Source organism: Thermoleptolyngbya sp. C42_A2020_037 (genome assembly GCF_015272455.1).
Classification (GTDB): domain Bacteria; phylum Cyanobacteriota; class Cyanobacteriia; order Elainellales; family Elainellaceae; genus Thermoleptolyngbya.
In genome coordinates this window covers 1-101,374 of sequence record NZ_JACYLP010000020.1, presented here as the reverse complement: position 1 = coordinate 101,374, position 101,374 = coordinate 1, and the positions used below count along the sequence as shown (strand labels likewise).

75 protein-coding genes and 1 tRNA gene are annotated in these 101,374 nt (G+C 56.2%); 38 read left to right on the top strand and 38 right to left on the bottom strand.

The window, feature by feature from the left end; all coding sequences use genetic code 11:
* A partial coding sequence (locus IGS16_RS06490; protein ID WP_297084344.1) for a calcium-binding protein occupies positions 1–2,204 on the top strand: 2,204 nt, incomplete at its 5' end.
* 104 nt (positions 2,205–2,308) lie between these two features.
* On the top strand, positions 2,309–4,816 hold the full coding sequence (locus IGS16_RS06485; protein WP_297084342.1) for a right-handed parallel beta-helix repeat-containing protein: 2,508 nt from the start codon (positions 2,309–2,311) through the stop codon (positions 4,814–4,816).
* 143 nt (positions 4,817–4,959) lie between these two features.
* On the opposite strand, the gene IGS16_RS06480 is transcribed toward IGS16_RS06485, so the two are convergent.
* Together IGS16_RS06480 and IGS16_RS06475 are read right to left on the bottom strand one after the other, a co-directional pair.
* On the bottom strand, positions 4,960–6,054 hold the full coding sequence (locus tag IGS16_RS06480; protein ID WP_297084340.1) for an ATP-binding protein: 1,095 nt from the start codon (positions 6,052–6,054) through the stop codon (positions 4,960–4,962).
* 14 nt (positions 6,055–6,068) lie between these two features.
* Complete coding sequence (locus IGS16_RS06475) at positions 6,069–9,563, bottom strand: PAS domain-containing protein (protein ID WP_297084339.1); 3,495 nt, start codon at positions 9,561–9,563, stop codon at positions 6,069–6,071.
* Positions 9,564–10,157: 594 nt separating this feature from the next.
* Here IGS16_RS06475 and bcp point away from each other — a divergent pair.
* From bcp to IGS16_RS06455, 4 genes are all read left to right on the top strand, one after another.
* Positions 10,158–10,628, top strand: coding sequence for a thioredoxin-dependent thiol peroxidase (gene bcp / locus IGS16_RS06470; RefSeq protein WP_068507675.1), 471 nt, complete (start codon positions 10,158–10,160; stop codon positions 10,626–10,628).
* A 40-nt stretch (positions 10,629–10,668) separates the two neighbouring features.
* The gene (locus tag IGS16_RS06465; RefSeq protein ID WP_068507673.1) at positions 10,669–11,124 is read left to right on the top strand and encodes an NUDIX hydrolase; all 456 of its coding nucleotides are present in this window, start codon (positions 10,669–10,671) and stop codon (positions 11,122–11,124) included.
* Between the two features lie 52 nt (positions 11,125–11,176).
* Complete coding sequence (locus tag IGS16_RS06460; protein WP_297084336.1) at positions 11,177–12,049, top strand: alpha/beta hydrolase; 873 nt, start codon at positions 11,177–11,179, stop codon at positions 12,047–12,049.
* Between the two features lie 428 nt (positions 12,050–12,477).
* Complete coding sequence (locus IGS16_RS06455) at positions 12,478–14,988, top strand: glycogen/starch/alpha-glucan phosphorylase (RefSeq protein ID WP_297084334.1); 2,511 nt, start codon at positions 12,478–12,480, stop codon at positions 14,986–14,988.
* Positions 14,989–15,374: 386 nt separating this feature from the next.
* Here IGS16_RS06455 and rpsD read toward each other — a convergent pair whose 3' ends face one another.
* Positions 15,375–15,983, bottom strand: coding sequence for a 30S ribosomal protein S4 (rpsD, locus tag IGS16_RS06450; protein WP_172354951.1), 609 nt, complete (start codon positions 15,981–15,983; stop codon positions 15,375–15,377).
* Between the two features lie 192 nt (positions 15,984–16,175).
* Between rpsD and IGS16_RS06445 the strand changes: the two genes are divergently transcribed.
* Entirely contained in the window at positions 16,176–16,952 is a 777-nt protein-coding gene (locus tag IGS16_RS06445; RefSeq protein ID WP_156434849.1) for a glycerophosphodiester phosphodiesterase, read from the top strand.
* On the opposite strand, the gene IGS16_RS06440 is transcribed toward IGS16_RS06445, so the two are convergent.
* The 4 genes from IGS16_RS06440 to IGS16_RS06425 form a co-directional block, all read right to left on the bottom strand.
* On the bottom strand, positions 16,949–18,061 hold the full coding sequence (locus IGS16_RS06440; protein ID WP_068515870.1) for an LptF/LptG family permease: 1,113 nt from the start codon (positions 18,059–18,061) through the stop codon (positions 16,949–16,951). The two genes, IGS16_RS06445 and IGS16_RS06440, sit on opposite strands and share 4 nt — an antisense overlap.
* A 231-nt stretch (positions 18,062–18,292) precedes the next feature.
* Positions 18,293–19,021, bottom strand: a complete 729-nt coding sequence (lptB, locus tag IGS16_RS06435; RefSeq protein WP_068507664.1) for an LPS export ABC transporter ATP-binding protein — start codon at positions 19,019–19,021, stop codon at positions 18,293–18,295.
* 129 nt (positions 19,022–19,150) lie between these two features.
* Positions 19,151–19,615 (bottom strand): LptA/OstA family protein, encoded by a 465-nt coding sequence (locus IGS16_RS06430; protein ID WP_172354955.1) that lies wholly within the window; start codon positions 19,613–19,615, stop codon positions 19,151–19,153.
* 400 nt (positions 19,616–20,015) lie between these two features.
* Positions 20,016–20,411, bottom strand: coding sequence for a DUF309 domain-containing protein (locus tag IGS16_RS06425; protein WP_297084332.1), 396 nt, complete (start codon positions 20,409–20,411; stop codon positions 20,016–20,018).
* A 633-nt stretch (positions 20,412–21,044) separates the two neighbouring features.
* Between IGS16_RS06425 and IGS16_RS06420 the strand changes: the two genes are divergently transcribed.
* From IGS16_RS06420 to IGS16_RS06400, 5 genes are all read left to right on the top strand, one after another.
* The gene (locus IGS16_RS06420; RefSeq protein ID WP_297084330.1) at positions 21,045–21,908 is read left to right on the top strand and encodes a DUF4382 domain-containing protein; all 864 of its coding nucleotides are present in this window, start codon (positions 21,045–21,047) and stop codon (positions 21,906–21,908) included.
* A gap of 150 nt (positions 21,909–22,058) precedes the next feature.
* The gene (locus IGS16_RS06415; protein WP_297084327.1) at positions 22,059–22,679 is read left to right on the top strand and encodes a carboxypeptidase-like regulatory domain-containing protein; all 621 of its coding nucleotides are present in this window, start codon (positions 22,059–22,061) and stop codon (positions 22,677–22,679) included.
* Positions 22,666–23,385 carry a cobalt transporter CbiM gene (gene cbiM, locus IGS16_RS06410; protein ID WP_297084325.1) on the top strand — a complete coding sequence of 240 codons (720 nt, stop codon included), beginning with the start codon at positions 22,666–22,668 and terminating at the stop codon, positions 23,383–23,385. The genes IGS16_RS06415 and cbiM overlap by 14 nt, the downstream gene beginning before the upstream one ends.
* The gene (gene cbiQ / locus IGS16_RS06405; RefSeq protein WP_297084323.1) at positions 23,382–24,254 is read left to right on the top strand and encodes a cobalt ECF transporter T component CbiQ; all 873 of its coding nucleotides are present in this window, start codon (positions 23,382–23,384) and stop codon (positions 24,252–24,254) included. Before cbiM ends, cbiQ begins: the two co-directional genes overlap by 4 nt.
* Before the next feature lie 37 nt (positions 24,255–24,291).
* Positions 24,292–25,083: an energy-coupling factor ABC transporter ATP-binding protein gene (locus IGS16_RS06400; RefSeq protein ID WP_297084322.1), complete on the top strand. Its 792-nt coding sequence runs from the start codon at positions 24,292–24,294 to the stop codon at positions 25,081–25,083.
* 127 nt (positions 25,084–25,210) lie between these two features.
* On the opposite strand, the gene IGS16_RS06395 is transcribed toward IGS16_RS06400, so the two are convergent.
* The 3 genes from IGS16_RS06395 to IGS16_RS06385 are packed head-to-tail and all read right to left on the bottom strand — an operon-like array spanning position 25,211 to position 28,813.
* A complete protein-coding gene (locus IGS16_RS06395; RefSeq protein WP_297084321.1) occupies positions 25,211–26,629 on the bottom strand; it encodes an amidohydrolase in 1,419 nt (472 codons plus the stop codon).
* A gap of 49 nt (positions 26,630–26,678) precedes the next feature.
* On the bottom strand, positions 26,679–27,710 hold the full coding sequence (locus IGS16_RS06390; protein ID WP_297084319.1) for an aromatic ring-hydroxylating dioxygenase subunit alpha: 1,032 nt from the start codon (positions 27,708–27,710) through the stop codon (positions 26,679–26,681).
* A 35-nt stretch (positions 27,711–27,745) separates the two neighbouring features.
* Positions 27,746–28,813 (bottom strand): aromatic ring-hydroxylating dioxygenase subunit alpha, encoded by a 1,068-nt coding sequence (locus IGS16_RS06385; RefSeq protein WP_297084316.1) that lies wholly within the window; start codon positions 28,811–28,813, stop codon positions 27,746–27,748.
* 290 nt (positions 28,814–29,103) lie between these two features.
* Between IGS16_RS06385 and IGS16_RS06380 the strand changes: the two genes are divergently transcribed.
* Complete coding sequence (locus tag IGS16_RS06380) at positions 29,104–29,808, top strand: GntR family transcriptional regulator (protein WP_297084314.1); 705 nt, start codon at positions 29,104–29,106, stop codon at positions 29,806–29,808.
* Positions 29,809–30,066: 258 nt separating this feature from the next.
* On the top strand, positions 30,067–31,731 hold the full coding sequence (locus IGS16_RS06375) for a deoxyribodipyrimidine photo-lyase (protein ID WP_297084312.1): 1,665 nt from the start codon (positions 30,067–30,069) through the stop codon (positions 31,729–31,731).
* 19 nt (positions 31,732–31,750) lie between these two features.
* On the opposite strand, the gene IGS16_RS06370 is transcribed toward IGS16_RS06375, so the two are convergent.
* From IGS16_RS06370 to IGS16_RS06355, 4 genes are all read right to left on the bottom strand, one after another.
* The gene (locus tag IGS16_RS06370; protein ID WP_297084310.1) at positions 31,751–32,629 is read right to left on the bottom strand and encodes a hypothetical protein; all 879 of its coding nucleotides are present in this window, start codon (positions 32,627–32,629) and stop codon (positions 31,751–31,753) included.
* 16 nt (positions 32,630–32,645) lie between these two features.
* Positions 32,646–34,076: a hypothetical protein gene (locus IGS16_RS06365; protein WP_297084308.1), complete on the bottom strand. Its 1,431-nt coding sequence runs from the start codon at positions 34,074–34,076 to the stop codon at positions 32,646–32,648.
* 173 nt (positions 34,077–34,249) lie between these two features.
* A complete protein-coding gene (locus tag IGS16_RS06360; protein WP_297084306.1) occupies positions 34,250–34,741 on the bottom strand; it encodes a hypothetical protein in 492 nt (163 codons plus the stop codon).
* A gap of 329 nt (positions 34,742–35,070) precedes the next feature.
* On the bottom strand, positions 35,071–35,466 hold the full coding sequence (locus IGS16_RS06355) for a hypothetical protein (RefSeq protein WP_297084304.1): 396 nt from the start codon (positions 35,464–35,466) through the stop codon (positions 35,071–35,073).
* A gap of 575 nt (positions 35,467–36,041) precedes the next feature.
* On the opposite strand from IGS16_RS06355, the gene IGS16_RS06350 reads away from it, so the two are divergent.
* The 3 genes from IGS16_RS06350 to IGS16_RS06340 all read left to right on the top strand — a co-directional run bounded on the left by IGS16_RS06350 (position 36,042) and on the right by IGS16_RS06340 (position 39,290).
* Positions 36,042–36,380, top strand: coding sequence for a hypothetical protein (locus IGS16_RS06350; RefSeq protein WP_297084303.1), 339 nt, complete (start codon positions 36,042–36,044; stop codon positions 36,378–36,380).
* Between the two features lie 97 nt (positions 36,381–36,477).
* Entirely contained in the window at positions 36,478–38,571 is a 2,094-nt protein-coding gene (locus IGS16_RS06345) for a CHASE2 domain-containing protein (RefSeq protein WP_297084301.1), read from the top strand.
* A 59-nt stretch (positions 38,572–38,630) separates the two neighbouring features.
* Positions 38,631–39,290, top strand: coding sequence for a response regulator (locus IGS16_RS06340; RefSeq protein WP_297084298.1), 660 nt, complete (start codon positions 38,631–38,633; stop codon positions 39,288–39,290).
* 284 nt (positions 39,291–39,574) lie between these two features.
* Here the strand turns inward: IGS16_RS06340 and IGS16_RS06335 are convergent, their stop codons facing one another.
* From IGS16_RS06335 to IGS16_RS06325, 3 genes are all read right to left on the bottom strand, one after another.
* The gene (locus IGS16_RS06335) at positions 39,575–42,451 is read right to left on the bottom strand and encodes a CHAT domain-containing protein (RefSeq protein ID WP_297084297.1); all 2,877 of its coding nucleotides are present in this window, start codon (positions 42,449–42,451) and stop codon (positions 39,575–39,577) included.
* 183 nt (positions 42,452–42,634) lie between these two features.
* Positions 42,635–43,615 carry a DUF1822 family protein gene (locus IGS16_RS06330; RefSeq protein ID WP_297084295.1) on the bottom strand — a complete coding sequence of 327 codons (981 nt, stop codon included), beginning with the start codon at positions 43,613–43,615 and terminating at the stop codon, positions 42,635–42,637.
* A gap of 101 nt (positions 43,616–43,716) precedes the next feature.
* Complete coding sequence (locus IGS16_RS06325) at positions 43,717–44,676, bottom strand: hypothetical protein (RefSeq protein ID WP_297084293.1); 960 nt, start codon at positions 44,674–44,676, stop codon at positions 43,717–43,719.
* Between the two features lie 426 nt (positions 44,677–45,102).
* Between IGS16_RS06325 and IGS16_RS06320 the strand changes: the two genes are divergently transcribed.
* A complete protein-coding gene (locus IGS16_RS06320) occupies positions 45,103–45,312 on the top strand; it encodes a hypothetical protein (protein ID WP_297084291.1) in 210 nt (69 codons plus the stop codon).
* Positions 45,313–45,383: 71 nt separating this feature from the next.
* Positions 45,384–48,008, top strand: a complete 2,625-nt coding sequence (locus IGS16_RS06315; protein WP_297084289.1) for an EAL domain-containing protein — start codon at positions 45,384–45,386, stop codon at positions 48,006–48,008.
* A 43-nt stretch (positions 48,009–48,051) separates the two neighbouring features.
* On the opposite strand, the gene IGS16_RS06310 is transcribed toward IGS16_RS06315, so the two are convergent.
* Positions 48,052–48,133 (bottom strand) — tRNA-Leu (locus IGS16_RS06310).
* 352 nt (positions 48,134–48,485) lie between these two features.
* Here IGS16_RS06310 and crtH point away from each other — a divergent pair.
* Complete coding sequence (crtH, locus tag IGS16_RS06305) at positions 48,486–50,033, top strand: carotenoid isomerase (RefSeq protein WP_367185738.1); 1,548 nt, start codon at positions 48,486–48,488, stop codon at positions 50,031–50,033.
* A 112-nt stretch (positions 50,034–50,145) separates the two neighbouring features.
* Here the strand turns inward: crtH and IGS16_RS06300 are convergent, their stop codons facing one another.
* Together IGS16_RS06300 and IGS16_RS06295 are read right to left on the bottom strand one after the other, a co-directional pair.
* Positions 50,146–50,922, bottom strand: a complete 777-nt coding sequence (locus IGS16_RS06300; RefSeq protein WP_297084287.1) for a pantothenate kinase — start codon at positions 50,920–50,922, stop codon at positions 50,146–50,148.
* 218 nt (positions 50,923–51,140) lie between these two features.
* Complete coding sequence (locus IGS16_RS06295) at positions 51,141–51,284, bottom strand: chlorophyll a/b-binding protein (RefSeq protein WP_068507618.1); 144 nt, start codon at positions 51,282–51,284, stop codon at positions 51,141–51,143.
* A gap of 269 nt (positions 51,285–51,553) precedes the next feature.
* Here IGS16_RS06295 and IGS16_RS06290 point away from each other — a divergent pair, with 269 nt between their 5' ends.
* A complete protein-coding gene (locus IGS16_RS06290; protein WP_297084285.1) occupies positions 51,554–52,786 on the top strand; it encodes a class I SAM-dependent methyltransferase in 1,233 nt (410 codons plus the stop codon).
* A 230-nt stretch (positions 52,787–53,016) separates the two neighbouring features.
* Positions 53,017–56,094, top strand: a complete 3,078-nt coding sequence (locus tag IGS16_RS06285; RefSeq protein ID WP_297084283.1) for a GAF domain-containing protein — start codon at positions 53,017–53,019, stop codon at positions 56,092–56,094.
* Here the strand turns inward: IGS16_RS06285 and IGS16_RS06280 are convergent.
* Together IGS16_RS06280 and IGS16_RS06275 are read right to left on the bottom strand one after the other, a co-directional pair.
* Positions 56,050–57,546 carry an aminotransferase class I/II-fold pyridoxal phosphate-dependent enzyme gene (locus tag IGS16_RS06280; RefSeq protein WP_297084281.1) on the bottom strand — a complete coding sequence of 499 codons (1,497 nt, stop codon included), beginning with the start codon at positions 57,544–57,546 and terminating at the stop codon, positions 56,050–56,052. The genes IGS16_RS06285 and IGS16_RS06280 overlap by 45 nt on opposite strands.
* 3 nt (positions 57,547–57,549) lie before the next feature.
* Positions 57,550–58,638: a septal ring lytic transglycosylase RlpA family protein gene (locus tag IGS16_RS06275; protein WP_297084280.1), complete on the bottom strand. Its 1,089-nt coding sequence runs from the start codon at positions 58,636–58,638 to the stop codon at positions 57,550–57,552.
* A gap of 660 nt (positions 58,639–59,298) precedes the next feature.
* On the opposite strand from IGS16_RS06275, the gene IGS16_RS06270 reads away from it, so the two are divergent.
* Both IGS16_RS06270 and IGS16_RS06265 read left to right on the top strand, forming a co-directional pair.
* On the top strand, positions 59,299–60,153 hold the full coding sequence (locus tag IGS16_RS06270) for a DUF3598 family protein (RefSeq protein WP_297084277.1): 855 nt from the start codon (positions 59,299–59,301) through the stop codon (positions 60,151–60,153).
* Between the two features lie 248 nt (positions 60,154–60,401).
* Positions 60,402–61,226 carry a Tab2/Atab2 family RNA-binding protein gene (locus tag IGS16_RS06265; RefSeq protein WP_297084275.1) on the top strand — a complete coding sequence of 275 codons (825 nt, stop codon included), beginning with the start codon at positions 60,402–60,404 and terminating at the stop codon, positions 61,224–61,226.
* A 4-nt stretch (positions 61,227–61,230) separates the two neighbouring features.
* On the opposite strand, the gene IGS16_RS06260 is transcribed toward IGS16_RS06265, so the two are convergent.
* The 4 genes from IGS16_RS06260 to IGS16_RS06245 all read right to left on the bottom strand — a co-directional run bounded on the left by IGS16_RS06260 (position 61,231) and on the right by IGS16_RS06245 (position 66,817).
* Positions 61,231–61,575: a hypothetical protein gene (locus IGS16_RS06260; protein WP_297084273.1), complete on the bottom strand. Its 345-nt coding sequence runs from the start codon at positions 61,573–61,575 to the stop codon at positions 61,231–61,233.
* Positions 61,576–61,653: 78 nt separating this feature from the next.
* Positions 61,654–62,430, bottom strand: coding sequence for a glucosamine-6-phosphate deaminase (nagB, locus tag IGS16_RS06255; RefSeq protein WP_297084271.1), 777 nt, complete (start codon positions 62,428–62,430; stop codon positions 61,654–61,656).
* Between the two features lie 352 nt (positions 62,431–62,782).
* Entirely contained in the window at positions 62,783–65,518 is a 2,736-nt protein-coding gene (locus IGS16_RS06250) for a CHAT domain-containing protein (RefSeq protein ID WP_297084269.1), read from the bottom strand.
* A gap of 315 nt (positions 65,519–65,833) precedes the next feature.
* On the bottom strand, positions 65,834–66,817 hold the full coding sequence (locus IGS16_RS06245) for an ATP-grasp domain-containing protein (protein WP_297084267.1): 984 nt from the start codon (positions 66,815–66,817) through the stop codon (positions 65,834–65,836).
* A 265-nt stretch (positions 66,818–67,082) separates the two neighbouring features.
* On the opposite strand from IGS16_RS06245, the gene IGS16_RS06240 reads away from it, so the two are divergent.
* Complete coding sequence (locus tag IGS16_RS06240; RefSeq protein WP_297084265.1) at positions 67,083–69,170, top strand: S9 family peptidase; 2,088 nt, start codon at positions 67,083–67,085, stop codon at positions 69,168–69,170.
* 93 nt (positions 69,171–69,263) lie between these two features.
* On the opposite strand, the gene IGS16_RS06235 is transcribed toward IGS16_RS06240, so the two are convergent.
* Complete coding sequence (locus tag IGS16_RS06235; protein WP_297084264.1) at positions 69,264–70,109, bottom strand: methyltransferase domain-containing protein; 846 nt, start codon at positions 70,107–70,109, stop codon at positions 69,264–69,266.
* Between the two features lie 137 nt (positions 70,110–70,246).
* On the opposite strand from IGS16_RS06235, the gene IGS16_RS06230 reads away from it, so the two are divergent.
* From IGS16_RS06230 to IGS16_RS06205, 6 genes are all read left to right on the top strand, one after another.
* Positions 70,247–71,587: a TrkH family potassium uptake protein gene (locus IGS16_RS06230; protein WP_297084349.1), complete on the top strand. Its 1,341-nt coding sequence runs from the start codon at positions 70,247–70,249 to the stop codon at positions 71,585–71,587.
* Positions 71,588–71,677: 90 nt separating this feature from the next.
* Entirely contained in the window at positions 71,678–72,373 is a 696-nt protein-coding gene (locus tag IGS16_RS06225) for a TrkA family potassium uptake protein (RefSeq protein ID WP_068507596.1), read from the top strand.
* Between the two features lie 79 nt (positions 72,374–72,452).
* Positions 72,453–73,718, top strand: coding sequence for an anhydro-N-acetylmuramic acid kinase (locus tag IGS16_RS06220; RefSeq protein WP_297084261.1), 1,266 nt, complete (start codon positions 72,453–72,455; stop codon positions 73,716–73,718).
* Between the two features lie 111 nt (positions 73,719–73,829).
* Positions 73,830–74,276 carry a hypothetical protein gene (locus IGS16_RS06215; protein WP_297084348.1) on the top strand — a complete coding sequence of 149 codons (447 nt, stop codon included), beginning with the start codon at positions 73,830–73,832 and terminating at the stop codon, positions 74,274–74,276.
* A gap of 158 nt (positions 74,277–74,434) precedes the next feature.
* The gene (locus IGS16_RS06210) at positions 74,435–75,643 is read left to right on the top strand and encodes a 4-hydroxy-3-methylbut-2-enyl diphosphate reductase (RefSeq protein ID WP_297084259.1); all 1,209 of its coding nucleotides are present in this window, start codon (positions 74,435–74,437) and stop codon (positions 75,641–75,643) included.
* A 180-nt stretch (positions 75,644–75,823) separates the two neighbouring features.
* On the top strand, positions 75,824–76,357 hold the full coding sequence (locus IGS16_RS06205) for a hypothetical protein (RefSeq protein WP_297084258.1): 534 nt from the start codon (positions 75,824–75,826) through the stop codon (positions 76,355–76,357).
* Between the two features lie 79 nt (positions 76,358–76,436).
* Here the strand turns inward: IGS16_RS06205 and IGS16_RS06200 are convergent, their stop codons facing one another.
* Positions 76,437–77,837: a hypothetical protein gene (locus IGS16_RS06200; protein ID WP_297084257.1), complete on the bottom strand. Its 1,401-nt coding sequence runs from the start codon at positions 77,835–77,837 to the stop codon at positions 76,437–76,439.
* A 504-nt stretch (positions 77,838–78,341) separates the two neighbouring features.
* Between IGS16_RS06200 and IGS16_RS06195 the strand changes: the two genes are divergently transcribed.
* Together IGS16_RS06195 and IGS16_RS06190 are read left to right on the top strand one after the other, a co-directional pair.
* Entirely contained in the window at positions 78,342–79,097 is a 756-nt protein-coding gene (locus IGS16_RS06195; protein WP_297084255.1) for a DUF928 domain-containing protein, read from the top strand.
* 170 nt (positions 79,098–79,267) lie between these two features.
* Entirely contained in the window at positions 79,268–80,449 is a 1,182-nt protein-coding gene (locus tag IGS16_RS06190; RefSeq protein ID WP_297084253.1) for a citrate synthase, read from the top strand.
* 870 nt (positions 80,450–81,319) lie between these two features.
* Here IGS16_RS06190 and IGS16_RS06185 read toward each other — a convergent pair.
* The 9 genes from IGS16_RS06185 to IGS16_RS06145 all read right to left on the bottom strand — a co-directional run bounded on the left by IGS16_RS06185 (position 81,320) and on the right by IGS16_RS06145 (position 90,007).
* The gene (locus IGS16_RS06185) at positions 81,320–82,117 is read right to left on the bottom strand and encodes a hypothetical protein (RefSeq protein WP_297084252.1); all 798 of its coding nucleotides are present in this window, start codon (positions 82,115–82,117) and stop codon (positions 81,320–81,322) included.
* 339 nt (positions 82,118–82,456) lie between these two features.
* Positions 82,457–83,473, bottom strand: coding sequence for a PstS family phosphate ABC transporter substrate-binding protein (locus IGS16_RS06180; protein ID WP_297084250.1), 1,017 nt, complete (start codon positions 83,471–83,473; stop codon positions 82,457–82,459).
* Positions 83,474–83,750: 277 nt separating this feature from the next.
* Positions 83,751–83,936 (bottom strand): hypothetical protein, encoded by a 186-nt coding sequence (locus IGS16_RS06175; RefSeq protein ID WP_297084249.1) that lies wholly within the window; start codon positions 83,934–83,936, stop codon positions 83,751–83,753.
* A 177-nt stretch (positions 83,937–84,113) separates the two neighbouring features.
* Entirely contained in the window at positions 84,114–85,265 is a 1,152-nt protein-coding gene (locus tag IGS16_RS06170) for a DUF3747 domain-containing protein (RefSeq protein ID WP_297084247.1), read from the bottom strand.
* Positions 85,266–85,678: 413 nt separating this feature from the next.
* Positions 85,679–85,972 carry a hypothetical protein gene (locus IGS16_RS06165; protein WP_297084244.1) on the bottom strand — a complete coding sequence of 98 codons (294 nt, stop codon included), beginning with the start codon at positions 85,970–85,972 and terminating at the stop codon, positions 85,679–85,681.
* A gap of 69 nt (positions 85,973–86,041) precedes the next feature.
* On the bottom strand, positions 86,042–87,295 hold the full coding sequence (locus IGS16_RS06160) for a cysteine desulfurase-like protein (protein ID WP_297084242.1): 1,254 nt from the start codon (positions 87,293–87,295) through the stop codon (positions 86,042–86,044).
* 213 nt (positions 87,296–87,508) lie between these two features.
* Positions 87,509–88,120 carry a DUF6391 domain-containing protein gene (locus IGS16_RS06155; RefSeq protein WP_297084239.1) on the bottom strand — a complete coding sequence of 204 codons (612 nt, stop codon included), beginning with the start codon at positions 88,118–88,120 and terminating at the stop codon, positions 87,509–87,511.
* 157 nt (positions 88,121–88,277) lie between these two features.
* Positions 88,278–89,141 carry a hypothetical protein gene (locus IGS16_RS06150; RefSeq protein WP_297084236.1) on the bottom strand — a complete coding sequence of 288 codons (864 nt, stop codon included), beginning with the start codon at positions 89,139–89,141 and terminating at the stop codon, positions 88,278–88,280.
* A 233-nt stretch (positions 89,142–89,374) separates the two neighbouring features.
* On the bottom strand, positions 89,375–90,007 hold the full coding sequence (locus IGS16_RS06145; RefSeq protein ID WP_297084235.1) for a hypothetical protein: 633 nt from the start codon (positions 90,005–90,007) through the stop codon (positions 89,375–89,377).
* A gap of 778 nt (positions 90,008–90,785) precedes the next feature.
* On the opposite strand from IGS16_RS06145, the gene IGS16_RS06140 reads away from it, so the two are divergent.
* Positions 90,786–91,271, top strand: a complete 486-nt coding sequence (locus IGS16_RS06140; RefSeq protein ID WP_367185739.1) for a hypothetical protein — start codon at positions 90,786–90,788, stop codon at positions 91,269–91,271.
* Between the two features lie 633 nt (positions 91,272–91,904).
* Positions 91,905–96,557 carry a glutamate synthase large subunit gene (gene gltB, locus IGS16_RS06135; protein WP_367185737.1) on the top strand — a complete coding sequence of 1,551 codons (4,653 nt, stop codon included), beginning with the start codon at positions 91,905–91,907 and terminating at the stop codon, positions 96,555–96,557.
* Between the two features lie 135 nt (positions 96,558–96,692).
* On the opposite strand, the gene IGS16_RS06130 is transcribed toward gltB, so the two are convergent.
* Positions 96,693–97,115, bottom strand: coding sequence for a DUF2721 domain-containing protein (locus IGS16_RS06130; RefSeq protein ID WP_172354645.1), 423 nt, complete (start codon positions 97,113–97,115; stop codon positions 96,693–96,695).
* 275 nt (positions 97,116–97,390) lie between these two features.
* On the opposite strand from IGS16_RS06130, the gene IGS16_RS06125 reads away from it, so the two are divergent.
* From IGS16_RS06125 to IGS16_RS06115, 3 genes are all read left to right on the top strand, one after another.
* On the top strand, positions 97,391–97,597 hold the full coding sequence (locus tag IGS16_RS06125) for an RNA-binding S4 domain-containing protein (RefSeq protein WP_297084231.1): 207 nt from the start codon (positions 97,391–97,393) through the stop codon (positions 97,595–97,597).
* Positions 97,598–97,793: 196 nt separating this feature from the next.
* Entirely contained in the window at positions 97,794–100,382 is a 2,589-nt protein-coding gene (acnB, locus tag IGS16_RS06120; protein ID WP_297084229.1) for a bifunctional aconitate hydratase 2/2-methylisocitrate dehydratase, read from the top strand.
* Positions 100,383–100,475: 93 nt separating this feature from the next.
* Positions 100,476–101,054 (top strand): Uma2 family endonuclease, encoded by a 579-nt coding sequence (locus IGS16_RS06115; RefSeq protein ID WP_297084228.1) that lies wholly within the window; start codon positions 100,476–100,478, stop codon positions 101,052–101,054.
* Positions 101,055–101,374: the final 320 nt, after the last annotated feature.

Sequence of the window (101,374 nt, the reverse complement as noted above, 5' to 3'; positions counted from 1 at the left end):
ACTACAACGGGCCGGTGCCGCCTGTGAGTTACACCGTCAGCGATGGCAACGGGGGAACAGATACCTCAACGCTGAGCATTACTGTTACTCCGGTCAACGATCCACCCATCGATGGCAACGAAACCCTTAGCGTTGCCGAAGACAACCCCCTGAGTGGCAACCTGCTGAGCAATGCCAATGACCCAGATGGCGACCCGCTCAGCATCACCACCTTCACCATTGGCAGCACCACCTACACCGCTGGAGACACTGCCAATATTCCCGGCGTGGGAACGCTGGTTATCAACGCCAATGGCACGTTCACTTTCACCCCAGCGCCGAACTACAACGGGCCGGTGCCGCCTGTGAGTTACACCGTCAGCGATGGCAACGGGGGCACAGACACCTCAACGCTGAGCATTACGGTCACGCCAGTCAACGATCCGCCGGTAGATGGAGATGAAGTTTTCAGCACTGCAAAAAATACGCCGCTGAGCGGCAACCTACTGGCAAATGCGACGGATGCTGATGGTGATTCGTTTAGCGTTATCCAGTTCACTATTGACAATAGTATCTACTACAGTGCTGGGGATACAGTTACTCTGCCAGGCGTAGGCACATTAACTATTGAGGCAGACGGCACATTTACATTTATTCCAGTGACGGGTTACGTGGGGCCCGTGCCAACCGTGACCTACACTGTCATGGATAGTAGAGAAACCACTGATGACTCTACGCTCAGCATTACGGTTACTCCGTCCAATAGTGCCCCTCTTGATGGGAATGAAACCCTTAGCGTTGCGAAAGATACGCCGCTGAATGGGAACCTGCTCTCGAATGCGACGGATGCCGATGGTGACCCGCTCAGCATCACCCAGTTCACGATTGGTACGACCACTTATAGCGCTGGACAAACAGCCAACCTGCCGGGGATTGGCACGCTGACGATTAACGCGAACGGCACGTTTACGTTTACTCCGGCTGCTGGCTACACAGGGCCGGTGCCACCTGTGAGTTATGTGGTTAGCGATGGCAACGGTGGGACGGATACCTCGACGCTGAGCATTACAGTGACAGGAGGGAGCGGAAACCTGCCCCCTACGATCGATTTGGATGCAGATGATAGTAGCGGTGCTTCTGGGCGGGATTATCAAACCCGCTTTGTGAAGGGTTTTCCAGTGGCAATCGCCGATCCTGACCTAACAATCAGCGATCCCGACAGCACGATTCTTCAGCAGGCTGTGATTACGTTGGTCAATCGACCGAATGGCACGTTGGAGAGCCTTAGCATTCGGGGTGCTCTGCCACCAGGGATTACTGCCTCTGCCTATAACCCTGCGACAGGGCAACTGATTTTAAGCGGTGCGGCATCCTTGGCAGATTACAAGCTGGCGATCGCCTTAATTGCTTACAACAACTCTGCCCGCTCAGTCAACCAAACCAATCGCACTATTACTGTTGTAGTCAGCGATGGCATCAGCACCAGTACACCTGCAACAACAACCATCCAAATCTCATCCCAAAACACGATTAATGGCTCTTCAGGAGCAGATATCGTCATCGGAACCGACGGAGATGACATCCTAAACGGGTTTAGCGATCGCGATGGTCTTTATGGCCGTGGGGGAAACGACATCATCAACGGCGGCAGCGATCCTGATATTCTGCGAGGGGATGAAGGCGACGATATCCTCAACGGCGGCACTGGAAACGATGACCTGGACGGCGGAGATGGCAATGACATCATCAACGGCGGCGGCGGCAACGACCTGATCTACGGTCGAGCAGGCGATGACCTCCTCAACGGGGGGCGCGGTCGAGATCGGATTTTTGGCGGCACGGGTCGGGATACGCTAAACGGCGGCGGTGGCAACGATTTGCTAGTAGGTGACGAAGGCGACGACGTGATTAACGGGGGCCGCGGCAACGACCGGATCATCGGCGGTGAAGGACGCGATCGCCTCACCGGTGGACAAGGCAATGACCTATTCATCTATCGCTCGAAGACTGACTTTGGCGACACCATCACTGATTTTGAGATTGTGCGCGATCGCATCGACCTGCGAGCCATCTTCCGAGGTCGTGGCTCCATGAGTAACATCCGCCTGCGTCAGGTGGGTGCAGATACTCAAGTGGATGTCAAAATTGGGGGTCAGTTTGCGACCCTGGGCGTGCTAGAAGCCGTAAATGCAAACACCCTGCAAGCTCGTCACTTTATTTTCTAGAAGGTATCTGGATCTTTCTGGATATTTCCAGATACCCTCTAGTTGCAGTTCCTGCGGTCTTATCTTATTTGCCTCGTGTTTTGTCGAGCTTACCCCTAACCAAGATGAAGTGTTTTCCCCTAAAGCTTGTTTCCTGTGGACTCCTGCTAGAGGTACTGCTGAGTGGTTTTCTCAATCCAAGCCCCATCAGCGCCCAGGAAGCCCCCCCGCCCGATACCCCCACGAGTAATTCTGCAATTGACTTGGTTATTCCAGTGCGGGCTAGCGCAGGCTATAACACGGGTGGATCGGGTTACGAAGAGGCAGTAAACCTGGAAGGATTTATCCCGCTGCATCAATCTCCGGGGGAGCGGATTACCTTCCTGGAGCCAAGGCTTTACCTGGGTGAAGAGAGCAACCTCGGAGGCAGTCTGCTTCTGGGGCACCGATTCTACGATGCGGATGACAACCGGATCTGGGGGGGCTATCTGGCCTACGACAATCGCCAGACCCGGCGTAATACGTTTCATCAGTTGGGGCTGGGGGTAGAAAGCTTAGGCGCGATTTGGGATTTTCATTTCAATGCTTACCTGCCGATTGGCGATCGCCGTCAGGTCGATCGCGAACAGGAGATCAGCAGCATTCTGAACACCAGCACCCGCTTTCAGGGCAACTTTCTGCTCCTGGAAAATCTGATCGAGGAGCAGCGATTGCGAACCTACGAAGCGGCCGCTGGCGGGTTTGACCTGGAAGCAGGCGCTCGGCTTGCCCACTGGCAGGGAGGAGACTTGCGGGGCTATGGCGGCATCTATTTCTATGACCCCGCAGGCGGCGACAGCGCCTTGGGTTGGCGGTTGCGCCTAGATGCAGATGTCAATCCTAGCTTGAACCTGGGCCTCGCCCTCCAAGATGACGATCTGTTTGGCACTCACTTACTCTTTTCAGCTACGCTCACCTTTCCCCGGATTCGCCCTCGCGGGCCGATCGGCAATCCGATGCTGGTTCAGGCCCGACTCGGTGAGCCGATCCTGCGGGCGCGGGGCATTGCCCTTGATCGTCAACAAGAAGTCGAGCGCTCGACCCAGCAGGTGACGATGCCCTTGATGAACCCGGAAGAAGAGCAGCCGTATCGGTTTCATCATGTGATTTTGGGCCGGGGGGCGGGCGGCGACGGGACGTTTGAGCGACCCTTTGGAACCGTTCAAGCGGCTCTCAATGCCACTCGCTCTGACGGCAACGATGTGGTGTACGTCGATGCAGGGCGCAGGGTAGATATTCCCGCCTTCACCATTCCCGATCGGGTACAGGTGCTGTCCCAGGGGCCAGCCCAGCTACTCGGCGGTCTGCCCTTCCCGGGCTTTCCTCGAACGGATGTGCGGCTGCCCTTTTCCCCAGTGCTGAATTATCGCGATGGCGTTTTGGTGCGGCTGCCTCTATCGGGCGATGGCAATTTTCCGGTGATCCGGGGCGGCGGCGCAGATCTGGTGAGATTGGGGAACCGTACCGTCTTAGCCGGATTTCGCCTAGAGGAGGCGGCGGGCAATGCGATTGTCGGCACTAGCATTCGAGATGTTGAACTGCGCGATAACTCGATTCGGAATGCGGGCGATCGCGGCATTTTCTTGGACAACGTAACGGGCAGCGTCGTCATATTTGACCATCAGCTTCGCAACATTGCGGGCGGGGCGGGGTCTGGGCAGGGGATGCTGATTCGCAACACTACTGACGGTACGACCCAAGTGACCATCGTCCGCTATCGAGCCAGCGGTCAGCGGGTGGGAATTGAGATGGTGGTGGAGGGCGATCGCCCCGCCAGCCTCACCCCCGAACAAACCATCTCTCTACAAAACGTGGTGATTACAGACAGCCGCGACCAGGGACTTTTGGTGCAAGCCAACGACGTGGGCAATCAGCAAATCGACCTCCGCTGGGGCCGCATTCTCAACAGCGGGAACCAGGGAGTTCTGATTCAGGCGGATAACACAGGCTCTCAGGAGGTTACCCTGGAAAACGTCGTTATTCAGGGGAGCAGCGGAGCGGGTGTGCAGGTTGTGGGTAGCGTGCTGGATAGCTTGACCACCTCTGCTCAGGAGGTCTACCTCCGTCGCAACCGAATCGAAAACAATGGCGGCGCAGGCATTGATATCACCGCAAATGGCTTGGCGGCGCAGGAGTTTGGCATTGGGAACAACATCATCCGCAACAACGGTGGGCCGGGCATCCAGGCCGTTGCAAACAACCGCTCCTTTCAGGAATTTGTGACCGACCCAGATAACAACTCTCGCGGCATCAGCGACAATGAAATTTCTGGTAATTCGCAGGCAGGCATTAGTCTCACGGTTAACAGTGCTGCGACTGCGATTGCCGATATTCAGGACAACCGAATCGCCGACAATCTGACGGCAGGCAACCCGGATTTGACCGTTACATCGACCAGCAATGCTGCTGATGTGTGTGCAGTGGTGAATAACAACACGAGTGCAGCCGGAATTCGCCTGAGCAATCCGGCGGGGGGGCTGTTTGAGGTGGGCGATTTGCCAACGGTTGCCACGCGCAACACGGGGACGGTGGAAGTGCTGCCGGGGCCGCCCGTGTTTACGAACAAGCCGGGGGCGCAGTCTTGCTTCCGATAGTCAAACCTGCTGCCTTCACTGTTCTTATTCAGGACTTACGCACTTGCGATAAGCTCTTTGGATTTTGGACAATTTCTCGTGGGCTGCGTCCGCGAGAAATTGTCCAACTGCGTAAGTCCTATTATTGAATTCTTATTGAATCCTCACAGCCTGTTTAGCTGTACGGTAAACACAGTCCCTTCCCCCAAGGTGCTTTCCACGCTGATCTGACCGCCGTGGAGGTCGATGCAGCGTTTGGCGATCGCCAGTCCCAGCCCCGTGCCGGGAATTTCGCCGACGTTGCTGGCCCGATGAAACGGCTCGAACAACTGCGGCAGGGCCTCTGGCGGAATGCCGATGCCCTCATCTTTGACCTGAAGCCCAATCGTGTCTGGCTGGCAAGACACCGTCAAAGACACACAGCCCCCTTCAGGAGAATATTTCACGGCATTCGACAGCAGATTGTTCACCACATGCCACAACAGCTTGTGATCAAGCTGGGTGATGCAAGGCGCTCCATCCGAAAAGAATGCCAATTCACACTGATGATCTGAGGTATAGCGCCAGACCTCAACCTGCTCTTCGCAAAAACTGGCGATATCAATAGGCGTAGGGAAGAATTCCAGATGGTCGGAATGCATTCGCTCTAGCAGGAGGATATCTTCTAGCAAGAGGCTGAGACTTTCGGCAGCGGTTTGGATCTGCTGAAGATGCTGCTGCTGTTTATCCGGAGGGAGCAGGTTGCCATAACGTTGCAACGAGTCGGCACAGGCGCGGATTGCCATCAGCGGCGTGCGAATTTCGTGAGAAACCACTGCCAGATGTTCGGCGCGGCGCTGCATTTCGGCTTCGGTCAATTGCTGAGCCGCTGCGGCAGCAGTTTCGGCGCGATGGCGGGCCAGGGCAATTTCAATTGTGGTCGCCAAAATGCGATCGTTAAAGGGTTTGAGGACATATCCATAGGGGTGTGAGGCTGCAACTCGCTCTAGCGTCCCCTGATCGGCATTGGCCGTGAGATACACCACGGGAATATGGAGTTGGGTTTGAATTTGTTCGGACGCATCAATGCCGTCCATCTCTCCGGGCAGTCGGATATCCATCAGCACCAGATCTGGCCGCAGTTGCTCGGCTTGTTGCACTGCGTCGATGCCCGTGTCGGCAACTGCCACAATCTCGTAGCCAAACCGCTCTAGCGATTCCCTCAGATCGTATGCGATTAGGTGTTCATCTTCGACAATGAGCAGACGAGTGGGTGGCATAGGATAACGGGCTGTTAAGCAGGCAGATTAGCGATTGGAAAACGAATGATAAACGCCGTCCCAAATTCATGCTGAAGTTCTAGGTCGCCCTGCAACTGGGCAACCAAGCTGCGGACGATAACCAATCCCAAGGAGTTGGAATGCTGCCAGTCCAAATCAGGTGGCATTCCAACACCATCGTCACTTACCGTTAGCTTTCCCAGGCGGGAGGTCGTGCCGTCGGCGGGTGGCTGAATTTCTACGCAAATAGTAATATTACCCGATCGGCCTTCTGGGAAGGCATATTTCAGCGCATTTGAGACTAGCTCGTTGATAATCATTCCGCAGGGAATAGCCGTGTTGAGGTTAAGGCTAAGTCCGTGGGTGGCGATCGCCGGAACAATGTGCTGCTGGCTCACCCCATAGGTTTGAAACAAATTGGCCACCAGCGTCCGAATATAGTTATCCAGGTCGATTTGCGAGAAATTGGCCGATTGATAGAGCTGCTCGTGAATAATCGCCATCGACTGCACCCGATTTTGGGATTCTAGCAGCAGCGTGGCCGTGGTGCGATCATCTAGACGGCGGGCCTGCATTCGCAGCAGGCTGGAAATCACCTGCAAGTTATTTTTGACGCGATGGTGGATCTCTTTGAGCAGCACCTCTTTTTCCTGGAGTGAGGTGCGAATTTGGGCATCGGCCTGTTTGCGATCGCCAATTTCCTGCACCATCGCCACGCCATAGCCCAGTCGGCTCAGATCATTGCGAACAAAGCAAGCCGTCAACTCCACCCAGAGGATCTGCCCGTCTTTGTGAATCAGGCGCGTTTCAATGCGGAAATGGGGAACTTCTTGCGGGCTGCTGGGGCGACTGGTTTCGCGCATGGCTTGCTCCAGCAGCGGCGCAGACAAATTCCAGTCGGCCGGATAGGTAATGTCTGCGGGGGTGAAGCGGGTCATTTCCTCCGGGGTATAGCCCAGCATTTTACAAAAGCGCTGGTTTGCCCGCAGGATATGCCCTGTCTCTGGCGACAGCAGCAGGATGCCAATCGGAGCGTTTTCAAACAACTGCCGAAACATTTCTTCGCTCTGGCGCAGCGCGGCTTCGGTTTGTTTGAGGTGGGTTACGTCCATCGTCACGCCGATCAGCTTGACCGCAACGCCCGCGTCATCAAATAAATATGTGCCCCGTTCGTAGAGCCAGTGCGTAGAGCCGTCTAGCCAAACGACCCGATACTCTAAGTCATACGGCGTGTGGGTTTGTAAACAGTCGTACTCAATTTTGTCTAGCCGCTCTCGGTCGTCGGGATGCACCCGGTCGTAAAACGACTGGTGAACCGGGCGGGGGCTGATTTCGTTTCCACGGGAATCCAGCACGCGCCCGTCGGCATCGGTGCAATAGCCCAGAACGGCATAGTTTTCGGGCGACCAGGTTTGCGCTCCGGTAGCCATGTCGCGCTCCCAGATGCCCATTTGGGCAGTGGATAGCGAAATTTGCAACTGGGCAGTGCGCTCTCGCACCCGCTGTTCGAGATCCTGGTTAAGGCGCTGGAGATCGGCTTCGACCCGCTGCCGCTCGGCTAGTTCCGCTTGGGCCGTTTCATAGAGATGAGACTGCTGAATGGCGATCGCCATTTGATCAGCCACGAGCCGAATCAGCGCTACCTCGTCTTCTCGCCAGGCCTTGATATGGCGATTGGACGATAGACCCAATGCCCCCCACACGATTCCCTCAACCCGTAGTGGTACCAGCAGCCAAACTGCTGCTGTTGCTTCATCTTTCGCCGGATAGGCAGGGTCTACCAGAGTCAAGTCTTCGCTGCGATCGATCTGCACAATTTCCAGGCGCTTGAGCCGAGCCGCAATCGGGTTATTGTCATCGGGAATCTCTAGACCCGGTGGGCGAAAGTTAGCGTTGTGGGCATAGCTGGCCACATCCACCCACACTCCCCGCTGCGAGTCGTAGCGCGACACCCAAACGCCGTTCACCGCCAGCAAGAAGGCGACCTCGCGGGTGGCAGTGGCAAAGATATCTTGCAGGTCAAGTGAGTTGCGAATCGCCTGCATGACCCGGTTGAGCGCTCGTTCGCGGGCAAACTGCTGATGCAGCGAGGCCTGGGCCTGCAAACGATCGGCTTCAATTCGCTTGCGATCGCTGATGTCTCGCAGGATGGCGGTGAACACGACCTCTCCGCCTTGCACCAACCTGGACACCGAGGCTTCGGCCGGAAACTCGCTGCCGTCTTTGCGGCGGGCCCGCACCTCGCCCAAGAGCCGATTGTTCCATCGCTGCGGTTCTGAGTGGAGGGGCGATCGCTGATGGGGCGATCGCAACGGCGTTGACTCACGGACTGTTTCACGGTTTGTTTCAAAGAAATCCTGGGGCAGCAGCCGGTCGATTGACTGTCCTATCACCTCAGCGCTGTCATAGCCAAAAATGCGCTCGGCGCTCTGATTAAACAGAATGATCCGCTGAGACTGGTCAACCGAAATAATGGCATCTGCGGCAATGTCGAGAATGCCCGCCAGCCGCGCCTCAGATAGCCGCAGGGACTCCTCCGCCTGCTTGCGAGCAGTGATATCCATCAACACGCCAATCATCTGGATGGGTACATGATGGGCATCGTATCGGCCGCGAGCCAGCGCCAGCATCCAGCGAACGGTTCCATCGGGCCAAATCACCCGATACTCGGCTCGACAGTCTTGCTGCTGGGTGAGCGCGAGTTCGGCCATTCGCTCGGCATAGTCTACGTCGTCGGGATGGACGGACTGTCGCCACAGGTCATAGCTGGACTGCTGCTGGTTGGGGGTTAGGCCTAGCAGTCGGAAATGGTTGTCGTTCCAGGTAACCTGCCCCGTCTCCAGGTTCCAGTCCCACAGCCCGATGTGGTTGAGGTCAAGCGCAGCCCGCAGGACGGCTTCTTGATGTTGCAAAGCCAGATCGACCTGTTTTCGATCCGTAATGTCAAAACTCAGGACATTGACGATCTGACTGGTTTGCCCATCCGCAGATGGAATCGGGGGCTGCACTCGAAACCGGGTACTAATCCAGCGCAGACCCGCAGTTTTATGGGTAAAGCGATACTCCACTGCAAAGGTGCGCTGGCTGGGTGGGGTGTCTGGATGAACCGCGAGGATATTGGCAAAGATGGTTTGGGCGATCGCCCGATCGTCTGGATGAACCTGCTCTCGCCACAGACCGGGCTGCGCGATAAACTCCTGTGCAGAGTAGCCAAAGATGTGGGCATATCCAGCGGAGCAGTAGGTGTAGTGCCAGCGCCCGTCGGCAAAGTGCTGAATTTGGGCGATCGCCGCATCCACGCCATCCAGCAATCCCTGCAACTGTTCCCGAATCTGCTGCGCGGCCTGAGCCTGCTGAAGCGCGTCCTGCTGCTGCTGAAGTTGGGCTTCTAGCTCGGCAATGCGCGATCGCAGCGCGGCTTCGCCCTCTGGAACCCAGCCCAAATCACCCGCCTGTGCCGCAGACGAGACTGGGGGAATCTGAGATTGGGGCGCTGGCGATTCGTCCATCGGATACTGTTAGACAAGCATGAGGCGGAATGGAGGGCGATCGCACACTAGCTTTATAAAAGCTCTAAAGAAACGGAAATAAACCCGTAAATTCTCATAACTTAGACAACGGAACTGCCGCCAGTTTTTTACAGTTTTTTTCACTACTTCTTCCTTGATCTCTTCTTCATGCGCTTTGGCAGACTTTCCATCATAGTTTTCTATGATGAAGCCAGAGTTTCACACATACGCGACTTCTGTTCCAGAAATCAAGTCCTCATCTGTTCCTTTTACTAAGCATGTCTCATAGGCTGACGGTTGGATCTACATCAGAATCTTCAGATTTACAGAAGATGTACGGTCAAGACGGATAAGGCGTAACGCACCGTTTACAATTTATGAGGGAATTTCTGATTCCCACACTGGTTTCAAGACTGAGCGCTCTACGCTTGGCTCTGTTTCTAAGTGCCTAGCGTCTGAGCGCTGAATATCTGAGCGTTTAATATCTGAGCGCTGAGGTTCAATTACCAAGGTTTAAGCGCCAAGGTTTAAAGTGCCAAGGTTTAAGCGCCAATATTCAAACTCTCGACGTAAACCCTGATTCGCTAGCTCCTTATGCCGCTCAAACCTGGTGACCCCGCCCCCGACTTTAGCCTCCCCGACGGCAACGGTAATCCTGTAAACCTCAAGGATTTTCGCGGCAAGTGGGTCGTGCTGTATTTCTACCCGCGAGACAATACGCCGGGATGTACGACCGAAGCCTGCGGGTTTCGCGATGCCTATGCAGATTACGAGGCTAGCGACGTGGTGGTGCTGGGTGTTAGCACCGACGATGCCAAATCGCACACCAAGTTTACGACCAAGTACAATCTGCCTTTCCCACTGTTGACGGATGCCGATGGCGCAGTCGGTACGGCTTACGAGAGCTATGGGCTGAAAAAGTTTATGGGCAAGGAATATATGGGCATCAGCCGCAATACCTTCCTGATTGACCCGGATGGAAAGATTGCCAAAGTCTACCTCAAGGTCAAGCCCGACAATCACGCAACGCAAATCCTCGAAGATTTGGCAGCGCTTAGGGCATAGCTCCAGACCCGCCTGCGATCACCCCAGCCATCCCCCCGCTATGAATCAAGTCTGGCGATACCTGAAAACAGGACTCGGCGTGGTGTTTCGGCATCCGCTGACGGGCACTAGCATTATCCCCATTCTGCCCGACGGCAAAATTGTGCTGGTGAAGCGGCGAGACAACGGGCGCTGGAGCCTGCCTGGTGGCATGATTGACTGGGGTGAAGATATTCACAGTTCGGTGAAGCGGGAGCTAGAGGAAGAGACAGGACTGCGGCTGATCAACGTGCGGCGGCTGGTGGGGGTGTATTCGTCGCCTGGTCGCGACCCCCGGTTTCACTCGATCTGCATTGCGATCGCCGTTGAGGTCGAAGGCGCGTTTATGGTGCAAGACCTGCTAGAGGTGGAAGAGGTGCGGGCGTTTGAGCCGACTGCCATTCCTCACGGGCACCTGTCTCACGACCACGATCGCCAGCTTCAGGATTATTTTGCAGGACTGACAACGCTAGCGTAATGTGTAGTCTGGGGTCGGTTCCCCATATCCCGACGACTTCAGACACCTCAGGATGACTCTACCTATTCGCAACGGACGCATTCGCCTGTCCCAGGGACAGATCTTTTGGCGTGAGGTGGGGCAAGGCGTGCCAATCGTGCTGCTCCACGACACCTGGAGCGACGGTGGCGAGTGGCTAGCGGTGGTAGATTTGCTAGCCGAGCAGTATCACTGTTTAATGCCAGATTTGCTGGGTTTTGGCGAGTCGGAGCGGCCGCGGCTGCATTATTCTGTGGCGCTGGAGGTGGACTGTCTGGCGGAGTGGCTGGAGGCGCTGCGGCTGCGGCGGGTCTCTCTGGTGGGCGTGGGCGTAGGGGCTTGGGTGGCGGCGAGTTTTGCGCTAAAGCACGAAGAAAAGGTGGATGGACTGGTGCTGCTGGCTCCGGAGGGGGTGAAGGTGGTGGGGAGCGAACAGCGGTGGCGCGGTAGGCGATCGCTCCTCTCCCGTGTCCCTCTAGCCCGCTGGCTGCTGAATCTGGTTGCGCCCGTCGCAAGGTTGCTGGGTTGGCGCAGCGTGCTAAAGCTGCAAGAACGGGTGCGCCTATGGCGGCGATCGCCCGCAGCCAGCCAAATCTTGTTCAACCGTCGTCCGGTGGAAATTCAGGCAGAATACATCGGCGGCACGTCTAGTGGCTCGACCAGCGGCCCGATCAGCAGCTCGACCGGAACCCACGGACAGCATCTCTCCTGGCTCAAAGTACCGCTGCTGCTGCTGCAAGGCGACGCAGAAAGCTCCCTCATCGCCGCCCAGATTCGCGCCTACACCGATGCCCCCCGGGCCCAGGTGCAAACGCTGCCGGGCCAAGATTTATTGCAAACTGCGCCAGACATCGTCGCCCGCTCAATTCACGCTTTTATGCGGAATAATATCCGTAGCAATGGCTGATCTGCCGCGCTGTCAGGCGTTTGTCGCCGCTGCGATCCTGAAGTTAATCTGAAGCCTGAAGAACTGTAATCCAGCACACTAATCCAGCCGTACTGAGCGATGTAGGTTGCAGCTAGCTGTCTCTAAGGGTAGGTGGGTGCGTTTAGATTTAGGTATTAGATTTTAGGTATTAGATTTAGGGAATGGTTCAGGTAACGGTGTGTTTCGCGTGTTTCAACCTCCCTACGCACAACCTCCTTACACCAACCTCCTTACACGAAGGAACCCACACATCAAGAAATGCTATGAAGTGATGAATTTCTTAGCCGCTTAAGGCACGTTTTCAGTGGTGGATTCAGTGTGCTGATCTGGCAGGTTTCACCGGAGCAGCCCTCATCCCCCAGTTGGCATCGTGGTTCGAGCATCTCTTTCACGACATCTCCGTAGGAATGACTGGACATATGCATGTAGAGGACGATCGCACTGGAATGGAAGTGGGCACGCTCAAGCGGGCCCTGGCAGATAACCTGTACTGCATCCAGGGGAAAGACGAATACTTTGCAACGGCCTACGACTATTACATGGCGCTGGCCTACACGGTGCGCGATCGCCTCACCCATCGCCGCATCAAGACCGCCCAGACCTATTTTGAGCGCGATGCCAAAATGGTCTACTACCTCTCCGCCGAGTTCCTCATTGGGCGGCTGCTGATCAACAACCTGATCAACCTGGGTATGTATGACCAGATGCGTCAGGCCCTCAAAGAGTCTGGGCTAAATCTGGACGATTTGCTAGAGCGCGAAGAAGAACCGGGCCTGGGCAACGGCGGTCTGGGTCGCCTGGCCGCCTGTTTTCTAGACTCGATGGCGACGCTGGAAATTCCCGCAATGGGCTACGGCATCCGCTACGAGTTCGGCATCTTCCGGCAACTCATCGCCAATGGCTGGCAGCACGAATGCCCCGACAACTGGCTGCGCTTTGGCAACCCCTGGGAAATCGCCCGCCCCGATTACATCGTTGAGGTAAAATTCGGCGGACACACCGAAGCCTTTACCGACGACGAGGGCAACTACCGCGTTCACTGGATGGCGCGGAACACGGTCTACGGCACGCCCTATGACACACCCGTTCCGGGCTACCACAACAACACCGTGAACACGCTGCGGCTGTGGAGCGCCCGCGCTGGCGAAGATTTCAACTTCCAGGTGTTCGACGCAGGCGACTACACTCAAGCTGTTGCCGACAAGACCTTCTCGGAAAACATTTCCAAGGTTCTCTATCCCAACGACAACACGCCCCAGGGCAAGGAACTGCGGCTCAAGCAGGAATATTTCTTCGTCTCTTGTTCTCTGCAAGACATCATTCGCCTATACCTGCGGAAGCACGACAACTTCGACGCTTTCCCGGATAAGGTGGCAATCCAGCTCAACGACACCCACCCGGCAATCGGCGTGGCGGAACTGATGCGCCTGCTGATCGACGAACACGGGGTCGAGTGGAACCACGCCTGGGACATCACTCGCCGCACCTTTGCCTACACCAACCACACGCTGCTGGCGGAAGCACTGGAGAAGTGGTCGGTGAACCTGTTCCGCAAGCTGCTGCCGCGCCACCTGGAAATCATCTACGAAATTAACTACAAGTTTCTGGATGAGGTGCGATCAAAGTATCCTGATGAGCCGGAGCGCCTGGCCCGCATGTCGCTGATTCAGGAAGGGCATGAGCAGATGGTGCGGATGGCGCATCTGGCCTGCGTCGGCAGCCACACGGTCAACGGCGTAGCGGCGCTGCACACCGAACTGGTGAAGCAGGAACTCATGCATGACTTCTACGAGCTGTTCCCGGAGAAGTTCCAGAACAAGACCAACGGCATTACGCCCCGGCGCTGGCTGCTGATGAGCAATCCGGCGCTGTCAAGCCTAATTACTGAAAAGATCGGCGACCGTTGGATTACAAACCTGGACGACCTGCGTCGGCTGGAGGAATTTGTTCATCACGCCGATTTTCAGCAGCGCTGGCGCGACATCAAGCAGTTCAACAAGCAGCGGCTGGCGGATCACATTCTCCGCAACAACGGCATCGAAGTCAGCCCCCATTCGCTGTTTGATGTGCAAATCAAGCGAATTCACGAATACAAGCGGCAATTGCTGAACGTGCTGCATGTGATCACGCTCTATCACCGGATGAAGGCAAATCCCGGCATGGATATGCTGCCGCGCACGGTGATTTTTGGCGGCAAGGCGGCTCCGGGATATTTTATGGCCAAGATGGTGGTGAAGCTAATCAACTCCGTCGCTGACATGGTGAACCATGACCCCGACGTGGGCGATCGCCTCAAGGTGATTTTCCTAGCGAACTACGGCGTGTCCCTGGGTGAAATCTCCTATCCCGCTGCCGACCTGTCGGAGCAGATTTCCACCGCTGGCAAAGAGGCATCGGGCACCGGCAACATGAAGTTTGCGCTAAACGGGGCGCTGACCATTGGCACGCTGGACGGCGCAAACGTGGAAATTCGAGAAGAAGTGGGTGCAGAAAACTTCTTCCTGTTTGGACTCACTGCGCCCGAAGTGCTGGAGATAAAAGCCAAGGGCTACAACCCGCAGCATTTCTATCAGGGCGATGAGGAACTGCGCCAGGTGGTGGATTCTATCCGCTCCGGCTACTTCTCACCCAAGGAGCCGGATCTATTCCGGGCGATCGTGGACGCACTGATGCACGGCGACGAGTATATGCTGATGGCAGACTACCGCGCCTATGTAGACTGCCAAGATTGCGTTAGCGAGGCCTATCGCAACCAGGACGAATGGACGCGAATGTCGATTCTGAACGTAGCTCGGATGGGTAAGTTCTCATCCGATCGCACGATTCGGGAATACTGCAACGACATCTGGCACGTCCAGCCGATGAGCGTGACGCTGGGCGAATATCGCTCAGAAACGGCAGGACTTCGACAGATCTAGGGGTTGGGGTTAGGAGTGGTAAGGAGGGTGTCTGAGAAGTTTTAGCGAAACAAGAAAGGCCCTCATCCGGTAATACTGCAATCGTTTTATAAATCCACTCCTTAGCAGACCAACGCCCCGGCCAATTCGTCGAGAATCGCCAAAAAAAGCCTCCGATGACTGACGGATCACCGGAGGCTTGTCTTATATCAAACGTACCAACTTTGGGCTAGTCGCCTGATATTTCGCTAAAACAATTCGGATTCAGAGAGGGCATCGCAGCCGCACGAGTGCCAACACTGGAATTTTTTTGGAAAGTAATCTGGAAGTATTGGGAACTTTGCGTAGAATTTGCGGGTTTGACTGTAAGCCGTCTGACCAGCTCGATCGCCCGTCCGCAGAAATTCTTACGCCTGTCTGGAGTAGTATTCCACCACCAGCAGTTCATTGATCGATAGCGCAACCCATTCCCGGTCAATCACGCCGTTCACCTTACCAGTCAGCTTGTTTTTGTCAAACTCCAGGTGGCTGGGCAGGTTTGCCAAACCGGGGAACTGGAGATTTTCTTCTACGAGCTTCCGAGAGCGATCGCTGTCTCGCACGCCGATTTCCATACCGGGCTTGCACTGGAAGCTGGGAATGTCTACCACTCTGCCGTTGACGGTGACGTGGCCATGATTCACCAACTGACGCGCTGCTGGAATAGTCGGAGCCATGCCCATGCGAAATACGGTGTTATCCAGCCGCATTTCCAGCAGTTGCAGCAGCGACTCGCCTGTAGAACCAGAGGCGCGACGAGCTTTGCGAACATAGCGAAGCAGTTGACGCTCGGTAAGACCGTAGTTGTACCGGAGCTTTTGCTTCTCTTCTAGACGGACGGCATACTCAGTCCGCTTTTTGCGGGCCTGACCGTGCTGTCCGGGGGGATATGCCCGCTTGGGGCTTTTGCGCGTCAGTCCGGGCAGTTCTCCCAGACGGCGCACCACTCTGAGGCGGGGACCTCGATATCGTGCCATTAGATTCCTCTCCGAAATGCTTTCCCAAAACTAACATTGTATCGCTTTATCTGCGAAGTGAAAAGATCAATTTTGAGGGCACCTTGGAAGCAAAGAGAGAGGAACGGAGGGGGATTCGATGGGGTGGCGCTCTACCCGTCTCTCTCCGGTTACTCAAAATCAACTGGCATACAGAACACGCAGCAAGGTTCCGTGGGAACTGTAGACTATGGACTGAACGATTCAGCGCTGGAGTGGACGAGTATGCAACCGCTAATCATTGCCCACCGGGGCGCATCGGCAAATGCCAAGGAAAATACGCTGTCAGCGTTTGAGCGGGCGATCGCCTTTGGGGCAGACATGGTGGAGTTTGACGTGCGCCGCACCAAAGACCGCGTGCTGGTGATCTACCACGATGCCGACGTGAACGAGAAGCCCATTCGCAAGCTGACCTACACTGAACTGCAAACCCTCGACCCCGATATTCCCACCCTGACAGAGGTCGTGGATTTGTGCAAAGGAAAAATCCGGCTGGATGTCGAGCTAAAAGAGGCCGGCTACGAAAAGCAGGTGATGGAAATCCTCAGGCCAGCCTTCGATGCTGAGTCGATGGTGGTTACGTCGTTCCACCCCTTTGCCATCCGCCGCATCAAGCAACACTACCCCGACGTTAAGGCGGGGTTTTTATTTGGTCATGGTACGGTTAAGTTTTGCAAGTCGTTTCGGCTGAATGCGAAGTCGGTGCGCGATCGCGTCCGAGAAATGCGAGCCGATTTTATTGCCCCAAACTGGCAACTGCTGAGCCATAGCCTGCTGTCGCAGGTGGTGATGGGCGATCGCCCAGTTTGGGTGTGGACGGTGAACGATGAGCCGCTGATGACGGATTTGCTGGGCGATCGCCGGATTCAGGGCATCATCACTGATCGGCCCGATGTGGGAATGCAGATCCGCGCGGCGCATCCTGATGCAGTGCTGGCGGGGCGACTCTAGCGCGATGCCCGAACCATCAGCAAAAGTCCGGCAGCGAGTCCAAATAGGTTGGGAATCCAGGCCCCCAGCACAGGGGGCAGGGCCCCAGCTTGGGCGATCGCCCCAAAAATGAAGTACAGGATATAGTACGCAAAAATAATTAGAATACTAAGGGCGAACCCAGTTGCTCGCCCAGCCCGCCGCAGTTGTGACCCCAGCGTTGCCCCTACCAGCCCAAAGACGACGCAGACAAACGGCAGCGAAATCTTCTGCTGAATTCGCACCCTCAGTTCGCGAATTTTGCCCAGGTTGCCCGCTGGCTCGATGATCTTCAAATATTCCCGCGATTCGGCGATGTTCATTTCGCCATAGTCCTTGCTGCGCTGGGCCAAGTCGAGGGGCGATCGCGGCAGGGCGAGCTGCTGCTCGGTAAACCGCACAATATTCCGAAACGAGCCATCCGGCGACACCACATAAATTGTGCCGTTTTCAAAGTCCCAGGCGCTCTGCTGCGGATTCCACTGGGCCGACTCGGCACTCACAATTTGATTGAGTCCTTCCCGTGAAAAATCGAGAATCGTCAGCCCCCGCATCCGTTTGCCGTCAAACTCCTTCGAGTAAAAAATTCGCGCTAGGGCGCTTTCGCGGCTGCCATCCGGCTGTTGAACCTGTTGAAACTCCTGATAGAGAATATTGCTCTCTCGATATTCTACCTGCTCCTGATTCAGCGCCGCCCGCAGCGTTGTCGAAGCCCGCAAATTTGCCGCAGGCACAATCGACTCGTTAAACGCAAACATCAGCCCCGTGATCAACAGGCAAAAAATCAGCGCAGGCAGCATCAAGCGCTGGGTGCTAATGCCGCAGCCTCGCAGCGCCACCAGTTCGCTATCGCTCGACAGCCGCCCAAAGGTCATCAGCGTGGAAAGCAGCGTCGCCATCGGCAGCCCATACACAATGAATTCGGGAAACTTGAGGAGCAGCACCTCGATGGCTTTGGCAATCGGTAACCCCTTTTCAACCACCTGGTTCACTAGATAGAACAGACTATCCACCGATACCCCAATTGAGGTAAACGCCCCCACCCCAAAGAGGAACGTTGGCAGCAATTCTGAAATGATGTACCGATCCATCACCGGAATCGGCAGAAGGCGCTGCCACCAGGGCTGGCGGGGCTGGTAGGGGCGAGTGAGGGTGGTCATAGGAAGGGGTGAGTTTTGTGCAGGAGAAGAAGGTGCAGGGGAAGAAGCTGAGGGAGAATAGCCTGTTGCAGGGGGTCAGGGGGGTTGGAGGTGCTTTTGGAGCCGCTTTCGCATCAGAGTAATCCGGCTGTCCCCTCCCCACCCCGCCATGCTCTAACCCGCTCAAGGCTGAAAGCTATCGCCCAGGTAATACTGCCGCACCAGGGGATTGGCGTAAAGTTCTTCGGTGCTGCCGGAGGCGAGGATTTCGCCATCGCGCATGATGTAGGCGCGGTCGGTGATGGCGAGGGTTTCGCGGACGTTGTGGTCGGTGATTAGGATACCAATTTGGCGATCGCGCAGGGTGGCAATAATCTCCTGAATTTCGGCAACGGCGATTGGGTCAACGCCTGCAAAGGGTTCGTCCAATAAAAGAAACTGGGGCCCGTGGATGCCTGCGGCCAGGGCGCGGGCGATTTCGGTGCGGCGGCGCTCTCCGCCAGATACGCGGTTTCCGGGTGTCCCTGCAACAGTTTCCAGGCGAAATTCCTTGAGTAGTCCGCGGAGCCGAGCCTCATGCTCTTCGGCAGGTACGCCGGTTTGTTGAAAGACAAGCAGGATGTTGTCACGCACGCTGAGGTTGCGGAAAATGCTTGGCTCTTGGGCCAAGTAGCCAACGCCCATCCTGGCGCGTTCCTGAATTGGCAAACGAGTAATTTCCTGATTGTCTAGCCAGACGCGGCCTTGGTCTGGGCGCTCGATTCCCGTTGCAATATAAAAGGTGGTCGTCTTGCCAGCCCCGTTTGGCCCCAGCAGCCCTACCACTTCGCCTTGCCCAACTGAAAGGCTGACGCGATTGACTACCTGCCGCCGCCCGTAAGATTTATGAATGTTCTCTAAGACAATCTTCAACGGCGTACTCGCAGCAGATGGAATCAGCCAATGATTTTATCAAACAAGCGGCGGTTCAGAAGGCAGGAGTGCCTAAATCTACCCAAACGGGTTATCCGTCTGACCCCATGAGTAATACGCAAATCCAAATTATTCTGGACTTTCAGGAAGCTTGAATTCTGGTTTGGGATTGAAAGCGGGCGGTGCGGCGGGGTTGCTGCCCGTGGTGGGGTTGGGGTCGGGCACGATGTAGATGGCTTCGACCTGCTGCCCGCGATCGGGGAGGGCGAGGAAGCGCCCTTCGTCCACTAGGTACGTGACCACCTCGCCACGCAGGCTGTTGCCCTCTTGCAAGACGTAGACATTGCCGCTGAGGACGATGCGGCGCTCGCGGCTGAAGTATTGTGCCTGCACAGCGGTCGCCTGGATCTGTCGGGCGGGGTAGGTGATGCGGACATTCCCCCGCGCCGTGATGACCCCAGTGACAGCGTTGGCTTCGGTAGTGTCTGCTTCGAGACGGAGGGGCTGGCCAGCCGGGGGCGGGGCCTGCGCGGTGGCAGCGTGGAAGGCGGCGGTGGGCAGCGTCAGGGCGATCGCCAACCCAGTGATCCACATCTGTTTCACATGTTTCGCATGTTTCGCCTTCGGTTTTGCTTCCTGCGTTGCCCGACGTGCGCCTGCTGTGGCAGTGCTAAGAAAACGAGAGAAAACCATCATTGGGTTGCCCGGTGGTGAATTCAAAAGCCAGTGAAATCGAACCGACAGCGTTCTGAACGGTCATGGTGCCCCTGCAAAATATTAGCAATATTAGCGCTGTGCCCCTCAGTTCGAGATCCGCAGAGTCCCAGCTTTTCAAGGGAAAAAGACGCTAGAGCGCCTTAGAAGGTTCCTCAAAAAGCTTCCCAAATCGATCTTCTGAGATGTTCCCTCAAAAAATTCTCTGAGAATTTCTTCAAGGGCGATCGCCCTTCTACACAGATCCGCAGAGCAACGAATCGACCAGGCTTGTTTGGCACTATCTCACGGGATGAATTGTAGGCAGGCATGGGGCCTCGCAGTCTGGAGACGTGGAGAGCGATCGCCATAGCTCCGTCGCCTGTTCTGGCCCGCGCTGCTGCAAGTCCTCCAAGATCGCCGCGCTTTGGTGAACCAACTGCTCCACATCGACCCCGCCATAGTCTGGTGTATAGCGCCCCAGTCGCCGCAGCCCCTCACCCAGCAGCATTGTTGCCCCACGCCCGTTGCCATTGCTGAGGTGATAGAGCGCCACCGCAATTTGCAGCACACCCTGATAAAACGTCCGATCTGGCTCCATTGCTTCCATCCAGATTGCCTCTAGGGTGTCATGACACTCATAGAATTGACGATGATTAAATTGCTCAACCCCATCCCAAAATGCTGCTTCAAGCATATTTTCCCGAATCAATTCATTGGATTAAATTCACTAGATAAACCAAATTATCAACGGATTAACAGTAAAGCTTTCTCGATATCAAGAGGCAATTGATAATGTAGTTGCTCTTGATACAAAATCTCTACGGTCAAACCCTGAAACACCTCGATTGAATGCCTGTAGCATTTCCATCGGGCACGAACCCGCAAGACCCTAATTGAGCTTTTCCTGGTGCGTTTATTTGTCGATTAATCTACCTCTTATAAAAAAGATTTACAAAATATCTATCTGTGTCCTATCCCCCCTGAGGGCATTGAAATCTGGGGCACAACCAGATTAACTGTGAGTGTTAAAAAGCACTGTTGAAAGACCTGCGAAATCTGCTTTAAATCTGTTTGTGTCTCAAGGCCGTATAGCTTGATTACATCGCCCGGTTTAGCATAGACAGAGTTCCAGCAATCCGTCGAGAATCTGAAGTGAATCTGAAGATTTATTTCTCCCAGGTCTTATCTAAGATACTGTGTGGAGGCTGCTATATTCGACAAGAAACTCAATATTAATTCAAGATTTGGCAAGCATCGTCAGGCATAGCTTGAACGGCGAGTTGAATCATCACAAAAAGACATGCAAAAAAGTATGTGGAAGAGTTATTTGAACCAATCATTCAAATCGTCCCTTAGATCATCGGTCAAAAGTGCTGGGTTTGCGCTGCTGGCAGTTGGACTGCTTTCTGCCTGCTCTGGTGACGATGCGCCTCAAAGTAATGCCCAGCAGGGAGAAACGCAGGCCCAGGCGCAAGGTCAGGGGACTTTGCAGATTCAGGCCAACGGCGAAGATTTTGTGCGTCAGGGGTTTGTGTCCAAGGATGGGTGGGAGGTGTCTTTCGACCATGTGTATGTCAATCTAGCGGATATTACCGCTTATCAGACTGATCCGCCGTTTAATCCCGAAGGCGCAGACCCCATCCGGGCGCAGCAGCAGGTGACGCTGCCTGGCGAAGGAACAGTTGACCTAGCGGCAGGCGATGAAAATGCAGACCCGATTCTGGTGGGAGAGGTGGCGGCTCCGGCGGGTCGCTATAATGCGCTGTCATGGCGGATGGCGAACGCCAAGGACGGCCCTGCCAAGGGCTATGCGTTGGTGATCGTGGGAACGGGCGTAAAAGATGGGCAAACGGTGAACTTTACCCTCAACCTGGATCGCGAAATGACGTTTACCTGTGGGGATTTTGTGGGGGACGAACGCAAGGGCATCCTGGAGGCGAATAGCAACGCCGACCTGGAAGCCACGTTCCACTTTGACCACCTGTTTGGGGATGGCGATGCTCCGGCAGATGATGAACTCAACATGGGAGCGTTGGGTTTTGAGCCGATCGCCGCGCTGGCTCAAAATGGACAGGCTAGGGCCGACTTGAAAACCCTAGGCGCGAGCTTATCTAAGGAAAACCGCGATTTGCTAGACCGTATCTTGCCCTCGCTGGGGCATGTGGGCGAGGGTCACTGTCGCCAGTCTTAGCTTGTGTATCCTGAGGTTTGGAGCGATTTGGGAACGGTTCAGGAGCATCCGGATTAGGTCTGACTGGGTGGAATCTGGTTCCTTGAATCCGATTTGAGTTGTCAGCAGTTGAGTGAGCTAAAGTTGGGCAGTTTACGGCGAGGTTTGAGTATGAATGACCAGAGAGCGCAAGGGGTAGGGCGCTTGTTGAAATACTTTTTCAGACAGCTTGGGACGCGGCTCGCCCTACGGTTTGGGGCACTGCGATTTGGGTTGCTGGCGATCGCCACGGGGATAACCATCGCCAACTTGTCTGCACCGGCCCACGCCCACGGGGTTGATATTACCTATCAGGAGACGCGGGCGATCGCCCTGGAAGCTCGCTACGACGGTGGACAGCCCATGTCTGGGGCCCAGGTTGCGGTCTTTTCGCCCGCCGATCCGCAAACCCCCTGGCTGCGGGGCACGGCCGATGAATCCGGTCGCTTTCTCTTTGCGCCTGACCCGTCCCAACCTGGCAACTGGGAGGTGCAAGTGCGGCAGGCAGGGCATGGCGAAATTTTGGTGATTCCGGTGGGGGGCGATGCGGTCGCGGAGGCTGGTGAACCTGCATCCGCTGCCACCAGTTCCCCTGAAACCAGTTCCTCTGCAATCAGTCCCCCAGGATTGCGCTCCGGCGGCGGGCTAAATCCAATTCAAAGATTCGTCATGGCGGCTTCGGTCATCTGGGGTTGCGTAGGAACGGCGCTGTTTTTCTCTCGAAGACCCAAGGCTCACAATGCACATACCTGATGGTATCCTCCCCGCGCCCGTCTGCATTGGTGGCTATGCGCTGGCGGCCCCGCTGCTGGGTTATGCGCTGCGGAAAATTAACCGAATGCCAGACGTGACGGAGCAAATCCCCAAGGCATCACTGCTGACGGCAGCCTTTTTCATTGCGTCGTCCATTCACATTCCGATTCCGCCAGCAAGTGTGCATCTGGTGCTGAACGGGCTGCTGGGCGCGGTGTTGGGCTATTTTGCGGTGCCTGCGATCGCCATTGGGCTATTTCTGCAAGCGGTCATGTTTGGGCACGGCGGCCTGACGACGCTGGGCGTTAACACCGTGATGATGGGCTTTCCGGCGCTGATAGCCGCCTGGGTGTTTCGACTCCGTCATCAGTTTGGGCGGCGGCTGGGGGCGCGGCGGGCAGATCTCCTGTTTGCATTTTTGGCCGGAGCCATTGGGCTGGGGCTGGCGGCAATCATCTTCTTTGGGCTGATTTTGGCGACGATTCCCGGTGGACTGGATGCTCAGGCAGAACGGGTTGCCGTCTACGGACTCGTCGCGTCGCATGTTCCGCTGGCGCTGATTGAGGGCGTGTTTACGGCAATGCTGGTGGGCTTTTTGCGGCGGGTCAAGCCAGAGCTGTTACAAGACCCGACTCGATCTGACCCGTCGGCGTTGCAGCCAGCCAGCCAGCCCTCAAAAAAATCGACGGGCGGGAGGGCCGCATGAGGCTGGTGATGGATGAGTTTGCCCATCTCGACTCGCCGATCCACCGCTGGGAGCCACGCTGCAAGCTGCTGGGGCTGGTGACGCTGATGTTTGCCTTTGCGTTTGTGGAGCGGGGCTGGCTGGTGCCCGTGGTGCTGGCGATCGCCCTCTTGCTCTACGGGTTGTCTCGGCTGCCCCTCTCGTTTCTGCGATCGCGCCTCCGCTATCCAGGCTATTTTCTGCTGGGCGTGGTGGCGCTGCTGCCGTTCTGTTCGGGGCAGACCGTTCTGTGGCAACTGGGGCCGGTGGCGCTGCGTCAGGAAGGGCTGTCTGCCATGCTGCTGATTGCGGGGCGATTTTTAGCCATCGTCATAACGGGCTTTATTTTGCTGGGCACAACGCCGTTTCTGACGCTAGTGGCTGCGCTGCGATCGCTCGGCCTGCCGCCCGTGCTGGCCGACATGACCCTGCTGACCTACCGCTACTTATTTGACCTAGCCGAAACCCTGGCTACTATGAAACTGGCCATGCGGCTGCGCGGCTTTGGGCAAGTTCCATCGGGCGATCGCCATCGGAAGTTCTCCATCCCTTTCCTGCCCCGGCGAACCGATCTGGGTAACTTATCTGCTTTGGCAGGGACCTTACTCATCCGCAGCTATGAACAATCTGAGCGCGTCTACAAAGCCATGCGGCTGCGCGGCTACGGCTATACGCCCCGATCCAGCGCTGCACCTGTTGCCCACCCCAAAACGACGTTTTCCAACCTCCGTCTGGCTAGCGTCATGGGGCTGGCGGGCGCGGTTGGTCTGGCGATCGCCCTTCTGGGGCTGGGATTCGTCCCCGTCTCCTCCGGCATTCCTCAATTTACCCATCTTCTATCGTTTCGCTAGCTCGCTGCTTCATTTCCAACGCGCTAATCCTGACTCAATGACCCAAACCGATCTCCGCCCAACCTGCTCTGACCCTGTTTGCGCCTCTATTCCTGACGCGCTGACCGTGGCAAATCTCACCTTTGCCTATCCAGGGCAGCCCTGCACATTGCAAGACGTGTCGCTGCGAATCGCAGACGGCGAACGGGTCGGCATCATCGGCCACAACGGCTGCGGCAAGACGACGCTGTTCACCCTGATGTGTGGGGTGCTGCGCCCCGACGCAGGCGAGATTTTCCTGTTTGGAGAACCTGTGCTGCCAGGACAGTTTCATCCAGGCGTGGGGCTACTGTTTCAATCGCCTAACGATCAGCTTTTCTCGGCATCGGTGTGGGATGATGTCGCCTTTGGCCCACAGAATATGGGCCTGTCGCCCGAAGAGGTGGCCCAGCGGGTGCAAGAGGCGCTGATGCTGACGGGTACGGCCGACCTCGCAGCGCGACCGCCGCATCACCTGTCGGGCGGGCAAAAGCAGATGGTGGCGATCGCCGGAATTTTGGCCATGCGTCCCCGCGTCGTGTTATATGACGAACCTTCTGCCAGCCTGGATCTCCGCACCCGTCGCCGCCTGATCCAGTTTTTGCAGCGTGCGCCCCAGACCTTGCTGATCGCGTCCCACGATCTAGAACTGGTGCTAGAAGTGTGCGATCGCGTCATTTTGTTGGACGAGGGGCGCATCATTGCCGACGGCGACCCGCGCCAGATCATGGGCGATCAGGAACTCATGGAAGCGCATGGTCTCGAAAAACCCCACTCCTTAATCCCCCACATCCTGCCGCACCACGACTAGTCTTTCATCTCCCATTTCCCAGATTATTTTGAAACAAGATCGCACATAAAATCGCTAAAACCATTGCCACCTTGCGGACGGGCAATCCAAAATCGCCAATCTAAAATCCAAAACCAATTCCAAAGACTTATTCCCCTGTGGAAGCGTTGAGCATGATGCTGCGATAGTGAGATTCGACCAAGTGGTGCTGCGATCGCCCGGTTTCCGGGTTTAGCGGCTGCTGTCGCAATGCTCGGTACAGCGCGTGGGTGTCCACCGTTTGCACCTGGCCCCCTGCCACCCGTAGCCGCCCCTGCACCCACACTGCATCGACAACCTGCGTCGGTCGTCCCAATACCAAAAGCTGGAGCGGGTTGGTGCGCGGCAGCATCGAAGGATGGTCGAGGTTGTAAAGCACCAGATCCGCGTCCATTCCAGGAGTAAGGCTGCCCGTGCGATTGCCCAAATTCACGCCCTTTGCGCCGCCGACGGTCGCCAAGTGCAGCGCCCGCTCCGGCGTTAGCCAGTTCTCGTAATCGCTGTCGGAAACGGTATGCAAAATCGTGCCTAGCTTGATCGCCTCCAGCAGGTTTTGGGCATCGTTGCTAGCGGCTCCGTCGCAGCCAAAGGATACATTTAGCCCCGCCTGCAAACACTTGAGAATGGGAGCCACACCGCTCCCCAGGCGCAAATTGCTGACAGGATTATGCACCAGTGTCGCCCCTGTGGATGCCAGCAGCGGAATATCGGCCTCGTCAATCCAGACCCCGTGAGCTAGAGACGTGCGCGGCCCCAGGCAGCCCAGATTGTAGAGATGCTGCACTGCACTAATTCCATAGCGTTCCTGGGCAAGACGATACTGTGTGCGGGTTTCGAGCAGGTGAGTATGATAACAAAGCTGATGGCGATCGCCCAGTTCAGCACAACCCGTCAGCAGTTCGTCCGAGCAGCGATGGAAACCCGTCGGCCCTAGCCCGATGTAAATGCCCTCGTCGGGAGCGTGAAATTCGTCAATCAGCGTCTCCATCAGCGCCAGCCACTCCGCCGCAGACCGGGACGAAGCAGACTGCGGCAACAGGCAGCCCTTTGGAAAGCCCGACGCAAACGGCAAATCCTGAATCAGCGGCGCAATCACGGCGCGAATGCCCACCTCCCGATAGCCGCGTACCAGCGCCTCTACCGTCTCCCGCTCCTGCCCCGGAATCAGATACGCATGATCCATCAGGCAAGTGCCGCCCGACAGCAGCGTATCCACTGCCGTACTCACTGCGCCCCAATAGAACTGCTCTAACTGCCGTGGCGTGGAATCAAACACGTTTGCCAGCCACAGTTCCAGCGGCAACTGAGGAATCAGCCCCCGCTGCCACACCTGAGAAGAATGGGTATGTCCATTCACAAAACCAGGGAGCAATAACTTATCTTCTCCGGATACAATCTGCTGATATGGCAACGGGGAGAGTGTTCCTGCTGGCGTAATGGTGTGAATTTGCGTGTCGGCTATTAGCACATCGACAGACTCCAGGTGATCGCCCTGGAGCGCCAGCACAGACTGAATCAGGGTTTGCATAAATTAGGATTGGAGGTAGAGAGTCGGGGGTGAGAAAAGAGTAATGGGATCACACTTCAGTTAGGTATGGAGTTGCTTCTGAAGACGGGTTGTAGGACTTGATCAGAGCAGCCAACTGGCGACGCATCAAAATACCTGGCTGATCGGAGGGAATGTGCTGTTCGGCCGCAATATCGATCGGTGTGTCATAGTCGGTCGATTCCAGCACCCGCTTATCTTCGTCTACCACCTGTCGGTCAAACGCAATGATGGATTCGGCGCTGGCATCGGCTTCAGTATCATTGCGAATGCAAAATTGAACGATTTGTGACGTGCGATCGCTCACGGGGGTTGCTGCTGTAAAAATCAGGTGCATCAGCCCATTGGGATAAGTAATTTTCAGCGTGCGGCTAAAGGGGGCATACCAGGTTGATTCGACCTGCCGCACCGTGAGCGTGTCGGGAATGTTCAAAAGCTGCTGCTGGATTGGCGGATTCACCACGGGCACCGTCGCATAGACCTTCAGACCCAGTTCCAGCGACACAATCTCCGACTTGGCGGGCTTGGGCTGTTCCGTCACCCCAAAGGATTCTGCGTGAACAATGCTGAAATGGGCATTGTCAAACGAGTTTTCCATCACCCGCAGCCCGCTGCACTGCCAAGGCTCATAAAATTGCGGAATCAGGCGATGTTCGGCAGCCTCGGCTTCAGGGATTTCTGGGATAGGCAGCAGCGGATCGTCCGACAGGCAAACCCAGGCATAGCCGTAGCGTTCGGCACACTGAAACGCGGGGACGCGATAGGTCTTGGGAATCGCCGCGCCAGGACCAAGCTGGGGTACGTCGGTGCAGGCTCCTGTGCCGTCAAACGACCAGCCGTGATAGGGGCAGCGCACGCAGCCGTTGTTGACAGTGCCCATCGACAGTTTTGCTGAACGGTGACAGCAGCGATCGCCCAGGGCCGCAGGTTTCCCGTCTCGATCCAGCCACAGCACGAGCGGTTGCCCCAGCAGAGTAAAGGATCGCGGCCCGTCCATCAGTTGGGCAAGCGGCATGACGGGATACCAGAAGCGCCGCAACACAGGTTCTTGGGTTACAAGCATGAACAGTTCTCGGATAAAGATAAGGTAAGCTTTTTCTAGACGCGGGCTGCTTCGACTTTTGCAGGCGTGGCGGGGGCGACTCGATCGCTGCGACGCTGCTCCGTTTCGCCATGCTCCTTCAGCAGCCGGGCCAGGCGGTGGCGCATAATAATGCCGGGGCGATCGCTCGCCATGTGTTGTTCCTCTGCCAAACTCAGCGGCGCGTCGTAATCCGTCCCTTCCAGAATCACGCGATCTTCCAGCGTCACCTGGCGATCGAACGCAATAATGTCTGCCGCCTTTGCCTCCGCTTCGGTGTCATTTCGCAAGCAAAACTGAATCACCTGCGAAGTCTGATCATCAATCGGCGTGTATGCAGTAAAGATGAGATGCGTCAAGCCGTTTGGATAGTCAATCTTCAGCGTGCGAGCAAAGGGCATGTACCAAGTGCGCGTGTTGGTGCGAATCGTTTTTTCTTCACCAATGCCCAGGTTTTTTTTCTGCAAATCTGGGTTCAGCACCTCCAGCCAGTGCTTCATCACGAAGCCAAATTCCGTTTCCGTCACCTCGTCGATTGGCGGCGGTTGCGGGTTCGACTGATCGCCCCAAGAACTGGCGTGGACAAAGTGACCGTGGGCGCTGTCGAAGGAGTTTTCAATCGCCCGCAGGCCGCCCACCTTCCACGTTTCATAAAACTCCTGGATAAACCGAAAACTGGGGTTAGTAAATTCGGGAATTCTGGGAATCGGTTGCAGCGGGTCTTCGTCTAAACACACCCAAACATAGCCATAGCGCTCGGCGCACTGAAACGCAGGCACGCGATAGGTCTTGGGAATGATAGTATCGGCATCGAGCTGGGGAACCTTGGTGCAGTTTCCCTGTGCGTCAAATTCCCAGCCGTGATAGGGGCAGCGCACACAGCCGTTTTGCACAATTCCCAACGACAGCCGGGCCGAACGGTGGCAGCAGCGATCGGCTAGCACCGCAGGTTGCCCGTTGGCATCGAGCCACAGCACCAGCGGTTGTCCCAAAAGTGTGAAAGATTTTGGGCCGTTGAGCAACTGGTCGATCGGCATGACGGGATACCAGAAGCGGCGCAGCACGGGCTGTTGGGTCGTCAGCATGATGTTCTCCAAATGAAACGAGTGAATGGATGAAGCGAACGATGGGATTCAAGATAGAGGGACAATGGGAGTAAAACAGAATGGATTGTTACAACGGAATGAATTGTTACAGGTGGGCAGGTTCAAGGCGCAATGCCAGAATTCGAGAAACTTTCGTATATTAGTTCTACAGAGATGAATTCTTTGATGTATTCAGCATTGTATACAAGAAGGTAACGTCCTCAAGCGGGCCAAATCTGTATCTAGAACTACAGAATTGACCTTTTCTACTACATTTCTGGAGTCGTCTTGTGGCTAAAACTAGCGCTCAGGCTGCCAAAGCAGACCGCAAACCCTCAGGCAGCAGCGTCGATCGCATCTATGAGCAACTCAGACAAATGGCGATGAACTATCAGTTTCGCCCCGGTGAGCCGCTGAACGAGGTGGATCTGGCGGCCTCATTTTCCGTGAGCCGGACTCCCCTGCGAGAGGTGTTAAACCGCTTAGTAGCGGAAGGCTTGCTTGATTTTGTGCCGCGCAAGGGTTTTTCCTGCAAGCCGCTGGATACGCAGCGCGTATTCGACCTGTATGAAGTCCGCTGCGGGCTGGAAATGATGAGCGCCCGACTCGCCACCGAACGCGCCACCGATGCCGAGCTTCAGGACTTGCAGCAGCACTGGAGCGCCATTTCAGACTCTTTCTGTGACCTGACTGCTGTAGAATGTGCCCGCTGCGACGAGCAGTTTCATGAACAGATTGCCCAGCTTTCCCACAATGCCGAACTGCTGCGATCGCTCCAAAACGTGAATGCCCGCGCCCACTATCTGCGGCTGATTTCGATGGAGCAGGAACATTATCGTCGCACCACCTGTGCCGAGCATCGTCTGATTTTGCAGGCGATGGGCGATCGCAATCCCGAAGCTGCGGCTCACAGGATGGCAGCCCACGTCACGCTGCGCCAGGAGGAGTTGGTGGAGGTCATTAAAGAGGCGATCGCCCGACTCTATATGACCTGAAATAACCTGACCTGAAATAACCTGACCTAAAGATTACCTGACCTGAGATAACTTGGGAATACAAAAAAGCTGCGTTAGAAAAGACTTCCGCAGCTTAGGGATTTGAGCGCTATGTCTGATTTGAACTCTGATTTGAACTCTGATTTGGAACGAGAGCGAAGGGCGATCGCCCCCATAGCAGGGCTTTTAGAGAGCTAGAAACTGGCGTTACAGTATGTAAAGGAAGCCCGCCCTAGTCACAAGGTTGAATGCCCAGGCATGAATCGTACCATCGTCTGGTTTCGTCGAGATTTGCGCGTCTTTGACCATGCCCCGCTGCATCGGGCCGCAGCACGGGGCGCGGTGATCCCTGTGTTTGTGCTGGATCGGGCGCTGCTGCATCATCCCGAAACCGCCGTGGCGCGGGTGGCGTTTATGCTGGAGTGTTTGCACGCGCTAGATCAAGATTTGCGCGATCGCGGCGGGCGGCTGATCCTCCGCTCTGGCGATCCGGTTGAGATTCTGCCCCAGTTGGTGCGCGAAACCCAGGCCGAGGGCATTTATGCATACATTGACTTTGAGCGAATTTATGGACGGGTGCGCGATGCGCGGCTGAACCGAGCGCTGACGCAGCAGCAGATGAAGATCCGCTGGTTTGAACCCGCCGCGACGACACCAGATCTGCTTCCCTATCCCAAATATCGAGAACTGTGGTATACCCACATGGCGCAGGAGATCGTGCCCGCTCCGACTCGCGTTGCCGTACCCGACGATATTCCCAGCGAAGTCATTCCTAGCCTCAGCAACTTGGGACTGGTTGCCGATGGCAAGCCGATTCCTCCCGGTGGCATTGCATCTGCGCGGGCACTGCTTCAGGAATTTCTAGCCGAAAAGAGCGATCGCTACTACTGGCAGCTTTCTTATCCGGGCGCAGAGGCCACATCAGGGCTGAGTCCGTACATCAAATTCGGCGCGATTTCGGTGCGCGAGTGTGTGCAAACAACCCAGGCGCAACTCAATGACGCGCCCGATGCGCGGGTGCAGCGCACTCGGCAGCAGTTCATTGCGCGGCTGCGGTGGGGCAGTGGCTTTGCCCAGCGATTTCGCTACATGCCCCAATTGGAAGTGCGATCGCTCTATACGGTCTTTGATGAGGACGGTTGGGCCTTTGACGAAGCGCTCTACGAAGCATGGAAGCAGGGGGAAACAGGCTTCCCCATTGTGGATGCAGCAGCCCGCTGTTTGCAGGAAACGGGCGGATGGAAACAGCTAAACTTCCGCGTCCGTGCCATCTACTCCAGCTTTCTGAGTAACTTACTCGGCATGGACTGGCGCTATGGGGCGCTGCACTTTATGCGGCATTTGATCGATGGCGACTGCCCAATCGACCATTACCAGTGGGCGATGCAGGCAGGGGTAACGCACTGTGTCGATAAAACCTGGACCCGCATTTACAACCCAGAGCAAACGGCGGTGGATCGCTGCGACCCAGACGGCCAATTCATCAAGCAATGGCTGCCCGAACTGGCACACCTGTCGCCTGCGGAACTGGGAGTGCCGCCGCGCCAAAAGGACTATCCCCCGCCGATCTTATCTTACAAAGCCGCCCGCCAGCGCCGCGTGCAGCAGCTAGAACGACAGCGGCAGGTGTTTCTGAATCAGGATAACGTGTTGCCTTATCTGGCGCGATTGCCCAACTCTCTCACACCCTTTGGAGCAGATTTGTATGCCAGCGAAATCGCTTGGTCTCAGGCGAGTCACTTAGATCTGTTTCCGCCCCCACTGGATCTGGAAGCGCTGGATCTGGAACAGGCAAAGGCACTCCGCACCTGGTTTGTTGCCCATGTGGACATCGTGCCGCGCAAAGTGCCAAGCCGTAAGCGGAATGCGAAATCGAAAGCTCCTGTACCCGCCGATAGTGTTCAATTAAACCTGTTGGGTTAGCATGTAGGAACGCAAATCGTCACGCCCCGATAAATCCTGTAAACACCTGACCAGATGCCAGACGGAACGGCCCACTGGGCAGAGATACGAACGTAGTAGTTCGCACATCTGCAATCAAATCTGCGACTCCGTTGCGAAACACAAACACGCCAAAACCACTGGCATTGCGCTGGGCTTGGTAGACTTCGCCTGCGCCAAGCTGAATCAGATCGCCCGGCGTGAAGTCGGTAATCAGCGCATAATCCCGAATGCCACCTGCACGGTAGTAGGAACCAGCGCGATCGCCCAGGATAAACCCATCCTGATCCGGCCCACCCGTCAGAATATCTACCTCCAAAAAGCCTCTAGACCCAGCACCCGCACCGTTTAGAATATCGATGCCCGTGCCACCCACCAAGCGATCGCCACTCCCGCCACCAATCAACACATCGTTGCCGCCCTGCCCGTCTAGAAAGTTGGTGCCGCTATTGCCCACAATGCGATCGCCATTTTGCGTCCCTCGCACGTTGACGAAATTCACCACGCTAAAGGTCAAAGTCCCCAAAAACGGCACATTATTCACCGTCAAACGGTTTGCACCCAGATTTACATCAAAGGAAGCAGTGCGCCCACTTAGTCCATCAATGGTGTTGGCAAACCCCGCCGCGCCAATCACCTGCTCGACACTGTTGAGGCGATCGACCCCCAGCCCGCCCTTGTTCATAAATCCACCTGGCAGCAGCGTCATGGCTCGCCCCATGCGGCTATAGTCGGCTGTGTCGAACCCATCGCCTCCTAGCATTTCATCATTGCCAACAGAGCCAGTGAGAATATCATTTCCGCCCAGTCCCAGCAGGCTATCGCTGCTGTTTGTCCCAAAAATCTTTTCTGAGCGGATGCTGCCAATGATGCGTGCCATGTCTACCTCCGTAATGTTATGCTGCCAATTCAGTCGTCATGGTTCGTTCTAGATAGCGTCGAAAGCGCTGGGCTAGAAGTCCCTGAGAACTGCGATTTGCTGTACTCGCCTCAGCGCTATCTGCCGTCATCAGTCGATCAATCTCGACATCCAAAATGCTGTCAAGCTGAGAATTTATGAAATTCACGCTCCGTTCCTGGGCGTATTCCATAACCAGGTTATGAAGCTGTATCTTCAGGCGTTCCTTGATCTGCTGACAAATGTGAATTCGCAGTTCGCGCAACTTCAGCAGGCGAGATACTTGGGGCTGTCCGCCCATTCCTACCAGCGGTGCGATTTCGCCCATCGATCGCCCTTGGGCGTAGAACAGGTGCAATGCTTTGAGAAACTGGCGATCGCGCTGTCCCCGCTGCCCTTGTAAATCTTGGAGGCGATCGCAAACCACTTGGGCGATCGCCCGATCCAGCACCGTCACTAACTCCTTTCGATAGCGCTGAAGAAACGCAGACTGGTTCTGCTCGGCCTCATCCAGTGCAGCAGCGGGCACGTCTACGGATTCCAGCGGCTCGGTAGACGGCTGACGCTGACGCAGTTTTTGGGCCAGATTGCTCAGTTGAGCCATCACTTGCAGCGGAAAACAGCGCTGACCCGTCGTTTTTTGCAAATGCTGGGCAATGTCCTGAAGCTGTTGCGTCGTGGGCGTGGGGCACTTGCCGCGATAGCCCTGCGATCGCACCTGGCGAAGCTGCTCAGAATACACAGCATGATAGCTTTCCAGCAGTTGACACGCCTGCTGAATCTCTACCTCAGTGAGGGCATAGCGCGAAGCGAGAGTGCGTCGAATCTGGCCCGTTGTTGCACTATTCAGGAGTGCCCAATCGCTAATCAGGTAAATTCCACGCTCTTGCAAAAAAGCGTTCAGTTCTCGATGGTAAAAAACTTTGCGCTTTGTCCAGGTGCTTAGGCAGGTGTTGCGCGAAGGATCAAAGCTACCCAGGATATCGTAGGCAAACGCTCGATAAACTAGGGAATCTAGCTCTGTCGCAGGCTGAAGAGACCCATTCGGATTCCACGCAATCGGCGCGTCATCCAGCACCAGCGGCAGCAGATCGCTCAGTTGAAAGCCGCCCCGCAGTCCAAATCGACTGGCTAACTCAATGCAAACCTGCACAATTTGGTGCGAGATATAGCAGCGCAGGCAAATTTCGGCGATCGCCCGTTCTGTTTCGCTGCCCGTTTGCCACAGCGTTATCAACTGCTGCTGAATCTGCTTGTGCGAAGAGAGAGAACTTCCTGAATCCAGGCAATGTGCTTGCAAAAATGCTTTTGCTTGTAGGCTCGTCTGTGTCTTGCGTGCGCCAGAACTGGTCAGCGTAATTTGCGTATAGTAGGGACGCAATAGGCTAGAAGCCGGACGAACAATTGCAGAGGGATAAGCAGGATTCATAGATTTGTAAGGGGGTTTTACAGACACAGCGTTACTCCTGAATGCAAATTTTTGGCAAGACAGACTAGACAAACGAGCGAGCCGCTTGCGTGAATGCAGTTTGCAAAGATGAAGGATTAGATAATGATTGGGGCTGATTCAGTTTGGAGACGTGTTCAGGAATTTCTAAGAACCTAGTTCAACTCAGCAAACTCTGAGTTAGCAGAATCAGTTTCTAACATCTGCTGACGCTGAAAGCGATGGTACGCAAACGTACTGCGAATCGCATTGATGAACGCAACGCTGATTAACGTTGCGACTGCCATTCCGAAGAGATTGGTGGGCATCCCCGACATCTGCAACAGAACGCGACTGAGCAGGTAAATCGATAGACCGGCGATCGCTGCGATTCTGGACATCCGTTGGATTCCCCAGGCGATCGCTCCATAGATCAGCGCATCCACAAACAGCAGCGGGTTAAATATTTCATCCAGTTCCAACAGCTCTGAAGGCAGCGTGTTTTGCGTTGCGGCGATCGCAAATGCAGTGGTCACACCCGCCAAAATCAGCGCAGCGATCACGCCCTGACGAGCCACTCGACGAGCCGTTGCGATACTGTCAATTTCGGGAAACCACCTGTTTTCGCGGTTTGTAGCGTTGGCTTGCATAGCCGTTTGGAGTTTCATAATAAGCAACCTCAGAAGGCGGGTGAGTGTGTTGGGCGGTTAACTTAATCAGACCACGAACCTCTTTTGAAAGAACTACCCCTGGGCGCAAACCTGCTCGCATAGAAACACAATCCAGATTGCAGATTTGTGCATGTTGAAAAGCCGGGTCAGAATCTAGGCGAATAAAGCCGCCTGTATAAAGACGCTATGGTGTTTTCAGTTCGTTTTGCACCCTAAAATTCAGTAAGATTCTTCAGCAGTTCTTTCAAAAACTTCAACCTGGACGGGTGGCGCTGGCGATGCGCGGGGGCTGAGACGCACGGCCAGTCGCCCACCATACACAAGCGCTAGGAGGGGCGATCGCCCTTGATGAACAGTTCGCAGGCGGCTGCATGGTTGCCGTAGCTCGCCTGAAACTCGCGCTCAAACAGCGCCTTGGTCTTGGCAAAGCCCGACTCGCTGCCCGCACCAGGAAGATGCTCTGCTACAGCGCGATCGCCAAACAACAGTGCCATATCCTGAGCAAATTCTGGCTGCTCCATATGCTGGTGCAGTACGTTATCAATTGCGTCCGTAGGAACTGCAACCAATCCTGGATTTTGCGATAACAAAAATAGGAGTCCAGCGTATTGGGCGATCGCTTTTACGGAGTGTGAACCGGAGCGCTCCATCCGAGTCAAAAAAGGCTGGAGCGACTGATGGAATGCAGGATTTTTAGCCTGAATGATGGCGAGAATATTCATAGGATTAGACCTCATACATCGGGGGGGTTGATAGGAGGCTTGGTTTAATCAGGCTATTTTTGCTGTCAGAAGCCTGATGGTAATAACACAATTCGACAAGCAAGCATTATGAAAATCAAAGTGGTTTTCAGGTCAACCTTCTGTCTACTCGTTAGGAAGAAATCAGTTAAAAAAGACCGGGTTACGAAAATGGTGAATAGAGATTTCGCCCTTCAGGAACGTTGACAGAAATCAAGTGGGAACTTTTTGAAGGCTGTTAGGTCTTGATTAACTTGCTCCTTCAATACCTCTATAGAACTATGGATGGACGGGTTATGCGATACCCATCCCCGTAGACTCCTTCGCAGAGAAGCACCAACAGATTTGCGTTTTCACGTAGGTCGGCTTGCCAAATTGAAAAATGTGCGCTTTTGCGTATCTCTCTCTTGAGGCAGACCTGGTATGATAGCGACCGAGCTTGAGCAGTCTAAGTGTTCCGGTTCGCAGCATCGATCCTCTGATCGATTAAAAGATTGATCAGAGGATCGATTAGAAGCTACTCAGAAGTTAGTTCTTCATTTGCCTGTTTTGTATTTATGAAGCCCTTATTGTTTAAGGCAGTCATTGTTCTGCCAGCTCTTTGTTGCATCAGCCTGTTTTCGATTGGCTGGATTGCGTTTCCGGCGATCGCCCAGACGCTGGAGGGTCGGGGACAAATTGTGAGTGGCCCAGGACAGGGCAGTGTAGTGCAGATTAGCCTGACGATTAATGGCAACCAGGTCACCTTTCATAGCGGGCCCTCTCAAGGACAGACCGCACAAATCCAAAATGGGGTAGCGAGAACTCCTGATGGCAATGTATGGCAATTTGCCCAAGGACGCAGACAGGTAACGCTCTATTCTGGCAATCGCGTGATTGTCTACGTTCTGCGGTGAAGCCATGCCTTTCGATAAACACTGGAAACTGCGATCGCTCGGACTTGGCGCACTTTGGGGACTGCTCTACACCCTCATTCTGCTGCCCTCCCTTTCAGTGGATACCCTGCTCAAAGAGTTTGAAGTTCAGCGCAAAGAGCAGCTTTCTAAAGTTCCAGAACCTCGTCAGACAGGCTTAGGATCTGATGCTGTCAACAAAATTCTTTTAGTCACCATTGATAATCAGGAAGTTATCGGAAGTCCCAAAAGCTTTAGCCGCTTCAGAAAACTAGAGGATTATACAAATCTAATTAAAAACCTCATCGATCTGGGCGCTCAAGTTGTTTTAATCAATCTGCCCTCAGAGGTACTTGATTCTCCAGAGCCTCTAACCCCAATCGAGTCAGGATTATCCGGAGACTCAATTCGTTCTCTGGTTGAAACCTACAGTCATAGAATTGTGCTATCTTCTCCTCCAGAGTTGAAGCGATCGGGCCCCTTCTTCCGCGTTTATAACCAATTTCTTCCAATCAATAGTCGGACTCTAGAGCCTATCTTCCCGCCGGAGACAATTCAGGGATTTTCAGAATTTTCAACCCCTGTTGCAAAAGATGGGCTTGCAGCCTCTTTGCAAATCAAGACAAGCCAGCAGCAACTCATCCGGCAACCATTGCTCAATCTGCTCAAGGCTTATTCGATTAATCCCGTCCGGTATCCCTATGCAGTTGAAAATAGCTTTAATTCAGGAATTTCGGACACCCATGCTTCTAAGGATGCAAAAGGCGGCCCTGTCAACTCCTTCCAATCAGCCGTTTGTCTTGCAGCCAATAAGTTAAATCCGAGTGATGTCTGTTCAAACAGTCCCTTGCCTTCTTATTCAGATCCCCACGTCAGTTTTTCGATGTGGGAAGCCGACTTTTCCAAAAGCTTGGGACAAGAGTTTTGCGGAACCAAAGTAATTGACCCAGTTCAGCAGGTGACAGGCTGCGATCGCACTTCTCGAAGAGATTTTTCCTCATCTCATATCGAGAAAGTCAAAGACAAAATCGTTATCATCGACTTTCCCAAAAATGACCCCAACTGGTCTGAACTGCCGACTTCAGTTAAGCCTGAACCGCTGAGTCCGGCAGAGATGCAGGCAAACGTACTGGCCAGCATCCTCAGCAACAATATCCAGTATCCCCTGAGTCAGGAGTGGAGTCTGGGATTGACGCTGGCAGGGTCTATGCTGATGGCGTGGTTGCTCAGCCCTGGATTGTCGAAATCGCGCCTCTGGTGGCTGACTCGTGGGCCGCTGATTGTTCTGGGGATTCCGCTCGCCTATGCCGCCTTGCTGCCCACCGCATTTGCTGGGCGCGTGGTTTTGCCAATCATGCTGCCCATTTTGACTTGGGTGCTGACGGGCATTTCGATGACACTGGTGCTGCTGCTCAAAAAATCAAGAGAGCAGGCCGCCAAGCAGCGACAAGAGTTGACCCAGCGAAATGCCACGCTGTCGCGGACGCGCAAGGTTTTGGCGAGGGTCGCAACCGATATTCACGACGGGCCGCTGCAAGAGCTAAAGCTGGTGATGGATCAGGTAGAAGAACTGGAAACCCTGATTGATCCAGAACTGCTAGTCGTGAAAACCAGCATCAAGTCGGAGCCGATTGTGGATAAGTTAGTTCGCATTGGCCAAGATATTCGTAATCAGCTTAATGATTTACAAATTATTGCTAGAAAGCAGCTTGATATTTCACCAGAGTTAGTTTCTGGGCTAGCCCAAGGAATTCAAACCCATCTCAAACAGCTTGAGGAACGTGGCGATCTGAGATTAAAAGTCAAGCAACGCATTAAACCACTTCAGGAACCAGAATTGAATCCAGACTGGATAGACGATCGAGAAGATATCTTTCGGTTCTTTAAGGAAGCCATCAACAATGTGATGCGCCATGCTCAGCAACCCTATGGCCGAGCAAACTGGGTCGAAGTTTGCCTGGAACAGCAGGGCGAACAATGTAAACTGGCGATCGCCAATGATGGGGTGGATGTATCGGGAAACACATCTAAAACCCTCGATCATCTTGCCGATGATCTGCCAAAGGGGACAGGTACAAAAACGATGGAAACGATCGCAATCAGCCTGGATAATGGACATTGGCAGAGAACTTTATCTCCAGAGGGCATATTACGGGTTGAGCTTTTTTGGAGTCTAAAGCAGGGTTTACGCTAACAGCTTCTCGCTATAGAATAAAAGTACCGCGAGAAATTTGGCGTAGCCAAGCAACAGAGATGCCCCCCAGCCAGCCTTTTTTTTTAATTGTTGAAGATCATCAGGAAGTTGCTGAGAGGAACCGCGATTTTCTTCAACAGGTTGATCCGAACTGTCGGTGTGCGATCGCCAATAATCCCTCTCAGGCAATGGAGTTTCTATCGCTAGAATCTCCAGATCTGATAGTTGTAGATTTGCTCTATGGAACCTTTAGCGGCGAACAGTCCGCCGAACCAGGGATTAACTTATTGCGCCACATTTTTGAGAAGCATACAGAGCTGAATGTCCTGGTATACAGCAGTGAATATCGATTATTGACTCCGCTCATTTCTTATATCGATAGCCATAAAGGCGGATTTGCGGTCGCTAATAAGCTCGATCGTCGATCGACCTATATTAAATTTGCCCAGAGTGCGCTGAACGGTGAACTTTGCTTGCCTAGAGAACTGCGTCAAAGTTCCAATCTAAATCATCAAGATTTGGAGGTTCTAAATCTCCTGTGCAACGATTGTTTGTCGGATGACGCTCTGGCTAGTCGGCTGAATGTGTCCCGGCGGGCTGCCCAAAATTACGTCAAGCGCCTCAAGCAGCGCCTTGATGTCGATCTGATCTATACAGAAGAGGCAAATCATCGGGTTGCGATTTGCAAAATGGCCCGTGAAAGGGGCTTTTTGGGATAGCCTGTTGTTCATTTTATGCATTAAAAATTATGCATAAAAATCAGGTGAATTCTAACAGTACCTCAATGCTGCTAGAGTCCACCTGCAAAAAAGTTTTGGGTGTGAATTGGGCAATCCGCTGGGTGCATCCCACTTTTGTAGCCCTCACCCTAAATCCCTCTCCCAAAACGGGAGAGGGACTTCCAATCCGGCTCCCCTTCTCCCTATTTTGGGAGAAGGGGCTGGGGGATGAGGGCAAACTTGCAGAACTGGGATGCGCCCAATCCGCTGCATGGTGCGATCGCCTATGGGCAAGCCGTCCCAGGGACAAGGTCGAACGGGTTAGCTGGGTCATCAACTAACGTCGTGAGAACGCGAGTCGTTAAATCTTTGCGATCGCCCCGCTCATCAAAGCTAATCGTTTTGCCCGGAAAGATGCTGCTGGGAGCTTGCGCGGTCGCCAGTCCCTGACGGATTTCATCAGAAGTAACGCCGGGGCGAAACTTGGGCAGCAGCACCTCGATCGCCTCATAGGAGACTGCCGTTATCCGATTCACGCGGCCCAGCCAGTAGCGATTGGCAGACTCGTCAAAGTCTGGAGCGCATTTGGCAAACCAGTCTGTAGCGACAATTAGCCGATTGCTGAGGGCGAGACGCTCGTCCTTACTGCTGCCGCGATCGCTCCAGTCAGCGGTGTAAACTGGGGCAGAGGCCAGAATCAGCCGCCTGCCGCCGTCTGCTTTGATCACTGCCAGCGCCCGGTTAAAGGATTCGCTGTTGCCCGTGCGCCCGTCCGGCAGCACCACCAGTGCGTCTACGTCCTCGACCTGACGCAGCGCATCGGTTGCATCAAACTGCGGATCGGAAAGGTCAAACGTGCGAACAATCGTCCCCCGCAATTCGCTCTCAAACTGATAGCGCAGGTCGTTGCTGTAGAATTCCTGGGAGTTGGCAAATACGGCAACTCTGGGCTGGTTCTTTTGCTGATGCAGATATTCTGCTAGTGTTCTCGCTTCAATTTGCGTAGAAGAGGTAATGCGGAAAAACACGTCAGCGCCATTGCACCGCGCCCGCAGATTCATCACGGTGCTGAGGGGAGAAATGACCACCTGTTTTGCTGCGGCATACACAGGCAGAGAATCGCAAGTACCCCGACTGGTGTAGTTGCCGATGACTGCTAAGAGCGGCTGTCCGTCGAGCGCGGGAAGGTTAGGCTGAACCAGCGCTTCGGCGATCGCTCTGCTTTGCGCGGGCACGTTCAGATCATTGGCAATGATCACTTCCAAATTAATGGGCGCATTCGTCCGATTGACGGCTTGATCCTGTGCCTGAGCGATGCCAAACAGCATTTGCTTACCGATGTTAATCGGCGTTCCGTTGGGTTCACTTAGGGGCACCACAGCGGCGATCGTATAGGTCGGTTCCCCTGCCTGTCGCCGCAGCCGTACTTCTGCATTGTTTCGGAAAATCCGCACTTCAGGATCTTGTAGGGCTGCGGTTGCGTTTTTATATTGTGGGCTGTCGGAATCGGTGGAAAACTGCTGCCGTTGGGCTTCGGCGCGCTCCCGTAGTTCGTCAAATTCTGCTTTGGCGGTGTTGTAATCGCCCGTGGCAAACGCATTGATGCCCGCTTGCTTTAGCGCTGCATATGGCGCTTCCAGCTTGAGGCTGCCCAGCAAGTTTGCATTGCCGCCAGGGGTGATCAGCCGTTCATTCGGGAGCAGCGTGGGACTGGGATTGCCTTGTCCAGCAGTTCCGATTAATCCCTGAGAATTGCTCATTCCAGGTGGCTCGCACTGCACGAACAGACAGCGGACTGGCCGAAGCGAGACGAGGGCGATCGCCCCCAGCAGCACTGCCGCCGTGCCCGCGCCCAATATCCACTTGCGTCGGTTCGCAGGTATAGGCGACACCGGCGGCTGAATAGGCGGATCTCCTCGGACTGGAGTCGGCGGGACAGGAGGTGGCGGCGGGACAGGTTTAGGCTGCAAGTGATCTAGCAACAGTTGCCAGGTCAGCGGTTCTGCATTTTGCTTAATGCATACAGTTGGCAGCCAGGTCACTTCGGAATAGCGCAGGTTAAAATGCTCCAATCCCTGTCGCGCCGAGCGCATGGCCATCAGCAGGGAGCGCTTTTTTGTGGCGAATTCATGAAAAAAGCGCTGCAAAAACTCCACCGCCACCGGATCGGGCACGGGTTCCTTCATCACAATGCAGCGGGGTACGTCGATCTGGGCAAGCTGTTGCGCCAGCCCCAACCCGTCGCATGAGTTAAAGATTGCCAGTTGCAAGCCCTTGCGAACCAGCTTGCTCAGTGCAAACTTAAAGTTACGAATGCTAATTTCATCGGTTTGGTTCAGCAGCAGCCAGCCCACGTTGCCGTCATTATCGCTGCGGCTATGGCCGACATACACCATAATATGAAAGCCTTGCGGATCTTCGAGCGCAGCCTGGAGAGTTGCTGGAGACGGCTGAAGCAGCGAGATAACTTCCACCGTGTCAGGATGATCGTGTTCAAGCTGCTGGATTGCGGCCAGGTCTTGATCGGTGCTGATGTCGTCGCTTTCTCCCACAATGACCAGGATTCTGATTTTGGCAGCCTGGGGATAGCTGGGGCGTGACCCCAGGGCCGTGGTGGGGTTCAGCACCCGAATGGCAGCATCGCTGTAGTAGTAGTGCTGCCTCAACAGCTTCCAGTCTTGCCAGGGCAGTCGTTTGAGCGTGTCATCATTGCCAAGGTCAATGATTAGCAGCGGGCGATCGACGTTCCCATTACTGCTCCCATTTCCGTTCCCGTTCCCGTTCCCGTTTGCATAGCCATTTCCGTTGCCATAGCCATTTCGCCGCAACAGCGGAATCAGTGCCTCTCGCAGCTCGCGCCAATGCTTATTGCCGTCGTTCAGCCATTCGTTAAACTCTTCTTGCAGCCTTTCCGAAAGCCGAATCACGTCCTGCGCCGTGTGGTGAGTAATTTTGACACCGCTGATGCGAAAGTGCGATCGCACGCCCTCCTGCACCGCATAGGCCGCTTTCCACTCAGACAGCGCTGCCAGCAAGCTATCGGGCATCGGTGGCAGCACAGCCTCCAGTTCACCCAGATCGCGGCTATCTAGCCGAACTCGGTATCCAGCAGCGGGATTGTCCTCATCACGGGGGCGGAGTGTCAGCTTAATCGTTTCCATAGGGGCTTAGTTCATCACTTGATTGAAGATATTGCAAGCCTGGACAAACCTATGCAGTTTTTTTGGAGGATAGGACTTTATCCTTGCACCGAGGCTCTTGAGTCAGAATATGCCAGATTGCTGCCATTCTCTGGTATGCCGCTTTTCTGATAGTCAGTTTTGTTCTGATCATCAGTTGCCGCACTAGATGCAAAACTCCTCTGTCTTGCTGTCGTCGCCGAGTGCAATCCGCACGCTAAATCGATCGCCCGGATGGCAGTCGCACAACTCCACCTCTGTCCAGCCGCTGCCGCTTTTGGGGCGAGAATCCAGAATTGCTGCGCCTATCTCGTCCAGTACGGTGATTTGCAGATTGCGCGGCAGTTGGTCAGACGAAGCATCGGGATAGAGCCGTAGCCGCACGTTGAGCGTGTTGTCTTCAGTGGTAATGGAAATCACCTGAACCACCAGCACGACCTGCTTTTCGAGCGCCTTAAACTCGATTGCCTTGGCACGACTGACGGAATTAATCTGGGCGTCTATATCTGGAGGGACTGAAAAGCTGCCGCCCGTGGCGTTGCGAGATCCCGAACGCATGGTTCGATGGCTAGCGACGAAGGCTTCGGGCGATCGCCATTCGGGATGCCGAAACTGCCCCATCAGCCACTCGCGCAGGTTCACGATCGCCAGTTCAGGATGCAGCACATCCAGCAGCGAGTCGAGCGGCAGCAGTTCGCTCAACGGTACGGTCATCGGCTCAAGGGGGGCATCGTCTTCTGCAAACGGAACACCCCGCACAAACCCCAGCAGATCAACTGCGTCCAACTGTTCATGAAACTGAACCGCAACGTAGCCCAGTCGGTCTTGTGCAGCTTCCAGGGGGAGGGTCATTGCGGTTTCTCCGGGCAAGACCGGGCGACATTCCAGCCTACCAACACCCGGCAGCACCAGATCGGCTACATCCAGCACCGCCCTCAGTCCTGGTTGCCAGCAGTCTCCTTCGGCAAGGCTGGTGTTCAGTTCCAACCAGTTCAGATAGGTCTGCACTGCGTAGACCGCCAGCGTGTTCAAATAGACCCGTTTGCCTTTCCCCGGCGTGGCCTGCTCGGCTGCAAACTGGGCGGCAGATTCAAACGCATCTTGACTGAGGGGAATGGGTAGGCCGATGAATTCTACAGTGTTCATTGTTGCGTTCCAGAAAATGAGGGTGCAGTTGAGCAGATAACATTCAGAGGAGATTCATGTTGCAATTCGCTGAAACATTCCGATTCAGTGCGGACGGGAAATCAGAGACGATGCTTTTTGAGTTTGGGCAGGCAATCACTCTGCCAGTGTTTGGCCACGGTAGATTCTTTGATCTTGAGGTCGCGGGCGATCGCCCTCATCGACTCTGGCGGCTGAGACAGCAGCAGCCGTTTGGCCACATCAAGACAGTTGCAGAATTCTTGCGCGGGCGGGTGACAATCGCCCAAACACTGCGCCTCATCAGACTGAAGAAATTCGACCACTTGAGGATCAAACCGCAGCGCGACAATTTGCAGCAGGGGTAAGCACTTTTCGCGCCAGTGAGTGTAGAGCGTTTGCTCCGGAATGCCAAAATCCTGGGCGATCGCCCGTCTCGTTTCGGGCGGTTCGCTCAGGTGCAGCCGCTGAATCAGCGCTTGACAGTGACACTCTAAAAACCGATTGGGATGGCAGCCCTGCAATATTGCATCGGGGTCTGCTGCCAGATAGCGATGAATCTCTAGCCCGATGCGCTGCTGTTGCGCCTGCTGAAGGACCTGAATCCACGATTCCAGTAGCGTCATGTCTTGGCGTGGGTCGGGCGTGAGGTCACCCAAGGGCGTTTGATTGCCGTCTTCCCCGATTGACTGATCCAGCAGCACCACGCCGCCAAATTCTCGCTTGATCTCGCGTTCTTCGCGTTCCGGTCGGTGCAATTCCTTGATTTTTGTATCAGGGTTTCGCAAGTCCCGGATGCGCCCGTCCAGATAGCCGTTCACCCAGTTCATCAAATCCGCAGAAACCGAGGCACTGCGGGGGCTAAACTCGTCAATTGCCCGACAGACCCGCTCCAGCGTCAGGCTGAGGGCGTGGCCATAGTCGGGATGGCGAGAGCGGCGCAGCTTGGGCGATCGCTGAATGCACAACAGCAGCCGAGACAAGGCCTTGCGACGCAGCAGGGGCGCAGCATCGGGACTGCGAATCTCGTCTAAAAGAGCTTGAATTTGAGTGTCATCACACATGGTTTGGCAACAGGCGTAGGGAAAACACAGAAGACAGATTGAAACCGTTTATGGCACAAACAACACCAAACCGTTTGCTGAAACTCTATCAGCCTGACCCGGAGGCGTTATGAAAAATTGCAGACCTCAGCGGCGATTTTGCTTTGCGGCTGAGCGCCGATCGGACGCTGTATCTGGAGCATAGAGAGTTGGGTGTTCAGTTTGTGACAAAAAGTTCAGCCAAAAGTTCAATTTTCTCAGCCATTGCTGAGATGTATTGCCAGCCCCACCGCACCTATGCAGGCTTCGATCCGCCAGCCAAGCTGTACAAGCTGTGTAGCCTTTTAGCAGCTTGTTGAGAGAGTTTTTCTCTAAGCCTTAAGAAATTTCAACACGACCGCAAATTTGGGCATGAGCTAGAGGGCGATCGCCTGGGTACTCTAGACTATGGTTCCTGGGAAACAGTGGTCTTTTGAGTTTGCGATCGCCCCTCGTCGCCACCCCAGCCTCTCTGGCTATTGCTGGCCTCCCATGCCTGAGCAGGGCAACCTTGGCCGGGTGATATTATCGAGCGATCGCAGTTCAAAATTCCAACTCATGCCCCGTTCCGTCCGCTTCAAGCTGTCCCCCCAGCATCACGCCTATGATGAGGGTTGATGGGGATTCTCTGGTGATGAGGGGTATTGGATAATCAGGGACTCCTTTCTCTCAATTCAGGCTAGAACGCTGTGTCTAAAACCCGCCCGCATGTGCCTCGAAGGACATCCCACCGAGAGCACGTCCTACACCAGATCACCAATCGCATCCGCCAGTCTTTGGAACTGCCGGAAATTCTCTCCACCGCAGCCCGCGAAATTCGGCAGTTTCTCAGCGTCGATCGTGTGAAGATTTATCGCTTTGCCTCGGATGGCAGCGGCGAGGTGATTGCCGAAGCAATTCACAACAAACAGCTTCCATCACTGCTGCATCTCCACTTTCCAGCGAGCGATATTCCCCAGTCTTCGCGGGAGTTATTTATACGGGCCCGCCAGCGAGTGATCACCGACGTATCGGCCCAGCACCAGATGACCCATCGGCTAGATCACCCCGACACAGGCGAAAGCCTGATCAATCATGACATTCGCCATGCGCCCGCCGACCCCTGCCATGTGCAATACCTGACCACAATGGGGGTGCAGGCCTCACTGGTCGTGCCAGTGCTGCACCAGCGCCAACTGTGGGGGCTATTGGTCGCACACCACAGCAAGCCACGCCATTTTTCTGAACGGGAGCTTCAGGTGGTGCAGTTGTCGGTCGATCAGCTTTCGATTGCAATCGCCCAGGCAAACCTGCTGGCCCAAACCCGCGAGCAGGTGCTTTACGAAGCAACCCTCAACCAGGTCAGTCAACTCCTCCACAGCCCCCTAGGCCAGTCTGACATTCGGCAGCAGGTCCTCGAAGCCATCGTGGAAGCTCTGAAGGGGGTGGGCGGACGGCTCTACATCGCAGCCGAACCGGGCGGAGAGCCGGCCCAACTTTATGTCATAGGCGAGCAGCCCAACAGCCCTGATTTGGAGCAAGACCTGGTGTGGCAAGCGCTTCTGGGTCGGCCCACTGATGGACTTTCCGCACTCACCAGCACCCACACCCCCAGTCCAGAGGCGATCGCCCGGCTTGCTACTAGCCTCGAAGACTCCCTCGATTCCGAAAGGTCAGAAACCTGCCACTTTTACACCTTCGAGAGCCTGCAAGCCGATCCGCGCTGGCAGCCTATCGCCGCGCTGCTAGAGCCGACTTCTATTCGGGCGATCGCCCTCATCCCGCTCCAATTCCACCACCAGTTTGTTGGCTATCTAGGCATCTTTCGCAGCGGCTACGATCAGGAAATTCTGTGGGCAGGCCAGCACCAGAAAGATACTCGAAATATAATGCCCCGCGCCTCCTTCGCGGCCTGGCGCGAGATCAAGCTCAACCAAGCCCCAGAGTGGACGACCCACGATATCCGGCTGGCCAACTCGGTGGCAATTCACCTCTATCTGGCAGTGACCCAGCGGCGGGTGGAGGCCATGATGCGCTACCAAGCGTCGCACGATGCCCTCACTAGCCTGCCCAATCGGCTGCTGTTTAACGACCAGCTTTCGCTGGCCCTGGCCAGCGCCCAGCAGGACGACGAAATGCTAGGGGTGGCATTTCTTGATCTGGATCGATTCAAGCTGATCAACGATTCGCTCGGCCACGCGATCGGCGATGAGCTGCTGCAAGAGGTGGCCCGGCGGCTGCGGGCCTGCCTGCGGCCCTGCGATGCGATCGCCCGCTGGGGCGGCGACGAGTTTACCTTGGTGCTGCCACACCTCCACTCTGCCGAAGACATTACTCACATCGCCCAGCGCATTCTTGACCGACTCACCAGTTCGTTTTATCTGGGTGACCAGGAGCTATACATCACCGCCAGTCTGGGCATTGCCCTGTTTCCCTACGATGGGACAGATGTCGAAACCTTGCTGAAAAATGCCGATCTGGCCATGTACCAGGCCAAGCAGCATGGCAAAAACAACTACCAGATTTATCACGAAGGCATGGCGGTGCAAACGTTGAACCACCTGGCGCTAGAGAGCGACCTGCGAAAGGCGCTGTCTCGTGAGGAACTGCTGCTGCACTATCAGCCGCAGATTGACCTGATGACGGGGGCAATCGTCGGCGTAGAAGCGCTGCTGCGCTGGCAGCACCCGCTGCTGGGCTTTGTCTCGCCGGCCCAGTTCATTCCCCTGGCCGAAGAGTCGGGCATCATCTGCTCAATTGGGGAATGGGTGCTGCGAACCGCTTGTCAGCAGCAGCGGGCCTGGCAGGATGCCGGATTGCCGCCGATGCGGATGGCGGTAAACCTGTCGGCGCAGCAGTTTCAGCAGAGCAGTTTGGCCACCTCTATCCTGCAAACGCTGGAAGAAACGGGCATGGAACCCCAGTATTTGGAGCTAGAAATTACCGAAAGCGCTGCCATGCGCGATGTGCAGTTTACCACTAGCACGCTGAGCCGACTGGTGGATCTGGGCGTGCAGATTGCAATGGACGACTTTGGCACAGGCTATTCCTCCCTCAGCGTGATCAAGCACTTTCCGCTGCACACGCTGAAGATCGACCAGTCCTTTGTTCGCGATGCCCCCCATAATTCCAGCGACGTGGCGATCGCCAACACCGTCGTCGCCCTCGGTCGCGGGCTGGGTCTCAAGGTTCTCGCCGAAGGGGTAGAAACCGCTGAACAAGTTGAGTTTCTTCGCTCCATCCAGTGCGACTTTGCCCAAGGCTATTACTTTAGCCGTCCCCTGCCGCCAGAGGCGATCGCACCGCTGCTTGCGGCGGATCAGGTGACCGGGTAACCGGATGATCCTGTGAAAAGATACGGTAAGACCAGTTGGCCAATGCGGATGAAAGGACTTGAACCTTCACACCTTGCGGTACTAGAACCTAAATCTAGCGCGTCTACCAATTCCGCCACATCCGCACGTTGCCCAGCCCTTTGCCCAACATAAGAGTCGGATCGCTCCGGTCAGGCTTGAACTTGGCTCAACTATCATAGCAAATGCGGGTAGGACTGGTGCATCCGGACTGACGCGCGCAGGTCTGCTGGGATTTATTTGAGAAAGACTTTCGATAGTATTGACATAAAATCTCAATAAGGCTACATTGTCTTTAGTGTTCTCCTCTCAAAGGATCGGCAGGTGGGGTTGGTCAACAGACCAGTCCCCCTTTTTTTGCGTTTCTATCGACTGGGCGACTTGTCCAGAAGCGGTAGCCTGTCCGATACACTAATAGATTGAGATAGATTGAGAACCGAATGAAGTGCGATCGCCCCTATGCAGACCGATACCGCCGCCCAGACCAGATCCCCAATTCCACCAGATGGAACAATGTTTGATGCGATTGTGATTGGCTCTGGCATCGGCGGATTGGTGACGGCGACCCAGCTTGCGGCAAAAGGAGCATCCGTGCTAGTGCTAGAGCGCTACCTGATTCCGGGAGGCAGCGCGGGCTACTTTGAGCGGGAGGGCTATCGGTTTGATGTGGGCGCGTCGATGATCTTCGGCTTTGGCAGCCAGGGTACGACGAACTTGCTGACGCGGGCACTGGCTGCCGTGGACATGGAAATCGAGACAATTCCTGATCCGGTGCAGATTCACTACCACTTACCCGGCGGTCTGGATCTCAAGGTTCATCGCGAATATGAGAATTTTTTGCAAGAACTGATCGCCAAATTTCCCCATGAAGCGAAGGGTATCCGCCGGTTTTATGACGAGTGCTGGGCGGTGTTTAACTGCCTCAACGCGATGGAACTGCTGTCTCTGGAGGAGCCACGCTATCTAACCCGCGTGTTTTTTCAGCATCCCTTTGCCTGTTTGGGATTGGTGAAATATTTGCCCCAAAACGTGGGCGACATTGCCCGTCGCTATATCTCTGACCCAGACCTCCTGCGCTTCATCGACATGGAATGCTACTGCTGGTCGGTGGTGCCCGCAGACCTGACCCCCATGATCAATGCAGGCATGGTGTTTAGCGATCGCCACTATGGCGGGATCAACTATCCCAAAGGTGGCGTAGGGCAGATTGCCCAAAAACTGGCAGAAGGTCTGGAAAAGGCAGGCGGCAAAATCCTTTACAAGTCCCGCGTTACGGAGATCCTGATGGAAAACGGTCGCGCGGTTGGCGTGCGGCTGGCATCGGGCAAAACCTACCGCGCCCGCCGCGTCATTTCCAACGCCACTCGCTGGGACACGTTTGAAAAACTGCTGCCCGCCGCCACCCTGCCCAAATCAGAGCAAAAATGGCAGCAGCGCTATCGCAAGTCGCCCAGCTTCTTTAGCCTGCATCTGGGGGTGAGGGCCGACGTGCTGCCCGCTGGGACGGAGTGCCACCACATTCTGCTAGAAGACTGGAGCCGCATCGAAGCCGCCAGGGGCACAATTTTTGTCTCGATTCCCACACTGCTCGACCCCAACCTCGCGCCCGACGGCTACCACATCATCCACACCTTCACGCCCGACTGGGTAGACCACTGGCAAAACCTCTCGCCCAGCGAGTACGAAGCCCAGAAGGAAGATGTGGCCGCAGCATTGTGCGATCGCCTCGAAGCCATCTTTCCCGGCCTTGCCGCCGGGCTGGATTTTCAGGAAGCGGGCACGCCCCGCACCCATCGCCGCTTTCTCGGCCGCGTAGACGGTTCCTACGGCCCTATTCCCCGGCGCAAGCTGCTGGGCCTGCTGGGAATGCCCTTCAACCGCACCGCTATCCCTGGCCTCTACTGTGTCGGCGACAGCACCTTTCCTGGACAGGGGTTAAACGCAGTCGCCTTTTCGGGCTTTGCCTGCGCCCATCGCGTTGCTGCGGATTTGGGTCTGCGCGGCTAAGCAGGCGGTTCCCACAAAACTATCGCTAACCCTGCTAGTTCACAACGGGCAGATGAATGCTGACGACTGTCTTTGCGGAAGCTTTTCTTGGGCGATCGCCCTCTGTCCAAGTTCAAATCAGGCTCCGATGTCGCAGCGCGGGGATGCCGCGAAAGATGAGTGCTGGGTCACGATGAATGCGGGCAGCGAGGGCTGGGTTTTGTTGAGAAAGCGCCTGGTGGAGTAGGGCGGAGTCGCCGCCTGTCAGGGCGATCGCCCCTTCTGGTTCCTGCAACAGCCAATCGTGAGCAAAGTCTTGAATGCTGGCCAGCAGCGTGTAGAGAATGCCGGAGCGGATGGCGGCGGGTGTGTCGGTAGCCCAGCGCGGCGGCAGGTTTAGGTCTGGCTGGAGCGTGACGAGCGGCAGAACGGCCGTGTCCTGGGCGAGAGCCTGCTGCTGGAGCCGCAGACCGGGAAGAATCGCGCCGCCTACCAGATTGTTGTGTCGATCGGCGGCAGTGAAGGTAAGGGCGGTTCCGGCATCGATCACCAGTACGGGTGCGCCTAGGGAACAGATTGCGCCCCAGAGGGTCAGGGCGCGATCGATGCCGAAGGTGGGGTACATCTTGGCTAGGGGCACGTCCGCCAGGGTAAGGATCTGCTGGGCGGGATACTGCTGCCAGAGGTCTGTCTGCGCGGGCACAACGGAGGCGATCGCCAATGGAACCGGCGCTTGCGGACTCCCCTCACCGATGAGCGGCAAATTTGCGGATGCTGGATCGACGGCAAATTGGGCGATCGCCGCCGCTGTCCAATAGTCTGAGTCCCAGGCTTGCAGCAGCCTGCTATCCGAGAAAGCGGCCCAATGAAGCCGCGAGTTGCCAATTGCAAGAGCCAACCAAAGAGACATGAGGGGTTGGAGGTTAGGAGTTAGGGCTGAGCGGCGGCAGCCTAGTCAGCGCTTGTTTTGATTCTGGATTTTAGATTGTAGATTTTGGAGCGATCGCCGCAACAAAAAAGGTGCGACCGAAGCCACACCTCTGCGAAGGAGATATCAAGGATGAAACGTGAAAGACCGTAGCAGACCAACTACCCAGGTTGCGTTTCGCAAACCCCGGCAGCGTCAACCTACATCAGACCCAACTGGGACAGGATGCCCTGACCCGTCAACAGTTCCGTAGCCAGACCAATCACAAAGCCCAGCATTGCCAGACGACCGTTCCAGGTTTCCGCAAACTGAGTAAAGCCAAACTTGGATTCTTGGGTTTGCATAGCTCAAAGACCTCTCTAGGTTGTCTTTAGGTTGTACTTGTACGTTAACATAACTTAAGAAAAAGCGGCAATAAAACTACACATTTGAGTATCTATGCTGGGCTAGAACTCTATCTATAGGAAGGGGGAGGTGGAAAGAGGGAAGAACGAAGAGAAAAGAAGGAAGAGAGAGAGCGGCTTTTCGTTCTTCGTTTTTCGTTCTTCGTTTTTCGTTCTTCCCTCTTCTCTCTTCATTTTTCGTTCTTCGTTCTTGCTTTTGGATTTTCTCTATGCGCGCCGGTTCGTCTGATCCTGATAGTAGTAGCCTGCCATTGTGCGATCGCCTCTTTGAGCGCATCACCACCCATCCGCAGCGGCGGATCTCATTTGCCGAATTCATGGCGATCGCCCTCTACGACCCGGACTATGGCTATTACGCCACACCCAGCCCACGGATCGGCGCAGCGGGAGATTTCTATACCTCGCCCCATCTGGATGCGGCGTTTGGAGAATTGCTGGCAGAACAGTTTGCCGAACTGTGGCATCTGCTGGGCGCTCCACATCCCTTTACGCTGGTGGAAATGGGCGCAGGCCAAGGGATCTTGGCGGCGGATGTGCTGCGCTATCTCTATCGAGAGCATTACGCCTGCTTTGAAGCCGTGGATTATGTGATTGTGGAAATTTCGGCGGCGATGCGGGCAGAGCAGCAGCGTCGGCTCCAGCCTCTGGCGGACTCTGGCCAGGTGCGCTGGTGCAGTTGGGAAGAGATGCCGCTCGATTCCGTGACGGGCTGCTTTTTCTCAAACGAACTGGTGGATGCGTTTCCAGTGCATCAGGTGGCGATCGCCCAGGGGCAACTCAAAGAAATCTACGTCACCCTTGCGCCAGAGCCAGTTGCAGGCGCAACGCCTCGCTTTATCGAGACGCTGGGCAACCTCTCTACGCCAAGACTGGCGGAGTATTTTGAGCTAGTGGGGGTGGATCTGCTGTCGGAGCGCTATCCCGACGGCTATCGCACCGAGGTCAACCTGGCGGCGCTGGACTGGATGCAAACCGTAGCAGAGCGGCTGCATCGCGGCTATGTCATTACCATCGACTACGGCTATCCGGCGCAGCGCTACTATAGCCCCACCCGCACCACAGGCACGCTCCAGTGCTATTACCAACACGCACACCATTCCGATCCCTACCTGCACATTGGGCGACAAGACCTGACGGCGCACGTCGATTTCACAGCACTGGAGCGACAGGGCGATCGCTGCGGGCTAGACACGCTGGGATTTGTCCCGCAGGGCTTGTTTCTGATGGCTCTGGGGCTGGGCGATCGCCTGGCGGCCCTGTCCCAGCCTGAACCGGGAACCGAGGTGAACCTGGCAGAAATACTGCAACAGCGCGATCGCCTGCAATCGCTGATCGACCCTATGCGGCTGGGCAACTTTGGCGTGTTGGTACAGGGCAGGGGGGTGAAAGCGGCTGCGCTACCCAGAGGCTTGCAAACACCGACCCGGTTGGGAGTTGTTTAGAAGCCGTCTAAAATCAGGAATAATTGAAATCTCTACAAAGGCTGGCTAGAACTGTCGGCATCGCGGAAATATCGGCATGATTTGCCGCTTCACTTCATCATCCTATAAATTTCTTGCCGGGCTATCTATCGAAATATTCCTGGGTTCTTTACAAAGAGTAATGCTGCTTGCTCTGTGGAATTGAGGTTGGGTTTTCCCAACTCTGTCAGCTAGGCTAGTCGAGACACACCATGACAGAAGGCGTTCCTTTCAGAAATCAGCTTTCTTCCGAAAACGCCGCCTCTAGAAACCCGGCCGATCCATTGCTTGCTGCTTGTCCGCCACCTGCTAGCGATTCCTTTTTGCCGCCACCGATTACTGCTGTGGCACAAACCTTAGCGATCGAGGCCGTGCGCCTCATGCACGAGGCTGAATCGGGCTATATTGCCGTTTTGCAGCAAGGGCAACTGCTAGGTCTGTTCACAGCTCAGGATTTGGTTCGGGCGATCGCCCAGGGCATCGACCTGAACGCGACGCAGATTGGCGACCTGGTGCAGCGATCGCCAGTGGTCATAACAGAGGCCGAATGGAACGCGCTGGTTTCCACATCACTGCCGCCTCGTGCTGACCATGTAGCCGTAACGGACTCAGACGGAAAACTCCTGGGCGTGGCAAACCTAAATTTGCCTACGGGAACTGCCCAGGAGCCACAGAGCCACTATCGCCAGCTCGTAGACCATTCGCCCAACCCCATTTTTTGGGTCAACCGGGCAGGGCTGATTCTCAACTGGAACCCTGCCTGTGAGCGGGTGTTTCAGTATGGGCAGACGATGCTGGGGCGATCGCTGCAAGACCTGATGTCCAGCCCAGCGCTGTGGAACACGGTGCAGACGATGATAGAGCAAGTCTTTGAAGGCCAGTCGTTTGCCAATGTAGAGCTAACTTTCCAGTGTCAGGATGGCACCGAATGCCTGACGCTGTCCCGTCTCTATCCGCTGATGGACGATCAGGGGCAGATCGAAGCCTGCATCTTCGCTAACACCGACATCACCGAATATAAACGGCTGGCGATCGCCCTCCGGCAGCGCGAAAAGGATCTGTCCGATGCTCAGCGGCTTGCCCGTCTGGGCAGTTGGGAATACAACGTGCAGACGCAAACGGTGAGATGGTCGGAGCAAACCTATCGCATTTTTGGGCTTGACCCGGCGCAATCGCTGACATACAAAGACTTGCAGCGGCAGATTCATCCGTCGGATGTGCAGTTGTTTAAGCAGTTCGTTAGGCGGGCGATCGCCACGGGCGCTGCCTATGATCACGAAATGCGGATCGTCTTGCCAGATGGCTCAATTCGCTACCTCCACAACCGGGGGCAGGCCATCATGGAGGAGGGGCGGACGGTGCGCCTGTTTGGCACCACGCAGGACATTACTGAGCGCAAGCAGGCAGAACAGCGCCTCCAGCAGCAAACCCAGCGCGAACGGCTGATTGCCCAAATTGCCCAGCGCATTCGCCAATCGCTGGATTCATCTGAGGTGCTTTTTACCACAGTCGAGGAGGTGCGTCAGTTTTTGCAGGCCGACCGCGTGCTGATTTACCAGTTTCGTCCCGACTGGAGTGGGCGCGTGGTGGTGGAGTCGGTCGTTCGAGTAGACTGGTCCCTGTGCGATCGCGTCATCGACGATCCCTGCTTTCGAGAAAACTGGCTAGAGCGCTATCAGCAAGGGCGCGTGCGAGCGATTAACGATGTCTACACCGATGACATCACGCCCTGCCACCGCGACTTTTTGCTGCAATTCCAGGTCACTGCAAACTTGGTGGTGCCGATTCTGGTGCAAAAACAGCTTTGGGGGCTGCTGCTAGTGCATCAGTGCTGCGGTTCGCGCCAGTGGCAAGTTTGGGAGTGTGAGTTGCTGCTGCAACTGGCCACTCAAGTCGGCATTGCGATTCAACAATCGGAACTCTACTATCAGGTGCAGCAACTCAACCAAAGCCTATCGGCTCAGGTGCAGATGCAGACTTCGCAGCTTAAACAAGCGCTCGACTTCGAGAAACTGCTCAAGCGCATTACCGACAAAGTGCGCGACAGCCTCGATGAAAATGTGATTTTGCAAAAGGTGGTGCAAGAGCTAGGAACAGAACTAGAAGTCAGCATTTGTGATACAGGACTCTACGACCTGGAGCAAAATCTCTCCACCATCCAGTACGAGTATGTGGCACCGGGTATCTCTTCTCGGCATTCCAGCATTGTGTCGATTGGAGACTATCCAGACCTGTATAAACAACTCTTCCAAAACCAAATCGTCCACTTTTGCTGGCGCATTGCTCCTCAGACATCCGCAGGCAATTTGCCGGAGAACCTCAACACGAAACCGATTTTGCGAAACATCAATCAGCCTTTTACGGTGTTGGCGTGTCTGCTTCGAGATAATCAGAGTTTATTGGGAGATTTGTGGCTTTATCGGGCAGGGAGCGAGCCATTTAAGGATAGCGAGATTCGTCTGGTGGAACAGGTTGCGAATCAATGTGCGATCGCCATTCGACAAGCCAGACTCTACCAGGCAGCCCGCAGCCAGGTGGAGAAGTTGGAACAGTTGAATGAACTGAAAGATAACTTTTTGAGCAGCGTTTCACACGAGCTACGGACTCCGATGGCGAATGTCAAGATGTCGTCCCAGATGCTAGAACTGAGCCTGCGTCAGATTGGTATTTTCGACAATCCAGATCTGAGTCATATTCACCGCTATTTCCAAATTTTGAAAGATGAATGTCAGCGAGAGCTAAAACTGATTAACGATTTGCTGGATTTATCTCGACTCGATGCTGAAACAGAGCCGCTGCTGCTCACAAGTATTGATCTGTGTGACTGGGTGGCACATATTGCAGAACCATTCCTGGAACGCACTCGCGATCAAAATCAGCATTTGAGTTTGCAAGTCTCAGCAGAGCTTCCGCCAATTCGGACAGATGCCTCCTATCTCAGTCGAGTTCTGGTTGAACTGCTCAATAATGCCTGCAAGTACACCCCTGCTCAAGAGACAGTTCAGGTCATGATTAGCGAATATACCGTTGAATACTTGAGGATCGTCATCACGAATACGGGTGTAGAGATTCCCGCCTCAGAGCAGGAGCGCGTATTTGAACGCTTTTATCGCGTTCCTAGCAATGATCCCTGGAAGCATGAAGGAACAGGATTAGGATTAGCCCTGGTCAAGAAGCTGATCGAGCGGTTGGGTGGGGCGATCGCCCTGGAAAGTCGCGACAACTTTGTGCGTTTTATCCTGACGCTACCCGTTACGCTGCACGACTCGCAAACCCTGTTCACCGACTAGCCCCGTGACCGTTCCGCCCTGCGCTAGCACTGCCTTAAGCAATTGCAGCGCCCCTCTAGAAATGCGCTCGCCTGGAATTAGCAGCGGAATGCCGGGCGGATAGGGACACACGGTTTCCGCAGCGAGGCGATCGCCTGCTTGCTCTAGCGGCACGACTTCACTGCGTGCCAGAAACGCGGCACGGGGCGACAGCACGGGTTCAGCCTCGATCGCGCTATGGGCAATGCCCTCCCCGCACGGGCTACACGCTTCCAGACCGTCGGCAGGCTGAACCGACTGGGCCAAGATCTGAAAGCCTGTCACTAGTTGCTCGATATCTGCCAGCGTGTTGCCTAGGCTGAGGATGAAGCTGAGATGCGTTAGACCCGGCAGTTCTGCGGTTACGCCCAATTTTGTATGCAGGATTTCGTCTGCGGCAAAGCCCGATAGTCCTAGCCCGCTTACGTCTACGGTTAACCGAGTGGGGTCGAGGGCGATAAATCCGGGGGTGCAGGCCTGATCGGCTGTGAGCAGGCGCAGGTTTGGAATTTGGGCAAGCTGGGTGCGGGCGATCGCCGCCAGATCGAGGGTGCGCTGCATCAGTTCTAACCCGTGCTGCGCCAGTTGCCAGCGGGCGGCATCCAGCGAGGCCAATAGCAAATAGCTGGGACTGGTGGACTGCACCAATCGCAGGGCGCGGCTGAGGCGGTCAGGCTCGACGCGATCGCCCTGGCAGTGCAGCATCGAGGCCTGGGTCATTGCGCCCAGCACTTTGTGGGTGGATTGCACCACAATATCTGCCCCTGCTGCCAGCGACGGGGTGGGGAAGTCGGGATGAAAGGCAAAATGTGCGCCGTGGGCTTCGTCTACAATCAGCGGAATGCCGCGCTGATGGGCGAGTTGGGCGATCGCCCCGATGTCTCCACAGGCTCCGTAATAGGTCGGGTAGACCAGCATCACTGCCTTCGCGTTTGGGTGTTGCGCCAGGGTGGCGGCGATCGCGCCGGGAGAAACGCCGTGGGCAATGCCCCAGTCGGGGTCATAGTCCGGCTGCACAAAGACAGGTATCGCGCCAGAGAGAACCAGGGCGGCGATCGCCGCTTGGTGGCAGTTCCTTGGCAAAATTAGCGCGTCGCCGGGGCCGCAGGTGGCCAGCACCGCCGCCTCGATGCCACAGGTCGAGCCGTTCGCCAGAAACCAAGTCTGGGCTGCCCCAAACAGGTCGGCGGCCAACTCCTGCGCCTGCAAAATTGCCCCCTCTGGGGCAAACAGGTTGTCCAACTCCGGCAGTTCGGGCAGGTCGGCCAGGAAGGGGCGATCGCCCAGCAGTTCCCGCATTGGCGCTGGAATGCCCCGACCGCGCTTGTGCCCTGGCGTATAAAACGGCGCGTGGGGCCGCTGGGCACAGTCTCGCAGCGTCATCAGCAGCGGTAGTGCCTGCTGATCCATACCCGGATTCCCACGCTGACCCATACACTACTGCACCGTCGTCTGCGGCTCCAAAATTACCGCCTCGTAGCGTACCACGCCAGGTTTTTCGCTGCCGATACAGCGGGCGGCCTGACGCGACAAATCGAGCGATCGCTGACCGACATAGGGTCCCCGGTCGTTGATGCGGACGATAACCGAGGCTCCGCTGCGGACGTTGGTGACGCGCAGGTAGGTATTGAATGGCAATTTGGGGTGGGCAGCGGTCAGGGCATATTGGTTAAACCGCTCACCGTTGGCCGTCAGGCGGTTGTGAAATCCGGGCCCATACCAGGAGGTGATGCCACCCAAGTTGCGGCTCGTTTGAGTCAGGCTGTAGAGGTCTGCCTGTGCCTCCATCAGCGACAGAGGCGCTTCGCCCAGGGCCACCCGCAGGTTATTCAGCCAGTCGATGGCGACCAGATCGGCCGTGCGGTTTAGGCGATTGGCCAGCGCCCGATCAACGCGGAACAGCAGGCGATCGCCCCCGCCAGCGGTTGACCTTTCGTTTGACCTAGTGTCGGATTTTGCATTGGATTTTGCATCACCCAGCGCCACACTGGGTTCCCCCTCCACCAGCACCAGTCGCAACTGGTCTACCGAAAACCCAGGACTGCCCAGCGCAGCGGTCAGCCGTTGGGCAATGGGGGCAGCCTCTTCGCTGCTGGGTAGCTCCATCACCACTTTGCTGTTCACCCAGATCTGGTAAACCGTTGCAGCGTCGGGGCGGGCCGGTGCGGGTGGAGTTTGCTGAGTTGCCCCGCGCTTTACGCCTTCTGAACTGGCAGGCGGACTGTCCAGACATTGCTTAAAGACCTGTTGCACTCCGGTGGCCGGGGCCGCTGCTGGGCGCACGATGACTCTCGGAATCGCCGGTGGGCGAGGCGCGATCGCCGCTGCGGGTACAGTCTCGGTCTGAGGCTGAGTTCTAGGCTGTGTCGAGTCAGCCGTCGGGGTCAGAGTGCGAGAGCGGCGAAGGGGTGGAGCGGGCGATCGCCCTGTGCCAGCCGGAGACATCAACCGCACATTGCGCCAGGAGAGTAAAGATTCGGGGCGCGATCGCTCCCATTGCTGTCTCCGGCAAAGGTCAGTTGCCAAAAGACCCGTCGGACAGCCGGATGCCGCTTTGGGCGTTGTCCCGCTTGAGGGCTTCTGGTTTGATGCGCCCTGACTTGATTTCTGATGAGATAAAGTTTGATTGGATGGATTGGATCGAGAAGTGCCCGATTGGGTCGAAACTTCAGCAGATGCCGAAACGGTAGATACAGCGCCAAGCTCAGCCACCAAAGGCTGCATCAGCATTCCCCAAAAAGGCGAAAAAAAACTGACCGTGGATGTTGCCATCCCGGCAAGTCCTAAAACGCTCATAGTTAACCAGTAATGAACACACAACAAAACCAGGGTTGAGCCGTTGCCAGCAGCGCTGCAACCCACAGGACTAAACCCTGGCCGCCGCCTGCTGACCGCGTGTTCAACGCCCAATTTCAAAATCGTTAGGACTAGGACCGCACCCGCGCCCTGCCTAACCCCGTCATTCTAGAGCGGCAGATTGGGGCAAACCATCCACCACTGAGAGGAAATCCACCTCCTCCCCAAAGCCTCACCCGATCGGACGAGCGATCGCCCGCAATCGATACAGGATCAGCTTTTCTATAAGGTTCCCTAGCATAAGGGATTTTTCTAGAGAATTTTCAAAAAGTTATCAGTTATACACAAATTTTGTTCATATTGCTAAACAAATCCAGGAAATGAGTTGCCATGCCTTACCCCTCCTCATCTTCCGAACTGTCCCAGTGGCAGTGCTTGCTGAAAAACCTCGGGGCCTGGGAAGGCTCGTTTACACGGCTCTCGCCTGCGGGCGCTGAAGTCAGCAGCGTGCCGACGGTGGTGACCCTGGAGGGGCTAAACCAAAACCAGACCATCCGCCAGACGCTAGAGTTTGGCGAATCGACCACAGGCGACCCGCCGACAACCAAGGTGCTGGAATATAGCAGCCTCAACCGCAGCACGCTGTTTTTTGAAACAGGCGCATTTTCGCAGGGGTCGCTGCAATTTAGCCCCTTTGGGGAATTTGGCGCAGAGTTGGGCTTCATTGCGGGCAATCGCCGGATGCGCTTGGTGGAGCTATTTCATGGCGAAAACGGTGAGAGCCGCCTCAGCAGCCTGACGCTGATCCGCGAAACGCTGCGGGGTAGTTCCGCTGCCGAACGCCCACCCCTCACCGTCGAGCAACTGGTGGGCACCTGGCACGGCCGCGCTGTGACGCTGTATCCCGACTGGCGATCGCCCGAAACCTATTCCACCACGCTTTCGGTCAGCCTGGACAGAACCCAACTCCAGCAGCACCTCACTGCTCCCGGTCTGTCCCTCCGCACCACGGGCAGCGTCACCCCCACTGCCATTCACTTCACCCAGGGCAGCACCCCGCTCCAACTCCTCTTCCTGCCCGATGGAGCCTCGGCCAATACGCCGCTTGTCATTCCTAAGGGCCAACCCTTCTTTTTGGAGGCGGGCTGGCTGATCTCGCCTACCCGCCGCCAGCGCATGATTCGCCGCTACGACGCACAGGGCGGCTGGGAAAGCCTGACGCTGGTAGAGGAAGAGAAGGTGTAATGGGAGCAGCGCATCCTATGAAAGCGCATTAAACCGCATTAAATCTTGCAGCATGATCGTGCAGCATTAACGGTATGACTTATGCAGTGGGACGATTTCTCTTGAGGCTGCGACCGCGAGAAATCGCCCAAAATCCAGAAAATTTATCGCAAGTGCATCAGTCCTGAACGTGGGAAGATCAAGCTAAAGCGGGATGCACGCTGCTCGCCCGTTTCTGCTTCTGTCCCCTCAATCCCCTGTATTTTCTAGTGCTGTGGCAAGCTGATTTCTACCGTCGCCCTCTGCAAACTGAAGCGGGTGAAGCCCTTTGGGAACTGGTCGTGTGTGACCCAACGGGGGCCTTTAGCGCCTGTGTGGATTGTCCGCAGTCGCTGGCAACGGTCGATTGGCTAGCGGCCCAGTTCAAGCGACTACAGGCAGAAGGATCGCCAGAGCGGATTCAGGTGTTTCGGCCGCAGAGTTTGGGCCTGATCGAAGCAGCAGCTAGGGAAGCTGGTTTCACGGTAGAGCCGACGCGCCACGCGCCGATGCTGAAGCATTTTTTGCTGCGCCGCGCTGCCTACTACCCCAACTTGCCAGGGTACACAGGCGAAGCCTACGACCCACTGGCGATCGACGCGCCGCCCCCTATGCCCGTGCCAGAAGCAATTTGGGGCGATCGCTGGCGATTTGCTGCCCTTGCCGCTGGTGATCTAGAAGTTTTCTACGGCGATCGCCCCATTCCCATTTGCTCCACACCCGATCGCCTTTTGCCGATTAATCTGGGACTGGCCTCTACCCAGCCTGTTCCGGGGGTCATCATCGACGGCGGACGGCAGGCAATGAGGCTGGCGCGATGGCTTCAGGAGGTGCGCCCCGCGCTATTGAGCTATGTGCCGGGTGCCCCCGACGGGCTGATTTTGGAGGCTGGCTTGAGCGATCGCTGGATTCTGTCCACCTTTCACGATGCCGACGTGGCTGCGGCGGCCCGCCTCTTTCAGCAGCGGCAGCGCGAGGCTAACGGACTGCACTTTTTGCTGGTACAGCCAGACGACACGGGCGTAACCTATAGCGGGTTTTGGCTGCTGGGCTAAGGGGTCAGCCCGATTCGGCGAGGCTCTTTAGCAGCCACCCCAGCACAATTCCTACCCCGCCAAAGCGCACCGCCATCCAGAAGGGTTCCTTAAGGCTGCTCCAGGAAAAAAGCTGGCTCTCCAGGGCGACTTCCAGTTCCGCAAGCTGATCCTTCAAGCGCCTTAGCTCCAGCTTTAGGGAGGGATCTTGCGTGTGGGCATAGTCGCGCTGCACCTGCTCGACGCGCTGTTGCAGGGCTTCCTGACGCTGCTGGTCGGTCTTGACCTGGGCATAGCGTGCTTGCAGGGCTTGGAGCGATCGCCCTAGTTCGTCTAGCGCCTGTTCAAAGTCGGGTTCGGGAGGGGTCATTGGGGCAGGGGGGTAAAGGGATGGCGTGATATCGATTCTGGATTTTAGATTGGCGATTTTGGATTGCCAGTTCAATTCTTAACCCCGCTCCCCTAACCCCCTCACCGTTTTCACCTTCAGTTCTAGCGTCGCGTCTTCGTCGCACACGATCAGGGCGTTGGGATGCAGTTGCAGCGCGGAAATCGTCCACAGGTGATTGATGCAGCCTTCGACCGCGTGGTGAACGGCCTGGGCTTTGGCCGCGCCTTGCGCCAGGATCATCACTTCCTGGGCATCGAGAATCGTGCCCACGCCAACGGTAAGGGCGTGGGTGGGCACCTGGCTGGGGTCGTCAAAAAAGCGGGCGTTGACCCGGCGCGTGCGCTCGCCCAGGGCTTGCAGGTGCGTCCGAGAGGCGAGGGACGTGCCTGGTTCGTTGAACGCAATGTGCCCGTCTTCGCCCACGCCCCCAATGAATAGATTTACACCACCGAAGGACTTCATTTTATCTTCGTAGGCGGCACATTCTGCGGCCAGATCGGGCGCATTGCCATTGGGAATATGGACATTTTGGGCAGGAATGTCGATGTGCTTCAAGAAGTTTTGATGCATGTAGGTGTGATAGCTTTGCGGGTGATGTTGGGGCAGCCCAACATACTCGTCCATATTAAAGGTGACGACATGTTGGAAGCTGATTTTTCCCTGCTGGTATAGCTCAATCAGACGGGCGTATAGCTTGAGCGGGGTGCTGCCTGCGGGCAATCCAAGGACAAACGGGCGATCGCCTGTCGGAGCAAAATCAGCAATGCGCCGCAGAATATATTGTGCTGCCCACTCAGCTACCTCAACAGCAGTTGGGCACAGGATTAGACGCATGAGATATCGCAGGGTGTGAAGAGGATGGAGCCGTGAAAATACGTAGAAAAGTAAACCTAAGAAACGATTGGTAAAGATTGGAGGACTTTTGAATCCCAACTCAAATCAGGTTTGGTATCGTAATTGGCATAACAGATCGTTTTCAATACCGTCAGCCGCCCGAAACGGAGTTTACAAAATTCAGTCTCTCTTTATCTAGGCTGGCTCGTTCATATGTGATTTCAATTCGGGTCGGCGATTTTATTTTAAGTCGGCCGTTTAGGTTTACAGGCAATCAGCTCATAGATAACAGGCAAAGCTCAGGCGATCGCTCGTCTGGGCATTTTTTTGCATTCGGCTAGCCCGTTGTTCCCTATAGCCAGTTCCCCACCAAAATAAACGGGGCCCAGTAGGCTGGCCGGGCAAACTTGCCGCCGGACTCGATTAGCTGGATTTGCGCCTGCTGTAGGGCTTTGGCTTTGCTCAGGTCTGGGTTTTTCAAATCTGCATAGAAGCCTTGAATCAAGTCAGAGGTGGCTGCATCGTTGACAAACCAGAGCGAGGCCAGCACGCTGCGAACGCCCGCTTGGGCCGCGACACCGGCCAGCCCCAGCGCTGCGCGATCGTCGCCGACGGCGGTGGTGCAGGCTGTGAGCGAGAGCAACTGCACCGGGCGGTTTGGATCGACCCCCCGCAAGAGCCGATCAAGCTGGTTGAGGGTCAGCTTGTTTTCTGGTGGGTCCGCCGTGACCAGGAACGTGTCTTCTGCCTCAGTGCCAAAGATGCCGTGGGTGGCAATGTGCAAAATCGGAAAATTGTTCGAGAACAGCGTTTGTGTCAGGTTATCGAGCCGGAATGCGCTGCCCGTTAGCGTCCGGCTGCGGGGCAGTTCGACGAGAATTGCGTCCAGTTCTTCACTGACGTAAAACAGGGGGTCAAAGCGACCCGCTTCGCTGTCGGCCGGGCTGGTGTCGGTGAGTCCGGCGGCGAGGGCGCGGAGGTTGCCCCGAGCTAGCGGCACAGGGCTGGTGAGTTGCAGGCTGGGCGTATAGGCGATCGCATACTTTTGGATCAAAAACTGCGTGCCATCGTGCAGGGCTGACATGGGCACACTCCGCAAGATATCATCCTGCACAAAGGTCAGCGTTTCCACCTGCTGTTGCTGGAAGAGTGGTTCAAACGGGCGGATGAGCTGGTCATACAGTTTTTGGGCGGGCTGTGGATTGTAGGCACGAAAGTCCACCTCTAGACCGCGACGGTAAGCGTTGACTTCGTCGCGCAGGGTTTGGCGGTCGGTGTTGATCCACTCGTACTGGCGATCGCCATTGGGCAGCGTCAGCAAAACGGCAGTCCGATCGTCCAAAACCACCGTGCTAATGACTGCCGTGCGATCGCCCTCCGTCAGCAGCTTTTGCGCCACCGTCAGATCCACGTTTCGTGAGGTCAGCACGCAGTCGTCTCCGAAGTAGTTCTGCAATTCAGCCAGCTTCAGGGAATCGAGCGTCCCCAGGGCGCGGCTGAGGCTGTCAGGCTGGTCGCTGCTGACGGGTGGCAGTAACTCCGACGGTTTGCCCTGCTTCAGCCGCAGCGCCACTAGCTCCCGATACACTGGGTCGATGGAGTCTCGAAAATCAAACTGAATATCACGGCTGGCGATCAGGATGTCGTCGCGGATGATTTCTAACGTGGCGATCGCCCGCTCATAGGCCGCGATGGATTCCGTCGTTTGTCCTTGCGCCTGCAAAATACGTCCCGTTTGCCATTCCCAGAGGTAGCGGCTGTCGTATTCACCCTCTGCGGCAATGCGGGCATCCTGCGTGATTTCTAGTGCTTTTTCGTATTCCTTCTGACATTCGTACCAGTGTCCTAGTTCCCCCAGCGCAAATGAGAGTGAGCGGCGATCGCCCAGCTTCTCGGCCGCATTCGCGATTGAATTCAGGGTCTCCTTCGCGTCATTATTCGCCGCAGGATTCGCTCCAGGATTTGCAGCGAGGGTAAAACACTGGCTGCGGGCAATCGGCTGCTGGGGCGAGGCGGGCATCAGCAGCCGCACCCAGTCGAGGGCGGCCAGCAGCGTATCCTGACTGGTTGGAAGCTGATTCAGCAGGGCTTTGACGGACTGACGCGCATTTTGGGCTGCTGCGACATTGCCTGTGCGGTCGTAGGCGGGAATCGCATCCAGCAGCGCCCGCAGCCGCTCGGCGGGCTGAGTTGCCCAGTCGAGGCTTTGCTGAAAGTCCTGGAGTGCGGACTGGTCGAGCGATCGCCCCTCGTCTCGCAGTCGTTCGGCTCGCTGCACATCGCCTAGGAGATCTGCCGAGTTGGCCTGCCGATAGCGCACCACCGCCTGTCGGGTTTTCAGCGCTCCCAGGTTGCTGTAGGTCGCCGCCAACAGCGTCCGGTCGTCGAGCGTTCTGGCTAAGCTTAGGGCTTGGTCTAATGCCGCTTTGGACAAGTCATCATTGCCCATCAGCCGATGGGATTGCCCCAGGCTGCCCCAGGCGGCGGCTTCGCCGTGGCGGTCTGCGGTGCGCTGGGCGATCGCCACGGCGCTTTCCTCCCCGCAGCCGCCCTTGGCACTCCGAGGTTCCTCGCCACACAGCAGCGCCACGGCTTTGCGATATTGCCCAAGGCGGTTGTAAATCTGCGCCTGCTCAGTGAGCGATCGCCCCCAGCGGGCGGTATAGTCCACCGCGCGTTCGGGCTGCTGGGCTGCAAGCTGGCGATAGGTGTTTCCTGCCGTTTGCCACAGGCTTAGCGCATCGGTCTGTTGCCCGATGGCCTGCCGGGCCCGGGCCAGGTTTTCCGTGAGGATGACTTCGTGGGCAGGGTTGGGCTGCTGGCGATAGGTGTCGCGCACGGACTCCCACAGGGCGATCGCCCCTAGATAATCCCCCTGGCGATAGCGGTCAATCCCCTGCTGCACCTGGGCCGCTGGGTTCACGGCTTGTCCCCAGCCAGACCGTAGCGGCAGCACCATGCATAGCCACACGATCAACAGCCCCAATCCCAGGTACAGGAGCCGATGCCAGCCCCGCCGCCATTGCTGCATCTCCGGCAGGAGCCTGCCCCTCTGCATCCCGCGCGTTGCCCTTCTCCGTTGGCTCATGCTGACCGCCTCGCCGTTTTTCAGAAAAATTTCTAAAGCAATCTAAAGCAATCTTCTAAAGCAATCTGAAGCAATCTTATTGATGTCCAAATACGGGATATGCAACTTTGCTGATCCCCCTCCCCTTTTCTGGTACGCCGAAGGCTTTAAGCTCAAGCCGAGAGCAGGAGAGAGACTTCAAGCCTCTTTTGCTCCCCTTCTCCCGACCTGAAAGGAGGGGCTGGGGGATGAGGGCAGATTGAAAGCTGCACATTGCTTTCTAAACAGGAATCTGGAGCAAAATGCTGACTTTTTTCCCAGACCATACCAGACTTTTTAGGGGAGATTCAAATCCGCCGATGCGTCTGCGGAGTTCACCACTTGGCGCGACCGTTTCTCAATCATTTCATTCGTAATCCCCAACTGCTGCCAGAAGTGGACGAGCGGAAGTTGGGGCGACCCGACAAACTGCGGATCGACGGTTTTTAGCGCGATCCACTCGCCGCTCTGGGTCTGAGCGATATCGACCCCCAGCAGCGGCACGTCTAGCCGTTCGGCAACGGCAAAAGCCACGGCAAACAGCGCCTCTTCTTCTTCGACCGAGAGCCAGCGTCCGGGGTCGTCGCTGGGCCAGGCATAGCCATAGGTGAGGATTTCCCGATTGCACAGCACCACGCGAAACTCGCGCCCCAGGGGAAATCCGGCGGGCGTGGTGTGGTGATGGCGCAGGTCAACCCATCGGCGGGCCAGGATAGGCTGATGTGGCTCCTGGCTGAGTTCCTGGTTTAGTTCCTGGTTCAATAAGTCCGCTGCGATGCGTCGCGCTTGCTCTGGCGTTTTGGCGATGCTGCTCCGCAAGGCTAACGCCAACGCCCGCTGCCAGTCTTGCAGCACCGCCGCCGACCCGCTGCGTTGAAGCACCAGCGGCAGGCCCAGTTGGGCGATCGCCCCTTCAACTGCCCCTGGCTGCTCTAGCACAATGCTGGCCGGGGTCAAATCCTTCAGGAGTGGATAGGCGCGGTGAAATTCCTGAGCAAGGTGATGTTGGGCCGGCGTATTGGGCAGGTGCAGGTTCTTGGCCTGAGCAGCGGCAAAAAATTCGGCATAGCGGGTCGGGGTAGTCGGCGGCGCAAGCCAGAAAGCAGGGGTCGGCTGAGGCTGGGCTGGAATGGCGGCCAGCGCTTCGGTTGCACCAGCTCCGTCCGTTGCGATCGCCCACACGGAAAAGCCCAAAATTTCGGCGATCGCCCCCGATGCTTCGAGCGATCGCCGCAACTCCGCAGTCACCCCAAGTCTTGGACTTTCAAACAGCACAATCATTCAAACAGGCAAACTCTATGACTAAAAATCACTGATCGCACAAAAATCAAGGGTCAAGCTACAGATTTCTGAGCTTTCTGACTCTATTGCTGGCATTTTAGGCCTCGATAAAGCAGATCAGTCAAAACGCTAAATCCTTCAAGAAATCGCCTTCATCTATTTCAAAAACCTTGGGTAACCCCTTAGAAAAGTCTAAACTGAGCAAAGAGAATTCTAAATGGATTTCACTGCCCCATTCTGAGTCAGGGACGACCGTTATACCGCTATGAGCCGATTTTCTTCCCGTGAAGCCCTTACGACCCTCCAGCCCCCCATTGCTGAAAAACGCCCCTACGTGCTGACGGCACACGGCGATGAGCGGGTTGATGACTATTACTGGATGCGCGATCGGGATGATCCGGCCGTCATGGCATACCTGGAGGCAGAGAACGCCTACACCGAAGCGGTCATGCAGCCCACCGCCGACTTGCAGACCAAGCTGTATAACGAGATTCTGGGGCGAATTCAGGAAACGGACTTATCCGTGCCCTATCGCAAGGGCGATTACTACTACTACAGCCGCACCGAGGAAGGGAAAGCATACTCTATTTTTTGTCGCAAAAAGGGCAGCCTAGATGCGCCGGAAGAGGTGCTGCTGGATGAGAATTTGCTGGCAGCGGGGCACGAATATTTTGACCTGGGCGTGTTGCAGGTTAGCCCTGACCATCGGCTGCTGGCCTATTCCATCGACACAAACGGCGCGGAATTGTTCACGCTATATTTTCTGGATTTGGCAACCCGCGAACTGTATGCCGAGTCGATTCCCGATACCGCCTACTATTCGTTTGTCTGGGGCAACGACAGCCGCACTGTGTTTTACACCCAGGTAGACGCAGCACATCGCCCGCACAAGCTATTTCGCCATACGCTGGGCACACCCATAGACCAGGATGTGCTGGTGTTTCATGAACCGGATGATGCCTACCATTTGGGCATTGGCAAGACGGCGAGTGAAGTCTATTTGCTGCTCAGTTTGAATAGCAAAGTGACTTCTGAAGTTCACTTTTTGGATGCCAATAATCCAACGGGCGAGTTCAAGCTAATTCAAGCGCGATCGCCCGGTGTGGAATACTACGTGGAACATCACGGCGAACACTTCTACATCACCACTAATCAAGACGCGATCAACTTCCAGCTCCTGCGGACTCCTGTCAGCCGTCCCAGTCGAGAGAACTGGGAAACCGTGATTCCCTACCGCGAGACGGTCATGATCACCGGGGTCAGCGCCTTTGCGCGACATCTGGTGATCTACGAGCGGCAAGGCGGGCTGGAGACGGTGCGCGTGCGCCAGATGCCCAGCGGCGACGAGCATTACATTACCTTTCCGGAGCCGACCTACGAAATTGGCGAGGGCGCAAATCCGGAATACGACACCAATACGTTGCGGTTTAACTACACCTCGCTGGTCACGCCCTGGTCGGTGTTTGACTATGACCTGGATACGCGCGATCGCGAATTAAAAAAAGAAACCCCCGTGCTGGGCGGCTTCGACAAAACGCAGTACGTCAGCCAGCGGCTAGAGGCGATCGCCCCCGACGGCACGCCCATTCCCCTGTCGCTGGTCTATCGCAAAGACCTCCAGCCGACGGAGCCGCGCCCGCTGCTGCTGACGGGCTATGGGTCCTATGGCTATAGCTATCCCGACTCGTTTTCTTCCACGCGGCTTTCCCTGCTAGACCGGGGCGTGGTGATGGCGATCGCCCATATCCGGGGCGGCTCAGAACTGGGGCGAAAGTGGTACGAAGACGGCAAGTTCTTGAATAAGAAAAACACCTTCACCGACTTTATTGCCTGCGCCGAGCATTTGATCGATCGGGGCTGGACCTCGCCGCAGCACCTGGCGATTACGGGCGGCAGCGCGGGCGGGCTGCTGGTGGGCGCGGTGGTGAACCTGCGACCGGATCTGTTCCGAGTGGCGATCGCCGATGTGCCCTTTGTGGACGTGGTGACGACGATCCTCGACCCGTCGCTACCCCTATCGGTGATGGAATGGGAAGAATGGGGCAACCCCAACGACCCCGCCTTTTATCACTACATGAAGTCCTACTCGCCCTACGACAATGTGACCGCTCAGGACTATCCCGCGATGCTGGTCACCGCCGGCCTCAACGACCCCCGTGTCTCCTATTGGGAACCCGCCAAGTGGACAGCCAAGCTCCGCGCCCTCAAGACCGACTCCAACGTGCTGCTGCTAAAGACCAACATGGGCGCAGGCCACAGCGGCGCATCTGGCCGCTACGAGCGCATCAAAGAAGCTGCGTTTGAGTATGCCTTTTTGCTCTGGCAGTGGGGGCTGGCGGAGGAGGCGTGTTGACGCAATCCAAGTGTCCCGATCCAGTTTGGATTTTGGATTGGGGATTTTGGATGGCTGTGGGTGGGCGGAATGCAGGCGCTTTTCTTCGTCTGGCTATTCCTTCACGCCTGCCAACACGCCAAATCGCACTAGCCCGCGCCGATAGCCCGACTGCATCAGCCCCATCGACAGCGCCGCCTGCATCGTGCCCCAGCCGGCCCGCAATAGCCCCACCACGGCAGCCGGGGAGATCGCAGAGCGCACCACCTCGTCCCAGAAGGGCGCGACGGCGGGCGACCAGTCAGCGGTGCGGAGGTTGCGGTAGCCAAGAGATTGGGCGATCGCCTCGTATTCCGCCAGCGAAATGACATAGGGCAGCCGATAGACGCGATAAATCTTCTCCAAGTTGGCCTGTTCCTCATGGGTCAGTGGCGATTCGTCAATCGGCCGGTGGCACCAGGTCGCCATGAGAAACGTGCCACCCGGTTTCAGCACGCGATGGCACTCTTTCAAAAACTGGGTCTTGTCGGGCATGTGTTCGCCGCTTTCCATCGACCACACCAGGTCAAACCTGCCGTCGGCAAAGGGCATCTTCAGCGCATCGGCCACCTGAAACTGAGTGCGATCGCCCAGCCCGGCCGCTGCTGCTCGTTCAGTGGCTCGTCGCGCCTGCACGGGGCTGAGGGTAATGCCTGTCGCCGCTGCCCCAAATTTTTCTGCTAGATATAGCGAACTGCCCCCAATGCCGCAGCCCACATCGAGAACCGCCGTTGCCTGAGACACACCGCCCCAGCGCAGCAGTTCTTCGATCAGGTCGATTTGGGCCTGCCGCCGTGCCTTGCGCTCGGTGCCTGCGGGCCCATAATACCCGTGGTGCATATGCTCGCCCCACACCTGTTCCCATAGCCCCGACGAGGCATCATAAAAAGTCTGAATTTGCTGCTGTAGAGTTTTTGGCATAGCTTGACGCGATCGAGGGCGGTATTACTGTATAAAAGGATTGCTTATTCTGCCAACAGTTCTGCGAGCCATTCAGCCTTTTTGACCTCCCCCTCTTCGCCGGGATCGCCGTATCCCCCGTATTGCAACTCATCATGATGACCGTTCCACGCACGATTTGTCTGGGGTTTCTGGCGCTCATTCTCGTTGGCACACTGTTCCTGCTTCTGCCCATTTCTCTACAAAGCGGGCAATGGGGCGATTGGGTGACTGCGCTGTTTACTGCTACCTCGGCGGTCTGTGTGACTGGGCTGGCCGTCGTAGACACAGGCACTTATTTTTCTGGGTTTGGGCAGCTTGTGCTGCTGCTGCTGATCCAGATTGGCGGCCTGGGTTACATGACTGCGACGACGATTTTGCTGCTGGTGCTGGGGCGGCGCTTTGGGCTACGCGACAAGGCGGCACTCCAGCAAACGCTGGATATCGAGGAGTTGTCTGGCGCGGTGCAACTGGTCAAGTCAATCATCGCGTTGACGGCGCTAATTGAGATTTCAGGGGCGATCGCCCTCTTTTCTCTCTTCTCTCAAAATCCCGATTATGGCGTGGGTCAAAGTCTTTGGCTGGCCGTTTTTCACAGCATTAGCGCATTTAACAATGCCGGGTTCAGTCTGTTTTCCGACAGCCTCATGGGTTACACCAGCTCTGTGCCGATGAATTTGATTATCACCACAATCATCATTTTGGCGGGTATCGGCTATCAAGTACTCATGGAGGCATTCTTTTGGGGGCGCGATCGCCTCCGAGGCAAGCCCAACCGCACCTGCTTTTCGCTCAACTTCAAAGTTGCCACCAGCACAACGCTAGTCCTGCTGCTGCTGGGGTTTGTCGGGTTTCTGGGCGCAGAGTTTCGCAACCCCGACACCATTGGTCGGCTCGATACCTCCACCAAACTGCTGGCTTCTTGGTTTATGTCGGTCACGCCGCGCACCGCTGGCTTCAACACCATTGATTACGGCAAAATGACCACCACGGGTCTTTTTATCACCATCGCTCTCATGTTTGTGGGGGCTAGCCCCGGCAGCACGGGCGGTGGCATGAAAACGACCACGCTGCGAGTGCTATTTGAATGTACACGGGCGGTGCTGCGGGGCAAGGAAGAAGTCCTCTGCTATCGTCGCCAGATTCCCAATACGCTGCTGATTAAAGCCATTGGCGTGGTATTTGGTTCTGTAATGACAGTCATCCTGACGACGGTGCTCATTACCCTCGCCGATCCAGACATGGACTTTACTCGCGTGCTGTTTGAGTCGGTGTCTGCCTTCGCCACCGTGGGGCTTTCTACGGGCATCACTGCGACTGTATCCACATTTTCTAAGTTAGTGCTAGTTGTGACAATGTATGTGGGGCGGGTAGGCGTACTCATGCTAATGCTGGCGATTCTGGGCGACCCCAAGCCCAGCGCCATCAACTATCCCCAGGAAAACTTGCTAGTGGGCTAGCCGCTCACCGTTTAGGCAGATGGCGGCGGTTTCACTGACCCATCTGCTTTGATCCAAATTTGATTCAAATCACCCTTTTGGAGATTCGTTGTGAACCTTTCTTCGCTTAGTTTTTTCCGCAACCTGCGAGGGAGCAGTCGCCAATACGCTGTGATTGGCCTGGGGCGATTTGGGCGAGCGGTCTGCATGACGCTGCACAACCTGGGATACGAGGTGTTGGGCATTGACTCGGAGGAGCGGCTCGTTGATCAGGCGCTTTCGGACGAAATCCTGGCCCACGCGCTGACCCTGGACTCTACTGAACCTTCAGCACTTAAAGAAGCAGGGGTATACGACTTTGATACGGTGATCATCGCTATTGGTAACTATATTCAGGAGAGCATCATCACCACGCTAAATGTTAAGGAGGGCGGCGTGCGCTACGTCGTGGCCAAGGCCTCCACGGAGGTACATGGCAAGCTGCTGCGGCGGGTGGGAGCCGATCACGTCGTGTTCCCGGAGCATGAGATGGGCTGCACCTTGGCGCGATCGCTCACTCGTCCGGGGGTGCTGGATCGATTCGAGATCGACCCCGACAACAGCATCGTGGAACTGGTGGTGCCGGAGGAGTTTGACGGCAAAAGCATTGTGGAACTCGATCTGCGATCGCGCTATGGGGTCAGCGTGCTGGCGCTGTCGCAAAATGGCAAATTCGAGGTGAACCCAATTCCCTCAATGCGCCTCCGCAAGGGTGAACTCATGGTCGTAATCGGCGCAAACCGGGGCATTGACCACCTGCCTGTGTAATTTCGACTGGAAACGTCACCCTCTTTATCGCTTTTATCCACTTCCATCTTTATCCACTTCATCCCAAGGGGAGCCGCAAATGCGAATCATTGGCCTGATCAGCGGAACCTCGGTCGATGGCATCGATGCCGCACTCGTGGAAACAGAGGGAACGGGCTGGAACCTTCGCGTGGCGCTGCTGAATGGCATCACGCTTCCCTACCCGCCAGACCTGCGATCGCACATTTTAGAAGTCTGCGCGGGCGCACCGCTGTCGATGGCTGAGCTGGCAAGTCTGGATGATGCGATCGCCCACTGCTTTGCCCAAGCTGCCCGCCAGGTGCAAGCCGGCCATCCCCCCGCCGACCTGATCGGCTCCCACGGACAAACCGTATTCCACCGGCCGCCGGGGGCCAGGCTTGCCGACGCAATCGAGTCTTCCCAGCCTTCCCAGCCTTCCCTCATGCCTGCTGCCTCCGGCCTTGGTTATAGCCTCCAGTTGGGTCGCGGCTCCCTCATCGCCCACCTCACAGGCATCAACACAATCAGCAACTTCCGGGCAGCAGATATTGCCCTGGGCGGCCAGGGTGCGCCGCTGGTTCCCCCCGTCGATGCCGCGCTGCTGGCTCATCCCACGTTGATCCGCTGCGTGCAGAATCTCGGCGGCATTGGCAATGTGGCGTTTTTGCCCCTGCGCGATTGGGTGTTGCGCCATGCGCCCGTGCTGCCAGAGGTGTGCGGTTCAGCGTCCAAGCCTGTCCAGCCTGCGGAGCCAGTTTCGGCGCTGCTGGGCTGGGACACAGGGCCGGGGAATGCCCTGCTGGACTGGGCAGTGCATCAGCTTTCGGGCGGGGCGCAAACCTACGATCAAGACGGAGCCTGGGCCGCCTCGGGGCAGCCCTGTCTGGAATTGGTCAATCAATGGCTGCAAGATCCCTACTTTCACCTGCCGCCACCCAAATCAACCGGGCGGGAACTGTTTGGGGCGGAGTATGGGCGGCGCTGTCTGGCGGATGCAGCTGAGCGTGGGCTGAGCGATGCAGACACGCTGGCAACGCTAACGGAACTGACTGCCGCTTCTATCGTCAACAGCTACCGCGCCTTTTTGCCACACCTGCCCGACCAGGTGCTGCTTTGCGGCGGCGGCAGTCGCAATGGCTACCTGCGATCGCGCCTCGCTGCCCTGCTCGATCCCATCCCCGTCTTGACCACTGATGAAGTGGGACTCAATGCTGACTTTAAGGAGGCGATCGCCTTTGCCGTTTTAGCCCATTGGCGCTGGCAGAATTTTCCAGGTAATTTCCCGGACGTGACGGGTGCTGCCGATCCCGCCCTTCTCGGCGAAATTCACCTGGCACGCCGATAATCGCGTGTTACGATCGATCGCCATGCAGATGCCCTGTGCGAGTTCATACGGCTGCCAGAGAAGCATGTGCAACACCGCAAGGCGCGATCGCGCGACAGAGGAATGGGTGCCGTGTCCCACACGTTTTTGATGGAAGCAGGTCGCTGGCTGTTGCAGGGAAGCTGGCTTGATCGGGATGCCATGCCGCTTCCGGTCAAGGGCAAGATCCTCGTCGTGTGGGGGCGTGATAACTGGTACGACATGGTGACGCAGCTAGAGTTTCCCACCATCGAGCGCGACAAGATTACCTTCAAGTATCGCGGGCGGTTTAACGGCAGCGATCGCCAGTACACCTTCGTCCTGCAACACAGCGAGCTGGGCCGCGTCGAGGGCGAGGGCTGGATCGCGCCAGAATCCATTGTGCAGCGCTACTGGGTGCTGGGCGATCGCCAGCGTCGTACAGGCTTTGAAACGCTGCGTCGCCTGGGCGAAAATACTTACTGCCTTTCCAGCAGCATCATGTCGGGTCACTACCTCTCTAGCCTGATGGAGGCAACGGTGGAGCGCCAGGTGGAATAGGTAAGGGAATCAGCAAGGGAATCGGCGAGAACGTCGCTAGAATACGCTGCTTGTCTGTTAGGGTAAAAGTACGCGCCTCGGCGCACGTTCAATTTTTCACATTTTTCCCAGCAGCTTTCCCAGCAGCAAGTACACCAGCAAGCAGCACGCCAGCGGGTATGGATACCAAAGCATTCAAGCGATCGCTCAACAACTCCGACAACTATCACCGCAAGGGCTTTGGGCACGAGGCAGAAGTCTCCGGGCAGATGCAGTCGGAATATCAGAGTGACCTGATCCAGCAGATCCGTGACAACGGCTATACCCTCACGCGGGGCGACGTGACGATTCGGCTGGCCCAGGCCTTCGGCTTTTGCTGGGGCGTAGAGCGGGCGGTGGCCATGGCCTACGAAACCCGCCAGCACTTCCCCACCGAACGCATCTGGATTACCAACGAAATCATCCACAACCCGTCTGTAAACCAGCGCTTGCGAGACATGCAGGTGCAATTTATCCCAGTGCAGGAAGGACAGAAGGATTTCTCCGGCATTGAGTCGGGCGACGTGGTAATTTTGCCGGCCTTTGGCGCGAGCGTCCAGGAAATGCAATTGCTCAACGACAAGGGCTGCACGATCGTAGACACGACCTGTCCCTGGGTGTCGAAGGTGTGGAACTCGGTGGAAAAGCACAAGAAAAATGACTACACCTCCATCATCCACGGCAAATACAACCACGAAGAGACGATCGCCACCAGTTCCTTTGCCGGGACGTACCTGATTGTGCTGAATCTGGAGCAGGCGCAGTACGTGGCGGACTATATTTTGCACGGGGGCGATCGCCAGGAATTTCTCGCCAAGTTCAAAAACGCCTATTCCGACGGCTTTGACCCTGACCGCGACCTAGAGTGCGTCGGCATCGCCAACCAGACCACCATGCTCAAGGGCGAAACGGAGCAAATCGGCAAGCTGTTTGAACGCACCATGATGCAGAAATACGGCCCCGACCAACTCAACCAGCATTTCCTCGCCTTTAACACGATTTGCGATGCCACCCAGGAACGGCAGGATGCTATGTATGACCTGGTGGATGCGCCGCTGGATTTGATGGTGGTGGTCGGCGGCTACAACTCCTCCAACACCACGCACCTGCAAGAAATCGCCATCGAGCGCGGTATTCCGTCGTATCACATCGACAGTGGCGATCGCATCGGCCCTGGCAACCGCGTCGAACACAAGCCGCTGCATCACGACCTGACCGTCACCGAAAACTGGCTGCCCGACGGGCCCATCACCGTTGGCATCACCTCCGGAGCCTCCACCCCCGATCGCATCGTGGCAGAAGTGCTTGAAAAGATCTTTGAGCTAAAAGGGGCCCTGGCGCTGGCTTGATGGCTGGCTTGGTGACTTAGCTTAAATGTCTCAGATATTTACAAATTTGTGAGTATTGGCTCATCGCCTTGTTAGATCGGGTAACCTGGCCTCAAAGGGTGGGTGCGGCTAGCGGCGATTCTTCTGCGGAAACCCGTTGCAAACGCCCCTCTTGTATTTGGGATTTCCTGGTTTTTAGAAATGTCTGCCATCGACCTATTCTCAGCCGTGCTATCGGGTGCTTCGCTGCTCAACCTCCCATCTGACCTAGGCGCACTGCCTTTGGGCATGGTTCATTCCGCTGCAATGCACTCGGCGATCGCCCCTTCCCACCTCACTACCTTTGGAGCAATCGGCGACTTTTCCCGTGCCCACTGCCTCGCCATCTGCGCGGTGCTGGTTCCGGCAAACCTGCTGGCGACGCTGCAAACTTTAATCTTTGTCGGCTGCAATCGCTCTTGTTCAGCCATCCGCTGGATCACTAGCGCTGCCAGTGTCTATGCCATTCTAATGCTCATGCATGTCCTCACCTGGTTTGTAGTAGGCGTGGTGATGCCGCCAACCTTTGTGCTGACGGGGCTAGGCGGCCTCTGCCTGGGGCTAAATGCCTGGGCGATCGCCCGTCCCCAGAGCCTCTCTGGATTTCTGCGTCGCTTGGTGGGTTGGGGATATGCGCTGCTGCCCAAGCGTTTCCCAACGGTTTCTAGCCTTCCAGTCCTTCCAGAGCAAGGCTAGCGGCCAGCACCCTCCGCACTGGCCGCAAGTCACGCGCATTCAGACTTACGCATTCAGGCTTAAGCAGTCATGCTGTCATCTATTCCTGCATCCCTTCGTACAGCAGGCGGGCAAACAGCCGTGCGCCATCGTCGGATTTCAGCCGTGCATAGCTGGGCGGTGCAGAATGCCCCACGGCCCGCAAATCCGATAGAAGCTCTGGGTGAAACTGGCAGGTGAACGAGCGGCGCACCTGCTTGCTTTCAAAATCTCGATAGATGATGCACGTTGCGGAACACTCGGTAACGACTTCCTCGCCGATCGTCGTGGAACACAGGATCTCCACCGCATCCGGCAGCTTCAGCAGCCACGCCAGACGGCTCCCCGCAATCACAGAGCGGTAGGGAATCATGGCATCGTGCAGCAGTCGGTAGGCCCAGTTCGCAAACAGGATGGCTTCTTCGTTCACCTCGTCCGAGTGAAACATGGCGATGTTGATTTCGCGCTCATACTCAATGGCGGTATCAATCACGCCTTCATACTGGTCAGCGGTGATTTCATGGGCCGTGATTAGCTCTTCGGGAATGCCCTGCGCGTCGCCATCGGGGGATTGGTAGTGATGAAGCTGGCGATCGCCCACTTCTTTGTGTTCGTTCGGCCCCACCGCAAACTCTGGATGATCCCAGCCCTCGGCAATCACATGGCCATTGCGCTTGGTAATCTTGAGCGAACTGCCGACCGCTTCGATACGCTGGCACACCCGCCGCAAAGCCTTTAGCATTTTGCCATCCAGATCGCGGGGCAGCGAGTCTAGACTTAGCACCTCCCGGACGGCTTGTTTAATCAGGTTAATATGCCCCTGCGCCGCCAATTGATGCCCCAGACAGATGAACAGCGCCAGCGCACTGGTGGGCGATCGCGAGATCAGCAGCCGTTCCACCAGCCGATGCAGGTCTTCCAGGGAACACTGGGCCCCGTCAAACGTAGAGGCATCCCGAACAGACGGATCGCCGCCTTCTACCACGACGGCCAGCCCAGCGGTGATCAGCGGCACCACCACATCCAGGTCGAGCAGCCCCGACGACCACATGGGGAACAAGATGGAATCGCAATCAGCAATCTTCTGGGCGATGTAAGCCACATTGAGAGAAGCCCGCACCTCTTCTCCGAGGGGGTTTCGCCCAACGTGTTCCCAGGGTTCAATAATGGCGATCGCACTGCGAAATAGCGCCGGATGTTGCAGCAAAAAATCTAGCTCTGCCTGGGAAGCAATCACCTTTTCTAGGGGTTTCTGCGCTCCCCATCGAAATTCAGCGTCTTGGGTGAAGAGAGCGTCATCAGGCAGGGGATCAGGCGAATGGCGATCGGCCAAAAACTGCCCAATCAGCACATGCACCGATTCAAAATCCGAATCTCCTTCGCTCAGATAGCCCGGACGCAGCCGCCACTGGCTCATGTTTGCTGCTGGATGTAGCGCCTGGGGTGTATTGGCTAAACTCATATCCGTTCCTGGTATAACTTGCCCTTTGACATATTAATCTGACCGAATAATATGCTGCTGGTTGTCCTGGCTCAGTCGTAATTGATAAACGCATTGATAACTATGCATTGATAACTATATTGACGACCGCGACAATTGCCGCATCATACCCCACATCCTGATCTCTCCGCTGTCAAGCGCCTACGTCAATCATCGAGATTTATCGAGACTTGGCATAAGAATCGTAAGTAGCGGATATTTAGGTGCTGCTCACTGCGGACTGATCCCTATCCATCGTGAATCTATTTGGAGGAGCGTTGGAGGTTAGCGGTTGAGTGTGTATCAATGGATTTGGGAGTAATAGTAATAAGTTCTGACAGCATCGCTTGCCCCGTTCCTCAGTAGAGCCACCAGTACAGCACCAGTACGGCCACCTCTAGCCCTCCCTCTCTCGCCTCGGACTTCTGTCGTCACCCTATCCTCGCTATGATTCACCTTCCCTCCAAACGCTTGTCTCTCTTTGCTGTGGGGCAGTCAGCTGGCAAACCCCTCGCCCAAGCCCTTCTAGCGGCGATCGCCCTCGGCATTACCCTCAGCAGTGTCCCTATCACAGCGCTGGCGCAGGACTACGTTCCCCCCAACCGCGGCCTGCCCGGACGACGCGAAGGCGGCGGCACTCGCGGCTGCTGGACAAGCACGGCTCCCGGTAGACAGAACCGCCTCACAGCCATCGTTCCGGCACAAAACCTGGGCTATACCCTGAGCGAGTATCCCACCTTTTTCGTCTACGTTCCGGCGGCCTATGCCGAAAAAGCTGCCGCAGCCGAACTCATCCTGACCGACGACCAGGACACCGAAATCTATCGCACCAGCTTTAGCACAGGCGGCCAGTCTGGCATTCTCCGCATCAGCCTGCCGGACGAAGCCAATATGGCCCCGCTGGAAATCGGGCGCGACTATCGCTGGAGCTTTGCCCTGGTTTGCGACCCCAACGACCCGTCGGGCAACCTGGTGGTCGATAGCTGGATTCAGCGGGTGCAGCCCTCTGCGGAACTGGCCGCGGCGATTGCCACTGCCAGCCCTGCCGATTTGCCTGCGCTCTATGCCCGCTCCGGCATTTGGTACGAGGCGATCGCCAGCCTCACAGACCCCTATCGCCAGCCCATCGATGGGGCGATCGTGACCCAGTGGCAAAACTTGCTGAACTCCGTTGGATTAAGCAATATTGCTGCCGAACTGCCCGCCGCCCCGCCAAACCTATCGCAGCGATCGCCCCAATAGCAGGCACAGCCTAAGGTTCAACTCTGGAGATGGCGACGGACGGTTCAAATCGAGTCGCTGTCTTTGAAAATCCTAAAGACTTAAGACATAGCTTAGAACAAACAAAACTGCCCCAAACTGGGTCGTAGAATAGCAAGCAACACATTCATAGTCGGGCGCACGGTGAAATTATGACGGCTTGCGAATATAGACCTGGTTTGGACGGGGTGCCCGCCACCCAATCCAGCATTAGCTTTGTCGATGGTCAGAATGGCATTTTGGAATATCGGGGCATTCACATTGAGGAACTGGCGAAACACAGTACGTTTCTAGAAACCGCCTATCTGCTGATTTGGGGCGTGTTGCCCACCCGTGAAGAATTGGCAGACTTTAAGCACGAGGTGCAAACGCATCGACGGCTGAAGTACCGCATTCGAGACATGATGAAGTGCTTCCCAGAGAGCGGTCACCCGATGGACGCGCTCCAAGCCTGTGCCGCAGCGCTGGGACTGTTCTATTCTCGGCGGGCGCTCGAAGACCCGGCTTACATCCGGGCAGCAGTGGTGCGGCTGCTGGCCAAAATTCCCACAATGGTCGCGGCGTTTCAACTAATGCGAAAGGGAAACGACCCTATTCAGCCCCGCGACGATTTGGACTATGCCGCCAACTTTCTCTACATGCTGACGGAGCAGGAACCCGACCCGCTGGCGGCGCAGATTTTTGATGTCTGCCTGACCCTCCATGCAGAACACACCATCAACGCATCGACCTTTTCGGCCATGGTGACGGCTTCAACGCTGACCGATCCCTATGCGGTGGTCGCGTCGGCCGTGGGGACGCTTGCCGGGCCGCTACACGGTGGCGCAAATGAGGAAGTCATCTTGATGCTGGAGGAAATCGGCTCCGTGGAAAACGTGCAGCCATACCTGGAAACCTGCCTAGAGCGCAAGTCCAAGATCATGGGTTTCGGGCATCGGGTGTATAAGGTGAAAGATCCCCGCGCTATCATTCTGCAAAACCTGGCAGAGCAACTGTTTGAGAAGTTTGGGCGCGATCACTATTACGACATTGCGATCGCCATGGAAAAGGCGGTCGAAGAGAAGCTGGGTCACAAGGGAATTTATCCCAATGTGGATTTTTACTCTGGGTTGGTATACCGAAAGTTGGGGATTCCAACAGACCTGTTTACGCCCGTGTTTGCGATCGCTCGTGTGGCGGGCTGGCTAGCCCACTGGAAGGAGCAACTCGAAGCCAACCGCATCTTCCGCCCCACGCAGGTCTATACAGGCAACCACAACATGCCCTACATCCCCATTGACGAACGCAATGGTCTCGTCAGTAATTCTCTAGTTCCAGAGCTAGTGGCTAAGTAAATTCCGGAGAGCGTTTACGAAGTTCCTTTAGCTTTTGATGAACTTGGGAACAAGAGAGGGTTAAACCCCCTTGCGGAATTTATGGAGGCTTGAGATTATTTAGTCAAGTGACGATTTTCAGGAACTCCAAACCTCTGGGCTTTACGTCTAGAGGTTTTTTATTTGCTAATTTCCAATTAGCCAATACAGCGTTATGCAAGTAAAGCGTCATGCGAGTAACGCAACAACTCGCGATATCTCATTTTGATAGATACTCTATTTCGATATCTTACTATAGACTACAACACCAATCTATCCAGTTCTGATAGCTTGCTGCTGGCTTCACAATCTCTACACCAAGAGCTTGAAGTTGAGGGTGTCTGGGGTCGGGCGCACTTGGCTGGCGGATATTTCGCCTGCCAGCCTTTGAAATGCGCCGGGACTGATCATTGAATGAGTCCTCTACCTTAGGTTACGTAAGGTATGCGTGGCTAATGTATGTATGTCACAGTACTTATGTATCTATGTACAGCAGGCTCCTGTCAGCCACACAGTCTTTTAGACTTTTAGAACAGTTGGGCAATTGAGCCAGCGTAATTAAGCTAAAGTATGCGGACTCTAGAGGGCAAATTTGCTGAAGTCAGCTAGTTCACTGGCTCCAGAAATCTTTGAGATCCTTCGTCCTTTCCAATCGAAATTCAAGAAGGTTCAGTATTTTTTCGGACTGCTTGCGTTCTCACCCAGAATGACAGCCCTTTTCCGAGGTTTCACCCAGATTTGGCGCATCTTAGCCGATTTTTCAACTCTTTATAAACCTTCAGTAAAGCTGGCTCTATTCGTCCTAAAGGGCGATCGCCCTAAATTCCGGTCGCTTTATCCCTGGAGCGCGGATTACGTTGGGGGCGCGTTGGGGTCGAATTCCCAAGTGATGACAACCGTCGAGGCATTGCCTTTCCCTGGGACGACATTTACGATGTCTACAACCTCTCCCTCCGGCGTTTTTAGCTCATAGACCCGTCCGCCGCCATATTCCCCGATCTCTTCAAACGTAAACCCACGCGCTCCGTAGGTGTCTTGCAGGCGGCTAAACACTTCCTCTGCCCGCAGGTCATTAAACCACTGCATCGTTTTGATACCAGGCATCAACTCTTCTGGGTCTTCGGAAATGTAGAAACTGGCTGGACTCCGGAAGACTCCCGGAAAGGGCTGAAGTCCAACGCTTCCCTGAATGCCCTGAAGACTCGCCTGTAGTTCTGCTTGGAGCGCAGAGGGGTCGAAACCAGCGGCAGCGGCCGCTGAGGCCGGATCGGGGGTGGCAGCCGCTACTGGTTCGTTGGATGCTGGGCTAGCCTCAGGCGTGGGCGACGCTTCGGGCGTGGGTGATGCTTCGGGTGTAGGGGTAGGGGTGGCCGCTGGGCTGGGCTGAGGTTCGGGACGAACTGCCGGAACCGGATTGGGACGAGACGCAACGGGGGTGGGACGAGCTTGGGGAGTCGGTGATGGTGCAGGCCTGGGCGAAGGCGATGGGGTCGGGCGAGGCGGTGCTGCCAGAGTAGACAGTTGAATATTCTCTTCTTGAACCTCTTCGGCAGTCTCTTCTGGTTCTGGCTCTGGTTCAGAGGCAATGGGTAGCCCCAGCACAAGCGCATGGAGCGCGACAGAGGCCACCAGCATCGGCCGCCAGAACATCTGCCACGGCGAGGAAGACCTGTGAACTGGAAGTGTGGAGGCTGGCAGACGCAGAGTTGACCGTCCCATGATCAGAGAATGATTGGCTTGGAGAGACTTCGGATGAATACTAAAGGGTTTGCAAAAAGGCTTGTAGAGAAAAGGGCATGAAGAGAGAAATTTGAGAGGGCGATCGCCTGCTTAATTGCGACAGTTGTCCATCTATCTATCACTGTTTGTCTATCACCGTTTGTCTATCACCGACAGAGAGTCTCCCTGGAACAGACTCAAAGAAACTGCTCCAAGGAGACCAGAGACTAACCAATCAGCAAAGCGTTGAAAGCAAACCGTCAGGTGCTTCTATCGCTGAGCTTCAAGGCGCAGAAGTTCCTGGATGCTGATGCCTACGGTTTCCCGATTAGCAAAGCGGGTGCCGAATTCGTTGCGCTCCAGCAGTTGACGAGCCAGCGTGTAGCCTTCGCTAGGCAGACGAACGTAGCCAACTTCGTCCACAAGCTGAGGGCTGCTCAGGTAGAAAGACACAAACTGGCGGACTTCAGGGCGCTGCGCGGCGCGATCGCTCACGTAGATGAAGACCGGGCGAGACAGCGGCGTGTAGGTGTTGTTTTCTACAGTCTCGCGGCTGGGTGCGACGGGGCGACCGTTGCCGTTGTCGATAGCAACCGACTTCAGACGATTCCGGTTTTCTTCATAATAGGCAAAGCCGAAGTAGCCCAGCGCGCCCTGATCCTGAGCAACGCCCTGCACTAGCACGTTGTCGTCTTCGCTGGCGGTGTAGTCGCTGCGACTGTCTCCTGCCTTGCCGTTGATAGCTTCGGTGAAGTAGTCGAAAGTGCCGGAGTCGGTTCCAGGACCATAGAGACTCATGCGAACGTTAGGGAAACCACTGCGAACCTGGTTCCAGTTATTGACGGTGCTACCCGGTTCCCAGATTTTCTTCAGTTCGGCGGTGGTCAGGCTGGTTGTCCAGTTATTACGGGGGTTCACCACAACCGTTAGTGCGTCATAGGCGACAGGCAGTTCGATGTAGTTGATGCCTGCTGCGCGGCACTTGTCGATTTCAGATTGACGGATCGGGCGAGAGGCGTTGGAGATGTCCGTTTCACCCGCGCAGAACTTGCTAAAGCCACCGCCTGTGCCAGAGATCCCAACGGTAACATTGACATCCCGATTGATCTTCATAAATTCTTCGGCCATGGCTTCGGTGATTGGAAACACCGTGCTAGAGCCGTCGATTTTGATCAGGCGATTCGTTTGTGAAAACACAGCGACGGGTACACTAACCGCTGCCACTGTTGCGGCGATCGCCCCTAGAACCTTCACAAAGCGATTCACCTTAACTCCATTCGCCACCATAGGTCTGCGCTCCCAAAGCGTATAAGAACTGTCTGCTTAAACACAGGTAGCGTAGCGGCTGAGCGTTAAGAACTGATAATCCTCTAGTAGGGGTTTACGTTAAGAAATGGCGATCTTTAGGTTAAGGCGACTGGGCGATCGCAGTTCTGGCGATTTTGGATTTTAGATTGGCGATTTTAGATTCCAGCAGGCGCTAATCATCTGGAAATTGCCAGCAGGCGCTAGTCATCTGGAAATTGCCAGCAGGCGCTAGTCATCTGGAAATTGCCAGCAGGCGCTAGTCATCTGGAAATTGCCAACAGGCAATATATTCCACGCGAATACTGCCGCAGGTGCAAGGGGCTTCTGTGGAAGCAACCCATTCGCGATCGCACTGGCGGCAGTGGCAAAAAATATTGTTGTAGTTCGCCGCATCCAGCACACGCTGCCATTCGGCGAGTTCTTCGGGCGTCAGTTGAGACATAAGGGGTTAGGAGTGTTGGGGTGTTGGGGAGAGATGGAAAAGGAAGAACGAAGAACGAAAAAGGAAGAACGAAGAACGAAGAGCGAAAAACAAAACCTCTTCCTTTTTCTCTTTTCTCTTCTCTTTTTTTCCTCCCACCCTATCACTCCACCACTCCAAACACCGTTAGCGTTGTTGCTAATTGACTGGCACTACGGCCGCCTGCAAGTTTGCGCTGCTGAGCCGTTGCAGCATTTGATCAGCCGTGGCGCGATCGCGGAATAGACCTGCTTGCATCACGACCTGTCCATTAATCACTGTGCGGAATGCATCGGGCACAATAGAGCGCACGCGAGTTTGCACGTCGGGAGAACTGCCATTCACCACCACCCGGAAGCTAAAGCCCAGCGAAGAGGCCAACGGCGACGCAGGCTGAGGCGATCCGGTAAACACAGGGGGCCGGGCAGAACCAACCTGACCAGGCGGGGTTTGTCCCAGCGGCACAGGCGGCAGCGACGGCACAGGAAGCACTGCCACCGATTCGGGTGCGCTGACCGACGGCGGCGGCGGCGGCAGAGGAATGCCGTTCACAATGGTGGGCGACCCGGTGCTGGGCGCAGGTGTGGGGGTGGGTCGAGTTACCACAACGCCGGAGGCCGGGGGCGGCACAGGAATCTCAACTGGGGCGGTGCCAATAGGTCGAGACGGCTGAGGTGCGGGCGTGACCACGATTGGCGCAGGGGAGGGTGCGGGCGTTGTGGGACGCGGCGTAACGGGTGCAGGGTTCGTGGCGATTGGGCGCGAGGCACTGGTCAGCGCCGCCAGCGACAGGTCATTGGTCAGGTACAGATGCCCTAGAGGCTGCCCATTGAACACGCGGCGGCTAAGATACCAGCCGGGGTTGAGCTGAATTCGGTTGAAGCCGCTGGCAGCGCTGCGAGATCGACCAATTTCCAACGTGCCGCTGCCGCTGCTGGGCTGGGCATAGAGGATGATTTGGTTGCCCTGAGTCACAGTGCGGAGGGTGTATTGCAGACCCAGATCCTGTCCGCCAACGCGCACCGAGTAGCCGTTGCGGTCGGTGGCGCGGGCGCAAATGCCCGTAAAGTCAAACCGGGTCATCAGGGCATCAACGGTGCCATTGCTCGATTCTTGCCAGCAAGCGCGGGCATTGCTGACCTGTTCCAAAATGGTGATGCGACTGCCACCTGCGCTGCCCAGCACCACAAAGCGGCTTTGGTCAACCTGGGTGTTGTTGAAGGTGGTGGCGATCGCCTGTTCGTTTAAACCACCCACGCCCAAGCTCAGGGCGGTCAGGGCGGTGAGGGACAACCAGTGTGGACGTTCCATACTCTCTCTCGATGTGGATGTTCAAGGTGTGGCGTTTTCCCTGATTCATAAGAGCGTGCCTAAAAGCGTAATCCTGAGTTCGGTAGATGGGCCGAAAATTCGGCAAAATTATCAAACTTTTCCACTGGGTGCTTCCGCAGATCCGCAGAAATTTGCTCGAATTTTTAACGAGCAGCGAGATTGTTTGGTCTGCGTGCTAGCGCGATCGCACGCAAAAGCCAGGGGTCAATCTCCGCAGCTTGCCTTGCAAAGAAAAGGCGATCGCCACTGAGTTGACCACACTGCGCCCGGTTCAGGCGGTTTGCAATCCCTGGGTGAAAGCTTGTGAATCTAGTGACGCGGCTCCTGCTGTAGAAGTTTCGCCACAGGGAGAGAAAGTTTTTCCCTCGTTTTTTCCCCGTTCTAACCCCAGACTATAGCCCCAGATTGATCAGCAATTCCTGAATTTCGCCCCAGCTTAGCCCTTGCTGAAGATAGACTGGATTTGCCGGGTCATAGGGCCCCTGGAGGCGATCGATGCTGAGAATCTCTGCATCTGGTGGCAGCACGGGAACGTCAGGATCATAGGCCGTAGGGCGCATCAGCGAACTGGAAAAGCCGCGAAAAATGGCGACCTGATCGTCACCGTCGGCCGTGCGGGCAGTCACCAGCAACACTTCGCTGGGGCGCTTGAGGGTATATTGTTCCAGGCGGGTTCCGGGAGACATGCAGGGGGTGGAGGGTTGGGGTTGCTTTCGGTTCAACACTGTATCACTCCATTGCCCCATTACGTTTCTCTAGCTGCCAATGATCGGATCAAGGGCGGCAATCAGGCGATCGCACTCTTCCAGGGTGTTGTAATGCACCATGCTAACGCGCACCACGCCGTTTTGCTGCGCCAGATCCAGGTCTTCGATCAGCCGTCGAGCATAGAAATCCCCATAGCGGATGCCGATGTGATGCTGATCGATCTGTGGGGGAATGGTAGCGCTGTTGAGTTGACCGACCGTAAAGGCAATGGTGGGCACGCGACGATCTCGGTCTGCGGTGGGGTCGCCCCAGAGTTTCACGCGGGGCTGGCTGTGGAGATAGCTCAGAAGGCGATCGCTCAGTTGCTCCTCATGCTCGGCAATGCGGTCGAAGGCCTCGCTGAGGCGGCCGGAGAGGTCACTGGCGGGGCGATCGCTGCCATGCTGCACCGCCAGCTCGCTTAGATAATCCACAATGCCCGCCGCGCCATAGCTCAGTTCAAAATTCACATTTCCAGGCTGAAACTTGTAGGGAATCGTTTCCTGGCCGATGAAGTAGTGATTGATTCCTGGCATAGTCAGCAGGTGTTCCCGCTTGCCGTACATCAGCGCGTAGTGCGGCCCATAGACCTTATAAAAGCTGAATACGTAAAAATCCACGTCCAGTGCCTGCACATCCACCCGGCGATGGGGCGCATAGGCCACGCCATCCACGCAGATCATCGCGCCGCGCTCATGCACCAAGTCGGCGATTTGGCGAATTGGGTTAATCGTGCCCAGGATATTGGAAACATGGGTCAGCGCCACCAGCCGAGTGCGTGGGGTCATTAGCTGTGCCAGTGTGTCCAGATCAAGCTGGAGCGTTTCTGGATTCAGATTCCAAGACTTGACGATGATGCCCTGCTTCCGCAAGTCCAGCCAGCAGCCAATGTTAGATTCATGGTCGCAATTTGTGACGATGATTTCATCACCAGGGCAAAAGGTCTGCCCCAGGCACAACGACAAGATCCGCAGCAGCAACGTGGTAGAGCCGCCCATCACCACTTCGCTGGGGTCAGCAGCATTGATCAACATTGCGACGGCTTGGGCTGCTTCAGCAACCCGCGCAGTCGATTGCTGCGACACGTCGTAGGATGCGCCAAGCTGCACATTGGTCGTCAGCAGATAATCGCTGATGCGATCCGCAACCCGCTTCAGGGTTTGGGAACCGCCCGCATTGTCAAAAAACACCCACTCTCCTGCCAAAGCTGGAAACTGGGCGCGGACGTAGTCAAGCTGGAGCGGACGAGCAGTCGTGAGCATGGCGAATACTAGGATAGTTGGGCGATAGTTGGGTTCAGAACAAGACCGCATAAGCCTAGTCCAGAATACCCGGCGATCGCCCTTCTATCCCCAATACAACTATTTAGAACCTACGCAGTTGGACAATTTCTCGCGGTCGCAGCCCGCGAGAAATTGTCCAAAATCCAAAGAGCTTATCGCAAGTGCGTAAGTCCTGCTATCTAACCTGCCGCTCTAATCTACCCAGGCCACGCGCACAAAATGGGTTGGCTGTCCCCAGCGATCGCCCTGGTTTTCTACTGATTGAATCACCAGGTTAAACGGAATTGCCGTCGTCAGGTAGCGCTGGGCAATTTGCCCTGCATCTGGCGCAATGCCTGCGGCAGCAGTCGCCGCCAGCCCCAGCCCCAAAATCTGCCCCAGCGGATCTTTGGGCAGCACCAGTTGAGCGCCCATCAGCAGCCCCGCCGTCAGCAAAATTCCCACCGATAGATTCGTGCCGCAGCGGGGATGCACGGCCAGATTCCACTCGCCCCCCACTAGCCGATGCAGCGCCGTCTGGGCCGCCCGGCGCAGTTGCTCAGTGTCAACTGCTCCATAAATGTAAAAGCCCGTTTCGGTAGACATGCCACCGAGGCGATCGCCCATACCGCCATCTACCAACCCACCCGCCATCTCACTCAGCACCCACACCGTCGCATGTTCCAGTGCATGAACCTGGCGCACCGTCAGCAGTTCCTTTAGCCCCGGCACAAAGGAAAGCTGCCGCAAAAAATCAGCATCCTGCGTTGGCACAGGCGCAAAGCCGAAGGGCGCATGATTTGCGGTTGATGCAGTTGCAGTCATGACAATCTCCTTTAGAGAAAAAGCAGGCGTGTGCATTGAACTAAACTCTCTGCACACGCCAAATTGCAAGCAAACATTACGAAACAAGCGATGCAAGCAACACCAGGCAAACAGAACCCAGACCCCAGGAGCGTGCAGCAATCAATCCAGCATTGAGCTACGCTCCGGGACTAGGCGGTGGCCCACCCTCCCCAACAGCAATCGGCACTTCTATACCAAATTGCTCTAGCACCACCACCGGTTCCTCAGCACCGCGATTCATCTCGATTCGCTTCACCAACACCTCACCATTCGACAATCGCTGCCCCACTCGGACATAGCGACTGGTCGGCTCGTTCGGAGCCTGCACAATTGCGTGAGCCGTATTGCCAATCTGAATCACCCCCATCACCTTAACCGCGCGGGCTATGGTTGGCTGGGGCGGCGGCGGCGGGGCCGGGCGCTGGGTCGGGCCATTTAGCGCTTGCCCCGTTAGGTTGGGAATTGGGGCCAGTTGCCCGGTTCCCGAAGGCGTACCTGTCCCCGCTGCCCCAACTCCCGTACCGGCCTGCCCGCCCGGTAGCGAAGGCACACGCCCTGTTGCCAGCGGCGGCACTCGCACACCCTGTCCCGCAGGTGTAACAAAGGGACGAGTCGTTGCCCCATTTCGATTTGGGGACTCAACCACCACTGGCGTAACCGTAACCTGGGCAAAGGGATCGGGGCGATTGCGCTGCACTTCTTGAACACGCGCCTGGGGATTGGTAGAAGCGATGAGTTCGGGGGGCAGCGTGCCCGCAGGCAGTCCAGGAGAGGGAGCAGTTGCCGTGGTTGGGGCGGTGGCAGGAGCCGCTGGAACCGCAGCCGGATCGGCAGGCATTGCGTTTGGATCGGCTGCTGCATTAGGGTCTGCGGGTGCATTTGGATCTACGACGGCTCCGGGTTCCGCAGGCGCGTTTGGGTCTGTAGGCGCTGTCGCCGCAGGCTCTTCCGGCGCACTCCTACAGCTTCCCAGCCACAGTGCAAGCGTTCCTAAAACCATAACCAGAGCAGTTCGGCGCATATCAGCCCCCCAAAAACCTATAATCCTTTACGACCCGTCCACAATGCCAATTTCAAGATGCTAATTCACCAACCCATAAACCTGACCAGACAGGCTTGATTAACCTGCCCTAACACAACCCATCCGCTGATATCTATTAAAGATAATGCAGAAACTTCGGATTTGGCTGAACTTCATCGGTTTAGCGACCCGCAGGGTTCTGCTTTCAAGGACTAGCGCTGTGCGGCCTGCGTGGGCAGCGAGAAGGGGAAGTTCGCAACGGGCTGCTGATCGCTGACGGAGCCTTCGATTGTGCGGGTTGTGCCCTGGACGAGCAGCGTCAGGTTAAAGGGGATGCTGCCACCGCCCCCGCCAGGGCAGCGAGTGAACAGATTCACTTCAATAGAAAACTGCCCCTGGGGTGCCCCGCCCGACGGCCAGAAAATATTTTCAATGGGGCTGGTGTTTTGCTCTCCACAGCCTGCGTTTGCGTCTACGTCGAGCTGGCCGCCAGAAGGCACACTGCGGTTATAGTACGCAACTATGTTGCCCGATGGGTCGCGGACTGCCAAATCCAGGTCGTCAGTCGTCGTCCACCGCAGCGTGACCTGAATATCGCCGGTGCCGAGGGTTGGTGTAGAACTGGCTTGGGCCGGTGGCGTAAAGGGCTGAGCAGAGGGGCAAATATCAGATAGGTCGATGAGCCGACCCGTTTGGGTAATCATGAAACAACCCTGGCGTTCCTGAGCCAGTCCAGCGGGCATAGCCACTCCTAGAACAGAGGCCGCAGCGGCGATCGCCAAGAGCCATTGGGCAGAGACAGGCATCGGAGTCGGGAAGCGGGTGGGTAAGGTGAATGGTTTCATGGGCTTTGGGCAAGTTGCAAGGGTGTTGGTGCTAGGGTTCCCATTTTGATTTAGAAGAGTTGCACTGGATTGAGATGCGGGGTGCTAGAGCGGATCAGGTGGGGAATTGAGGGCTGTGGAAAATCTGCACAGACTGAAAGCTGGAATAACATCCAACTTTTAGCGCAGAAGTTGCAGATTTTTTCAAAAAAACTGGATCTCTTGCTCAAAGATGAGCTAATGTTTGGTAGTTAAATCTTATTAGATGAATCTTGTCCTAGAAATTCGTTGCCATTTTTTAAAACTGTTTCAGCCCTGACGGATCAAGTTTTTGCTCAATTATCCCCAGCTTTTTGAGTTGCAGCCTCAAGGCGCAAAAAACTTTTTCGCTGGCGACTTGCTTGGGTGTTGTACTTGCGGCTAGTGGTCATTTCTAAAAGGTATCTAAAGCGCTAAGTATCAAGAAGCAGGGATGATTTTGGGTTGCTGTTTGACCATGTATGGATTTTTGTATCCCTACTAGCTTGCGGGGTTATCCATAGATTCTTGAGAGATTCTTGAGACTGTAATCCTGAAGCTGTAAGTTCCAAGTTTGCAAATTCCGAACCCCCGACCTGATTTGAAAACTACTGCCCAACTATTGCCCAGCGCTTTGTAGTGTGAGGAAATTGGTATGAACCGTTGCGCCGCCTTCTTTTCCCGCAGTTTTCGCCAGCTTCATGCAGCGCTCGATACACTATCAACTGCTCAGTTCGGAGCCGTGCTGAGGGGGGTGGCCCTGTCGGGTGGGCTGTCGCTGATGGCGATTTCCGTAGGGATCGCTTCGCGAATTGCCCCAGCGCAGGCACAGGCGGCTTACGGCAGCTACGTGGGGATTGGCGGCTCCTTTGGATTAACGGAGGGCGACGATGCGTTTGGCGAAGATTCGGCTTCGGGGGCGGTGATTGCGGCCCGCTACAAGCTGCTGCGAGTGCCCCTCTCCATTCGGGCGCAGTTGCTATTGAGCGATCGCAGCGCTTTTGTGCCCACGGTTTCCTACGACATTCCGTTGAACTGGCAGACCGATCTGTACCTTGGGGCGGGCGCTTCTATCATGCTGGGTGGCGGAGACGACACTTCGCCCATCGGCAACCAGAGCAGCTTTGTCCTGCAACCCGGTATTGACCACGCATTGCCCAACAGCAATTTGGTTCTCTTTGGCAACGCAATTTTTGCCTTTGATGGCTACGACGAAGGCAACAACGCCGCGATTTCAGTGCAGGGCGGGGTTGGTTTGCGCTTCTAGACTTTGTGCTTCTGGGATTCATGCTTCTAGACTTTGGGCGGCTCGCAACCGAAGTTCAAGAATCTATGCACCTGTGAAAAGTGCCGTACTGTGCGTAGGCATCTCAATTTGACGTGCCGTTCTGAGAGGCACGCAGGATTTCAGTTGCAAAATCCGCATCGCTTCACCTAGAATTCATACTTTATCCTGGTAGGTAGATATTCCAACCTGAAATGGCAAGGGGGTTGCTAGCGATCGCCCTTCATTTGGCACCGCGCCAGTTTTTCAGAATGCCCTCTCTCAAAAGTTGGCTCAAAACCTGGGCATACCTGGGCATAGTGTTACGTATGCGTCTCTCCAGAAAGAAATCCAATCCTAGAGTGGAATAGCTGGAGGCGGTTGCGATCGTTTGGGCGGAGGGCTTCAGCAGTTTTCTCTGTACGGGTTAATGCAGCGCAGACCGTCTGAGGTGAGATAGAAGGAATAAACATTGGCTGGGATTGCTGGAGCCGAGGGCAGATTCGCGTTGCCGGAGCGGGCGGATTGAAACGCTCACTAGTTCCCAACCTCAGAGCCTAAAGCAGTTTGGGGATCAGGTTGATTTAGGGTTATCTCAGGGTTATTACAAAACAGGTCTTTCCGTTGAAATTTGCTATGGGTGGAATAGGCGTGAACCAAAACGAATGGATGGGGCAGGGAACCACGGGCTATGCGGGACAGCGGTGGCTGGTGGAAGAGCGCGACGCTTGTGGGGTCGGGTTTATCGCCGATTCTCAAGGTAGAGCAAGCCATGACCTAGTGCAAAAGGCGCTGGTGGCGTTGTCTTGTATGGAGCATCGGGGGGGCTGTAGCGCTGACCGGGATTCTGGCGATGGCGCAGGACTCATGACGGCCATTCCCTGGGTACTGATCCGCGAGTGGTGTGAGGCGGAAGGGATCAGCCTGCCCGCAGCGGAGAATTTTGGGCTGGGCATGGTGTTTTTGCCGCAGTCTGAGGCCGCAGCGGCGATCGCCCGCGACCTGGCCACCAAAGTTTGGATGGAGTGTGGATTGAAGATCCTCGGCTGGCGCAAAGTGCCCGTCAAGCCAAGCGTGCTGGGCATCCAGGCGCGAGAAAACCAGCCGCAAATCGAGCAAGTGCTGGTGGAATCGACTGACTCTGGCGACGACCTAGAGCGCGACCTCTACTGGGCCCGCAAGCGTATTCTGTCCGTGCTGGCGGATTATCAGGGCGAGTATGCCGAAGCGCTTAAGGACTTCTACGTCTGCTCTTTCTCGAACCGCACGGTTGTTTACAAAGGCATGGTGCGATCAGCCGTGCTGGGCGAGTTTTATCTGGATTTGCAGAACCCGCTCTACGCCAGCGCGTTTGCCACCTACCATCGCCGCTTTAGCACCAACACCATGCCCAAGTGGCCGCTGGCTCAGCCGATGCGCCTGCTGGCGCACAACGGCGAAATCAATACGTTGCTGGGCAATATTAACTGGATGATGGCGCGGGAAGCGGATCTCAGTCATCCGATTTGGGGCGATCGCTTGAAAGACCTGAAGCCGACCGTCCGTCCAGAAAACAGCGACTCCGCCAACCTGGACAATGTGATGGAACTGTTAGTCCGATCGGGGCGCGACCCGCTGGCGGCGCTGATGATGATGGTTCCAGAGGCCTATAACAATCAGCCCGACCTGGCCGATCACCCCGAAATTGTGGACTTTTACGAATACTACAGCGGCATTCAGGAGCCGTGGGACGGCCCGGCGTTGCTGGTATTTAGCGATGGCAAGAAAGTCGGTGCGTCGCTGGATCGAAACGGCTTGCGACCCGCCCGCTATGCGATTACCCGCGATGGCTACATCGTCGTGGCATCAGAAGCGGGAGTCGTGGCATTGCCAGAGGCAGAAATTGTGGAGAAAGGGCGTCTGGGGCCTGGACAGGCGATCGCTGTTGACCTGCAATCTCACGAAATCCTCAAAAACTGGGACATTAAGCAGCGCGTGGCCCAGGCTCAGCCCTACGGCGAATGGCTGAAGCAGAATCGCCGCGAGTTAGAACCCCAGCCCTTTACCACCGAATCCTACCTGGACAGCGTGGCCCTGCTGCGCCACCAAACTGCCTTCGGCTACACCTCCGAAGACGTGGAGATGGTGATCCAGGACATGGCTCAGAAAGGCAGCGAGCCGACCTTCTGCATGGGTGACGACATTCCCCTGGCCGTGCTGTCTGAAAGGCCGCACCTGCTCTACGACTATTTCAAGCAGCGCTTTGCCCAGGTGACGAACCCGCCCATTGATCCGCTGCGCGAAAAGCTGGTGATGTCTCTGGCGATGGAACTGGGCGCACGCGGCAACCTGCTGGACGAAAAGCCGGAATACGCCCATCTGCTCAGCCTCAAGTCGCCTGTGTTGAACAACGCGGAGCTAGACTTTATCCGCAACTCAGAGTTTGAAACCGCCAGTCTGTCTACCCTGTTCAACATTTCCGCCGGGCCCGACGGGCTACAGCAGGCGGTGAATGACCTCTGCCAGCAGGCGACGGCAGCCGTGCGGTCGGGCAAGGCGGTGCTGATTTTGAGCGATCGCCTATCGTCTGACGGTTCCCCGACAACTCTCAGCGCCAGCACCAGCTACATCCCGCCGCTGCTGGCCGTGGGTGCAGTTCACCACCACCTGATCCGCCAAGGCTTGCGGATGCGGGCCTCGCTGATTGTGGACACGGCCCAGTGCTGGAGTACCCATCATTTTGCCTGTCTAATCGGCTATGGAGCCAGTGCCGTATGTCCCTATCTGGCGTTTGAAACGGTGCGCCATTGGCACGCCGATCCCAAGACCCAAAGCCTGATGGAGCGCGGCAAGATTGAGGCAATCTCGGTGGAAAAAGCACAGCAAAACTACCGCAAGTCGGTCGAGTCGGGCCTGCTGAAGATTCTCTCCAAGATGGGGATTTCCCTGCTCTCTAGCTACCACGGGGCGCAGATTTTCGAGGCGATCGGCATCGGCGGCGATCTGCTGCATCTAGGCTTCTACGGTACAGCCTCGCGGCTGGGGGGCTTGAGCGTGGCAGATCTGGCGAACGAAGTGCTGTCCTTCCACAGTCGCGCCTTCCCAGAACTATCGGTCAAGAAACTGGAAAACATGGGCTTTGTGCAATATCGTCCTGGCGGCGAGTATCACATGAATAGCCCCGAAATGGCGAAGCACCTGCATAAAGCGGTGGAGTCCAAGAACTACGACCACTACGATCTGTACCAAAAGTACTTGGAAGAGCGGCCGCTGACGGCTCTGCGCGATCTTCTGGACTTTAAGAGCGATCGCCCCTCGATCCCGTTCGACGAAGTGGAACCCGTTTCTGAAATTGTCAAGCGCTTCTGCACGGGCGGCATGTCCCTGGGGGCGCTGTCGCGGGAGGCACACGAAACGCTGGCGATCGCCATGAACCGCATCGGCGGCAAGTCCAATTCTGGCGAGGGCGGCGAAGATCCCGTGCGCTACAAGGTGCTGGACGACGTAGATGGTGAGGGACTATCGCCAACGCTACCCCATTTGCGGGGACTGAAGAATGGCGATCGCGCCGCCTCTGCGATCAAACAAATCGCCTCTGGCCGATTTGGGGTTACGCCGGAGTATCTGATGAGCGCCCGTCAGCTTGAAATCAAGATGGCGCAAGGGGCTAAGCCTGGTGAAGGCGGCCAGCTTCCGGGCCCCAAGGTCAGCCCCTACATTGCCATGCTGCGCCGCTCGAAGCCCGGTGTGACGCTGATTTCGCCGCCGCCCCACCACGACATCTATTCCATTGAAGACCTAGAGCAACTGATTTTCGACCTGCACCAAATCAATCCCCAGGCGCAGGTGTCGGTGAAGCTGGTGTCGGAAGTGGGCATTGGCACGGTGGCGGCGGGCGTGGCCAAGGCAAACGCCGACATTATCCAAATCTCCGGCCACGACGGCGGCACGGGCGCATCGCCGCTGAGTTCCATCAAACACGCAGGTAGCCCGTGGGAACTGGGGCTGACTGAGGTGCATCGCGTGCTGATGGAAAACAAACTGCGCGATCGCGTGCTGCTGCGCGTCGATGGCGGCATCAAGACGGGCTGGGACGTGGTGATGGCGGCGCTGATGGGCGGCGAAGAGTTTGGCTTTGGCTCCATCGCTATGATTGCTGAAGGCTGCATCATGGCGCGGATTTGTCATACCAACAACTGTCCTGTTGGCGTGGCTAGCCAGAAAGAGGAACTGCGGAAGCGCTTCCCCGGCACGCCAGAACACGTCGTCAACTTCTTCTATTTCATCGCCGAAGAAGCGCGATCGCTCCTGGCCCGGCTGGGCTACCGCTCCCTCAACGAGATCATCGGCCGCGCCGACCTGCTGAAGGTGCGCGACGGTGTGGCGCTGACCAAGACCAAGGCGCTGGATCTGTCCTGCCTGATCAATCTGCCCGATACTCGCGAAGACCGCAGTTGGCTGGTTCACGAAACGGTTCACAGCAACGGCCCGGTGCTGGACGACGAAATTCTGGCCGATCCCGCAGTCCAGGCGGCGATTCAGAATCAAACCAGCCTCACCAAGACAGTCGGCGTGGTCAATACCGACCGCAGCGTGGGAGCGCGAGTCGCAGGGGCGATCGCCAAACAGTATGGCGACACGGGCTTTGCCGGACACCTGACGCTGGAATTTCAGGGCAGCGTTGGCCAGAGCTTTGGCGCGTTCAACCTCCCCGGCATGACGCTGAAGCTGGAAGGCGAAGCCAACGACTATGTGGGCAAGGGGATGCACGGCGGCGAGATTATCATCCAGCCCCCAGCGGCAGCCACCTTCGACCCGGCCAGCAACGTGATCGTCGGCAATACTTGCCTCTATGGGGCAACGGGCGGCACCCTGTTTGCCAGCGGCCAGGCGGGCGAGCGCTTTGCGGTGCGGAATTCCCTCGGTCGTGCCGTCATCGAAGGCGCAGGCGACCACTGCTGCGAATACATGACGGGCGGCGTGATCGTCGTGCTGGGCAGGGTCGGGCGCAACGTCGGCGCGGGCATGACGGGCGGACTGGCCTACTTCCTGGACGAAGACGGCAGCTTCCCCAGCAAGGTGAACCCGGAGATTATCAAAATCCAGCGCGTCACCAGCCCCGTCGGCGAACAGCAGTTGAAAGACCTGATTGCAGCCCACGCCGATCGCACAGGCAGCGCCAAGGCCAAGCACATTCTGGCGAACTGGGCGACCTATCTGCCCCAGTTTTGGCAGGCGGTTCCCCCGTCGGAAGCCAATAGCCCGGAAGCGGTTTCGGCGGAAGATAAGGTGCTGACGACCACGCCGTAGAGTCACGCCGTAGGGTTCTGCGTTTCGGGCCGCGCCTCTGCGGATGCAGCGGGTTAAGGAGTGCCGAAAAGACAAGCGCCCAAAGTTACGAGCGCCTACGAGCGCCTACGAGCGCCTACGAGCGCCTATGAGCGCCTAAAAATAGTCGGGCGATCGCCCTCGTTCTCGCTCCTGTTCTACATCCCGCAGGTGCAGATCGAGGGCGACGACCGAAAGCTGGATTTCCCGCAGCGACAGCGCTAGTGAGATCAGCATCATCACCAGGCTGACGGCAAACATCCACCGCCCTGCCGTTTCAAACCCCAGAAACAGCAGCAGAATGCAAATCACGCTGAACAGCAAACTCGCTGCCCCCCACGCCTGCATATTGCGAATCAGCTTGATGCGGTAGCGCAGACTGGCGATTTCCTGCCGCAGCATCGGGTCAGGCTTGCTCTGGTGGCTGGCGTGCAGGTTGCGGATAATGCTGGCCAGCGCCACAAAGCGGTTTGTGTAGGCCAGCAGCAGCAGCGAAATCGTGGGAAACAGGATTGCAGGAGTGGTGATGTCGATATTCATCGGCGCAAAACGAGGAATCCGGGAGTGCGGTAAAACGAGTGGATCAGCGATGATGACGGGAGGGACTCTCGTAGAGTCTCAGGTGTAGTGTCTCAGGTGTAGTGTCTCAGGTGTAGCAGGCTTTTCACTGTATTCCGGTTGCTAAGTATTCCGGTTGCTAAGTATTCCGGTTTCTCGGTGTTCCGGCTTCTATCTCCCTCAACGGTGGTTCCCGCCAAAATCGGCAATCTAAAATCCAAAAGGGATATCCCTCTGACCTCTTTTGACTTTTACTTATGGACAATCCTCCTCCCGAAACCATCCGGCTCGATCAGTTTCTGAAATGGGTGCAGGCAGTGCCCACGGGCGGCGAAGCCAAGGTGCTGGTTCAAATTGGCGAAGTCAGCGTGAATGGCGCAGTGGAAACCCGGCGCGGACGGAAACTGGTAGCGGGCGATCGCGTTTCGATAGCAGGCGAAGAGTTTGTGGTGAATTTGCAGTGAGAGAGAATGAGGGACTGACCTGTTCCTTCAGACCCTATGCTCAAACTGCTCACCAATAACTCTCGCCACGTTAGCGTAGAGATAAGATGTTGCTCTTGAAATTAGTTCGCTTGAAATCGGTTCGCTTGAAATCCGTTCAACATCGGTTTAACATCATTCACGCCCTTTCGCTGGTGTTTGGGAGCAAGAATTAATCATGCTGGAAGCCTATCGTAACCATGTCGCAGAGCGAGCAGCGCTGGGGATTCCGCCGCTGCCGCTGTCTGCTGAGCAAACGTCCGAATTGTGCGAACTGCTGAAGCATCCACCAGCGGGTGAAGAAGAATTTTTGGTGAGTTTGCTGCGCGATCGCATTCCGCCGGGGGTCGATCAGGCCGCTTATGTGAAGGCGGGATTTCTAACGGCGATCGCCAAGGGAGAAGCCTCCAGCCCACTGATCTCGCCCCAATACGCCACGGAACTGCTGGGCACGATGATGGGGGGCTACAACGTGCGATCGCTCATCGACCTGCTGCACTCGCCCAATGCAGAGGTCGTTGCTACCGCCACCGCCGCCCTCAGCAAGACGCTGTTAATCTACGATGCGTTTCATGACATTCAGGAACTAGCGGAAAGCGGCAACGAATCAGCCCAGCAAATCATGACCGCCTGGGCCAATGCAGACTGGTTCACCAGCCGCCCGCCGCTGCCGGAAGCCATCACGGTGACGGTGTTCAAAGTGCCCGGTGAAACCAACACCGACGATCTCTCGCCCGCGCCCCACGCCACCACCCGCCCCGACATTCCGCTCCACGCGACGGTGATGCTGGAAACGCGCCAGCCCGGTTCCCTGGAAACCATCGCAGAACTGAAGAAAAAGGGCTATCCCGTGGCCTACGTCGGGGACGTGGTGGGCACGGGATCGTCTCGCAAATCCGCCACCAACTCCGTCCTCTGGCACATGGGCGAAGACATCCCCTTTGTGCCCAACAAACGCACAGGCGGCTATTGCCTGGGGGGTAAGATCGCGCCCATTTTCTTCAACACGATGGAAGACTCTGGCGCATTGCCCATCGAGTGCGACGTGACGAAGATGGAAACGGGCGACGTGATCACCATCTACCCCTACAAAGGCGAAATCACCAACGAGGCGGGCGAGGTGATCTCCACCTTTACGCTCAAGCCCGACACGATTCTGGACGAGGTGCGGGCAGGCGGACGGATTCCCTTGCTGATTGGGCGATCGCTCACCGACAAAACCCGCATGGCCCTAGGGTTGTCCCCCAGCGACCTGTTCATCCGCCCGCAAATGCCCGCCGACACCGGCAAAGGCTTCACCCTGGCGCAAAAGATGGTGGGCAAGGCCTGCGGTCTTCCGGGCGTGCGCCCCGGTACGTCTTGCGAACCAATCATGACCACCGTTGGCTCTCAGGACACCACCGGCCCCATGACCCGCGACGAGCTAAAGGAACTTGCCTGCCTGGGCTTCAGCGCCGACTTGGTGATGCAGAGCTTCTGCCACACCGCCGCCTATCCCAAGCCCGTTGATATCAAGACCCACCACGAACTGCCCGACTTTATCACCTCGCGCGGCGGCGTATCCCTGCGCCCTGGCGACGGCATCATCCACTCCTGGCTAAACCGGATGCTGCTGCCCGATACGGTGGGTACGGGCGGCGACTCCCACACCCGTTTCCCGTTGGGCATTTCCTTCCCGGCTGGCTCTGGGCTGGTGGCCTTCGCGGCTGCGCTGGGCGTAATGCCGCTGGACATGCCCGAATCGGTGCTGGTGCGCTTCAAGGGCACGCTGCAACCGGGCGTAACGCTGCGCGACGTGGTGAACGCAATTCCCTACGTTGCCATTCAGCAGGGCAAGCTGACCGTTGCCAAAGAAAACAAGAAGAATGTCTATTCCGGTCGCATCATCGAAATGGAGGGACTGCCAGATCTGCAACTAGAGCAAGCCTTTGAACTGACGGACGCAACCGCCGAACGCTCCGCCGCAGGCTGCACCATCAAGCTGAGCGAGGCCACGGTGGCAGAATACCTGCGGTCCAATGTGGCGCTGCTGAAGAACATGGTGGCACGGGGCTATGGCGATGCCCGCACGATCCTCCGCCGCGTTCGCAAGATGGAGGCGTGGCTGGCAAATCCGTCGCTGATGAGTGCTGACCCCGATGCAGAATACGCCGACATTATCGAGGTCGATCTAGATCAACTGAAGGAACCCATCGTGGCCGCGCCCAACGACCCCGACAATATCAAGCTAATGTCGGAATGTGCGGGCGATCCGATCCACGAGGTCTTCATTGGCTCCTGCATGACGAATATTGGGCACTATCGCGCGGCGGCGAAGGTGCTAGAGGGCGCAGGCCCGGTGAAGGTGCGCCTGTGGATTGCCCCGCCCACCCGCATGGATGAGCAGCAGCTTCGCGAAGAGGGTTATTACGGCATCTTTGCCGCAGCGGGGGCCCGCACAGAGATGCCCGGCTGTTCGCTCTGCATGGGCAACCAGGCCCGCGTCGATGACGGCGTGACGGTGTTCTCTACCTCCACCCGCAACTTCAACAACCGCATGGGCAAAGGCGCACAGGTCTACCTGGGTTCGGCAGAATTGGCGGCGGTGTGTGCCCTGCTGGGTCGTATTCCCACGGTGGAGGAGTATATGGAGATTGTGACGAAGAAGATCGACCCGTTTGCCAGCGACCTCTATCGCTATCTCAACTTCGACCAGATTGTGGGATTTGAGGATGAGGGGCGCGTGATTCCCAAAGAGGAAGAAGCAAAGCTCGTTGCGTCGATCTGACGCTGATTGCGGCTGCGTTTCACTTGAGCAAATTTCTCTAAGCTAGAGTTGGGGCAGGCAAGGCTTGCCCTAACTTTTGGCTTTTTGGTGATTATGCAAGCTGAAGAGAAACGGTTTTATACGCCTGATGAGTATCTGGAACAGGAGGTGAGTTCTGAGCTTCGGCATGAGTGTATCAACGGGGTCATTGTCCCTATGACGGGTGGAACCCCGGAGCATAATGAAATTGTCAGCATTTTGAATGCTGCGTTGCGGGTGAGCCTGAAGGGTCAGCTCTACAGTATCTTCGCCTCTGACCAAAGACTCTGGATTCCTGATCGCCAACTGTATACGTACCTAGAGGTGATGGTGGTGCCGCGTCCGCTGGTTCGGCAAACCGGGCGAAATGATACGCTGACGAATCCGATGATGATTGCTGAGGTGCTTTCAAAATCGACCAAAAGCTACGATCGAGACGAGAATTTTTTAGCCTATCGCACGATTCCGACCTTTCAGGAATACCTGCTGATTGATCAATACACACTTCATGTTGAGCAGTATTCCAGAACAGATTCGTTTCGATGGGTGTTTACAGAATACGACTGTGCAGAGGCCCGTATTTTGCTAGCGTCGATTCCCTTTGAGATTCGTTTAGCTGATTTGCACGAAGGGATTGAGTTGGAGGGTGATTAACCCGGCAACTGTTGCCACTACATACGCCCTCTCCATTTTCTGTTGCGCCGAAGTCTTGAAGCCCTCTCCTAGAGTTCGGCTTCCCTTTTTTCAAATGGAGAATGAGTTGGGGGTGAGGGCGGTTCGGAATGCAGGATCGTTAGTGTCTCGATTTATTCGCCACCGTCAAAACGACCAAAGCAAGAGTGACCATGCTGTCAGGGTTTTAGAGATTGCCAGATCGAGGTGACGAAAAACTAGGGACACTAACGGGAAAATTCATCACCAGCGCCAGAGGTGTTGAAAGATAGCTCAACATACAAAAAATGGGGGCAGAATGT

Bases quoted from the DNA above. Each gene is read 5' to 3' on its own strand.
- IGS16_RS06485 (WP_297084342.1), top strand. From the start codon at position 2,309: ATGAAGTGTTTTCCCCTAAAGCTTGTTTCCTGTGGACTCCTGCTAGAG.
- IGS16_RS06480 (WP_297084340.1), bottom strand. From the start codon at position 6,054: ATGCCACCCACTCGTCTGCTCATTGTCGAAGATGAACACCTAATCGCA.
- IGS16_RS06475 (WP_297084339.1), bottom strand. From the start codon at position 9,563: ATGGACGAATCGCCAGCGCCCCAATCTCAGATTCCCCCAGTCTCGTCT.
- bcp (WP_068507675.1), top strand. From the start codon at position 10,158: ATGCCGCTCAAACCTGGTGACCCCGCCCCCGACTTTAGCCTCCCCGAC.
- IGS16_RS06465 (WP_068507673.1), top strand. From the start codon at position 10,669: ATGAATCAAGTCTGGCGATACCTGAAAACAGGACTCGGCGTGGTGTTT.
- IGS16_RS06460 (WP_297084336.1), top strand. From the start codon at position 11,177: ATGACTCTACCTATTCGCAACGGACGCATTCGCCTGTCCCAGGGACAG.
- IGS16_RS06455 (WP_297084334.1), top strand. From the start codon at position 12,478: ATGACTGGACATATGCATGTAGAGGACGATCGCACTGGAATGGAAGTG.
- rpsD (WP_172354951.1), bottom strand. From the start codon at position 15,983: ATGGCACGATATCGAGGTCCCCGCCTCAGAGTGGTGCGCCGTCTGGGA.
- IGS16_RS06440 (WP_068515870.1), bottom strand. From the start codon at position 18,061: ATGGATCGGTACATCATTTCAGAATTGCTGCCAACGTTCCTCTTTGGG.
- IGS16_RS06430 (WP_172354955.1), bottom strand. From the start codon at position 19,615: ATGTGGATCACTGGGTTGGCGATCGCCCTGACGCTGCCCACCGCCGCC.
- IGS16_RS06425 (WP_297084332.1), bottom strand. From the start codon at position 20,411: ATGCTTGAAGCAGCATTTTGGGATGGGGTTGAGCAATTTAATCATCGT.
- IGS16_RS06415 (WP_297084327.1), top strand. From the start codon at position 22,059: ATGAATGACCAGAGAGCGCAAGGGGTAGGGCGCTTGTTGAAATACTTT.
- cbiM (WP_297084325.1), top strand. From the start codon at position 22,666: ATGCACATACCTGATGGTATCCTCCCCGCGCCCGTCTGCATTGGTGGC.
- cbiQ (WP_297084323.1), top strand. From the start codon at position 23,382: ATGAGGCTGGTGATGGATGAGTTTGCCCATCTCGACTCGCCGATCCAC.
- IGS16_RS06400 (WP_297084322.1), top strand. From the start codon at position 24,292: ATGACCCAAACCGATCTCCGCCCAACCTGCTCTGACCCTGTTTGCGCC.
- IGS16_RS06395 (WP_297084321.1), bottom strand. From the start codon at position 26,629: ATGCAAACCCTGATTCAGTCTGTGCTGGCGCTCCAGGGCGATCACCTG.
- IGS16_RS06390 (WP_297084319.1), bottom strand. From the start codon at position 27,710: ATGCTTGTAACCCAAGAACCTGTGTTGCGGCGCTTCTGGTATCCCGTC.
- IGS16_RS06385 (WP_297084316.1), bottom strand. From the start codon at position 28,813: ATGCTGACGACCCAACAGCCCGTGCTGCGCCGCTTCTGGTATCCCGTC.
- IGS16_RS06375 (WP_297084312.1), top strand. From the start codon at position 30,067: ATGAATCGTACCATCGTCTGGTTTCGTCGAGATTTGCGCGTCTTTGAC.
- IGS16_RS06370 (WP_297084310.1), bottom strand. From the start codon at position 32,629: ATGGCACGCATCATTGGCAGCATCCGCTCAGAAAAGATTTTTGGGACA.
- IGS16_RS06365 (WP_297084308.1), bottom strand. From the start codon at position 34,076: ATGAATCCTGCTTATCCCTCTGCAATTGTTCGTCCGGCTTCTAGCCTA.
- IGS16_RS06360 (WP_297084306.1), bottom strand. From the start codon at position 34,741: ATGAAACTCCAAACGGCTATGCAAGCCAACGCTACAAACCGCGAAAAC.
- IGS16_RS06355 (WP_297084304.1), bottom strand. From the start codon at position 35,466: ATGAATATTCTCGCCATCATTCAGGCTAAAAATCCTGCATTCCATCAG.
- IGS16_RS06350 (WP_297084303.1), top strand. From the start codon at position 36,042: ATGAAGCCCTTATTGTTTAAGGCAGTCATTGTTCTGCCAGCTCTTTGT.
- IGS16_RS06340 (WP_297084298.1), top strand. From the start codon at position 38,631: ATGCCCCCCAGCCAGCCTTTTTTTTTAATTGTTGAAGATCATCAGGAA.
- IGS16_RS06335 (WP_297084297.1), bottom strand. From the start codon at position 42,451: ATGGAAACGATTAAGCTGACACTCCGCCCCCGTGATGAGGACAATCCC.
- IGS16_RS06330 (WP_297084295.1), bottom strand. From the start codon at position 43,615: ATGAACACTGTAGAATTCATCGGCCTACCCATTCCCCTCAGTCAAGAT.
- IGS16_RS06325 (WP_297084293.1), bottom strand. From the start codon at position 44,676: ATGTGTGATGACACTCAAATTCAAGCTCTTTTAGACGAGATTCGCAGT.
- IGS16_RS06320 (WP_297084291.1), top strand. From the start codon at position 45,103: ATGGTTCCTGGGAAACAGTGGTCTTTTGAGTTTGCGATCGCCCCTCGT.
- crtH (WP_367185738.1), top strand. From the start codon at position 48,486: ATGCAGACCGATACCGCCGCCCAGACCAGATCCCCAATTCCACCAGAT.
- IGS16_RS06300 (WP_297084287.1), bottom strand. From the start codon at position 50,922: ATGTCTCTTTGGTTGGCTCTTGCAATTGGCAACTCGCGGCTTCATTGG.
- IGS16_RS06295 (WP_068507618.1), bottom strand. From the start codon at position 51,284: ATGCAAACCCAAGAATCCAAGTTTGGCTTTACTCAGTTTGCGGAAACC.
- IGS16_RS06290 (WP_297084285.1), top strand. From the start codon at position 51,554: ATGCGCGCCGGTTCGTCTGATCCTGATAGTAGTAGCCTGCCATTGTGC.
- IGS16_RS06285 (WP_297084283.1), top strand. From the start codon at position 53,017: ATGACAGAAGGCGTTCCTTTCAGAAATCAGCTTTCTTCCGAAAACGCC.
- IGS16_RS06280 (WP_297084281.1), bottom strand. From the start codon at position 57,546: ATGGGTCAGCGTGGGAATCCGGGTATGGATCAGCAGGCACTACCGCTG.
- IGS16_RS06270 (WP_297084277.1), top strand. From the start codon at position 59,299: ATGCCTTACCCCTCCTCATCTTCCGAACTGTCCCAGTGGCAGTGCTTG.
- IGS16_RS06260 (WP_297084273.1), bottom strand. From the start codon at position 61,575: ATGACCCCTCCCGAACCCGACTTTGAACAGGCGCTAGACGAACTAGGG.
- nagB (WP_297084271.1), bottom strand. From the start codon at position 62,430: ATGCGTCTAATCCTGTGCCCAACTGCTGTTGAGGTAGCTGAGTGGGCA.
- IGS16_RS06250 (WP_297084269.1), bottom strand. From the start codon at position 65,518: ATGAGCCAACGGAGAAGGGCAACGCGCGGGATGCAGAGGGGCAGGCTC.
- IGS16_RS06245 (WP_297084267.1), bottom strand. From the start codon at position 66,817: ATGATTGTGCTGTTTGAAAGTCCAAGACTTGGGGTGACTGCGGAGTTG.
- IGS16_RS06240 (WP_297084265.1), top strand. From the start codon at position 67,083: ATGAGCCGATTTTCTTCCCGTGAAGCCCTTACGACCCTCCAGCCCCCC.
- IGS16_RS06235 (WP_297084264.1), bottom strand. From the start codon at position 70,109: ATGCCAAAAACTCTACAGCAGCAAATTCAGACTTTTTATGATGCCTCG.
- IGS16_RS06230 (WP_297084349.1), top strand. From the start codon at position 70,247: ATGACCGTTCCACGCACGATTTGTCTGGGGTTTCTGGCGCTCATTCTC.
- IGS16_RS06220 (WP_297084261.1), top strand. From the start codon at position 72,453: ATGCGAATCATTGGCCTGATCAGCGGAACCTCGGTCGATGGCATCGAT.
- IGS16_RS06210 (WP_297084259.1), top strand. From the start codon at position 74,435: ATGGATACCAAAGCATTCAAGCGATCGCTCAACAACTCCGACAACTAT.
- IGS16_RS06205 (WP_297084258.1), top strand. From the start codon at position 75,824: ATGTCTGCCATCGACCTATTCTCAGCCGTGCTATCGGGTGCTTCGCTG.
- IGS16_RS06200 (WP_297084257.1), bottom strand. From the start codon at position 77,837: ATGAGTTTAGCCAATACACCCCAGGCGCTACATCCAGCAGCAAACATG.
- IGS16_RS06190 (WP_297084253.1), top strand. From the start codon at position 79,268: ATGACGGCTTGCGAATATAGACCTGGTTTGGACGGGGTGCCCGCCACC.
- IGS16_RS06185 (WP_297084252.1), bottom strand. From the start codon at position 82,117: ATGTTCTGGCGGCCGATGCTGGTGGCCTCTGTCGCGCTCCATGCGCTT.
- IGS16_RS06180 (WP_297084250.1), bottom strand. From the start codon at position 83,473: ATGGTGGCGAATGGAGTTAAGGTGAATCGCTTTGTGAAGGTTCTAGGG.
- IGS16_RS06175 (WP_297084249.1), bottom strand. From the start codon at position 83,936: ATGTCTCAACTGACGCCCGAAGAACTCGCCGAATGGCAGCGTGTGCTG.
- IGS16_RS06170 (WP_297084247.1), bottom strand. From the start codon at position 85,265: ATGGAACGTCCACACTGGTTGTCCCTCACCGCCCTGACCGCCCTGAGC.
- IGS16_RS06165 (WP_297084244.1), bottom strand. From the start codon at position 85,972: ATGTCTCCCGGAACCCGCCTGGAACAATATACCCTCAAGCGCCCCAGC.
- IGS16_RS06160 (WP_297084242.1), bottom strand. From the start codon at position 87,295: ATGCTCACGACTGCTCGTCCGCTCCAGCTTGACTACGTCCGCGCCCAG.
- IGS16_RS06155 (WP_297084239.1), bottom strand. From the start codon at position 88,120: ATGACTGCAACTGCATCAACCGCAAATCATGCGCCCTTCGGCTTTGCG.
- IGS16_RS06150 (WP_297084236.1), bottom strand. From the start codon at position 89,141: ATGGTTTTAGGAACGCTTGCACTGTGGCTGGGAAGCTGTAGGAGTGCG.
- IGS16_RS06145 (WP_297084235.1), bottom strand. From the start codon at position 90,007: ATGAAACCATTCACCTTACCCACCCGCTTCCCGACTCCGATGCCTGTC.
- IGS16_RS06140 (WP_367185739.1), top strand. From the start codon at position 90,786: ATGGCGATTTCCGTAGGGATCGCTTCGCGAATTGCCCCAGCGCAGGCA.
- gltB (WP_367185737.1), top strand. From the start codon at position 91,905: ATGGGTGGAATAGGCGTGAACCAAAACGAATGGATGGGGCAGGGAACC.
- IGS16_RS06130 (WP_172354645.1), bottom strand. From the start codon at position 97,115: ATGAATATCGACATCACCACTCCTGCAATCCTGTTTCCCACGATTTCG.
- IGS16_RS06125 (WP_297084231.1), top strand. From the start codon at position 97,391: ATGGACAATCCTCCTCCCGAAACCATCCGGCTCGATCAGTTTCTGAAA.
- acnB (WP_297084229.1), top strand. From the start codon at position 97,794: ATGCTGGAAGCCTATCGTAACCATGTCGCAGAGCGAGCAGCGCTGGGG.
- IGS16_RS06115 (WP_297084228.1), top strand. From the start codon at position 100,476: ATGCAAGCTGAAGAGAAACGGTTTTATACGCCTGATGAGTATCTGGAA.